The following is a 90694-nucleotide window of genomic DNA, read 5'->3' as shown; positions in this document are numbered from 1 at the left end:
TTATACAATGGAAATCTATCTTGAATTACGACTTATAAGATAGTTCTTCCTTATCAATTTTACTTTATCACAAAAAATTTGATAAGTCTAGGGTTTTTCCCAAAAAAGTCGCGATTTTTTTGTTGGAATCAGACTTTCTCAACTTGACAATTTTTGATATGATTATACAATGGAAATCTATCTTGAATTACGACTTATAAGATAGTTCTTCCTTATCAATTTTACTTTATCACAAAAAACTCGATAAGTCTAGGGGTTTCCCCAAAAAAGTCGGGGGTTACCCCAGTTCACCCATGCCCCGAAGTTTGCTCTTTCTACAAATGCGATCGCGTTTTTGGATTGCTGCCGAATCTAGTGTTATGGCAGGAGCAAAGTTTAGAATTTTCCTAGAGCCCGAGAAAGGTTACCGAACGGCTGGTAAATCTGGATCAGTGCGGCAAACGCTCAACTCTAGGGCTTCACCACCTTCAATCCGAACAATTCTTTGACGTTCGCTATCGGTGACTACTTCTAAACAGGCGCAACTGTACCCATAATAACCGTTAGTCCTAACAAATTGTTCGGCACTGAGGGCTGTTGGAATATTTTCCATACCTTGTGCTTGATATCCACCCTGCGCTCCAATAGTCCAGGTTGCATCTCTATCTGTTAACAACCAGTTTGCTGGCGTTGGATTTTTCAGCCAACCACATCGGAGTTCCGTTGCCGTGGCAGGAAGTGTGGCTGAAATTAACGCCAGGGTAAGCCATCCAATTTTTTGCATAGTTGTGAGATTTTGCACCTGATTTATAATAGTGCAAGATAGTCCTTCCTTATCAATTTTACTTTATCACAAAAAAATCGATAAGTCTAGGGGTTGGCGAAAAAAAAGTCGCGATTTTTAGGAATTTTAGTGAGATTAACGCCAGAGGAATAAGAGGGCAATTCCAACAAGAGAGACAATCGCACCGAGAATGGCGCGAATGCTAACGAATTCCCCGAGGGCGATCGCCAGGGGTAAAACAAAGATTGGACTGGTGGAACTGAGGGTTTGGGCGATGCCTGCGGGAGCGAACTTGAGGGAAATCTGCTGTAACCAAATCCCCAGATAGGTGCTAAAAAATGCGGTGACGAACACGATCGCCAATAGACGTTGTGACCCTAATCCCGAGAGGACTTGGCGACCTTGTTTCCATAACATCCACAGAAATAAGAGGGAAACTCCCGCTAACAAGCGAATCAAGGTACTCCATAAGGGGTCGATCGCTGTTTGTGCGAGAGCAGCGCGCGAGAGGACCGCTCCCACTGCCTGAGCGAGGGCCGCCAGTAATCCTAAACTGATTCCAGGCAGCAGGCGGGTGGTTGTGTTAGTTCCAGAAACCCGTTCAGCAATTGTCCAAGCAACGCCAATAATTGTAATGAGTATCCCACCCCAGGCGATGAGGGGGAGTTGTTCCCCTAAAAAGAGGATGGCGAGTAAGGCAGTGAAGGGGGGTGCCAAGGTGTGAATTAAGAGGGTGCGCCTTGCGCCGAGTTGATTGAGGGCGGCAAAAAATACGGTATCCCCAAAACTAATGCCGATTGCGCCACTGAGGAATAACAGGAACAGGGGGAAGGCGAACTCGTTGAGGGTATCGAAGGGAGAGGAAAACGGGGGGAGGAAGGCGGGGGAATCGAGCGCAGGCAATAGGAAATCGCGCAGGAAGAGGGTGAGCAGCAGCAGGGCGATCGCCACGACTCCTTTACTCAAATTCAGCAGCATCGGCGGAATTTTTTGGCCGAGGTAACCGTAAACTACGGAAACAACTGCCCATAATAATGCCGCACTCATGGCGGCGAGCTCACCTTTAAATTCGGCGATCGCATTCATTCGGAACAAAGGATTAAATTAGGGTTCTATTTATAATATCAGGTTTAGGCAGTAATCCGGCGATCGCTGGACTTATTATGGGTCCATTTATTAGCACTCTCAAGCCTAGAGTGCTAATAAATATTCCGGCGATCGCACCCTGAAGGAATAGATTTGTCAAATTCAATCTAAACTTCTAAAATAGAAGGAGATCTGGTAACAGAGGTAACGATTTTTTGCTAAAAACCCTGATATCAAAGACATATTAAAACAACACTAGAAAGCGGGAGGATGTGGCGATGGAATACACCTTCGACATTTTAGGGGTTTCCCCAATTTTATATTTTTTTAACCAACAACAGGATAAAGTCATCACCGATTCAGGAGTCGGAGTGGAATATCTGGGAACTCCCAAATGTACCCTAGATGCCTTTATTGATTCTGTCCAGACCGTTTCTCCCTCTAAGGAGTGGGATTTAGATGGAGTCGTGCAAACGGTGATCAACTTTTGGATGCATAACCCCGATAAAATTGGCTATTGGAAAGGACGGTTAGAAGATGCGGGAGATCATAATTTATTAGTAGCTCGGGTGGCAGACATAGGCTCATTGCGGGCTACGTTTGAATCGATTCTGAATCATTAACCCCGGATAAAAGCTGAAGTTCGACGTTAACGATTTCAGTCGTTGTTCCCCAGTAAATTAAGGAAACTCTCTCCCAACTCCCTAAATCGGAGGACTTTTCAGAAACTTGTCCATGAGAGTTCGTCCATGAGTAGATTCACTCATGGACGAACTTTCATGGGTCAGCCGGGGGATGACGGGTGATACCGATCGCCTTGAAGCAACGATCGCGATCGCATTGAGTGTTCGATAAGAATCACGGAAAAAGTATCCATAATGCCTGATAATAGATGGTATGAGGATAGGTGATGGGGAGTGTAAGAGCATGAAATCAGGTATATTTGCGATCGCTGCATGGACAATCACAATCACGATGAGCGCCACAATGACAGCACCAGCCGTGGCGGAAAACCCAGAACACCTGAAACAGTTGCTCGAAACTAACCAGTGTCAGGGATGTGACTTGAGCGGAGTTAATCTCGCGGGTCAAAATTTACGCGGGGCGAACTTAGAGGGCGCGAACCTTAAGGGGAGTAACTTAGAGGGCGCGAATCTGAATGAAGCCTATTTAGTGAATGCCCAGCTTATGGATGCTTCATTACAGGGGGCGAGTTTGATTGCCGCAAGACTGCATGGAGCGAATTTGGAGAATGTAGACTTATCCCGGGCTAACCTCACACTAGCGGGGATGGTGATTGCGAATTTAACGAATGCGAATTTGCAATCGGCGAACTTAGTCGGTGCCAACCTAGAGAGTGCCGAACTGGTGGGAGCCAATCTTCAGAACACGATACAGTCTGTGGGGAATGAGCTTCAGTTTAGCCTTGAAGATGGCGGCCCCTATCCCTTTGATATCGCGGGGATCAACCTGCGCGATGCCAATCTCACTGATGCGAACCTGATGGGTGCAAACCTGATGGCGTCGGATCTCACAGGAGTTCAGGTGAACTATGCCAATCTACAGCAGGCAAAACTAGACGGTGCAAATCTGCCACAAGGATTTACGATTTCTAAATTTTAAGGGGCGATCGTCGCAGAGGGTAGACTAAGTACCTGCGAAATTGTGAGATGACAGAGAATTGAGGAGCGATGAACTCTCAATTCTCTGTTTTTTTAGGGCTAAAACCGACACTGTTTAAGGTGCAGATTTTTGTTGTTCGCTCAGAGCGGTACTGCCATCCGGGGCGATCGCACCGCGCAAATCAGCCTCAGCAAACTCCGCATCCGTAATTTTCGCACCGAGTAAATTAGCCCCAAGGAGATTCGCTCCGGTTAAGTTAGCCCCACTAAGGTTGGTATTCTCCAGATTGGCGCGAGAAAGGTCCGCCCAAGTCAGGTCCGCGCCGCTCAAATCCGCGCCAGTGAGGTCCATTCCACTGAGTCTGGCCCCAGAGAGGGTGGCATCGACTAAGGAACACTGAGGGCGAATCCAATAAACTCCAGCGCAGTTCGGATCGAACTCCTCATCAAAGCAAGTATCTGGATCACAGAGAGCAGCACGCAGGTCCGCCTCACTTAAATCCGCTCCCCGGAGGTCAGCAGAACGGAGATCAGCGCGGTAGAGATACCCTTGGGCAAGGTTGGCATCGGTGAGTTTGGTCCAGCGCAGGTCCGCTTTATAAAGATAGGCGAGGGATAAATCTGCTTTCGGGGCGATCGCATAAGCATTTCTCCCGTTTGGATCAAACCCGAGGGGAAACTGAGTTTGGCTATTATAGAGCGCCTGAGAAATATCCGTCGCCCCCATATCGGCCCATCTCAAATCCGTCCCTCTGAGGTCAGATCCTTTTAAATAAGCCCCTCTGAGGTCGGCTCCCTTGAGGTCCGCCCCTCGAAAATCCGTCCGACGCAGATAGGCAGAACTGAGATTAATTTCCTGCAAGATGGCATCGCGAAAAACAGCTCGACTGAGATTCATGCCACTCAGGTGCGCCTCACAGAGATTGACCTTGGAAAACAGTCTCTCTCCTTGAGCATATTGGGTTAGGAGTTGATTAATGTCCATGAATAGGATGGAAAGGAGTAAATTGATGGGTGAGGGTGGTTCTAAGTCACGGGAAAGAGTCCGGTTTTAGAAGCGTTCCCCAATCTTAAAAATGGCGCTAAGATCTCGTTGATCGCTTACGGCAAATTCCAGACGCACAGGACCAAAATCTGTGAGTAATCGCACCCCCAGACCTAACCCGAAGCCATTCCCCGGTTTATTTCGCACTTCCCCGGGTTCGCCATAGACGGAATCTCCTGAACCAAGATCGCTGGCAAAATCACCAAATACGGTTCCGCTTAAGGCGGAGGAATAGGGAAGATCTAAGTCCTCAATCAGGGGAAAGCGATATTCTACAGTGCCTTGGATATAACTTTGTCCGGTGCCGATTTCGCCATCTTTATACCCCCGCACGGAGTCGCTACCGCCCAGATTAAAGGCTTGATAGGGTGGGACATCGCCGAAAATGGTCCCTCCTTGGAGGTTAAAGACAAAGGTTTGGTTTTGAAAGGGGACAAATTGGGTAAAACTGGCACTTAATCGGTTAAATAGGATATCAGCACTGCCAACGGGGATGGATTGTTCGGTGGCGAGTTGAAAGCGATAGCCTTGGGTAGGCCATTCGCTACTGTTTCGGCGATCCTGAAACAGTCCTAGGTTAAGGGTGACGATGGTATCGAGACCTTGCTCGCTGAAGGTTAGGGGATTGCCAAGACGATCGCTGGCGTAGAGGCGATCGGTAAAAGCGGAATTGCGAATAGCAACGCGCTGGTAGCTGGCTCCTGCGGAAACCACAACGCCGGATGGGGTGACAGGTTGGTAGAAGGTAAAGCTTCCTCCCAGGCGATCGACCCAAGCTTCGTGATCATGAATCAGATTGACTTCGCGATCGCCTTCAAGAAACTGGGATTCGGGCGATCGGGTGTTAAATAACCGAACTTGATACCCCGGATCGAAGGCTCCCGACTCTAGCCAGGGGTCGGTATAGCGCAAAGTGGCCCCAATAGTGCGCTCCCCCCCTTCCAGACGCAGATCTAGGGTGTGGTCATTTTCCCCCAGGTTGGTCAGAATCAAGTCAAGGGTCCCATGAATCCCTTTAATCGAGCTATAGCGAGGTAAGGGAACGATCGCAAAATCCGGTTCTTCATCCAGTTGTTCTTCAATGGTTTCCAGTTCCGGACGCTGAGGCTGAATCGGGGGATTTGGGCGCTGTTGGGAAATTCCCCGTTCTAAACCCTCGCCTTTTAAACCCTCTGCCGAATAGGAGGACTGGGGGCTGTCCAGGGAGGGGGTTGCAGGCAGCAACCAATCCCCTGCCGGGGGATAGAGAGATTGAAGATTCAAAGGGGTTGTTTCTGCTCCTTGTCCCCAAGCAGGGAGGCGAGGGATTAAAAGGGCAGAAGTTGCGCCTAGCACCAAGGCTAGGACTTCTAGGGATTTATACAAGATGATATTCGCGGTCATGCCGTTGACTCCCACAGACTCCAAGATTGTGTCGGTTGCTCGTTCTGGCGATCGAGTAACCGGACTGGATAAAGCATTGATTGGGGTCGGTGGAAGAAGTACCTGGCAGGTTTGCACCCCAACCGATCCCTAAATCTCCTCTATCTTAGGCATTTGTGGGACCGGCGATCGCATTGGGAAGATTGCCCGGGTTTTTTATTGATGGAGGAATCGTGACAGAAAGGCGATCGCCCCGGTGAACTCAGGGGGTTTACAAATAATGATGTCCATCGGGAAGAATGGTATTGTGGAGATTCGCACCATAAAGATTGCTGTTCCAGAGATTCGCCCCGAGTAAATTCGCATCGCTTAAATTAGCCCCCCCAAAATCAGCAGCAATCAGGTTCGCACTGCTCAGGTCCGCTTCTTGTAGATTTGCACCGATAAAGATCGTACTGACGAGATCCGCACCGGAACAATCAGTATTTGAGAGATTGGCATTCATTAAGTCGGCCTTATTGAGGCTCGCTTTCCACAAACTGGCTCCCTGCAAATCCACGCGGTTTAGATCCGCTTGCCCCAGTTGAGCCAGCATCAGATTAGCACGAAGGAGTAAGGCATCACTGAGATTGGCTTTTTTCAACAGGGTTGCCGTCAATTTAGCATCGGTTAAATTGGCTCCACTGAGGTTGGCTCCATTGAGATTCGCCCGACCTAAATTAGCATCGCTCAGGTTGGCCCCCGCGAGGTTGATTTCAGGCAACTGAGCGCGATAAAGGTAACAACGGCGCAAATCGACGCCCGGGAAATCTCGTTCTCCTTCTCTGTAGCGATTGAGAAGTTCATCAGTATCCATCAGATTTGTTGAAGAGTGATAGGACAGAAAAAAATGAGAAGATAACAGCCCTGATTTCCCGTTATTTTGCCCTAAGTTGTGACGGTTTAGATCCGACCCTTTTCCCCGGATGCAGTCATCAGATTCAACCTTAACTGTACCCGATCCCAGAATAAAGCCGCCCACAACCTATCTTGCGCTTTGGTGCTGAGGATCGATGCCTTGGCTCACAGCGTCCGGACATTTCCTTAAGGACCAGCAAGTGTGGACGGCCAACACCAAAAATAAATATACGGCGATCGCCGTTTTAATTAACGATAACGTCTCTTGCGTCGCGCAGCACTGGCCTTGCGTTTACGCTTTTCCTGCGGGGTTTCAAAATGGCGACGGCACTTAACATCTGCGAGGATCCCCGCCCGCGAGACTTGCCGTTTAAAGCGACGTAAGGCAGATTCAATGCCTTCGCTTTCTCCTACTAAAACTTGGGTCATTCTTACTCCTTTTACTAGAGGTCCATTGGCTGTGAGATAGCCTCAAGTCAGAACTTTACAGTTCTTATTTTACTTGAGGCCAGCAAAAATGGCGGCCTATCTGTATTATGCCCTAACAGGGTTGACGATAGCCCGCACGCCAGGGTGAGTATCTAATATCAAAGTGTGCAGATGAGGAGATATCCTAGCGAAATGATGCTAGATGGTTTTCACCACACCTCTATGCTGCTACTGATTAGGTTGGGGAGAATTATCTGTAACCGCCACCGCCTCCGCCGCCGTAACCACCACGTCCACCACCACGGTTACCACCGCCACCGCCGCCGCCGCCGCGTTTGTTATCGTCGCGGGGTTTTGCTTTATTTACCTTGAGATCACGCCCCATCCACTCAGCGCCATCCAGCGCTTCAATGGCAGCGGTTTCTTCTGCATCGGTGTCCATTTCAACAAAACCAAAGCCACGGGGACGCCCTGTTTCCCGGTCCGTGGGAAGGTTAACTCGTTTCACCGTACCATATTCAGCGAAAACGCTGTTTAGGTCTTGTTCGGTGACATCGTAGGATAGATTGCCTACATAAATCGACATGGAAAGCCTCCAAAAGTTTAAGGGGATTCAGTTTCATCAGAAGTACCTGCCGACGAAGCCGATTCGGATTGATCCGGAGGCAATTCTGGAGCAAATAGCAAAACTCATTACTGAATCAGATTTTTCTTCACTACTTTAACATACTGCCCCAAGGTCGGTAAGTGTTTTTGTTTGGGGAAATTATTCGGGATGGGGAGAGGGGGGATGGGGGGGATGGGGAGGATGGGGAGGATGGGGGAGATGGGGAGGATGGGGGAGATGGGGAGGATGGGGGAGATGGGGTTTTGGGCTAATTTTGGGCTAATTCGTCAAAATTTTGTCAAGAAGCCCGGGGATTTGGCTTTTACTCTACTTAGATTCTAAGCATTCCCGGAGGCGATCGGCCAGATGTTGCACTTGGGGCTTTCTAAGGATGGTGAGGTGGTTCCCGGGAATCCGAATCAGTTTTATGGGTTCGGGGGTCAGTTGGTCCCAGCCCAGGGTTGGATCCTGACCCGAGGCGATCGCCCGATCGCTGGAAGCCATCAAGGTGATGCGATGAGGATAAATCGAGGGGTGATAGTCTAAAACGGCTTGACTATTGGCTTGAAAAATAGGTAAAAGGGGGCGCAGGGCGACTTCCCGTAAGATGCGGCGATCAGAGGTGGAATGCAAGGATTGCGCCAGGGTCGTTTGGGCGAGATAACGGTGTAAAAATTTGAACAGGGGATGCACTCGTTTAGGGAGGCGATCGCCCCTGGGGGGAAATTCCGCTTTCTCCCGCTGTTTTCCTTGTGTCATCAAATAAACATAATCCCGCAAAAACGGCCAAATCGAACTCGCTGCCGTCGTCAACAAAAATTTACATCCCTGCCAGAGAGAGGGTTGATGGCTGGAAACTGGGGCGAGGGTATCCAACACCGCCAGTAACCCGACGGCATGACCCGCTTTTTGTAATTGTTGTGCCATTTCAAACGCCACTAACCCACCAAACGACCACCCCCCTAAGAAATAAGGACCTTCCGATTGTATAATCCGTATGGCTTTAATATAATAAGCGGCCATGTCTTCAATGCAAGTTAACGGAGGAGATTTACCGTCGATCCCTTGGGGTTGTAAGGCATAAAAGGGTTGATTTTTTCCTAACTGTAAGGCTAATTCATAATAAGGAAAAACCACGCCTAAAATGGGATGAATGCAGAAAAAGGGGGGATTGGTTCCTTGAGTTTGAATGGGAACTAAGGGAGAACAAGGGAGGGAATCAAGTTCACAGAAGAGACAATCTGCTAATCTTTGTAAAGTGGGATTGAGGAAAAGCGCAGAAACGGGTAATTGTTGTTGGAATTGCTGGTTAATTTCAGTTAAAAGTCGGACGGCGAGGAGGGAATCACCACCTAAGTCGAAAAAGTTATCATTCATCCCCACGTGATCGCGCTTAAGCAGGGTAGCCCAAATGTGAGCTAAGGCGGTTTCACTGGGATTACCCGGGGGGATAAATTGCCCGGGGTTGAGAGTTTCAGGGGAGGGGAGTTGGGTACAGTCAAGTTTGCCGCGATCGGTCAGGGGTAGGGAGTCTAGCACAATCCACTCCTGGGGAATCATGTATCCAGGTAATGTTTTTCTGAGAAAACTTTGCAGTTTATTGAGGTTAATAGCTTGATTGCTGTCCGGCACAAGATACGCAACCAGTTGACTCCGCTCTTTACTAACAATAACTCGGGCTTCTTTTATGTTAGTATATTGGGTGATAATTGTCTCAATTTCTCCTAATTCTATCCGATAACCGCGAATTTTAACTTGATGGTCCAGGCGGCCTAAAAACTCTAAGTTACCATCGATTCGATAGCGGGCTAAGTCCCCAGTTTTGTAAAGCCTGACTGTTTTTTGGGGAGTAAAAGAATGAGTAATAAACCGTTCGTTGTTTAATTGCTTGCGGTTGAGATACCCTCGGGCTACTCCCTCCCCTGCAATATAAATTTCCCCTGTTATACCAATAGGAACCGGCTGCAAATTGGCATCCAAGAGATAAACTTGAGTATTAGGAATTGGGCGACCAATGGGCAGGTTCTCAGTGGTGTCAGTAATTTCGGCAACCGTTGCCCAAACGGTGGACTCAGTTGGACCATAGGCATTGAAAAACTGGCAAGAATTAACCCAGGGTTTCGCTAATTCTGGGGAACAGGATTCTCCGGCAGAAATTAAGGTATGAAGGGCCGGTAATTCTCCGGGCGTTAAGGTGGCTAATACAGCGGGAGGCAGGCAGGCATGAGTAATAGAAGTTTCTGTTAAAAAGGCCATTAAAGCGCTTCCGCCATAGCGGGATTCTTCGTTGGCTAAATAGAGGGTTGCGCCGGTACTCAATGCCATGACAATTTCAAAGATTGAGGCATCAAAACCGAGGGATGCAAATTGTAAAATACGGCTATGTTTATCGAGTTTAAAGACTTGATGCTGGGCGATGATTAAGTTGTCCAATCCTCGGTGTTCGATTAAGACGCCTTTCGGTTTTCCAGTGGAACCGGATGTGTAAATCACATAAGCAAGATGATTGGGAGTGATAGGATAAGTGAGGTTTTCGGGACTTTGTTGAGCGATCGCCCCTTGGTGTTGGTTTAAATCCAGGATGGAGACTTGGGAGGAAGTCAGAGAGGGAACAAAGGGCGATCGGGTCAGTAAGAGAGAGACTTCGGCATCGGATAGGATAAAATTTAGTCGTTCTGGGGGATAGGTGGGGTTACAATAGAGATAGACGCCGCCTGCTTTGAGAATGCCTAGGATACAAGCGACGGCATCGATGGAAGGGGGTAAACACAAACCCACTAACTCCTCGGGTTTAATTCCCAATTGTTGTAGATACCGGGCAATTTGATTGGATTGGTGGTGTAAGTTTTGATAAGTGAGAGATTGTTTAGCAGACACGAGGGCGATATGATGGGGCGATCGCTGGACTATTTCCTCAAATAAGTGCAGAAAAGAGGGATGGTGGAGTTGGGGTTGAGGAAGGGATGGATAGGCAGGAGAATTAAATTCAAATAGCAAGCAGTCCCGTTCAGCGGGGGTTAAAATCTGCAAGTCTGAAATAGGTTGATTCGGGTCGGTAACAATTTCAGCTAAAAGGGTTTGAAAATGTCCTAACCAGCGGTTGATTGTGCTGGATTTGAACAAATCTGTACTATAAATGACTTGACCTTTAATTTGGTCATATTCTTCCCATAAATTAACCTCTAAATCCAGTTTAGCTGTGGCAAGGTCCCACTCTAACAGGCTCAAGGTCAGTCCAGGCAATTCTAGGGCATTTGTTGGCGTATTTTGCACGCTAAAACTGACTTGAAATAGGGGATTTTGGCTCAAGTCTCGCTGAGGATGCAGTTCCTCGACTAGCTTTTCAAAGGGTAAATCTTGGTGGGCGTAGGCGGCAAAGGCCAACGATTTGACTTGAGTTAATAACTCCAGAAAGGTCGGATTTTTGGATAAATCCGTTCGGAAGACTAAACTATTGACAAAAAATCCGATTAACCCTTCTATTTGCTGATGATTGCGGTTAGCAATGGGAGACCCGACGGCAATATCGGTTTGTCCGGTGTAACGATAAATTAACGTTTTAAAGGCCGCGAGTAAGGTCATAAACAGGGTGGTTTCTGTTTGCTGACTTAACGCTTTAATCGAGGCAGTTAATGTCGTAGAGAGAGCAAATAGTTGTTTTCCCCCTCGATAACTAGGAATCGGGGGCCGAGGGCGATCGCTAGGGAGATTGAGGGGGGATAAATGCTGTAATTGCTGTTGCCAATAGCTTAATTGGGTTTCCAAAAACTCTCCCTGCAACCGTTGCTGCTGCCATTCCGTAAAGTCAGCGTATTGCAGCGGCAGATCCGGCAAAGGGGAGGGTTGCTGATGGGCAAAGGCGGTATATAATATCCCCAGTTCCCCCAACAAGATGCCAATAGACCACCCATCGGCGACAATATGATGAAAATTCAGCAACAGAATTGAGTCCGTTTCACTCCGCTGTAATACCGCAATCCGCAGTAAAGGGCCGGTGGTTAAATCAAAGGGTTCTTCTGCCGCTAAAGTTGCCAACCGGTGCGCTTCTAAGTCCCGTTGCGATGGGGGAAGATGCTGCAAGGCGATCGCCTTCACGGTAACCGTCAATTTCGGGGAAATGACTTGCACAACTTGTCCCTCTAAAAGAGCAAAAGTCGTGCGTAAGGTTTCATGGCGGCGAACAATTTCATTAAAACTTTCTTCTAAAGCAGATAAGTTGAGGTTTCCCGTCAATTGAATTGCTGCGGAGACATTATAAAATGGATTATCTGGCGCTAATTGGTTGAGGAACCATAACCGTTGTTGGGCGAAGGATGCGGGAAAGACAAAAACTTCGGTTTCTTGACTCATGTTAGGTGAACTTTCCTCGAATTAAAAGGATATCATTACGATTTATTTTTAGGGTTTAACGAGGATAACTTCATCCGCCTCCTTTCCCGAGAAACGGGAACTAATGCTGGTGCATTCGGGGTGAGATTCTGCTGTTTTAACTCCTGAATAACCGGGGCTAATTGGGCGATCGTGGGCGCTTCAAAGACACAGCGTAAAGGCAACTCGAACCCAAATTTATCTCGAACGCGAGAAGCAAGTTGGGTTGCCAGTAATGAATGTCCTCCTAATTCAAAGAAATTATCATAAATTCCCACTCGTTTAATGCCTAGAACTTCCGCCCAAATTTCGGTGAGATGTTCTTCGATGACGGTACGCGGTGGGGTATAATTTCCCGCCAGTTCTGGCGTGATGGCGCTGGCAGTGGGTAAGGCATGGCGATCGACTTTGCCATTGGGAGTCAAGGGAAGAGACTCTAGGACAACAAAGGCCGAGGGTATCATATAATCCGGCAATTTCTCGGTGAGATATTCGCGCAATTCCGGCACCAATTGACGCGCTGCTTTTCCTTGTAAGGGATTGTTAGCATAAGCAGAGTTTGAAGCCGGTTCTGAACTCGCTTCTAGGATAAAATCTGGAATATCTTCACGCACAAACACTACATCATAATGTCCGTCTCCGCTTGAATCGGCCCAGCGAATATGAACCTGGTACGGGAGTTCTAATCCATACCAATCTTCTGGATTAATCCCTAAATGATGCAGACGTTCAACGGCTTTTTTCAATTGGCCCGCTGTTTTAAAGGCGCTGGAATTAAACAACCCTTCCGTTGCTTGAACAGCAGCCATGACTCGGTTATTAGAAACCCTGGAGAGTCCGCAGATATCCGGGTTATTTTCGATTAAATACTGGCGCAGTTTTTCCACGGTCCAATCGTCGCTAGTTCCCCCTTGGTTTAACCAGTTAATCCGCTGATTTTTCGGGGATGGTGACTGAACTTTGGGTCCAGCTAGATGGAGAATGGCATTATAGCGAAACTGGGTTAATTCATTCTTAGATTGACCCCGCATTAATTGAATTTCTACGGTTTCAATCTGAGGAAATTGTATTTTTAAGGAAGTAAAAAAGGCTGGATCTAAAGCTAATTCTACCTCTTGGAAGAGTTGCATTTCTACCCGTTGCTGTAACTGTTGGCGGGTCACACAAGGTTGGGCGCGAGTTAGTTCTACATCGGTATAAAAAGCTTTGAGGAGGGGTAAACTCCGCAAGTCACCGAGGAAGATCCGTCCCCCAGGTTCGGTGACGTTGACTGCCCCAGCAATGACCTGAATGAGATAGTCTAAACTGGGAAAATATTGGACAATTGAGTTGAGAATGACTGTATCAAAACTCTGCGGGGCAATTCCCTCAAAATCTGTTGCCAGTTTTTCTAGCAAGGTCACCTGTTTAAAGTTGTATTTGCCTAAATGTTTGCCAATAAAATTGAGGGAGGGTAAGGAAAAGTCAGTCCCGCAATACTCAGTACAGTGAGGGGCAATTCTAAATAAGAGTAAGCCCGTTCCACAACCCATTTCTAAGACCCGATTGGGTTTTAAGTTTAAAATTTGCGCCGCTTGATGGTCTACCCATTCCCGCATTTCTGCTGCGGGGATAGGTTCGTTGCTATAGCTGCTATTCCATCCCACAATATTAAAACTCGGTTCCATGCCAACGGCAGGGAGTTTATAAGTTTCATTGTAGAGAGTTTGCCATTGTTGGACTTGTTCTTCCTGCAACACAACGGGATTCAGTTCGGCCAGTTCTACCTGTTTCAAATTGAGGGCCAGATAAGCGGTTAATTGTGTCTCGCTTCGGTCATTCTCTGAGGCAGTGACAACGGTTTGATTTACAGCGGGATGTTGCGCTAAAATGACCTCGATTTCGCCTAATTCAATGCGGAACCCCCGAATCTTTACTTGTTGGTCCAGACGCCCCAAAAATTCCAGACTGCCATCGGTTTGATAGCGGACTAAATCGCCGGTTTTATAAAGTAAATTGCCTGCTTCCGAGTGAAAGGGGTTGGGGATAAATGCTTCGGCAGTGAGTTCGGGATGATGGCGATATCCTCTTGCCAATCCGTCGCCGCCAATATATAATTCTCCCGGAATGCCGATCGCAACGGGATGGAAGTGCTTGTCTAGTATATACAGTTGAGTATTAGCGACTGCTTTACCAATTCCCGGAACAATCTCCCTGCCATTTCCCAGGGGAACTCTGCCGGAAGTAGTAACAACGGTATTCTCCGTGGGCCCGTAATTATTCACCACCTGAAACGGATGGGAGGGTAACGGATGTTGATGCAAGGTTTCTCCCCCGGTGAGTAACAGGCGCAACTTGGTCTCTTGCGGCCAGGTTAATTGTAAGACTTTTTCTGCTAAAGGGGTGGGTAAAAAGCTGATGGTAATGGCATTTGCCACCAACCAATCCCGCAATTTTTCGGGCGATCGCCGGGTTTCGCTATCCACCATATAAATACAAGCACCTGCGGTTAAATAGGGCCAAATTTCCCACCCACAGGCATCAAAGGCAACCCCGGCAACCTGGGAACTGCGATCGCTGGCGGATACGGCAAACGCTTGTTGATGCCAATAGGTTAGATTTAACAAACTTTTTTGCTCAATTTCTACTCCCTTGGGTTCCCCACTAGAACCGGAGGTATAAATTACATAAGCGAGGGAATTGGGAGTCACTTGACTGCTGAAATTTTCATCCCGTTGTCGATTAATCAGTTCTTTGTCTGTATCCAAGCAAACAATCTTACAAATCACTCGATTAAATTGGGATAAACTCGATTGCTGGGTGAGTAAAACCGAAACTTTTGCCTCGGTTAACATCTGATTTAAACGACTGCTAGGAACCGAGGGGTCTAGGGGTAAATAAGCGCCGCCTGCTTTGAGAATTGCCAGCATTGCCACTGCCATCTCCAAGGTGCGATCGAGACACACTCCTACCACTACTTCCACCCCTACCCCTAATTTTTGCAAATAATGGGCCAGTTGGTTACTACGCCGATTTAACTCCCCATAAGTCAGGGTTTTATTCCCACAAACTAAAGCGGGTTTGTCTGGATTTTCTGCTGCCTGAATTTCTACTAACTGATGGATCGCTAACTCTTGGGAATACTCCACCTGAGTTTGATTCCACTGCACTAATAATTGATGTCGTTCTGCTTCACTTAACAGAGGTAAATCGGCAATCCGTTGATCCGGGTTTGTCCCAATTCCTTCTAGTAAAGTTTGAAAATGGGCAACTAACCGGACAATGGTGGTTTCCTCAAATAAATCCGTGCTATAAATCACAAATCCGCTAATTCCTTCCCGACTATCTACCCACATCGGATTGGTAGAAGACTGTTCCCATAAATGCAATTCTAAATCAAACCGGGCTGTTCCCGCTTCTAAGGGTTGGGGACTCAAGGTTAATCCGGGTAATTCTAACTCCTGCATCGGGGCATTTTGTAACGCAAAAGCTACCTGAAACAGGGGATTATGATTTAAAGACCGTTCGGGATGCAACTCTTCAACTAACTTTTCAAAGGGAACATCTTGATGAGCATAAGCCCCTAATGCTACCTGTTTTACTCGGGCCAATACCTCTCGAAAGGTTGGGTTGCCTGATAAATCAGTTCGGAGGACTAAACTATTGACAAAAAAGCCGATTAAAGGTTCTATTTCACTGCGATTGCGATTGGCGATGGGGGAACCGACTGCAATATATTCTTGTTGGGTGTAGCGATATAACAAGGTTTGGAATGCCGCCAGTAAGGTCATAAATAAGGTCACCCCTTCCTGCTGACTCAAAGCGGCTAATTCTGCACTCATGGCCTTGGAAATCTGCAACCCGTAGCGTTTGCCGCGATAACTGGGAACGGCAGGACGAGGGCGATCGCTGGGTAAATTCAGCATAGAAATCCCATCTAACTGTTGCCGCCAATAGGCCAATTGTTGCTCTAAAATATCCCCTTTTAACCATTTCCGCTGCCAATGGGCAAAATCTGCATATTGAATCTCTAATGTCGGCAGGGGAGATGATTTCCCTTGGACAAAAGCACTATAAAGGATTCCTAACTCCTGAATTAATACCCCAATTGACCAGCCATCGGAGATAATATGATGCATATTCAGCATCAGTAACTGGCCCGATGGCGATAATTGAATTAAAGAAATGCGCAGTAAAGGACCCGTGGTTAAATTAAACGGACGTGACGCCTCATGAGTAATAATCCGTTCAACCTGCTTTTCTTGTTCTACTGAGGACAAATTCTCTAAATTCAAGACATGAATAGGAACGGGAAGATGAGCTTGAATCTCCTGAACCCCTTGCCCTTGTACCTCTGGAAAAACTGTCCTCAATCCTTCATGACGGCGGATGATTTCATTAAATGCAGCTTCTAAAACCTCTAAATTCACCTCTCCAGTTAACCGGACTGCCGCAGGCATATTATAAAAGGGATTGTTCGGCACTAATCGGTCCAAGAACCAGAGGCGCTGTTGGGCAAAGGAGAGAGGTAAATTGCCCTGACGGGAAATCCGTTTAAGACTCACCGGAGTTTCGGTTACACTGCAATTTGCTCTCTGAAAAAACACCAAAATATCAGCTTTTCGCTGAGAAATTTGGTCCCGTAACTGGGGAGTTAATCGGCCTTCGGGCGCTTTGCAAATGAGGCGACTACCTTCGACAGTTAAATGAATCTCTAACCCGCGTAATTCCGATAAAAATTCTAGGGTGTTCAAAACTCTACCTCTTCTCTCTCTTCCTCATGAAAGTTGGGTATTTTTGGCGATTTTGCCGCCCAACATACGGTTTCAATATAATTGGCTAAACTCGCTACCGTTGGTGCTTCAAATAACTGACTCACAGGTAACTCGATTTTCAATCCGTCACGAATCCGCGAAATGAGTTGAGTTGCCAGGAGAGAATGTCCTCCCAACTCAAAGAAATTATCATAAACACTCACCTGCGGTTTCCCCAAAACTTGCCTCCAAATGTCCACCAGCACCTCTTCCACCGAAGTTCGAGGGGCTACATAATTCTCCAGTAACTCCTGGAATGCTGTATCTATCTCAGGTAAGACTTGGCGATTAATTTTTCCATTTGGTGTCAAAGGTAACAATTCCAGAACCGCATAAGCGGTGGGTATCATATAACTGGGTAATTTTTCTTGCAAAAACCGCCGCAATTCGCTAATTTTCAGGGGAGAAGATTTCCCCTCCGGGTCATGGGGAACAACGTAGGCAACCAATTCTTTCTCTCCGGGTATCTCCTCGCGGGCGATCGCCACTGCTGCTGCAACCCCGGAATATTGACACAGAACCGCCTCAATTTCTCCTAATTCAATCCGGAACCCGCGAATCTTCACTTGATGGTCAATTCGCCCTAAAAACTCCAGATTCCCATCCTGTTTATATCGCGCTAAATCCCCAGTTTTATAAAGTCGCGTTCCCGGTTTCCCAAACGGATTTGAAATAAACCGTTCCTCAGTTAAGTCCGGACGATTCAGGTAACCCCTTGCCAGTCCCTCCCCACCCAGGTATAATTCTCCGGGAATGCCAACGGCGACAGGTTGCAAGTGCGGGTCTAACAAATAAAGTTCTGTATTCGCCACTGCTTTACCAATGGGGACAGAACTCGCCTGTTCCGGCATTGCTTCTATCGGGTAATAAGTCGAAAATGTGGTATTTTCAGTGGGACCATAAACATGGATCAACTGTTGTGGTATTCCCTGGTTTAGCACTTTTTTTACCCACCGGGGATCAACAGTTTCTCCTCCAAATAGCAAGCAACGCAGCGACTGAAATGCATGAGGAACCGTTCGGACCACCTGCTGAAATAAGGCCGTAGTTAAGAATAAAATATCAATCTTTTGCTGTCGCAATTCCCGGGCAAAATCATGAGGAGAGAGGGTAATTTCTGTGCTAATTCCCTTTAAGTGAGCGCCATTGAGCAAAGCCCCCCAAATCTCAAACGTTGCGGCATCAAAGGAGAGATTTGAGACTTGAGCAAGGGTATCTTTCGGAGTTATATTGATATAATTAGTATTCAAAACCAGTCGATTCACCGCCTTGTGAGGAACCGCCACGCCTTTCGGTGTTCCTGTCGAACCAGAGGTATAAATCACATAAGCAAGGCGACTACCACCGGGGGAGTGAGGGAGATTCTCCACAGGTTCCCGGGTGACTGCCTGCCTGTCGCGATCGCCTCCCACTATCACCCCCCCAAACCCGTGAAATTGACCCCGTAAGTGGTCCGGAACCAGCAACAGACGAACTCCCGCATCTGCCATCATCCAATTCAGGCGATCGCTGGGATAGGTGGGGTCTAAGGGTAAATAAGCACCCCCCGCCTTCAAAATCCCTAACATTCCTACAATGGTATCTAGCGACTTCGCCGCACAAAGTCCTACCAACTCCTCGGAACTTACTCCTAATTGTTGTAAATAATGGGCCAATTGATTGCTACGCTGATTTAGTTCCTGGTAAGTCAAAGATTCCCCATCTATTGTCACTGCCACTGCCTGGGGATTTGCCCCTACCTGGGCCTCAAATAGCACATGAATTGCCGTTTCTACCGGATAATCTGCTTGAGTCTGATTCCATTCAATTACAATTCGGTCCCGTTCCGCATCACTGATTAATTCTAACTGTTCAATCCACTTATCGGGAGATTTGATGATATTTTTTAACAAATTTTTAAACTGTTCTAACATTTGGGCGATCGTCCCTGATTCAAATCTATTTGTATTGTAAATCACCAACCCTCGGAGACTATCCTGATGCTGCCAATCCTGACCATAAACACTTCTAAAACTGTCCGATGCTTCCCACAAATGCACCTCTAAATCAAACCGGGTTGTCTTCACCCCTAAATTCATAGAACTCACGATTAATCCCGGCAATTCCAACTCCTCCATCGGTGCATTTTGTAAATTAAATACCACCTGAAACAGGGGATGAACATTCAAAACCCGGTCCGGATGTAACGCCTCTACCACCTTTTCAAACGGTAAATCTTGATGAGCATAAGCGCCTAACGTCACCTCTCGCACCCGCGCCAACAACTCCCGAACCGTGGGATTTCCCGAGACATCGGTCCGCAACACCACACTATTCACAAAAAACCCAATTAACCCCTCAATTTCGCTGCGGTTGCGATTGGCAATGGGGGAACCCACGGTCACCTCATCCTGCTGACTGTAGCGTGATAACAGCAGTTGAAACCCCGCCAACAGGGTCATAAATAAAGTAACTCCCGCCTCCTGGGATAACCGTTTTAACCCCTGGGTCAGGGCGGGAGATAGCTCAATTTGTTGACTGCTTCCCTGATAGCTAGGCTGGGGTTCAGGGGGGAAATCTCCGGCTAAACTCAGGGGAATCAGGCCCCGTAATTGCTGCCTCCAATAGCTTAACTGCTGCTCTAAAATATCCCCTTGAAACCACTCCCGTTGCCATTCCGCAAAATCTGCATATTGTAACGGTAATTCCGGCAAATTAATCGGGCGATTTACCACCAATGCCCCATAAATTTCTCCCCATTCGCGAATTAACACCCCCATCGACCAATCATCAGAAATAATGTGGTGCAGATTCAGCAGTAAAATCCACTCCAATTCCCCTAATTGCAACAGGGTCACCCGCATTAAAGGGCCGGTAGATAAATTAAATCCCCGTTCCGATTCCACCCCCGCCAATCTTTGGACTTCGGCGAATTGTTCATCGGGGGGAAACGACCTTAAATCTACCCAATTCAGAGGAATTTCCGCCTCCGGTGCAATCACCTGGACAGGTTCCCCTTCCACTGATGCAAACCTCGTCCGTAAGGCTTCATGACGGTTACCAATGGCGGTAAACGTAGCGGTTAAAGCGGTTAAATTCACCTCTCCCGTTAACCGCAATGCTGTGGTGACATTATAGAAAGAATGACCGGGAGTAAACTGATCAATAAACCACAATCGCTGTTGAGCAAAAGAGGTAGGAAATACAAATACATCTGTCTCGGGAGAGAGATTTAATGCATCCGGTACGGGGGTTAAGGGAGAGTTGAAAAAGTTGGATTCCATGGGGGTCATCTGGAAAAACAGTAAATTTCAGCGCACCCCATCGGAGGCGATCGGTCAAATCAAAGGGTTAAAACCCGCGAATGGGTGATTTAATCCTAGATTCAACCCAAGTGACACCGCAGAGAGTCAGCAGTCAATCCTCAACATGAACCGCCGCTACAGCGCTGATATTTCCTAGAGGATAGACCCCTCCTCCCCGATTGTCCATACACCAGAGGAAGAGAAGCGCACAGGTGATATCCCGGTGGATAATGGAATCCTCTCAACTCTCTAAAACCTATCCTAAAACAACGGATTCAACAGCAGGATACATAACCGTCTGTAGGAGAATACCGGCAGGGTTTGATGAATAAAACCATTAACGCACTTTATATCAAAATATCGGTTAAACCCTGATCATTTCCGCCTAGGCAGGGCTATCCCTCTGTTATGAAATGATTTGAAAAAGTAACTGTTTTAGCAGCGATCGCACGGCAGCGTTGCAAGTTTTAGCAAACCGCAGTGAGACCGATGCCTATTATCGAGCCTGGATTCGCGAGGGGGATATTAATGTGCGAATGCGCTTAAGGTCTTGGCGACCGAATGGGGAAGTGATTTTACCTTTATCTCTGCGTCATCAGATGGCGGAAGAAGTAACCCGCGAACTCTCTCACTATCGTTCCCTAATTTAGGCAGGGTGGGTGGTGAGGTCCGGAAACTGTCCGCCGGAAATCATCACCATTCCTGTAGAGGAAGATAGGTCATGACTAAATTTCTACCCTTTTTTCTGAATATGCTTTACTCTTCATCGCCGATGATTTCATCATATTGATTATTATCATTTTCCTCGGACTGTTTCATCGCTAAAAAAATATCGTTTAATGACATCTTTTCTAGCCATTGATGCCGCTCTTGGGTATAGTCACCGTGTCCCGGGCTAAAGTATTGAATAAACCGAATAGTATCGACAATTCCTAATGAGTCGATTAAAGCTTGGTATCCTTTTTTAATAATTTCTTGTTGAGTGTGAGTCATTGTTCTGTTAAGGGTTGTTAAGTAACGTTTAGTAGCCATTGAACAGGATTATCAATGGGTACGTGAATTAGTTGAATATTTCTTTTGGCTTTCTTAATCAGCCGGTCATCGGTGGATAAAAATATATCGGCACGAGTTCGTTCGGCACTGGCAAGGTGGATGGCATCGTAGCTGGAGAAGCCTAATTTGACAAGTTCTATCGAACGGTTTTCTATGGATGGGCTGGCGATCGCCTTAATTTTAGCAAATCTCAGGATTGCCTTGACATTCTTGCGTTTTTCCAAATCGGGAGTTTGATCGAGTTCTGCATCTAAAGCGGCGCTAGTGATGAGTTGCCATTGTCCAGATTCGCATTGATTCAAGATAGCGAGGATAGCTTGGGTTTCTAAGGCAATGCGAGTCTGGGTTTGGTCGTCAAAGGGACGGTTCAGGCAACAAGCATCGAGATAAATTCTGTAGTTGTCACTCATATCCGGTGCATCCTCTAGCTTAATCGTTCTGGCATCATTTCCAGCGTGATGGCTTGAATTTTAGCGTGAGGTTATTCTCGGGTGGTGATTAGGGATCCTTCTGAAAAGGGTCTGCGGCATCTATTCGAGGGACGTTATGTAGGGTTCTTTCCCTGAATAGTAAAAAGCGCTGAACCCTTAATTTTTAAGGATTTCAGCGCTTTACGTTATGCCAGGAACGAGACTTGAACTCGTGACACGAGGATTTTCAGTCCTCTGCTCTACCAACTGAGCTATCCCGGCTTGTTTTTTCATGCTTAACTAACATAGCAAACATTTCTGGAATTGGCAAGGGTTTTTTGAAATATTTTTTGGGGCGCAATAAATGTTGCTACATTCGTGTTTACGCCCCAGGAAAAATTTAGATAGGGCGAAGACGAGTGACTTTGAGGTTAAACTCTCCTAAGCCCCCTTCGCCAAAGGCTCGGACCCGCACGATATAATTCCCGGCCTCAGTGATTCGGGAAAATAAGAGGGAGTTGGTGGTACCATCGGGGCCATCATCATTCTCGGCGATCGTCATCCCATTCGGTCCGATCATTGTAACAATGCTGTCAAAACTATCGGAGAGGAGGTCGATCACGACTTGATCCCCCGGTTGTAAGGTGACAATATAATCCCGGGCAAATCCACCTTGTCCGGTGGGAATATCTTTGTCAGATAAGGTATCTGTGATTTCATTACTGGATGGCAACCGGATGGGGTTGTACATATTTTGAGCACTCACGCTGGCTGCACTCATCGCGATCGCCAAGGCGGTGGCAGGAAGGATCGAGAGTAGACGGAAGTTGACCATAAAAGATTTAACCATGAAGAAACGATAACTCAAGAGACTCAATAAAATTTCTGGCAGACGGAACAGAAATCGGGGAAAGGAAAATTTGATTTATGGGGTCTGCCATCGGTGGTCACCATGATACAAGTGGCAATCTAGCATAGAATCCGGTGAGGATTACTGCTGAGTAGAAGGGAATTTGGAGTACCCTGATGTATCTACAGCGTTCCGGGTGGCGATTTCTAAACTATCCATAAAAATTAGGAGGATTTTGGCGGGTGAAGAACTATCAAAAACATCACGGTTGGTTGACGATCGCCGGGTTATGGTTCCTAGGGGCATTTTGCGATCGCCTCTGGTTTGCTCTTGATCGCTCCATTCCCTCTTGGGATCAGGCCGATTATCTAACCGGGGCCTTAAACTACTGGCAGGCATTACAAACCCCCCAATGGTTTTCGGGAGATTGGTGGCGTAGTTTATGGTTACTGTCCTCTAAAATGCCCCCGGGGACTTACATCATGACCGCATTTTTTCACAATTTATTTGGGATCGAGGCCGATCGCGCCACCCTAGTTTACCTCTTCTTTAGCGCCATTTTACTCCCTTCAGTCTATGGTTTAGGTCGATTGCTGTTTACCCCCAAAATAGGTGTTTGGGCGGCAGCTTTATGTTTGATGTTTCCCGGTTTATATCATGCCCGTCTGGATTTTCTCCTAGACTTTCCCATGACTGCTGTAGTTACTTTTTCTTTTTATTCTCTAACCCGATGGAAGGTCACGGAACTGTTAGAATTGGCTGGTTTTACCTCAGAAAAGCCGCCTCAACATGATATTTCTTTTTTTCTGAATTCTCCCGCTTATCAAGCTTGGTTTTGGGCTATTGTCTTGGGATTATCGGTCGGATTATCCCTACTGATTAAACAAAGCGCTTTATTCTTTCTCATCACGCCTCTGGTTTGGGTGATTGTGAGTACAATTAAAGACCGGCGCTGGGTCAGATTCCTTCAGTTAATGGTGGCGGCTTTCGTGACGGGGTTAGTAATGTATCCCTGGTATCGTACCAATTGGTTACTGGTGTTTACAGGTAGTCAACGGGCGGCAATTCAGGCGGCAGTGGTTGAAGGTGACCCGGCCATTTATACTCTTCCCGCTTGGACATTTTATGCAAAACAACTCCCGCATCATGTATCCTGGCCGTTTCTGGTGGTTCCCATTGCTGGATTTGTGTTCTATTGGTGGCGTTCACGAGGCGATCGCCACTTGACTCCGTTAAAGGCAGAGTTGCAAAATCCAGTTTGGAGAACCCATTTTAATTCTCCATTCAAATGGTTAGCCATTTTTTGGGTCGGGTCTTATGTCTTATTTTCTTTAATTCTGAATAAAGATTTTCGGTATGTTTTACCTTATCTGCCGGTTGTTTCTCTGGTGTTAGCTTATGGATTGATGCTGTTTCCCACCCATTGGGGAAAATGGGTGCGGTGGGGAACTTGTAGTGCGGCGCTGGTGTTGATTTTGGGCAATCTGTGGCCGGTTTATCAGTGGCATCCCGATATTGTGACCTCTCGTCATGCTTATCGGGGACCGGATTGGCCCCATCGAGAGGCGATCGCAGAAATTATGGAAACTACTCCCTATTTACGGTCAACGTTGGGGGTGTTACCTTCGACGCCAATGATTAATCAGCATAATTTGAATTATTATGGGAATTTGCAACAGTTTCAAGTGTATGGTAGGCAGGTGGGTACAAGGCGATCGCACGTTGCACAAGATGCGCGATCGCTGGATTGGTTTTTGACCAAGACGGGAAATCAGGGTTCGGTCCCGACGGAGGCACAAGCGGCGATCGCCGCACTTGTAGAAACTGGCGGGGAATTTAATATACAAGCAAGTTGGCCGTTACCGGATGACAGTACCCTCAATTTGTATCATCATCGTCTGCCGATGGTTACAGTTGAGGCAAGCGAGGCATCTGCAAATCCAGCGATTCTCACTCTTGAGCGTGTGACAGTTCCCGCAGAATCTCCTCCGGGTGTGCCGGTTCCAGTGAGTTATGAATGGACGGGAGATTGGGACTCGTTGCGGGATGGAGTGGTGATCTTAACTTGGCAGTTACAGAGTCCCGCAGCATCTCCCTCGTTGCGTGAGTCTTGGTTCCATGATCATGGGATTGGTAAAGGTGAGCTACAAGCGGTAACGCCACCGTTACAGGCGAAAGTGATAGAACGGATGGCAATGTTACCGCCAGCGGATATGACCCCGGGAACTTATACTTTGGCAGCGACTTATTTGAATCGAAAAACTGGGGAAACTCAGGAGATTGATGTGCCTCGGGTGGCGATCGCCATCAATCCCGCAGCAAAAGCGACTCCAGCACCGGAACTAGATTGGAGTACGCAATTGCGATCGCTTGCTGCCGCATTACCCCAAGGACCAAAGGCGTTAGAGTTTATTTTTGATGACATAGGACGGGTGAATCAATATGACCCCATTCAAGATTATCTAATTCAATCCGAGAAATCCCTAGAGTATCGCTTACAAAAAGATCCAGAAAATGTAGAATTGGCTTACAATTTAGCCTTTAGTCAAGTTTTGCAGCAGGATGTGAAGGGGGCCATCTCTGCTTTTGAACGGGTGGTTCAACTGGATTCAAAAAATCCTTATGCTTATGCTTATTTAGGGTTTGTGAATCTCTATGGTTGGCATCCGCGACAAGGGGAAACCGCTATTAGACGGGGGATTGAATTAGGACCAGAAGGAGTAGAAGTTCAATTATTGTATGGGATTTCCGCCTTGATGCAGGGAAATATTTTCGCCACTTGGTCCCGATTGCGTGAGTTTATTCCCCCTTCGGTACAGTTAGGGGTTTTAGTAATTACCTGGATGGCGATATTTTTCTTAGGGTTAATTTTGGTTGGAATTGGGATTAAGTATCAGAAAACTGGTCCCAAAAGTTTTAAATGATATAAAAAATGGACTTAAATTCTTCCAAAATGGAGGAGAGGCCCGACTTCTTTCCTTTTAAGGCCAATTAACGATTTTGCATCGTTTTAGGCAACAAGGGATTCAGACTTTCAACTCAGTTGGACAGAAGAGGGATATCCTGCTTTAAACAGTTTGTTTCTCGGGCTTCTACAGTTAGACATGAGTTTGGATAAAAGTCGCGATCGCCTCTGCTGGCGCATCCCGTTCCCTGCTGAACAATGTCCACCCTGGAAACAACTTTAGGGGTCAGGTTAAACTCCTCCAAACCCGTTTAGTCCTGACCTTTAAACTAGGATTGGAAACGGTGAATTCCTTGTTGAATCTGTTCTTTACAGGTTAAGGAAAAATAAGTACACCAACTCACAATCCCAAACAGCTTAAATCCATTTTCTAATAGCGCCCGATCGCGATCATAGATCAGTCCCATTTTTACTAAATCTATAATGGCCCGCATATCCAGCAACATTGACAAGGCAAAGCAGACAAACCCTAACCCCAAAAACACTAAATAGCGGGTATTTAAGATGATTTTATAAAATTTCATCAGGTACAGGGCCACCAGGCTCACATAAGTCAAATAAACTATTTTTTCTGAGATGCCGAAATAAGTGGGGAAGACTTCCTCATGAAACTGAAAAGAATCATCCAGCATTAAGACTGTGGTGATTATACCCGAATACAAGATAAATTGTTGATGTTTTAAAGAGGGATTCAAGGGTTTGAGATAAAGGGCAGTAAACAGACAAATAGCAGCAGTAGCACACCATAATAAAATGCCCAATCGGGTGATCATTCCCAAATAAAAAGGCCAATCGGCAATTTTAGCGGGGTCACCGATCAGATGATAAATGGGAACTCGATTTTGCTGTCGGACCAGCAACAGAATGATGAAGGTGGGGAGATAGATGGTCATCATCAGAGGGAATAATCCCGTAAGGCGATCGCGTAAGCTGTGCCTGTCTCTAGGTGGCCTAAAATTGTCAATCCCGGGTTCATTGATCTTGATATCTGATCTCAAATTTTCGGTTATATCTCCAACCTCAGCCCTCTTTTTATTCATAAATTACCTGCTTGATTTTATAAATTTTCAAGACCCTTTCCCACCCTAATGGAATGCTTTTAAACGCAGCTTATGACCCAGCATTTTATAAGTTAGGGATGAGTTTTACCGTAAATTAACTCTATCTTAACTCAATCGATAAAGCTTGCCTACCACGTTAGAGAGATAAGCCTCTGGTTACTACAATTGATACTTAGGCAGTTCCTAAAACCCCCTAGAGAGTCGGTTCACCAGGGATTAAGGCTAAAAAGCCAGCCGAGAATCTGCCCATTTAAATGACCGATCGCCCTTGGCAGTTGAGGAATATCTTCGGATTTTTCCGCCATTCAAAACAAGGCGATAGCCGACAATTTTTGAATTGTCAACCTACTCTAGTCTGACGATTTATAGACTAATTGAGAGAAAAGGGCAGATATTTTGAGGAAGGGTTTTAAAAACTTTAAAGGAGGGCTAAATATTATAAACTATTAAAAATTTTGCATCCTAACTTTCACCCCCTTGATGTCAGGAGTCTACCCGTCTTCTTTCCTATTGTTATGACTGCCCGTGAATTGTAAGTAAGGCTAAATAACATCTATCTAAAGACTGAAATTCAACTCAAATTAGTCAGAGTTGAATGATCCACGACTCTCCCTGCTAATCTGATGCAAGAATAGTGAACAAGCTTCATTTGAGAGTTTCAATCCTGTTCAATCTTCAGCATTAGCCCTTGGGCTGTAAGGGTCAAAAGCCGCCGCAAACCCCTGGGATTGGAACTGCCCTAAAAAAAATTATGGCCGGTTGCATTCTCAAAATGCTCACCAGCCAGTCAGGTTCTATTAGGCAGTGGAGAGGGGGTGTTCTAGCGATCGCTAGATGAACCCCTCTGGAAGGTAGCCCTTAATCTCCGGTGAGAGGGAACAGGACTCAGATCAATTGTCCCGAATTATTCCCCCTTTACGGACAACTACCCTCTACTGACGTTCCCCAATGGGCTCTCGCGACGAAGTGTTACGAGGTTTTGAGCGCTTGATCGGCTTTGACATGGACCGAGATGAGCGATCGCCGCGATCGCGGTCGTCGTAGCGCTTATCGGAATAGTTATCCATTTCCTCGGGCGCATCTTCCGAGATATTGTTCGCCCAATTGGGACGAGTGCGATCGTAAGCCATTTGCAGCGCTGCTGCGGCGATCGTGTGGGGGTCATATTCTTCGCTCAGTTGAGCGACGATCGGCAGGAACGAAGCCAAACGCTCGCCACTGAGGATTTCCCGGACTTGAGATTGCAGTTTTTCCAGATGCCGCGCCTCAATTTGAGAGCGAGTCGGAATCGAGCGAATCTTCAGAGTTTGACGCAGGTGCCGCTCAATTTGTTGAAGCTTACGCCGGTCAAACGGCTGAATCAGCGAGATAGCAGTCCCTTCACGACCGGCGCGGCCCGTGCGTCCGATCCGGTGAACGTAGCTTTCCACTTGATCCGGTAAATCGTAGTTAATAACGTGGGTCAGATGATCCACATCTAAACCGCGTGCCGCAATATCCGTGGCAACAATCCAGCGGACTTGTTGCTTGCGGAAGCGATCGATTAACCGTTCCCGTTGGGACTGGTTGAGGTCTCCGTGATATTCATCCACGCTGTGACCTGCCGCTTGCAGTTGGCTGGTGAGTTCAGCCGCCGCCCGACGGGTGCGGACGAAGACGATCGCTGTTTCCGGGTCTTCCAATTCTAAAATCGGCAATAAGGCCCGAGATTTGGACCAGCCGCGAGGGACCATGTAGATTACTTGGTCGATCTGCTTCGGCGTTGATTTGTTTTGTTCAATCTTCACCGTGACTGGATCGCGCATGAACTTATTCATCAGCTTGCGAATGGAGGGTTCCATCGTGGCTGAGAAGAAGGCGGTCTGGCGGTCTTTCGGGGCTTTATCCAGGATTTTTTCCACATCATCAATAAAGCCCATACTCAGCATTTCGTCCGCTTCATCGAGGACGAGATGGGTAAGGGTGTCGAGTTTGAGATGCCCACGGTTGAGCAAATCCAGAACCCGTCCGGGGGTACCCACAACAATCTGAACGCCCCGTTCCAGGCGCTGAATTTGGCGCTCAATGGAGGAGCCACCGTACACGGCAAAAATCCGCACCCGGCGATCGTCCGTTAATTCCCGAATCGCATTACTGACTTGAATCGCCAGTTCGCGGGTTGGGGCCAGAATCAGCGCTTGAACATTCTTGTCGTTAACATCCATCTGCTCCAAAATGGGCAGAGAAAATGCCGCCGTTTTGCCGGTTCCGGTTTGGGCTTGTCCCGCTACATCCTGTCCCGCCATCAGTTTAGGAATGGCTTGTTCTTGAATGGGGCTAGGTTCGGTAAACCCAAGTTTTTCTAGCTGTTGTACGCGCTCTTCTGAAAGACCTAAACTTTGAAATGAAACTGTCATTTATTCTCCTAAAACGTTTGAGTTTGGGGCTGCTCAAGGGCAGCTAATACCATTTCTCGTTTTTGATGCTACATGGGGTTGCTCTTAGATATTTGGAGCTAGGACAGATACGCTTTCGATGTAGAGCATAAAAATAGAATTGGTATTGATGCTAATTGAGATTAGCGGATGTTGAGGGGTACTTCTGATTTGCCTGTTAGTTACAAGGGTTGTAAAGAAAAGGCACGGTAGAATCGGGCTTTCTGTCTTAAGGCCCTGACCACCGATTCCGGGCAGGTATTGAACGAGCTTTTAAAGTGCAGAGGATCTCAACATAGCTGTTAAAGACCATACCAAAAACCGTCCTAAACTTTCCCAGAAAATCTGGATTCCTTAACCGAGGGCAATGGATTGCCGTTGCACTAGGTCAGCTACAGTGGCAACATGACCATAGAGGTCGTAAACGTCAGCACTGGCGATCGCCACCGGCACCCTGGAACCGAGACGGGCATTTCCTCGAACATAGACCAATCCATCCACTTCCGGCGCAAATCGCGCCGATCGGCCTATCAACTCCCCAGTTTCGGGGTGTTCTTGTTCGATTAATACGTCTACAACCTTACCGACTTCCCCTTGATTCTTCTTCAATGAAATCGGCTGTTGCAATTCCATCAAGGCATCCCGCCGTTCATCCATGACTTCTTGCGGGAGTTGATTGGGCAGCGTATAGGCGGGGGTTCCTTCTTCCGGGGAGAAGGTGAACACGCCTACATGATCGAACTCATGACGTTGAACAAACTGATACAAATGTTCAAAATGTTCGTCCGTTTCGCCAGGGAATCCTACGATAAAGGTCGTTCGCAATACCGCATCCGGTACCGCTGCTTTAATTCCCTCGATAATCCGATCATTGACCCCTGCTTGCCAGGGCCGATTCATTGCCCGCAGCACTTCTGGATGGGAGTGTTGCAAGGGTAAATCTAAGTACGGCAGCACGTTGGGGGTTTCCCGAATCGCCCGCAGCACTTTCGGGGTCAGTCCCGTAGGATAGGCGTAGTGCATCCGAATCCAGGGGACATCTACCTCGCCCAATGCACGCAGCAGTTCCGCCAGTTTGGGTTCACCGTATAGGTCTAACCCATAGTTGGTGGTAATTTGAGAAATTAAAATAATTTCTTGGACGCCCTCGGCTGCCAATTGCTTGGCTTCGGCTACGATGGACTCAATGGTGCGCGATCGCTGGTTTCCCCGAAGATGCGGAATGATGCAAAATGCACAGCGGTAATCACATCCCTCCGCGACCCGCAGGTACGCTACACCTTCGGTAGTCGTCCGGTAACGCGGTGTCGTCTCATCGGCGATATAAGTCGGTTCTGCGGAAATCTCTGTGACTCGCTCGCCGACTTCGACCCGTTCAATCACTTCTACGATTTTATTATAATCCCCAGTTCCCACAACTGCAACTGCTTCGGGCAGTTCATCAAACAGTTGTTCTTGGAAATGTTGCGCCATGCATCCGGTAATGACGATTTTTTTCTTCGCCTCCGCTAGTTCTACCAGCGTCCGGACTGACTCTTCACGAGCCGATTCAATAAAACTACAAGTGTTGACGATAACGTAATCTGCTACTTCTTCATCCGTATCGACCGAGTAGCCTGCTTGTACCAACAGGCCCAGAATATGTTCGGTGTCAATGCGATTTTTCTCGCACCCTAGATGAGAGATAGCAATGGTTGGCTTGTTGCCCATGCAGGTATTGCTTCGAGTTATTGTAATGGTGCTCCGTTGTAGAGCGAGTTTCGCTCCTGATCGTCAGTTTTACCAAAATACAGTATAGCCGCTTTTTCTACAAGTTTTCCCAATCGAACTCCTGGGGCTAGGGGTAAGGGTCCTGCGGGAGGGGTTCCTTATCCTTTCGGTTCTGGCTTGGGGCCTGTGGGATTTAAGGCTCCCGGTGTGGAGACGGTCGGTTGCACGGTCAGCAGCTTGTATCTCGTGTCAATGTACTATAGCACCTAACTGGATATTAATCGCGGGTGGGAGGATTTTTCCCCTCATTCCCCATCCAGACTCTATGGAAGGGCAACTCGAAGGCGCTAGGTAGGGGATGCAATTTTGAGGAAATCCTGCTCGTTATAGCCCGGGCTGTCCCTAAATTTTCCCTCGGATTAGAGCTAATGAGTTAAGTCCTACCCGAGTCACCCATTGTCAGCATTTCATCATCCAGTCGGGCCGTTATTTTTCTATCAAGCCAAGATTGATCCAGCCTCGGGAAATCTACCCGCGATCCGGTACGATCGCCCGTTCTATCCCGGTTGACCCGTTGAAAACCGCTGGTTTTATCCGGAGTCTACGCCTAAAACCTCAGCGATCGCCCTCCATTTCAACCCCCAATTCCCCCGATCCAGCCGATCCGGTTAAGCCCGATTGACTACCCCACCAATCCCGAGCGTCAAAGGATGAATCTTCACTCTCCATGTCCTTCAATATTCACCGTCTCTCAAGGCTTTTTTGCGGATAGTTTAGATTAAAATAAAACAGAGTCGGGAAATTTTTCCCCACCGGATATAAAGCCTGATTGGGCTAAAAAGATGACTGAAAGGCTGTCCGTAAAAATCGGCTCGAAAAACTTAGACTCGACGGGTCAACCGTTCCTAACCCTAACTAGGATTTTCAGACAGGGGAACGAATCGGGGAATCAGGTCATCGGTGCTGTTTCAACATCCGGAGCGATCGCACCCTTTGACCCTCTCCCTCCTGGGGAGAATCCCCAGTTACAATGATCGGGGAGAAAACCCGATCCCCGACTCCAGAACCGGGAGAAAAAGGGAGAAATGCCCAGTCTGTTCTCCCCGAAGTAAGCGAGCCTCTGTCCCGGATTTTGAACCCAGGCAGAGGGGAGGGATGGATCGAACGTTTAATCTTTGTTGTGCCTGAGCCAGGAGCGTAGCGCTATGTCAGACTTAAATCGTGGAATTATGAAATTTAAAGGGGCCGACAGCCCAGTGCTGGTCGGGGTTTCCTCTGTGCTGATTTTAGGCGGCATTGCCTTCTTAATTTGGTGGGGGTTGCAATCCGCTTACAGTTTCAACTAGACCGGGATATCGAGGCGATCGCCCTGCTAGGTCCGGTCTACCCGAAGCCTTCATCCTAAAATAGGAGGCTAAGGGTTAGCAATCAGGGTCTGATAGTCCTACCGGAATCGATAGGTAGGGGACCCCTCCCTAACCCTCCCCCAGACATAGGGGAGGGGACCGGACTTAATATCTCAGGGTTTTTTGCTGGAAAAAACCCTCAACTCATCCGATCAGCCTCAGACTGAAGAGACGCGATCGCGCCATCCAATCCAGTGAAACTCCCACCCGCCCACCGGGGGGACTTTTGTCACCCGGATCCACCAGCCTGCTTTGACAACGAGATCCGATGGGAACGTTATTATGGGCATCAAGAACGAACTTGACCGCCTAAGGATCACAACGTTCTCCCTGAATTTCATTTTATTTATTACTTCGGACCCATCGTGATTTCTTCACCCCTTCCCCATTCAGTTCTAGCTGTTTCTCAACTGCAACCCCTGTTAGGAAATATTTGGCTTGATGTCGGGGTCCTGATGTTCATGCTCGTCCTCTCGGCCATGTTTTCCGGGTCAGAAACGGCGATTACCGCCCTTGATAATCTCAAATTGCGATCGCTGATCAAAGAACAAGGGGACCCTCACCGCATCTTTACCCTAGTTCTGCACAAACGCACTCGTTTTATTACCACCCTCCTAGTCGGCAATAACCTCGTCAATAATTTTTCAGCCATTTTAACCAGCAATCTGTTTGCCTTATGGTTGGGAAACGCCGGATTAGGAGTAGCAACCGCCGTCGTCACCCTGTTAGTCCTAATTTTTGGGGAAATCACTCCTAAATCTTTAGCTATTAACAATGTCCTTCCCATTTTTAAGGTGGTGGTGCGACCGATCTATTGGTTGTCTCAGATACTCTCCTTGGTTGGAATCGTACCGTTGCTCGAAAAAATCACCCAAGTGATGATTCGTGTAGTGAAGGCGAATAACATTCAACAAGGGGAATCTTTAACCGATCTGCAGATGATGATTGAAATTCTCGGGGGTCGGGGTCAACTGGACTTGTACAAGCATCAGTTACTGAACAAAGCCCTGATGTTGGATAGTTTAAACGCCCGAGAAGTGGTCAAACCTCGGATTGAGATGCGAACCATTTCCCATGAAGCCACATTACAGGATTTAGTCGATCTGTGCTTGGAAACCGGATATTCGCGGATTCCCGTCCAGGAAGAATCCAAGGATCAAATTGTGGGGATCGTTCACCTGAAGCAGGCCATTCAGCAAATTAGGGCCTGTCAACAGGAGGGAATTGAGAATGGGGGCGTGACCCTGGCAATGGATCCTCCGGTTTATGTCCCAGAGACCAAACGAGTAGCAGACTTGCTTAAGGAAATGTTGCAACAGCGGCTGCATATTGCGATCGTTGTGGATGAGTACGGGGGAACCGTCGGTTTGTTGACCCTGGAAGATATTCTGGAAGAACTCGTTGGGGAAATTTACGATGAGAGTGATTTGGACAACCGGACCCACCGCAAAGGGGTCATCAATGCCGTTCCCCTGGGTATTCGCAGCAACCGGGGGAATGGTCGATAAGCTATTCGAGTCTAGGTCAAACCCGGGCTAAAAAAAAAGTTCGCTTAAAGCCTTGACTTCTGTGAGAGTTCTGCTAGTATTAGTAATTGTGGACAAAAAAGGGTCGATGCCCGAGCGGTTAATGGGGGCGGACTGTAAATCCGCTGGCTACGCCTACGCTGGTTCAAATCCAGCTCGGCCCACCACAATTCATTTAAAGTTCAACGTCAATGGTCAAGAAATCCTGACCGATTAACGGATTGAAACTTAAATGTTGTCTGCCCGTGTAGCTCAGTGGTAGAGCACACCCTTGGTAAGGGTGAGGTCACGAGTTCAATCCTCGTCACGGGCTTTTGAATCTAAGAATACCAAGAATGGGGTCTAAAACTTGAAAGAGTGTTAGACCCTGTTTTTTTTGATAACAATTAGGGCAAAAAGGGAAAAAACTTTCTGATCCAGGATTTGTCCAATGGGGGAAAACCCGGAACTGAGAAACGGGTGCGGCAGGACTCGAACCTGCGACCAACGAATTAGAAGTTCGCTACTCTATCCACCTGAGTTACGCACCCAAACAACGGTTACCGGAAAACCCCGCTTGAGTTTTATTTCTTGCAGACGGTCAAAACCCAAGTGGCTGCCCGGGTTGATTTCTGTATTTTATCAAACAAGAGGGCATTTGCATAGCGGTTTTCCCAGGAGATTGGGTTTTTTCCCTTGAAAAGCCTGCCTCTAGGGATAATCCTCTTGCCTAAACCTCAAGGGTCTGGGGCAGAAATCACCGGGGATTGGGAGTGGGTCCATGCTCAAAGTAGGAATAACAAGCTTGGGGTTTTTCCGGATAAGGCATAGAGTAAGATAAGGGTTAGTCAGGGCGTTGAATTACGTCGCCAGGGAAATGAGCAAGACTTGCCGAGTTGCGGTTAACTGCGTGAGTCAGACTAAACTAAAGCCAAAGTGTGGTTCAACTTAATCTTGAAACCAAGCAGGCCGACAAACGAAACTCTGGCTTGAAGCCATTTCCATTGAACCGACAGCACCCACAGGCCACGAGGACTCAATTGGCAGCGTCATGTTTATTCTGAAACGGCAGGATGTTGAAATAACGGGTATTCAGCACCCAAAAACGGGTCAGCAAATACCGATTTTGAACTATCAAGGTCAGACCTTTCGCTTAATTAACGTGTTTAGCGCGCAACAGGCGGATGAGGCCAGGGCCTTCTGGAGGGACCTAACGGATAACCGTGGGAAAGCTTGCGTACTGCTCGAAGAGACAGATCGATACAGTGTTTGGGGCAAAATTCGTCTCGACCAGTTGACAGATGATGCTCATGGAGGGGTAGCAGCAGCGCCCCTGTACACCCAAGCTTGTATTTTAATGTTGCAAGCGGTTTTCTTTGACATAGAAGACTTGTTGGGCAATCGGCAAGCCAGTTCATTTGAAAAGGACATTGCTGAGACTTTTAAAAAATGGCGCTTCCCTCAAGCGGAATCACCGGATGCGGTCAACCAGTTGCTCAATATGGACCCCTTGGGCGGCGCTCAAGTCCCGTCCTGGCAAGAGCACCATTTGAATACCTTGTTGCAAGAACTCTATCGCTTGGGTAAAGCCTACTTTGGGAATACCAGCTTTGTAGAACGAGCCTTAGATATCTTGGAAGATATGCCCGCGGCCGAACGCAAGCAGTTCAGAGATTGGCTTGGACAATCTCCCCTCGGTGAGATGTGGTCCCTATCTTGAAAGAGGGTTCTTTCAAGTGGGTTTTGTGTTCTTGTCGTTAATAAACGGCTCTCTAGGCAAGCCCTTGGCCGTTTCTACGTTTAAGAAAGTCCTAGACCCCAAGACCGATGCCCCGTTAGCAATTTGGGAATTTCTATGCGAACGACTTCAGAAAAGTTAACCAGTTCTCAACCCTTGTTTGCAGCTCAGACCCTGGTGGTTGCCGGAATTACCTGGGCTGTTTTAGCGTTGTTGTTTTTTTTGTTATTTAGCGTCCCGGAAGCTCCTGGAGAGGGGAGACCCCTGTGGTACTCAATCGGTACGTTAATATTTGAATTAGCCGCTTTCTTGGGCGCTGCAATTCTGTGTTTTAGAAATTGGCGCGCTCCCCAAATTGTCAGTGGACGGAATGTTTGGCTGGCGATCGGGATTGGAATGCTGTGCTATTTTCTAGGCGGCGTGTTGTTTGGCTTATGGGAGTTGTATTGGAATCTCGCCCCGGATGTGTCTTTGGGGGATTTCTTTTACGCGATTACCTATATTGCCCTCACGGTTGGGATGGTTCTGGCAGTCTCAGGCCGCAAGCTGAATTTAGAAGTTTGGCAGTGGGCCGTCCTCGGGGCGATCGCCTTGGCTGGGATTGCGTTAGCGTACTGGCTGGCGGTGGCGGAACCGATTGAGGTACCCGAGGCCGCTTCACCCCAGGCGATCGAGCAGGTGGCTTCACCAGCTACCGGAACCGGGACCTCAGCTCCTGCTCCTGCCGCCAGCACTGCGCAAACTGCTCCGGGCTTCATTCTCGCCATTGACGAAGCGCTGACTCCTGTGGCTTACTATGTGAATTTGTTCTATGTGATCATGGATGTTTTGCTCCTGATCCTAGCAACGGCACTGTTGTTAGCCTTCTGGGGAGGACGCTTCTCTCAGTCTTGGCGGATGATTGCGGCAGCTACTTTTTCCCTTTATATTGCCGATATGTGGTTTAAGTACGCTGATGTCCGCGTTGCCAACTACGAAAGTGGCAGTCTTTTGGAAGTCTTCTGGATTTTCAGTGCGGTTCTGTTCGGTATTGGTGCAGTGTTGGAATACGATATCTCTACTCGGTCTCGTTCTCGTGGCCGCAGAAGAGGCGGGTCTTCAGATTGATCCCATCCCTGTGATTCCCATTCGGACTCGGCTACAATCCCTGGTCGGGAACCGGGCTGCTCTTTAATTTACTCTTAATCCAACAATGGCATGATATTCTAGTCCTCCCCCATTCCGACACTGACCGCGCTAAGATGGCGCTCATCCCCCGATCGCGCGTTCAATGCCTCCGACTCTCGTCCAAATGTTTACCCCCGATGATGCGGCATGAGTTCTCGAAAACTATCTGAATCTGACAAAAGCGACATTATTGACCTGTATCGACAGCCTGGAGAAACGACTTTAACCCTGGCGAGTCGTTACGGTGTCAGTAGCTCGACCATTAGCCGCATCCTCAAAAGCACGTTATCTGAAGAGGAATATGAATCCCTCATCCAACAAAAGCGATCGGGTCGCTTCCTTCCCACGGATTCAGAGTCCCTGGATATTGAAGAAGAGCCTCCCTTAGCTACTCCAGCTAAACGACGCATTCGCCTCCGTTCTGCTGGGGACGCTTCTGAGGAAGAAGATAATAACGAGCTTGAACTCCCCGAGGAAGGCTTTAACGATCGCTATCCCAGCATCGAAACGAGCGCCCTCCAGGAAATGTTGGGAGAAGACATCCTGGATGAGGAGGATGAGGACGACGATGAGGAGGATGACGAAGAATTAGAGGATGAGGACAATGAGGACGATGAGGAGGAATGGGGGGATGATGAACCCCTGTTACCGCGACGTCAGCTTCGGACCTCTACTGTTGTGGAAGTCTTACCCCTAGCGGAAGCTGAACTTCCCAAAATCTGTTATGTGGTTGTAGACAAAGGGGGAGAGTTAATTACTCGCCCTCTCAAAGAGTTTGCCGAACTTGGACAAATTCCCGCTCAAGAGTCTTATGAACGAACTCTGCCGGTTTTTGACAATCACCGCGTGGCGCGGCGCTTTTCGGCGCGAAATCAACGGGTGATTAAGGTTCCCGATGGGCGGATGCTGCAAAAAACTAGCGTCTATTTGCAATCCAAGGGGATTACCCGTTTACTGATTGATGGTCAGGTTTATTCCCTATAGGGGTTAATGGCGACAGGGAATCAGGGACGGCCCTTTTGACCCCCCACTCGGTTCGGCTGGGCACTAGAGGGCAGTTTCCCGGTCCTTCTGTAACGTCCGGTTTCTGAGTCCCTCATTTCTGATGTAGTGAGGCTCTAGGCTTTACAGGTCCTGAGCATTTTGCTCATCGAGGGCGATCGCCAGTTGATAAATCTGGCGACGGGGAAGTTCCGTTTCCTCCGCCAACTGCCTGGTTGCCTCGGACCGGGTGAGCCCCTGGTCGATCGCCTTCTGTAATGCCGCCTTAAGGCTCTCTTCGGAAAAAACGGGGGTTGAGCGATCGCCCCCGTCAATGACTAAGGTAAATTCTCCTTTCGGTTGACAATTGTCGCCATAATGTGCTATGGCTTCGGCAATTGTTCCCCGCCAAAACTCTTCATGCAGCTTCGTTAACTCTCGCCCTAAAACCAAGGCGCGATCGCCCCCCAAGATTTTCTCTAAATCCCGTAATGTTTTCCGCAACCGATGCGGCGCTTCATAAAGCACCATCGCCCTCGTCTCTTCCTTTAACTGCTGCAACTGCTGGTGTCGTTCTTTTCCCTTCGCGGGTAAAAACCCCTCAAAGGTAAATCGAGAAGCGGGTAAACCCGCTGCACTAATCGCCGTAATGCAGGCACTGGGTCCAGGAATCGGCACGACTACAATTCCTTTTTCCACACAAGCTTTGACGAGTTCATATCCGGGATCCGAGATTCCAGGCATTCCAGCATCGGTGACGAGGGCGATCGCCGCGCCTTCTGCTAACCGATTCACTAATTCTGGAATTCGCTGTTGCCGGTTATGTTCGTGATAGCTAATTTGCGGGGTTTTAATTTGAAAATGATGCAACAATTTCCCGGTGTGCCGAGTATCCTCAGCGGCGATCGCCTCAACTTCCTGCAAAATTCGCACCGCCCGGAATGTCATATCTTCCAGGTTTCCGATGGGCGTTCCCACGATATAAAGTGTGCCTAGTTTTGAATCAATTTCCATGAACAGAGGGCTAAGTTTTACCCTATCTTAATATAAATGATGTATCCCCGGAATAAGTGGAGAGGCTTCTACGAATTCTGGCTCATTTCTATCCCAATTCATGATAAAATATGAACCCCAGGGAGCGTTTAAATGGAAGAATTGGCGGGCTTAAAACGAGAGGACAAAACCGGGCAAAAACAAGGATTGTTTGTGGGGTTAGTCACCCTGGACGTGATCTATTTAACCGCAGGAGTGCCTCAAAACAATCAGAAACTGGTGGCGACTGACTCGATGATCAATGCTGGGGGACCGGCAACGAATGCGGCGATCGCCTTTAGCTATTTGGGCAATCACTCGACCCTGGTAGGGTCAGTCGGACAACATCCCTTAACGGCCATAGTTTATGAGGAATTAGAACGGTATGGGGTGGCGATCGCCGATTTAGACCCCCACCGTACCGAACCCCCGCCCTTGTCTTCGATTCTCGTCACCCAAGCCACCGGCGATCGGGCGGTGATTTCCATCAATGCGACAAAATCTCAAATTTTGGGCGATCGTCTACCCCTTGATTCCTGGGAAAAGTTTAACATAGTCCTGATCGATGGACATCAAATGTCCGTCAGTCAACGGATTGCCCAAATCAGTCACGCCCAAACCCTCCCCGTCGTCCTCGATGGAGGAAGCTGGAAACCCGGATTTGAAACCCTTCTTCCCTTCGTAGATTATGCCATTTGTTCCAGTAATTTTTATCCCCCAAACTGCCACAATGCCTCCGAAGTTTTCACCTATTTGGCTCACCTAGGAATCCCCCATATTGCCATTACTAACGGGGAAAAACCCATTCAATACCTGAGCCAGGGTATTTCGGGTTTGGTAGAAGTTCCTCAAATCAAATCTGTTGATACATTAGGGGCAGGTGATATTTTTCATGGGGCATTTTGTCATTATATTTTACAAAAATCCTTTCCCCAGGCTTTAGCTGCTGCGGCAAAAATTGCATCCAGCGCTTGTGAAGTCTTTGGAACACGCCCTTGGATGCACCTCACCTAAAGCCCGTCTTAACCTATCTCTGTAGAAGGATTTGAAGACCATTTTAATGGATTAGAATTAACACAAAAACCCTGGAAAGGAAGCCAAGCCATGAATACCCGAGAACAATTCCTGCGGCTCTCTCCTCGTCATCCGTGGATTGGTTGGGGATTAGGAGTCTTTTACTTAATCTGTGCCTGTCTGTCACTGCTTTTGATTCCGATTGGAACTGCGCTAATTTGGATTGCTATGACCAGTCCATTACTGATTATTGCCGATGAATTATGTGCGGCGATAGAAATTAGTAATACCCGAATTGTGCGGCGCAGTCCTCTGAGTCCGAGGCTGATTATCCCTTGGGTTGATGTAAAACGAGCTATTTTAGTGTCTAATCGTAAAAATAATCGCTTAGTGTATATTCAAGCCCGTGAACCCTTACGATATTCTATTTCTTTTAATAGTAAACAGAAAAATTTTAGAAATGGATTGCGGCGAATTTTTGAAATTGCCGAAGCGAATCGAATGGATATTGAAATTAAAGGATTGTCCCGCCGTCGAGACTGGAAACAATGGGCTTATTTAGAACATTAAGGGGATTAACTTTAAGCTGTCCTAACTTTGTAGATAATCCGGCTGTTCAAGCCTGGGGTAAAACAATTAGACTCGCACAGGAGTTACCTATCACGTTGATCGAGAATCAGGGCAATTTATCTCGGTCTGGCTACCTCTGGGGAAGTGTGGTTTGAGTCGAATTGTTCGGGTTTTCCTTATAGCAGTGTTCAGGAAATTCTTCAAGTCACTTCCAGGAAAAAGGTTGTGCCGGGGGATAGGGAGTCCGGGAAATTACGGAAAAATTGTTAGAAATCCAAGTGAATGTTAGCAAGTCTTGAATCAAGAAAACATGGGTTAAGTTAGGATAGAGAGGTCAGCTTAAAATTAAAGACCAAAGATAAGCTGCGCTTTTCAAATGTATAAAAAAACCGGATAAATTATCGGGAGAGGGTTGTAAAATTAGGCCAATCACCCCAGAGGAAAATGAGGAAAAGCAAACAGTTAGGAACATCGATGACGGACAATCGCTTAGAGAAATTGGAGGAGATAGGAGCGATCGCCCGGATGATTGGGTGGGGAAGTGCGGATATTCTGACCTATTATCATACCGATGCCGCCGGAAAACTGAAGGTGAGGGAAAAAAAAGAAGGTCCTGTCACCAATGCGGATGTAGCGGCGAACGAGTATATATTGCAAAAATTACGGATTGCTTTTGGCAGTCTGGAGTTTGGCTATCTGAGTGAGGAAAGTTATCAATCCCATACTAACGGCGATCGCCGCGCACACCAGTGGGTTTGGATTATTGATCCCATCGATGGCACCCGCGCCTACATTGAGCAAAACCCTAACTATGCGGTCCATATTGCCTTAGTTTATGAGGGTCAACCCGTGGTAGCGGTGGTGGCAGTGCCTTCCGCCCAGAAATTATATTACGCCCAGCGTGGAGGGGGGGCCTTTGTGGAAACTCGTTCTGGCGATCGCACCCCAGTCAAAGTTTCCTCTCGCGATCGCCTCCAAGACTTATGCTTGCTGACGCGACGGACCCGCAAAGGAGAGAAATTAGACGAACTGTTGCAACGCTTACCCTGCCAAACCCAACAATATATGGGGAGTATCGGGTGCAAAATTGCCGCGATTGTGGAACAGCAGGTGGATGGGTTTATTTCCCTTTCCGGCAGAGGTGCACCCAAAGATTGGGACTTTGCGGCCCCAGAGTTAATTTTGACCGAAGCAGGGGGCCAATTAACCTTTGTCGATGGGACCCCGTTGCGCTACAACCAAAAAGATGTGAATCAGTGGGGTTGCGCGATCGCCAGTAATGCTCATTGCCACGAAGCATTATGTCAGGAAGTCGAGAAGATTTTGGCGACACTCTAAACCCGTCGGTGCCCAGGGTCATCTTTGCTGTCCCGATCGGGATGAGCATCCCCTGATGGGACCCCATTTGACCGAGGGACTTATTCCGGTAAACGATGGGCGATAATCGCATAAAAGGGGTCGCCACCGCCCATACCCATAAACTGCAAGATAGAAGGGAGATCGGACTTGCGGGCGATCGCTTCAGGGTTAGAAAACCCTTCCACGGCCTGAAAGTAACGTTTCACCAAGGCCACGCGAGACCCTTCGTTCCCCTCGCGCCATGCTTGAATCGCTTTTTGATAAAACATTCGATTGGAAAAACTAATAATTGCGATGCCACCGGGTTTCAGGATGCGGTGAATTTCGCTAAAGACGACTTCGGGATGTTGGATATATTGGACTGAAACCGCATTCAGGACCGCATCAAAACTTTCATCTTCTAGGGGGAGGTGGGGGTTGTCATTGAGATCTTGCACAAAATAATGGTCAAGACGACGATTTTTCGCGAGTTCATCTTCATTGAGACCATGACCTTCCACATGAGCAAAGGTCATGTCTGGGGGGAGATGGGAGACCCAGGAACTCATCATATCGAAGATGCGGCTGTTGGGTTTGAGGCGATCGCGATACAGATGGGTCAGTTGGTCGAGGAATCCATCATCGACATGGGTGACGAATCGGGGGTAGGAATAGAACAGGCGATCGTCGGATTCATCGAGTTTCGTGCGTTGGGTCGGTTGTAACAACATAAAAACAGGGGGCAGTTCGCTTCACTTTATTCTTATTTTAAAAAAAATTAAGAAATATGAAGCATCTGAGAGAATAAATTTTCCCGCCACCGGATCTGCCCTCTGGATGACCCTCCAGAAGGGACCTATTTGAGCCTCGGGGGAGGGACAAGAAACCGGGTTTCTGGACAAAATTTGGGTCCCTTAGCAATCAATCTGTACAAAACCCCGGTTTTTCAAAGGATGCAGAGATGGAAACCCTTACAGAGACCGGGCATCCTGGAGGGCGATCATCAGTTGGTCAGCGATCGCCTGGACATGGGGGGAAAAATTCATCGTAATGTGATTCCCCGGAACCTCGTGAATTTCTACCCCCTCTGCCGCTAACTCCAACCAAGCGCGTTCCGGATCTCGGGGGGAAATCTCATCGCGATCGCTGGCGCGGAAAAAGACAATTCGTCCGGGATAGGGTTGCAATTGATACCGTCGCATCGCCCGCACATTCCGCTTAAACAGGTCCACATAATGCCGGAGTTCCGGCAAACCAAAGTCCGAAGGCAACCGGATAGAGTCCCGTCCTTGAGCGAGGAAATAACGAAATTGGTCCTCGGGTTCAAGCTGACGCAGGCGATCGCTGGCGATCGGCAGATTGCCACCCACCCCCAGAAGATAACTCAGAATTTGTGCCTCATCTTCTTCAAATCCTGCCGGTAATTGTTCGGGACCCGCGCAATCAAAAATGGTCAGCAACTCCACCGTTTCCCCTGAACCCTGGAGTTGTTGAGCCATTTCAAACGCAACGATGCCACCAAAGGAAGCCCCCCCGATTCGGTAGGGACCCTCGGGCTGCACCTGATGCAAGGCATCAAGATAATATTCAGCCATTGCCGGAATTTCATCCAAAGGAGCCAATTTCCCATCAAGCCCCCGCGCTTGGAGTCCATAAACTGACAGATTTCCATCCAGTTGACGGACCAAATCCCGATAGATATAAACATGACCCCCTGCCGGATGAATTAAGAACAAGGGTGGTGTCCCTTCACCGGATTGAATATTCACCAGGCAAGAGGGAAGGGAGGATGGAGAGTGCAACGGAGTCTGGGAAAGTTTCGCCATAAAATCGGCTAACTCGGCGATAGTGGGAGCCTCTAGCAAGGTATGGTTTGGTAACTCAGTATCGAAACGTTCCCGGAGTTTGCTCAGGACCTGCACCGCAACGAGGGAATCGCCCCCTAACTCAAAGAAATCATCATGGATACTGATGGATGCAATCCCGAGGTACTGTTGCCAAACCGAGGCGATCGCCTCTTCTAAGGAATTGCGCGGCAGCAGAAGAGTCCTATCGGTCTCCCTTGAGGAATCTGGTAAAGTCGGAATGGACTGAGGATGGGGGGAGAGTGGCGGGGACTGAGGGACTCCCGCCGTTTGAGCAATCAGAATATGTTCAGAGACGGATAGGGTACCAGGTGCAGCGATCGCCTGGATAAATCCATGTTTGGCGAGGGCCTGTTGCCACTGATCCACCGATAAAAATGCATACAGCGATCGCAATTCCTCTTCCTCAATCCGTTGGAGTAAAGGGAAGGCGATATCAAAAGATAAGTCCCGAGGATTGGTTCCCTCCCACATCATCAAAAAGCCCCCAGGTGCTAACAAGGTTCGCACTCGTTCCAAGGTTTGGCTAAGGTGACGGGTAGCATGGATCACCTGAGAGGCAATGATCAGATCAAAACTCCCGGGAGTATAACCCTGGGTAGTCGGGTCCTGGTCGAGATCTAACAGTTGATACTCGACAAAGGGATAGTCCTTAAATTTCTGTTGGGCTTGTTTAACAAACGACAAACCGACATCAGTAAACTTGTAACTTGTGCGATCTACTGGGAGTTCTTTGAGCAAGTACATCGTAGCTGACCCTGTTCCCCCCCCGACTTCCAGGATTCGCAAGGTGCGATCGCTCGGCCAGGATTTCACCAAAGCTTGCAGCGTAGCAGCCATGATTCCTACATAGTAATAGCACTCCGGAGAGTTTTGGTAAACCCGCTGTAGTGTCTCAGCATTCGGTCCTGTAAACAGTAGGTTTAAAGGGTTTTCTGTTCCGGTGAGAATAGCCGCATAGCGATCGCCACAGCATTCCACCAATTGTAAGTAATCGGGTGTATCCGCCCATAAATCCCGCACTTGTGCGCGGAGTACCTGAAATAACTCAGGGGAATAGGTCACTAATTGGGTAAACTGGGTTCCTTGTTGTTGTAACTGACCCTGATCTACTAAAGCATTCAGACATCGCGCCACTAACTGTTCATACTGGGGGAGAATCTTAAATTGCTCTAGGAATTGGGACAGGGTATAACTCTCGGTTGGATTCTGAAATGCCCCAAGTTGGTGCAGTGTCCGGTGAATATAAGCCCGACATAACGCCTCCAACTGCTGTTGTTTGTGAACATAAGTGGGGTTCTCAAACTCAGCAAGGCCCTGTTGAGACTGACTCTCAGCCGCCTGAACCATCCCAGTCCAAATCGCTGGAATCAAGGCAGGGGAAGGTTTAGAACGGGGAGTGGATACCTTGTTGTCGGGTTCAATCCAATAGCGTTGGCGCTCAAAAGGATAGGTGGGTAAGGGGAGGCGATCGCGCGGTTGTGCCATATAAAATTGCTCCCAATCCACCGTAACTCCAGCCTTCCATAACTCACTTAATCCGGTGAATAATAGATTGAGGTCCGATTGTTCATCGTGGGGGTGACGCAGGGACGAGAGAATCACAGCATCCTTGCTTTTATCGGGATGCCGTTTCGCCAGGGTGGTTAAACTGCGTCCGGGTCCGACTTCTAACAGACCCCAATCGGATTGTTCAAACAGGGTTGCCAATCCTTCCGCAAAGCGCACCGTTTGGCGCAGATGTTGCGCCCAATAGTCGGGATTGGTCGCTTGTGAGGGGGTGATCCAAGTCCCGGTTACATTAGAAATATAGGGAAGTTGCGGGGGATTTAGGGTCACCTGTTCCACCGCAGCGGTGAAGGTGGGCAACATCGGATCCATCATCGGGGAATGGAATGCGTGAGAGGTATGCAGGGTGCGACATTCGATAGCGCGATCGCCGAGTTGCTGTTGCAAGCGTTGGATCGCCTCAACAGGACCGGAGACGACACAATTTCCCGGGCCATTGATCAGGGCCAGGGATAAGTCAGGATTGAGGAACGGTTGAAGTTCGGACTCAGTGAGAGGAACTGCCAGCATTGTCCCCGGAGGCATTTGCTGCATCAATTGTCCCCGTTTCGCCACGAGGGATAAGGCATCTTCTAGGGAAAAGACCCCCGCAATACAGGCGGCGACATATTCTCCGATACTATGCCCGATCGCCGCAATCGGTTGGATACCCCAGGACATCCATAATTGGGCTAAAGCATATTCGATGGTAAATAGGGCGGGTTGTGTGATTGCCGTTTGCTTTAATTGTGCCGTCGCCTCGGTAATTGCGGCATCCGAAGGGTAGAGAATTTCTCGTAAATCTAGGCCCATCAGGGGTTTTAGGAATTGGCAACAACGGTCTATTTCAGCTTGGAACCGAGGTTGAGTGGCGTACAGTTCCTGGGCCATCTGGATATACTGAGTACCTTGTCCGGAAAACATGAAGGCTACTGGGCGATCGCCCTTGTCCGGGACCGGAGTCCTGACGGGTTGGGAATCCACCGCTTCCAACCGGGCGATCGCCTTTTCCACGGTTTCTGCCACGACTATCCGTCGATAGGGAAACGCCTTCCGTCCCACCGCCAGGGTATAAGCTACATCGGCTAAATTCACCTCGGGATGGGCGCGTAAATGGTCAGCTAGATTAGCCGTTGCTCGATCCAACGCTGAGGGAGTTTTGGCGGATAACAGCAGGATGTGAGGGGTCGGCGCGACAGGTGCTAAACCCTCATCCTGCCTGGGTCTGACTGGGGCTTCTTCCAGAATCACATGAGCATTCGTCCCCCCAATCCCGAAGGAACTCACCCCAGCGCGACGGGGGATACCATTGGTTTTCCAGTCTGTGAGAGTGGCATTGACGTAAAAAGGACTGGTTTCCAAGTTGAGTTGAGGATTCGGTTGCTGGAAGTGCAGGGAGGGCGGAATCTGTTGATGTTTGAGGGCGAGAACGGTTTTAATTAAACCGGCAATCCCGGCAGCGGTATCTAAATGGCCGATATTGGTTTTCACCGACCCGATCGCACAAAACCCCGTTTTATCGGTGTACCGGGAGAAAACTTCCGTCAGGGCGGCGATTTCAATTGGATCACCCAGGGGAGTGCCGGTCCCATGTGCTTCGATATAGGTAATTGTTTCCGGGTCTACTTCTGCTAAGGCTTGAGCTTGGGCGATCGCCTCGGCTTGACCTGGGATACTCGGAGCAGTATAACCCACTTTTAACCCGCCATCATTATTAATGGCTGACCCGCGAATCACCGCATGAATAAAATCCCCATCGGCGATCGCCTCTTGGAGTCGCTTCAGGACCACAATCCCCAAGCCATTGCCACTCACCGTCCCTTTGGCATTGGCATCAAATGCGCGGCAATGTCCATCGGGAGAGAGAATCATCCCCGGTTGATACAAATACCCGGCTTTCTGGGGAAAGGTCATTGCCACGCCCCCGGCCAACGCCATATCACATTGATAAGTGAGTAAGCTTTGGCAAGCCATGTTTACCGCCACCAAAGAGGTAGAACAAGCGGTTTGAACCGCCATGCTTGGACCTGTTAGCTTCAGTTTGTAAGACAGTTTGGAGGGCAAAAAGTCTTTTTCATTGCCGATGGACAGTTGATATTCACTCGTGCAGGTTTGAATCTCAGAATTTAAGTATAAATTTTTGAATAAATAAGAATTCAAACCCCCACCGGACCCAGCATACACGCCGATCAGACCGGGATAAATTTCCGGATTATACCCGGAATGTTCTAAGGCTTCCCAAGCACATTCCAGGAAAAATCGGTGCTGAGGATCGGTGATTTCCGCGTCTTTGGGGGTAAAACCAAAGAAAGAGGCATCAAACCATTCCACATCGTCTAAAATTCCCTTAGCTTTGACATAGTTCGGATCCTGGACCTGTTCAGGAGCCAGGGAGGCGGCGAGTAATTCTTCCTCTGAAAAGACCGAAATCGATTCCACCCCATTTCGCAAGTTGTCCCAAAACTGGTCCAAGGTTTGAGCGCCAGGAAAGCGACCTGCCATCCCAATAATAGCAATGCTAGGTAGACTAGAGTCAAAACTCTGTGGGTTATCCATTGTGATATCTCCGGGGCTGTCTGGATTGTTTTTGGCGAGCGATCGCTTCTTTTTGCTGATGAGCGCGGGAAATTGAGCTATCCTGGCGACGATCGCCTTGATGCCCGAATCCCTCAGATTCGTGAGTCAGGGCTGACTGGGGAGGCACGGGGGAACTCAGATGAATCAACCGTTGTGCCAAGGTGGCGATCGTCGGATATTGAAACAGTTCTACCAGGGAGATCTCGGCGGCGAGCAATTCCAGCAATTGGCGATGTACCTGAGCCATACTCAAGGAATGTCCCCCAAGATCGAAAAAATTATCCTGTATTCCCACTTGTTCTAAGTGCAGCACCCCTTGCCAAATCGAGGCGATCGCTTTTTCCATCTCACTTTTGGGCGGCAGATACCGAGCTTCGGAATCCCGGCGATCGGCTTCCGGTTTAGGCAGTGCCTTCCGGTTGACTTTACCATTCAAGGTTAAGGGCAGCGCCTTCAGAAACAGGAAACTCGAAGGCACCATATAAGCAGGGAGATGGTCTAAGAGATAGCGTCGCAAAGTCCCTGCATGAGTCCGCTGTAGCACTTTAGAGAATCCCTGTTGGTCCAAAAGCGACTCGAATAGTTGCTGAAGTCGTTGCTGGTTATCGGGTGTGAGGTTGAAATCAATTCCGGCCTCCAAGCCATCCGACCAAGCTACCTGTCCCGTTACCCACTCACTCCCAAAGGGGTTCGCCGGACCGAAGCGCAGGCGAACCCAAGTACCGGGTTGACAAGGAGAGAGTCCGACTATCCCTATCCCACGGCGGGAGAGATTTTTACTCTGGACTTGAACCGGGCGATCGCCGGGTAACTCCACCCAACAGTTCCCTCGGTACGGCACGCGATCGGGCATGGAGCGTGAGACAATATAAGCAATCAACCGTTCATCCTGGGGGATATCCTCCCGAACAATTACTGTTGCCGCTTGCACATCCGGGTGTTGCGTCAGGACTGATTCAATTTCTCCCAGTTCAATCCGCAGTCCCCGGATTTTCACTTGATGGTCAATGCGTCCGAGGAATTCCAAATTTCCATCGGGCAAATACCGAGCCAAATCGCCGGTTTTATACAAACGCGCTCCCGGTTGCGGACTAAACGGGTTGGGTACAAAGCGATCGCGCGTCAAATCCGGTCGGTTCAGATACCCTCGGGCCAGTCCATCCCCGCCAATATACAGTTCTCCGGGAACACCGACGGGCAATAATTGCATCTGGGCATCCAGAACATATACTTGGGTATTGGCGATCGCCCGTCCAATCGGGGGAGATTGCTGATTCGCAACCGCTTCAGCTACTGTCGCACAGACTGTTGATTCCGTCGGTCCATAAGCATTAAAAAATCGTCGTCCTGTCCCCCATTGAGAGACTAAATCCCCAGAACAAGCTTCTCCCGCCACAATAATAGTTTGTAACGTTTTCACCTCCTCTTGGGGAAGCATTGCCAAAATGGAGGGCGGCAAAGTCACCGTAGTAATTTGGTGGCGGCGGATTTGTTCGACTAACGCCGAACCGGACAGCAGACAGGTTTTCTGGATTAAATATAGCGTTGCACCGGACATCCAAGCCATGAGCATTTCCCACACAGACGCATCAAAGCTGATGGAGGCAAATTGGAGAACATGACTATCCGGGGAGAGCTTAAAAAGCTGAATTTGGGCTTGAGCCAAGTTGCATAACCCTTGGTGGGCTAACATCACTCCCTTGGGTTGACCTGTGGAACCCGATGTATAGATGACATAAGCTAAATGATCCGACCTCATCGGCACCCCGGGATTCTCCCGACTCTGTTGGGCAATCTCTCCCCAATCCCGATCCAGGCAGATTAACTGCCCTGACTGTTCCCCTAGGCGCGGACAAAAGTCTTCCTGAGTTAACAACAGCCGCACCCGGGTATCTGCTAACATGAACGCCAACCGCTCCGAGGGATAGTCCGGATCTAAGGGCAAGTAAGCGCCCCCCGCCTTTAAAATGCCCAGAACTCCGATGACCAATTCTAAAGAGCGGTCCACACATAAACCCACGAGCACCTCCGGTCCTACTCCGAGGGTTTGCAAGTAGTGAGCGAGTTGATTCGCACGTTGATTCAGTTCGCGATAAGTGAGTTCTTGGTCCTCAAATACCACCGCCACCGCATCGGGAGTCTGGTCAACTTGCGCCTCAAACCACTGATGAATACAGTCTGTTCGTGGATAATCCACCTCGGTTTGATTCCAGGCCAAAATTTCCGCTCGTTCTTGGGGTGTAATCAGGGATAACTCGCTGATTCGATGTTCCGGATGTGCGACAATCTCTTCAAGTAAGGTCTGAAAATGACCGATCGCCCGAGCGATGGTGGTGGGGTCAAATAACTGGGTGTTATATTCCCAATACCCTACAATTCTCTCCCCCCGTTCTTCGAGTTGAACGGACAAATCCAGTTTAGCGGTTCCTGTATCTACATCAAGTTGCTCCAAAGTCCACCCCAGATCGTTGGTAGGGATTGGGGGTTCGAGTACAAACATGACTTGGACTAAGGGGTTCTGACTCCCCTGACGTTCTGGCTGTAAGGTTCTGACGATGTGAGAAAAGGGGAGGTCTTGGTGTGCCAGGGCCAGCAAACAGACCTCTTCGACTCGCGGCAGCAAGTCTCGAAATCGGGGATTACCCGAGAGGTCCGTTCGCAGAACCAGGGTATTGAGAAAATACCCGATCAGATTCTCAATTTCGGGGCGATCGCGACCCGCTGTCACCGTCCCCACGCAAAGATCCTCTTGTTGGGTATAACGGTAGAGCAATGTTTTGAATGCCGTCAGCAACAATGTAAATAAGGTCACCCCTTCTCTCATACTCAGGGCTTTAAGGGCCGCAGTGAGGGGGGGAGAGAGTGTCATATATTGTTTCGCCCCCTGGAATGTCCCTTGTCCAGAAGGAAGGTGGTCCGTTGGGAGTTGCAAGGGGGACAAATGGGCAAGCTGCTTTGTCCAGTAACCCATCTGGCGCTCTAACACTTCTTTGGGGAGGGATTGTCGTTGCCACACCGCAAAGTCCGCATATTGAAGGCTCACTTCAGGCAAGGGAGAAGGGGTCCCGGTCGTGAAGGCTTGGTAAAGTGCAGCCAGTTCCGGTAAAAACACCTGGTAGAGCGAGACGGCATCAATAATAATGTGATGCAGGGTCAGAAATAATCGGTAGTCTGTCTCACTCAGTGGGATTAAGGTAGCGCGCACTAAGGGACCTTTGCTCAGATCAAAGGGTTTACGGGCTTCTGTGCTGGCAATCTGTAGGGCTTGTGCCTCCCGTTGGGTCTCAGACTGCCCTTGCAGGTTGATCCGGTTCAGGGATAATTTTAAGACGGGATGAATCACTTGTACCGGCTGTCCTTCCACTGCTTGAAAGGTGGTTCTTAAGCTTTCGTGACGCCGGATGATTTCGTTAAGACTGCGATTGAGTGCGGTTAGGTCAATCGGTCCCCTGAGATACACCGTTACGGGTTCGTTGTACATGGGAATCAGCGGTTGCCATTGATGCAGAAACCACAGTTGCTCTTGAGCAAAGGAGGTGGGTAACCGCCGATCGCGTTCCACTGGGGCGATCGCCCCCCCTTGCCACTCCAACTCTTCTTGACGAAGGGTTTCCAACTGTTTCGCCAGTTGCGCCACCGTCGGTGCATTAAACAGGGCTCGGAGGGGTAAATTACATTGAAAGGCTTCCCGCACCCGCGAGACAATCTGGGTCGCTAGGAGAGAATGTCCCCCCAATTCTAAGAAATTATCATGCACTCCCACCCGTTCCACACTCAGCACTTCAGCCCAGATGTCCGCCACCACTTGCTCGATGGGAGTAGAGGGTGCACCGGCATCCTCCGGGACTATCCAAGCATTGCGTTTTGGTTCCGGTAGCGCTTGGCGATTCACTTTCCCATTCGGAGTTAAGGGGAAATGATCCAAGAATACGAAGCTGGACGGGACCATGTACTCAGGCAGCTTTTCCCCGAGGAACCGGCGCCAATTCCCCGATACGGTGCGTTGCCACACCGTATAAAATCCAGCGGTTTCTAACAGATGGTTAAAACTCGTGGCAACGATCGCCGCTTCCTCGGGGTTCAAGTTGAAGTGAACCCCCGCTTTGTTGCCTCGACACCAGGCAAGCTGTCCGGAAAACCAACAGGGTTCTGAACAACCCGGTAACCTCAACTCTAGGCGGATCCCTTGCTGGGGTCGCCAATTTTCAGGCACTCCCACCACGGCCACGCCACCTGTGGAGAAATCTTCCGTCTGAATCGAGACTTGCTGCTGATTTGCATCCTCTGCCAGGGCCTCACTCAGGTACGGTAGGCGATCGGGCATGATGGTAGTGAGGATATAAGCGACCAAGCGTTTACTACCCCGGACATCTTCGCGATCAATCACCACCGCTTGCCGGACATCGGGATGTTGATTCAGAACCGCTTCGACTTCCCCCAGTTCAATCCGGAACCCCCGAATTTTTACCTGATTATCGATGCGTCCAATAAACTCAATATTCCCATCGCTTCGGTAGCTTCCCAAATCTCCGGTACAGTAGAGACGCTCGGATGTCTGGGGATGGGTAATGAACCGGGACTGGGTTTTGGCTTCATCCCGCCAGTAGCACCGCGCTAATCCAACTCCACCGATATAAAGCTGTCCGGGTACTCCTTCCGGACAGGGTTGCAGTGTTTCATCCAAGACATAAAAACGCTGGTTTCTCATCGCCTGTCCGTAGGGGATGCTTTTCCAACTGGGGTCAATGGTTTTGATGGGATAAAGAATGGACCAAATAGAGGCTTCTGTTGCACCTCCGAGTCCAATCACCTGGACTCCAGAAACCAAGGCTTTGATTTGTTCGGGCAAGCTCAGGGGAATCCAATCGCCGCTTAGGAGGACGACTCGCAAGGAGGCAGGTAGCGGATCCGGTTGGCCGAGGGTGGCATCAATCAGCATTTGTATCAAGGCGGGTGCCGAGTTCCAAACGGTAATCTGCTGTTGCACCATTACTGCGGCCCAGTGGTGAGGGTCCGGCGTGGGTGAAGGGTTCGGCATCACGACGGTTCCACCGGCGATTAAAAGACCGAAAATATCGTAAACCGAAAGGTCAAAACAGAGGGAAGAGACGGCTAAGACGCGATCGCCCGGGCCTATTTTAAAGCGATCGTTGATATCCACCAGGGTATTGAGGACGGCCCCATGCTCGACTGCCACCCCTTTCGGTTGCCCCGTGGAACCGGAGGTGTAGATAATATAGGCCAGGTGATCCGGCTTCACGGCGCTGACGGGATTTTGGTCGCTAAAGGTGGTAATCTTGGCCCACTCTTGCTCTAAATCGATCACCTGAGCCTGATGGGGCGGTAGGGAGTCCCCCAGTGGGCGATCGGTGAGTAAAAACCTCGCTTGGCTATGCTCTACCATAAAAGCCAGGCGATCGCGGGGATAGTGGGGATCCAGCGGAACATAAGCCCCCCCAGCTTTGAGAATGGCTAACAGTGCGACTGCCATTTCTAGGGAGCGATCGAGACAGATGGCAACGAGCACCTCGGGCCCCACGCCCAAACTTTTCAAATAATGGGCGAGTTGGTTTGCCCGATGGTTCAGTGTTTCGTAAGTTAAGGAGGCCCCTGCACAGACGATCGCTGTTGCATCCGGAGTAGACTCGACTTGCACCTCAAATTGTTGATGAATACACCCTGTTGTCCGCTGTTTGCTCATGTTATGTTGCCTTGCCCTGGTTAAGAATTCCTAATTCATCAAACCTTCCCCTGGCGAGATCAAGGCATTGATTTCCCCACTCGATCCTGAGTATTTCTCCTGAATTTGGGCAGTTTTCAGCATAAAATTTTAGAGGGGACTCATCATTAATGCTCTCCATCCTACACAGAAATCAAGGCGAGAAATTGCTTCATCCCGGTTCCGGAAACTACAGGGATAAGGGCGGAGGATCAGTCTCTACCTCTCGGTAAAACTACCTAATTTGATTCCCTCTCTGGATTAAGATAGGATTCAAAAGGAAGAATCAACACCTCCCTGAACATCCTCCCGGGGCTGATTAATGGTCTGAATTATCTGGGAAGGTTATTAAAACTAATCGTTCCCCATTTCTCTTAAAAATTAACAGGTTACTCAAATTTAGTATTTTTTTCCCTTGACAAAGGGTAAAAATAATTTTAATATTAAAAACTTATTAAAATGACTAAATCTTGTGTCTACATCCAACATAACAAGGATTGGGATACAGACACAAGCTCTAAGCATACCCGATTCCAGGGTCTTTGACCCGTGGGATATTCCATCCGGGTTCAAAGACCTACTTTCCTGTTTAGCCTGCGCTTGAATGGCTAATGTCTCTACCCTGTAGGGTTTTGGGTTTTTACAGACCGATCACAACCGGATTTGGGTTCAGAAGGATCCGGATTAACTTACGAAAGGGATTGAGGGGAGAGTTTGAGGGGAATGGCGATCGCAAATTCTGACCCTTGTCCCAAAGTGGAACGACAGTCCAGATGACCCCCATGTTTTTCCACCACAATTTGATAACTGATGGACAACCCTAAACCTGTCCCCGACCCCACAGGTTTCGTGGTAAAGAACGGGTCAAATAATTTAGAGAGAACCTCCTCGGTCATCCCTGTAGCATTATCTGTAATCCGAATCACCAGATGATCCTTCTCCATACTCGTGCGAATCCCAATCACGGGCAGGGAGTCGGGATTGATGGGAACAGACAAATCCCCATAACTTTGTTTTCGCTCTTTTTCCTCTAACGCATCAATAGCATTACTGAGGATATTCATAAACACTTGGTTCAGTTGACCCGCATAACAGGTGACCAAGGGTAAGGTCCCATAATTTTTCTCTAAGGCAATCGCTCGGCAACCCGGTTTTTCTTTGAGGCGATGGCGCAAAATTTCGATGGTACTTTCAATCCCTTCATTAATATCCACCTCTTTGAGGTCCGCTTCATCTAAGCGAGAGAAGTTTCGCAGCGATCGGACAATCTGCCGAATTCGCTCTGCTCCCACCTGCATAGACATCAAAATTTTGGGGAAATCCTCCTTGAGAAAATCTAATTCAATTTCCTGAACCCGCTCCTCAATGTCCTCCGTCGGTTCCGGATAAGTTTCTTCGTAAAGTTCCAGGAGATTGAGTAAATCTTGGAGATACTCCCCTCCATGAATGAGATTCCCATAAATAAAGTTAACTGGGTTATTAATCTCATGGGCCACCCCCGCCACCAACTGTCCCAAACTCGACATTTTTTCCGTTTGAATTAATTGGGTCTGGGTTTCACGGAGCTTTTTCAACGTTTGTTGGAGGTCTGCATTTTTGGCCTGCAACTCCAAGGTTCTTTGGGCAACCTTTTCTTCTAAGGTATGATTAGACTCTTCTAACCGTTCTTTAGCGGAAATGAGTTCAGTCGTGGTTGCTTCTAACTTGCCATAAAGTCGCGCATTTTTAATCGAAATGGCAATCTGAGAACAGAGCATTTTCAAGACTTCAACGCGGTCCTCCGTAAACGCATTGGTCGTCTGGTTATTTTCCAAATAAAGCAGCCCAATCAGATTACCCTGATTGAGAATTGGAGTGCACAGAAGCGATTTAGGTTGAGTTTTCACGAGGTAAGGATCGGCAATAAATCGGCCTCGCTTGGCTGCCTGATTTAAAACAAGAGTCTCTCGGGTTCGGCTGACATAGGTCAACAGGGAGACGGGAACATCATTGCTGTTTTGGAAGGGGGTATCTAATCCAAGAATTACCTGCATGGGATCCACGCTTCCCCGGGCTTCTACATAGAGTTTTTGACCCTTTTCCAAAATGAAGCAGCCGGTTTGTGCCCCTGCACTTTCCATGACAATTTCCAGGAGTTTTTCCAGCAAATTATCGAAAATTATTTCATCGGCTAGGGTTTGAGAGGCTTTCATAACTGTTGCCAAATCAAGCGCCCCTGTGGTCAAATTGGTCGTTGAAGTGGTGGTATGAGTGCTTTCGGTGCTGTTGGGGTCTCGAACTCGTTTGGGGGATAAGAGATGGGGATAATGCAATTCTAATTGGTGAACTTTAGCCGTTGCACCCCATCGCAGATAAGCGGCATAAGCATCAATCAGATAAAGTTGGGCAATTTTGGAGCGCCCGAGGTTAAAATAAAACTCAGCCGCCCGTTCATTGGCGATCGCTTCTTCCTGGAGATATTCATGGTCTCTCGCCGAGGCGATCGCGCAGTCATACCATTCCATTGCTTCCGGCACAAGCCCCAAAACCCGCGCTTTTTCAGCTTCCACTAACTCATATTTATGCTGGAAGTTATCCGGGGCATACTTGGCCCATTGCTGCATTTGTTGCTGATTATTTTCAACTTGTTGCAACATTTCGGGGTGCTTTTCCGGGGCAGCCAAGGAATAGGCAGCCAGCAAGGATAGGGAATAGTAGAAGTTATGGACAGCCCCCACAAGCATACCCATGACACTTCCTTGATAGGCGAGCGCTAATTCGGCATAGACTACCCCTTGTTTTGGATTGTTAAATAGGTAAACCAGATGAGTATTCGCCAGATAGAGATTAAATAACAAAATCTTGGAATCAGAGTCACTTAAACTCTGGATCATCTCGATTTGATTAAATTCTTCTCCCGATAAGCAATTCGACTCCGTAGGCAGATAGTCGGTGGTAATTTTATGGGTAAATTGCTTCCAAATTTTCAGGTAATTAATTCCATAAATTTGCTTGACTTTCAAAGCAAATTTGAAATACTTTTCCTGCTCTTTTTTAACTAAATCCAACGGCTGACCACTCAAAAGCAGTTTTAAGCAATAAGCCACAATATGATAAACCGAATATTCCAAGTCGCCCACTTCCAAGCCTTGGTTTAACCCTTCGATAAAAAAGGTATTATTTTTCATTAAAGGGTCTTTCCAGGGCTTAATTCCTTCATCAAATAGATTATAAACCTTGCATTTGATAGGTTTGGCATTCAGGGCATCTACAAGCTGAATCGCCATTGTTCCCGCTGCATATCCCGCCTCAATGTTTGTCAGGGTGGCACAGAGTAGCCAGCCATATATGGCATAGACATAAGGCGATAACTCTGAATATCCATGTTGAACACAGAGATTAACTTGAGTGAATACAATCAAGGGACCGATCTCGGGTTTGCTAATCAAAGCAGCGGGAATAATTGCCACTAAAAGTCGTAAGGCAGCCTGTTTGTTAGGGTCGGTCATTTTGGGCAAATTTTCCAAACTCGTCCAAGTCGGCAATTCAATAGCCCACTGACCCGCATCAGGAACCTCTGATAGAGTAACTCCCAACTCGGCAATTCCAGTTAACCCGGTATCGATCGCCTTAACCATCTGGTTTTGGGCGATCAATAATTGGATTTGAAGTTCATAAACTTTGACGCGATCGCGTAACTCAATTCCCCGTTCTAATAAGCTATTTGTGAGTTCCGTCGCCCGAGGATAGTTGGTATTTAAATATTCGGCTTCCGCCGCTTCTAGCTGAAGATCTAAGCTCAAATGATACTCTGCTTCCCAGCTATTAGCGGCGAGAAGTTCCATACCAAAGGTTAAATACTGGGCGGCAGTTTCATAGGCAGTGGCTTCCTTGGCTTTATGCCCCGCCATTAGATTTAATCGGGCGAGTTCTACAGGGGCGATCGCCTCGGATTGGAGGAATTCATCTTCCCTCAAACACTCTTTTCCCAGTAATTCAACTCCCCGATTTAACTGATTGACGATATCAAAGATATTCGCCTCAATTTCATCCGGTCCAATTTTGTCTAATAACTGTTGTCCGAGTTTGAGGTGGGTGAGCTTTCTATCTTCTTCGGGAATCAGAGAATAAGCCGCTTGTTGAACGCGATCGTGCAAAAATTTATAAGTGCTAGATTGAGAATAAGAATGAGCCTCCGGGGGGTTAATCGCGTCCAAATCTTGATTCTCGCTATGGCGAGCGCCCATTGCCAGCGCCATTCGCGATCCGTCACTAATCGGCAAAATTAATCCCACTTGCAGGGCTTTCCATAACTGAGTTGCGGTGGTTGACTCCAATTGGTCCGTGGCGATCGCCAGCACATCTAAAGTAAACCGATTCCCAATACAAGCCGCTACTTTTAACACCTCTTGGGTGGATGGCGAGAGCTTTTGAATATTTCTCGTCATCAATTCCACCACATTCAAATCCGTAATACCCCGGCTTTGAATTTGCTCAAGATCCCACTCCCAAATCCCCTCGTTATAATCAAAAATTAATAACTGATCCTCATATAGAGATTGAAAAAGTTGAGTCAAGAAAAAGGGGTTTCCTTGAGTTTTATAGCAGAGTAAATCGGCCAAAGACTTGGCTTTTGCCTTGTCTTCCCGAAGGGTATCCGCAACTAACGCTTGAACGTGCATCTTATCCAAATTTTGTAGCGTCAACTCATGCACCACTGTTCCGGCTTTTTTCAGTTCCTCCACCGTGATCATCAAAGGATGAGTGGCATCTACTTCGTTATCCCGATAGGCAATTAAAGCCAGCAAATACTGACTATCCAGATCCGTAATCAGTAATTCCAGTAACTTCAGGGAGGCAGCATCCACCCACTGCAAATCATCCAGAAACAACACTAACGGATGTTCCGGTTGGGTAAAAACCTGCACGAACTGCTGAAATACCCGATTAAATCGATTTTGGGTTTCCATCGGGGGAAGTGCAGGCACTGGAGGCTGTTTACCCATAATTAATTCCACTTCAGGAATCAATTCAATAATGACTTGACTATTCGGACCTAATGCCTCTAATAGTTTCTCTTTCCATGCCTCAACTCGGGCTTGAGTTTCGGTCAAAAGCTGACGCACTAAATCAGAAAATGCTTTGACAATTGCCGTATAAGGAATATTGCGCTGTAAGGGGTCAAACTTGCCTTCAATAAAATATCCCCGACATTGCACAATAGGTTTATGAATTTCATTGATGACACTGGTTTTTCCAATACCAGAATAGCCAGAAACCATCACTAATTCTACAGTTCCCTTACAGGTTTTTTCAAAAATTGACAACAGTTGTTCAACTTCTTGTTCTCGACCATAAAGCTTTTGGGGAATAAAAAATCGTCCAGACTTGTCCTGGTTCCCTGCCTGGAAATTGGTAATTTCCCCAAAATAGATTAATTGATTTAAACAAACTTCTAAATCTACCTTCAACCCTTGAGCACTTTGATATCGCTCTTCAGCGGTTTTTGATAACAGTTTCATGACGATATTTGAAACCGCTTCGGGAATCTCTGGATTTACCCGATGGGGAGGAACCGGCTGTTTGGCAATATGCGCATGAATCAGTTCTAACGGATCGTTAGTCAAGAAAGGAAGTTGACCCGTTAGCATTTGATAAAACGTGACGCCTAAAGAATAGAAATCACTGCGATAGTCGATCGCCCGATTCATCCGTCCCGTTTGTTCCGGGGACATATAGGCGAGGGTCCCCTGGAGTGAATTCGGGTTGGCGATCGCCTGGTGCTCTCGATTGAGGCGCGAGGCAATACTAAAATCACTCAGTTTAACCTGTTTGGTAACTGGATGAATGATAATATTTTGAGGCTTGATATCCTTATGAATAATATGATTTCCATGCAACTGATTAAGGACATCGGCCAATTGAATTCCAATGTTTAAAACATCCTTAACATTTAGGGATTCATTCGCCAGAAATTCACTTAAATCTTTGCCTCCAAAATCTTCTAAAACTAAAAAAAGTTTATTTTCAAATTTTTCTAATTCATAGGCTTTAATTGCCCCAGTTAAATCCAAGAACTTGGAAATTTCATATTCTTGCTTTAAATTGATGACCTCCTTCAGGCTAGGATGCTCATTTTTTAAAATTTTTAAAATAACGGGGGTTTGATCTAAGGTACTCTGGCCTCGATAAACTACCGTATCCTGACCTTCATAAATCTTTTCTAGCCTCTTGTATTTAGAAATAGTATTCATAATCTTTGATCCAATCTGAGAGAAGGGTGGGTTATTTTGAACGTTTTTTCACCTGATTTGCTCGGCCCTGCCCTATTCTGCTACCCAATGGAGACATCTTTAGCTACAAATAATTAGCCGATCACAAGTCATAGAGGATGGTACAGTCAAGTTTGCCTTCTAGGGTGTAGGTACAAGGCAGGGAATACCAACGGGGTTTTTAACAAGATTTCTGCTAATTAGTCACAAGTCAGGGTCAAAAACCCGTTTTTTCTCCTTTGTATTTAAGAGTGTGTCAACGCCCTAGCGTAAATTGATTATTCCAAAAATCCGGTTTTTTGTCTATGATGAAAATACGGATTTTTACCCTTTCTTCTCCCGCAAACTATAAATTTGCCCCAGTGAAGAAAAAGAATAGGCCTATTGCAGAATTGTCTCCAGCCGATTAGCGTTTGATCCAGGGGTTCGAGGGATGGCTCATCGAATGAAAGCAACAAGTCTAATGAGGATATAGAGGGTCTCAATCTGGAATGAAAGTTGTCAGGGGCTACCTGGGTCTCTCCGGTGGTGTCATTGGAGAGAGAGACTGAATCAGACCGATTGCAGACTTTTCTCAAGTTCTTGGGGAATCAACCCTTTATTCCTGTGGGTTCCTTTTGATCTGGGGGAGGAGAAGGGGACTTGAGGGAGGGTTGGGGCGATCGCTCATAAGACTTCTTACAAAATTCTTTAAAGCCGATTGGCGTTTTTAAGGGGGGCTGGGGGGATCAATCCGGATTTTTGCAAGAGGTCTATAGAATACAAGCAAGCGGTCTAATATTTACCACAGAAACACCCCACTGATTTAGAAACCTAAAAACCTAGAACGGCTTGATTTTTTGGGGAAAACTAGCAAAAATCTGTGGAAAACTGATATCAATCTGTGGAAAACGACGGATTTTTTAACGGAGATTCTTAGCAGAGGTTGTCCTCGTGATGGCAAAGTCCGCCAATTATTCAAGGGGTTGAGGAGATTCCGGCTCATAGCTAATCTCTGAGGATTGATATCGAGGCGGTTCAATGTGAATCAAAATCCGGGCCGGGGAAAATCGCCCTTGTAAACGCGCTTCCACTTCTTCTGTAATGGCGTGGGCGGTTTCAACATCATTGGCATCAACAATCAGATGCATTTCAATAAACACCTGACGTCCGACCACTCCCCGAGAGGCAATATTATGACAGTTGAGAACCCCGGGAACTTGCATGGTAATAGCGTGAATCGCTTCTGGGGCGATCGCCATTTTATCCACCAACCAGGGCAAATTATCCGTCAACACTTCCCACCCACTTCTAAACACCAACAAGGCTACGGGAAAGGCTAACATCACATCCACCCATTGCAACCAAGGCCAGCGATCGGCAAAAGTAATCGCAATTAACCCCGCCATCACGATGATGGTTACCCAAACATCGCTCATGGTATGTTTGGCATCAGCAATCAGAATACTGCTCCCAATTCGCCGACCCACAGTTCGTTCATAGAAGGCGACAAAAATATTGATTCCCAAAACAATCAGCAAAATCCAGAGGTCTTGGGGGGAAACTTCCACCCGCGTTCCCTCCCCAAAGAAAATGCGGGCGATCGCACTGCTGAGAATTTCAAAACAGGCCACCCCTAAAAAGGCCGCAATCCCCAAAGCCCCCACTGCATCAAACTTCTGATGTCCATAAGGATGTTCGCGATCGGGATGGGGAGAGGCGAAATGATTCGTCACCAAACCCAAAATATTATTGGCACTATCGGTCACACTATGCAATGCATCCGCCAACAAACTCAGGGAACCCGTTAAGGTCCCCACCACCGCTTTAATTCCCAACACGACCAAATTTAAGCCCAGGGTAATCAGGAGTACCCGGCGAACTTCAACCCGATTATCTGTAGCCACGGATCTTTCCTTATGCAACCTACAAAAATTGTAGGGCATTCGGTTTCTTTGGCAGTTTACAGATCTCAATGTCCCCCTTCCCCCTTACCATAAAGAAACCGAATATTAAAAGTAGATCCCTCATGTCTGGTTCTCAACTCACCCTAAATTTAATCGAGGGTTCCGTCTCGTTTCGGTTCTCGCCCGAAGCAGCGCGGGACTTGCAGGCGGCCATCAACGACCTGATGCAGCAGCTTAAAGCCGTCGCATCAAAAGCAACCCCCGGCGTCGGTTCCGGCAAACCGACCCCCCAGAAACCGATGGAATATCGTTCTACTGGGGATGTGTTTTTAGAAATTTTCTGCAATCCCAATATTTACCCCACCCCCTTTGCCGCCAAGGTACTGATTACCCTACGCGACGATCGCATTCGCCTGAGTACCGAAGCGGAACTCACCCGTTTGGTGGAGGACCTCAATCTGTATTTAGAGCAGGCGGGTTAATCCGGTTGAGTCTAAACAGCCGGTTGGGAAAACAGTGGAAAACTCCCTAGGCGATCGCCTCCCAACCTTAAACAAACCCCCCCTGAACATTCGGTCTAAATTCATGGATTTTCAAACGTAGTAGATTCGATGCAAGTCGTTATTCTAGCGGGGGGTCTAGGCACTCGCCTCGCTGAACAAACCGAAGTCAAGCCTAAACCCTTGGTCGAAATTGGGGGCCGACCTATCCTTTGGCATATTATGAAACTCTATGCTCACTATGGGTTTAAAGAGTTTTTTATTGCCTTGGGGTATAAGGGAGAAGCCATCAAGCGTTATTTCCTAGATTACTATCCCCTGAATGGAAATATGACTGTGAATCTGACCCAAGGTCAAGTTCATGTTCATAATAGTGAATCGGAAGATTGGACCGTAAATTTAATTGAAACCGGCTTGGATACCCTGACCGGAGGACGAGTTAAACGCTTACAACCTTGGTTGAAAAATCAACCCTTTCTGGTCACCTATGGCGATGGAGTCAGTAATATTAATCTCCAAGACTTATGGGCTTTTCATCGGGTTCAAGGAAGACTCGCTACCTTAACTGCGGTTCGTCCTCCCGCCCGATTTGGGGGGATTATTTTTGACGGGAATTTGGTGGCAAAATTCACAGAAAAACCCCAAATTGGCGAGGGCTGGATTAATGGAGGGTTTCTGGTGTTAGAACCGGGAATTTTCGAGTATTTAGAAGGGGACCAAACCAGTTTGGAAGCGGAAGGATTGGAACGGTTAGCAGAAGCGGGTCAGTTAGCGGCTTATCGCCATGACGGCTTTTGGCAATGTATGGACACATTGCGGGATGTGCGGCTGTTAGAAAGTTTGTGGGAAGGGGGAAATCCACCTTGGAAGGTATGGGATTAAATGTAAAGGGCGATTCTCGTTCCGAGACGCTGCGCGAACGCCGGTTTTGGCAGGATCGTCCAACCTTGATTTCAGGGGCCACGGGCCTGGTTGGGGGTTGGGTGGTCAAGCAATTACTGGACTTAGGCGCGGATGTGGTTTGTCTGGTTCGGGATTGGGTTCCTCAAAGTGAACTGGTCCGCAGTCAGGGGATTGAACAGGTCAAAATTGTGCGGGGGGATATTCAGGACCAATCGCTGTTAGAACGGGCGATGGGAGAATATGAAATTGATACGGTGATTCATTTGGCTGCTCAAACGATTGTAGCGATCGCCAACCGTAATCCCATCTCTACTTTTGAGGCGAATATTGCCGGTACTTGGTCGATTTTAGAAGCTTGCCGTCATAGTCCAACGGTGAAGCAAATTGTCCTCGCTTCATCGGATAAAGCCTACGGCGAAGCCCAGCAACTCCCCTATAATGAAGAGACGCCTTTAATGGGTCGTCATCCCTATGATGTTAGTAAATCTTGTGCGGATTTAATCGCCCAAGCCTATGCTAAAACCTATGATTTACCCGTGGCAATTACCCGGTGTGGTAACTTTTATGGGGGCGGGGATTTGAATTGGAATCGGATCGTCCCGGGAACAATTCGGTCAGTATTACGAGGCGATCGGCCTATCATCCGTTCCGATGGTCAATATATTCGAGATTACTTTTATGTAGAAGATGGGGCCGCCGCTTATATTCTCTTGGCGGAAGAACTGGCGCAGAACCGGGATTTACGGGGTCAAGCCTTTAATTTTTCCACGGAAACTCAAGTCACCGTCTTAGAATTAGTCGAGCAGATTTTAACCTTAATGGGTTCGGATTTAGAACCTGAGATTCGAGGGGAAGCCTCTAATGAAATTCGGTATCAATATTTAAGTGCAGCTAAAGCTAAAAAAATGCTGAATTGGCATCCGTTATTCTCTCTAAAAGAAGGATTAGAACGCACGATTGATTGGTATAAAATATTTTTAGGAGGGGGCAGATGAGCGGTTTATGGAATCCCTGTCGTTCCTGTGGAAAAACCGGGTTAGAATTGATTTTGTCCTTGGGTGAAACTCCGTTAGCCAATCGGTTGCTCACCGCTGACCAACTTAAGGAACCGGAACCCAAATATCCCCTAGATTTGGCCTTCTGTCCTCATTGTACGTTAGTTCAAATTACCGAAACGGTGCCGCCTGAGCAACTGTTTCGGGAGTATGTTTATTTTTCTTCGTTTTCCGATACCGTGTTGGACAATGCCCAAACAATTGCGACTCAGTTAATAGGCGATCGCCACTTATCCCCCGAGAGCTTGGTCATAGAAATTGCCAGCAATGATGGCTATTTACTCCAATATTATCATCAACAAGGAATTCCCGTCCTGGGTATCGAACCAGCGGTCAATATTGCCACCGTTGCCCAAAATCAGCGAGGAATTCCTACCCTAAGTGAATTTTTTGGAGAAACCCTCGCCCAACAACTCAAACAACAGGGCAAACAAGCGGATATCATTCATGCCAATAACGTTCTCGCTCATGTGCCAGATTTGAACGGCTTTGTTGCTGGAATTAATATTCTTCTGAAAGAACAGGGAACAGCGGTAATTGAGGTGCCTTACCTCAAAGAATTAATTGATAATGTCGAATTTGATACCATCTATCATGAACATCTTTGTTACTTTTCTATAACCGCGCTGGACTACTTATTTCAGCGACATGGGTTAAAGATTGTAGCCGTTGAAGAACTACCGATTCATGGGGGGTCATTACGGATATTTGTACAGAAAGAATGCAGCGGGTTAAATCGGCGATCGGCTCAAGTTCTGGCCCTACTCGAAACCGAAAAAAATTGGGGCGTTAATCAGGTAGACTTCTACCAAAATTTCCGAAAAAATGTTGAAGAGTTGCGCCAAAATCTCCTCAACCTACTCGGGGAACTAAAAACCCAAAACAAAACAATTGCGGTCTATGGAGCCTCCGCTAAAGGTAGCACCTTACTCAACTATTTTGGAATCGATAAACATCTCCTTGATTTTGTTGTAGACCGCAGTCAAATTAAGCAAGGTCGATACACACCAGGAACTCATTTGCCAATTTATGCTCCCGAAAAATTACTAGAAGCCATGCCGGATTATGTCTTACTTTTAACCTGGAATTTTGCCGAGGAGATTCTTAAACAACAAACGGATTATAGGCAGAACGGGGGACACTTTATTTTACCTATTCCTGAAATTAAAATTTTATAATAAGCCAGTCATCAAGGACCAAACCTCCCATGATTTTTACCGAAACAAAATTAGAAAGCGTATGGATTATTGAACCGGAACAATTAACAGACAACCGGGGATTTTTTGCTCGAACTTGGTGTCAGCGAGAATTTGATGACCGAGGGTTAAATTCCGCCCTTGTCCAATGTAATATCTCCTTTAACTCCAAGTCGGGAACCCTACGTGGGATGCATTATCAACTCCCTCCTCATGGCGAAACTAAATTAGTCCGATGTACTCAGGGTGCAATTTATGATGTGATTATCGATATGCGTCCTACCTCTCCCACGTTTACCCAATGGGTTGGGGTAGAACTCACCGCAGAAAACCACCGGATGCTTTACATCCCCGAGGGATTTGCTCATGGATTTCAAACCTTAGTGGATCAGACTGAAGTCTTTTATCAAATGTCAGAATTTTATTATCCAGAAAGTGCAAGAGGGGTGCGATGGAATGATCCAGCATTTGGGATAAAATGGCCGACTACCAATCCTTTGATTATTTCTGACAAAGATAACAGTTATGCAGATTTCGTGAAATGAAAAAAGTTCTAGTAACCGGAGGCACAGGCTTTATCGGCCAGCATTCTTTACCCTTTTTATTAGACAAAGGGTATGAGGTTCATGCAGTTTCTTCTCAACCCATTAATTCATGTCATTCAGAAGTGCATTGGCATCAAGCTAATCTGCTAGAATCAGCAGAGGTATCCCGGTTAATGTCCGAAGTTAAACCGAGTCATTTATTACATTTTGCTTGGTTTGCGGTCCCCGGAAAATACTGGACTGCTTTAGACAATTTTCAGTGGGTACAGGGGAGTTTAAGTTTATTACAAGAATTTGCTCGATATGGAGGAGATCGAGTGGTTATGGCGGGGACCTGTGCCGAGTATAATTGGGACTATGGATATTGTTCTGAAAAGGTGACGCCTTTAGTCCCTAAAACCTTGTATGGAGTTTGTAAAAACTCCCTCCAGAATTTGTTGAATGCTTACGCGGCACAAACCGGAATCAGTAGTGCTTGGGGACGAATATTTTTTGCTTATGGACCTCATGAATATGGCGATCGCCTCGTTCCCTCCGTAATTCGTTCCCTGTTGCAAGGAAAAACGGCATCTTGTTCCCACGGTAAGCAAATGCGAGATTTTCTCTATGTTGAAGATGTAGCCGATGCCTTTGTTAGCTTGTTAGATAGTCCAGTTTCTGGTCCAATTAATATTGCATCGGGTCAACCCGTTCCCTTAAAGGATATAATCTACCAGATTGCAGAAATTCTAAATGGGGAAGAGTTGATTGAACTCGGCGTAATTCCCACTTTTGCAAACGATCCACCCTTACTCGTTGGAGATATAAGCCGGTTAAAGGATGAGCTGGGTTGGCAACCTAAATTCAGTCTAAATCACGGCTTAAATGAAGCAGTTAGCTGGTGGAAAAATCAGACCAAGGGATAGAGAAAGTTAGACCTATGAAATTGATAATTGACACAGACAAACAACAACTTATCCAAGAAATTGAGGGAACACAGGTCTGTATAGACTTGTATTCTAAAAAAGCCTTTGAACTAATTTCTCAGCAATGGGTAAAAGTGGGATGGAATCAGAAATATCCCTATACTTTTAGCTGGATGGGAAGACCGATCATCCAACTTCCGGAGGATATGATCCGGATTCAAGAAGCAATTTATCGAGTGAAACCGGATGTGATTATAGAAACTGGAGTTGCTCATGGGGGTTCTTTAATTTATTATGCGAGTTTGTGTAAAGCGATCGCCCAAGGGAGAGTGATAGGGATTGATATCGAGATTCGACCCCACAACCGCAAGGCGATCGAAGCCCATGAACTGTTCCCTTACATTACCTTAGTAGAAGGTAACTCCATAGAACCGGAACTCGTCCATCAGGTTAAATCGACGGTTAAACCGGGAGAAACGGTGATGGTTATTCTCGATTCTTGCCATACAAAAGCGCACGTTTTAGCCGAGTTAGAAGCCTACGGAGACTTCGTAACTCCGGGTTCTTATCTCGTGGCAACGGATGGAATTATGCAAGAATTGAGTGATGTGCCTAGGGGTCAATCCGAGTGGACTTTTGATAATCCAACAGCCGCCGCCACTGAATTTGTTCAACAGCATCCAGAGTTTTTCTTAGAACAACCAAAATGGCCGTTTAATGAAAGTGAATTAACAAAAAATGTTACTCATTGGCCTGGGGCTTGGTTGCAAAGAAAGGAATAAATTTAAACAACAGAAGGAAACCCGATGAAAGAGACTCATCCCTTAGTCAGTATTGGAATGCCGGTTTATAACGGCGATCGCTACCTCCGGTTAGCCCTAGATTCCCTATTAGCTCAAGATTATCAATATTTTGAATTAATTATTTCAGATAATGCCTCGACGGATTCTACCGCTGAAATTTGTCAAGAATATGCAGCTAAAGATAGTCGAATTAGATATTTAAGAAACCTACAAAATATTGGTTCTCCCCAAAACTTCAATAAAGTTTTTGAACTCTCTAAGGGTCAGTATTTTATGTGGGCGGCTCATGACGATTTATGGGAAAGGACATATATTAAAAAATGTGTAAGTAAATTAGAAAATAATCCTGAAGCGGTATTATGTTGTACTGATTTTGAATTTATTGATGAAAAGGGGCAATTAAAACAAGATTCTTGGATGAAAAAATGCAAGAACCGAGAAATTGTTGGTATGGATATTTTTCGGCGAGTAGACCAGCTTATTGCTTGGATAAATTGGTATGAAATTTATGGTCTTATTCGGAGCGCCTCTTTAAAGAACACTCGATTGTTTAGGGAAGAGTATGGGCCAGACGTTATTCTTTTATTAGAACTATTGCTGCTAGGTGATATTGCCAAAGTACATGAACCCTTATTTTTTTATAGAATCTTTGAAAATCAAGAATCTTCAAAAGAGAAAGCAAGATATCAATTCCCTTATTCAAGTTTAGCAAAAAACTTGTTAAAATTAATTTTAGAATCTCCAGAAATCGAATTGGCTTTAAAAGCCCAAATAAGGCGGCAGTTTATTCATACACTTAGCTTTAAAAATTTGGATTGGTTAGCAATAATTGCTGGAGAACAATCATTTTCACTGGCTCCCCCCCGAACTCCCGAAGAAATACAGCAATGGATAAAAAATCTTATTGCACCCACTTTAAAAGAAATAACTCCCTCAACCTTCCCTCAAAAATTGAAGATTTTATATGATATTTCAGTGTTGGGTTTGGGACACTACTACCCACTTGCTAAAACAGGTGTATTTAGAGTTGTTGAAAAAATAGCGACAGGTTTGTTAGCCTCCTCAGAAATTGATTTGAAATTTTGTGCTGTTGAATCTCCCCGGACCTTCCAGTGGTGTCAGAATTATCTGCTGGGGCATCCCTTACTCCAAAATGTTACCCTATCTCAATCGGTCTATTCTGAGGTAGACCTTTTCCATTCCCCTTATTATTTCCTTCCCGTAGAAAAAAATCAACGCCCCAAAATTATTACTATTTATGATTTAATTCCTATTTTATATCCTGAATTCTTTCAAAATTGCGAGAATCATTCTCTAAAGCAAATTTTATCTCAGTTGTCGCCCCAAGATTGGGCTATTTGTATATCAAATCATACTAAAAATGACTTGTGTAAATATGCGTTAATTCCTCCGGAAAGAGTATTTGTAACTCATTTGGCCGCTGATCAGGATATTTTCTACCCCTGTTTAGATGGCACAAAAGTTTCTGAGACTTTAAAAAAGTATAGTATTCCCCAGGAAAATTATATTCTCAGCTTAAGTACCTTAGAACCTCGAAAAAATATCGAAGGTGTTATTCAAGCATTTGCCAAACTTTTACGAGAACAAAATATCGAACAGTTAAATCTAGTTTTAGTTGGAAGTAAAGGATGGGATTTCAATACAATTTTTACAGAAATTGAAAATCATAAATGGATCCAAAAACGGATCTTTGTCACCGGGTATGTCGCCGATGAAGATCTGGCAGCCCTCTACAGTGGGGCGCTGGTGTTTGTCTATCCCTCCTTTTATGAAGGATTCGGCTTGCCACCCCTAGAAGCGATGCAATGTGGCGTTCCGGTGATTACCTCAAATACTTCTTCCTTGCCGGAAGTGGTTGGAGATGCTGGAATTATGATGGATCCAACAGATATCGAGGGTTTGTCGCAGGCTATCCTAACTCTCTACAATCAACCCGATTTGCGACAGGCTATGTCTTTTAAATCTTTAGAACAAGCTAAAAAATTTAGCTGGGACAAGTGCATTAACGAAACGATCGCTGCTTACAAAACTGCTTTATCTGCTATGTCTTTAACTGAAAACCAAACCCAACTTACTGTGAGTCCTAAAATTTTCAAACCCAAACCGCTCACTATCATCATAGACGGAATATTCTATCAAATCAATAATACCGGAATCGCTCGCGTTTGGATATCGCTCTTGCAAGAATGGGTTAAAACTGGGTTTGCTAAGCAAATCTTATTTTTAGATCGCGCTGGCACAGCCCCGAGAATTCCAGGCGTCAAATATCTTTGTATTCCCAGTTACGACTACAATAATACCGAAGCCGATCGCCGCTTGTTGCAGGATATTTGTGATGAAGAAAACGCGGATATCTTCATCTCTACCTATTACACTACACCCCTAACCACGCCCTCGGTGTTCATGGCTTATGACATGATTCCAGAACGGTATCCAACTAATCTAAATGCAGCTATGTGGAGGGAAAAACATCAAGGCATTCGTCATGGCTCCGCCTATATTACCATTTCTGAACAAACCGCCCGAGATTTGGTTGAGTTTTTCCCAGAAATTCCTCGCGATCGCGTGACGGTTGCCCCTTGCGGCATTAAGTCAGAATTTAGGCCGACAACTCCCGCAGAAATTACCACATTTAAATCAAAATACCGCCTCTCAAAACCCTATTTCCTCTGGGTCGGTAGCCGCACCAATATCAATTCTTACAAAAATGCAATTTTGTTCTTTCAGGCATTTGCTCAACTCCCAAACCGCCAAGAATTCGACATTCTTTGTGTGGGTGGAGAAGCGCAATTAGAAGTAGAATTTCAACCTTACATCAGCGATACACTGGTCCATCTATTTCAATTGAGTGATTCAGAATTGCGACTGGCTTATTCCGGTGCTATTGCCCTAATTTATACCTCTAAATATGAAGGCTTTGGCTTACCCGTCTTAGAAGCAATGGCTTGTGGATGCCCGGTGATTACTTGTCCCAATGGTGCGATTCCCGAAGTGGCCGGACAAGCGGTTATTTATGTCAAAGATAACGATATTTTCGGTCTAGTCAACGCAATGCAGGAAATTCAAAAACCTGAAGTTCGCAATTCCTGGATAGCGGCAGGATTGCAACGACAACAGAAATTTTCATGGGAAAAAATGGCAGAAATTGTCCGTTCAACCCTACTTGCTACAGCACAAAACCCACGGAAAGAGGCGATCGCCTCTCCCTCTTATCGTACTCCCTCGGAACCCAATACTTTAACTCATTTCCAGCAAAGCCGCCAACAACTTGCCCAGCAATGGTTACAGACTCCTGAAGAACAGTTACAATCCGCCTATTTAGGGGAACTGGGAACTGCCCATAAAGCCTTGCTAGAAAGTGGCATCAAATATCAAGCCATCACCCCTAGCGAACAAGCATTCATCCGCCAACTTTCCACCTCAATTGCCCAAGGATTTGATGCACCCAATGCCCTGCAATCCTTCATAGCGGCTACTCTCTATTGCTATCCCCATCAACTCCAGATTCCCTACAAAAATGCACCGATTCCAAAATGGTTCGCCCAGGATTATCTCAAATTTATGTTTGCTAGTCCTACTCTGTTCCACGAACTCGGAGAAGTTGAGCAATACTATTGCTATTTCCAAGGCTGGATAGAATATGTCCATCATAAAATACTCACCAATCCAGACTCACCTCTCTGGCAAAGCGTCGCGGAGTTTTTCACCCAGGGAAATGCTAATTTTGCACCCCTGTATTTCACCCGTGGCAACCCGAAATCTCTTTACCGTCAGCGGGCAGATATTATTGAATATGCTCTCAAAAATCGGGGATTCCACGTGGATTATATCTTCCCCCCCCGTTCTGCGAATCGCCCCAAAATTCGCCTAGGAATTTTGAAAAATCATTTCAATTCCGCTACTGAAACCTTAGTAATTCTGCCTGTTTTTGAACATTTTGATCGCAACCAGTTTGAAATTTTTCTTTATGCCGAACAGGTCAAGGGCAGCCAACTAGAAGGGTATTGTCAGAGTCGGGCCGATCGCCTCGTAAAACTGCCAGAAAGCCTCTCTGAACAAGTCCAAACCTTCCGCAACGATGACTTAGATATTCTCTTCATCGGCACCAATATTACCGAACTTAATAAGCCCTTAACAGCCCTAGCTCAACACCGACTGGCCCGAGTCCAAGTGACCTCCATTGCCTCTCCCGTCACCACCGGCATTCGCAATATCGACTACTATATTGCCGGAAATTTAACCGCACCTATGACGACTAGCAGCGAACAATACTGCGAAAAACTGATCAATATTGAAGGTTCTGGGTTGTGTTTCAGATTTCCCTTCCCGGAACCAGCCTCCACTGTCAATCCCACTCGTGCAAGCTGGGGTGCAACGGATCAAACTGTGGTATTTATGTCTGGGGCTAACTTCTACAAAATTATTCCTGAACTTAGCGAAACTTGGGCCAAAATTATGGCCGCCGTTCCCAATTCTATTTTGGTCTTATATCCCTTTGGACCCGCCTGGAATTCTACTTATCCGGCGAAACCATTTGTGGAACGAATCCATCGAATTTTTGCCCAACAGGGTATCGATAAACAGCGGTTAGTTCTGATTAATACGCTGCCGAGTCCAGCGGATATTAAAGAATGCGTTAAACTTGCCGATGTTTATCTGGACTCCTATCCTTATAGTGGAGCAACTTCTTTACTAGATCCGTTACAACTGGGAATTCCAGCGATCGCCTGGGAAGACAGTAGCTTAAGATCTCGCCAAGCTTCTGCACTTCTGCGGGAAATTCAACTTACTGATTTAATCGCCCAGGATGAACCGGGTTATATCCAATTAGCGATCAAGCTGGGCACGAATCCTCAACTCCGCCACCAGTATCGCCAGCAAATCCAGCAAAAAATGCAGCAAAATCCGCCCTTTTTAGATAGTGTGGCTTACGGCAAAAAAATGGGCAATTTGTTTCAGCAATTGTTTCAAGTGGCACAGAATTCTGCTGCTATGGCGAATGATAAATCCACCCAAATTCCATCTCAACCCGTCTCTGTTTCTCAGGAATTTCTCAATCGTCTGATTGGTTGTGCGAATCTGTATTATATTGATCCATCTGATGAATCTATTCAACGTGAATTAATTCAACTACGGCGAGAATTTGCTGAATTGTGGTTGCAAATTCCCAGCGATCGCCTGCGCGAATGCTACACCCAGAAACTCGGGAAAGCTCATCAAAGTGTCCTCAATAGTGGCATTCAAAATCAGCCATTACCAGAGATCGAACAAAGGTTTGTGCAGGAGTTAATAGGTAAACTGACCCCGGGACTAAATGCACCCTTGGGGATGAATGCACTCCTCGCCGTTCTGTTATATCAGCAGCGCGATCGCCTCCCACAATTCACCCAACTTTTACCCGATTGGGTGAATGCTTAATCAGAATTAATGGTCCCCGATTATAGAAACCCGGTTTTTACAACAATTCTTGCCTCATTGTCATGAATTGATGAAAGAAACTCGGTTTCTAAACTCCCGATTACATCCAATCTTCACTATCACTATCTTGCGCTCGATAAACTCGACCTTTTCGGTGAATCTCGCGGGTTTTTTCAAATAAATCTTCTTCCGTCATATTCCAGCGGGATAATACTTTTTCGATGTCACTCCAGACATCCCGCGATCCTGGAAATCCTCGATATCGAATTCGCAGTCGAGCTAATTCCGCCAGATTATATTCGGTTAACTCTCCCATTAAAATTTTGTCCAGGGTTTCTCGATCTTTACGAGCCTGCGGATGTTGTTGTTCTTGTTTAATTTCAGACATAACTCCGTAAATCCTCCTTGATTGATTTAATTGATATGGATTTGCTGTTGTCTTAGGTCCTCAAAAATTTCATACATATCCTGAGCAAATTTAGCCGGATTCCACAAAGGAGAGAGATGTTTAGGTTGCTTTGAACGGATTAATTGATGGCGAATTTCTTGTCTGATTTTCACGTTTTGACCCAACTGAATTCCCCAATCGATATACTCTTCCCAACTCCGGGCAATGCCACTTTCAATACCGAGGGTATTCAGAAAAGAATATCCCATCCGCGCGAGACATAGTTCTCCCACTCGGGTGACCAGGGGTAAGTTAAACCACAAGGCTTCTAAAGTATGAGTGCCGCCATTATAAGGATAGGAATCTAATAAAATATCTGCACATTCGTAAATAGCCCGGTGCTGTTCTTCCGTGGATGTTCTGGATATTAAGATAACTCGATTGGTGGGGACTCCTAACTCAGTACAGGCTTGTTGATAAAGTTGCAAAATAGCCGATCGCTCTCCTTCTCCTTTATGAAGTAAGACGCTGTTGGGAACCTCTTTCAGGATTTGAATTTGGGCTTTTACTAACTCGCGATTTAGTTTTTTCCCAGGGGCTACACAGAGGTAAGCAATATGTTTCCAACTGATTCCCAAGCTCAATCGGACGACTTCTCGCTCGACGGATTGACGCTTAAATCCAGAAACGGCGACAAAAGAATCGGGCATCCGGATTAACTGCTCAATGTAATCAGGTTCAATTCCTGGGGGATGGGTGTGGCGATCGCCTAAAAAGTAATGGGCTGAAGATAAAAAGGGTGCGTCAAATCCTAGCCAAGATAGGCAAATCGGCGCAGGTTGCCGGTACAAAATTTCTAACTGGTCCGAACAGGTAACTGAATCTAAATCAATTAAAATATCAATTTTGTCCGCCCTAATTTGCTCAATAAGTTCTAATCGAGCGGCTTCAAAATTACCACTTTGAGGTTGATAAAATTGGGTCGCAATATTTTGGAACTCTTGGGTTTTATCATCTCTTACTTGAGCTTGAGTGACGTAGAGATAGATTTCCGCAGAAAGCCCAGATAACTCGCGGATAATATCTGCACTACACCATCCAATGGAATGGCGGCGGAAATGAGGGGAGAGGAAGCCGATTTTGAGAGGGGGGAGAGTGGGGGGATGGGGGAGGTGGGGTAGAGAGATGGATTGTTGGTTGAGGCGGGCTTGATTTTTAGAGCCAAGCAGTTTGGCTAAGGTTAGATTGGCCCTAGCATCATCACGGAGATGGGGTTGGGAAAACATGAGCCGAGAATAGAGCAAGGCGATGGAGTCGAAGTCAAGAGAATCTAGGTCCGACTGAAGCTGTGTTTCTATGGTGAGAAAGGTTTCCCAGGCTAAATCGCTGTATCCCCCATGTAAACATAAGGAGAGATAGGGGAGGGCGGCTAACAGTCTAAGGGGGCCTTGGGCGAGGCTTAAATAGTCTTCGGCAGCGTGTCGAAGGGAGTCAAAGTCTCTGCCGAAGGGGTCTCGGGAGCGAATCAGATAGAACAAAGCATGATGTGCCGCGATTAAGTCTGGATCGAGGGCGATCGCCTGAAGAAAGCAGTCCACCACCCCCCGCCATTCTGACCCACTGAGATTTTGATGCTGATACCCTTGTTGTAAAAGGGCTGTCCCTAAATTGTAATGAATCCCTGGTAACTGGGGGCTGAGGGTTTGAGCGGTTTTGAGGGCCGCAATGCCTTCCTCCAAGGACCCTTGTTGAATGAGCGCGTTGCCCAGATTGGACTGAGCTTGGGAGAAGTTGGGTTGTAGGGCGATCGCCTGTTGGTAGTGGTGAATTGCTGCCTCAACTTGTGCCAGCGCTAAAAGGGTATTTCCTATTTTTAAATGCTGTTGTGCAGTTCCCATTTCGGGTTGGATCCGTAATGCTTGCTCCCAGGACTCCACCGCCTCCCCTAAGCGGCCTAGATCGTGATAGAGCATCCCGAGGTTCCAATGAATGCCAGCTTGGGAGGGTTCTAGGACCAGTGCGGTTTGGTAGGAGGCGATCGCGCGTTCAGGGTCCCCCCGCCGATAGTAGAGACTGCCCAAATTAGCATGAGCCGCCGCAAACTTCGGCAGAATCTGCACTGCCTGTTCGTAAGCGCGTTCCGCTGCCGTCCATTTTTCTTGGGATTGGAGAATATTGCCTAGGGTCTTGTAAGCCTCTGCTGACTGAGGGTCCAGTTTGAGCGCCCCTTGACAGTGGGCGATCGCCTCAATGAATTGGCCCTGCCGCCAATATAGGTCCCCCAGTTGGCAATAAGCCTCAACCTCATCGGGGTTAAAATTCAGGGCTTCTTGATAAAAGGCGATCGCTTCAGAATACTGCCCCTTTGCTCTCAACTGATAGCCGCGCTGGATCCAAACCCCAGCTTTTTCCCGATCAATCACAAATATCTCCCTGATCCCCACGGATTTTCGGTCTTGACTTCCATAGCAATCGTAAATCAAAACTGCTCGGTGTCTCTACTTTGCCTTATGCTCCGCAGTGGATTGGTTGCTTCTTGTGCGAACTATCCTGTAGAACTTCGTAATAATTAGCGGTAATTGCTCCGATTTATAGCAATTCCCTATAGAACCCCCTTGGGGATCGTATAGGAGACTACAGTAAAATCGGCTTCTGTAGTCTGTGGGTTCTTTCAAAATCTGAGTAGAGAGGAAAAATTGTAGGCCCGGTTAACTCATCCGTTTGAAGGAATAATGTAGAGACCCGAGATTTTGGGCCTATTTAATCAATAATGTAGAGACAAGAGATTTCGGGTCTCTAAATCAAGCGCAGGGAATGGCCCCTAGGAGCCGTGGTGATCTGTCCAGCTTGGATAGTGTAGGGACAAAAGAGGCGATCGCCTCTGGGACCCCAAGTTCCCGCCCTGAGCAGTCCCTGAATCCTCTCTACCTCGTTTAACCCGATGATTGCAGGTCACAAGGATGATTGTTACTGGGTTCCCCCGATTTAAAGAGGGCCCACTGGCCCCCTATTTAATAAACTTTCCCGCGATCTGCCGGGTCTGAAAAAGAAAACACAGAATAGAGGAATAAGAGCTGCCTGGGTAAGCATTTTGAGCCATTTCTGGAAAGGGAACTCTCGGATTGGTATCATAGTCGTGCACCCCAGCATTGTCAAGCTAAAATCAATGAGCCATGCTAATCAGTCACAGTTGGAACAGCTAAAATTTTGCCATCTTGCCAGACTAGACATTAGCACCCAATTGGGCTAGACTTGCTGCTGACAGAAAGTCCAGACGACTCAACCGAAGTCAAGGGTTTCCTAGGTTAGCTGCCTGAGCAGACTTGACAAGGACGACACGAAACAGATGAGGAGTGAGAAACTGAATGGTTAGAATACTCGATACAAACCCGGTAAATCCGAACGATACCCTAGATTTATTTTCGTTTGGCCTAGGCGCAGATACGGTTGTGGGCCTAACGGGAAGTGATTTTATTACCACCGATACCGTCGGTGGGAGTTTAATTTTTGGGAATACAGAAAATGATTCCCTGACCTCAAGCACATCAGGAGACACCCTTTATGGGGGTCAAGACGATGACTTTTTGGTGAGCAAAGGGGGCGGAAGCGTCTTCTTTGGTGACTTAGGGCAAGATCGCTATGAAGCCCGAGGCAGCTTAGGTCGCGACACGGTTTACGGTGGCACCAACAACCAATCCGAAAACCGGGTAGAAGACAGCGATGATATTTTCAACTTTGGTAACGGTCTTGGGGGCAACCTCGCCTTTGGAAACGGCGGAGATGACTTCATCAGTGGCTCCGGCTTAGGTGCGGATACCCTCTACGGTGGTATCGGTGACGATACCATCCAGGTTATTGAAATAGCCGGTAGTGGCTCAGGTTCCGGGGGTGGAGGTGCGGCCTTCGTTCCGGATACCATTGGTGGCATTGGCTTCGTTCCTCCGTTCTTATTTGGCGGTGGATCGGGCGCAGGTGCAACAGCAGGCTTAGGAGTGGGCGTCGTTGTAGAAGACGGCGTTGCCGTTCCCAGAAACCCTGGGCGCAACTATCTCAGCGGTGACAAAGGCAACGACGTCATCTTTGGGATCGGCGATCGCGACAGCCTATTCGGGGGCGAAGGAAACGACTCCCTGTTCATGCTTAGTAAAGATGCTCCCCTAGAGCTCGGGTTAGAGGAAGATGGAGTCAACACTGTAGAAGGGGCGCAACGCGCACTCGCAGGATACCCTCGTAACAACTGGTTAAACGGCGGAACCGGGAGCGATTACATCTACTCCTCCGGGGGCGATCGCGGACGTCAGACCATGATCGGGGCTGAGGGGGATGATTCCCTCTTCAACCGAGGTAGCCAAGTCCTAGTGTTCGGTAATACTGGCGTAGACTATTTAGAAACCTACGGGTTCACTCGCAGCACCTTATATGGTGGACAAGATAATGACACCGTGGTTTCCGGTATCTCCCTGGTCACGGGTGACACAACCCTGGGTGGCGGCACTAACCTCCTGTATGGAGATAAAGGCAACGATACTCTCCTGAGTACCGGCATTCGCGATACCTTGATTGGTGGCAACATCGAAGACAACGACACGATCGCCGGGAACAATCTGGACCTGTTATCCCTCGGTGGGGCCTCTAGCGTTGGCTTTGGTAACCAAGGAAACGACTCTCTGGTCGGTACAGCCGAAGCCGTAAGTCTGTACGGTGGTCAAGATAACGATTCCATCGCTTCATCGGGAATAGATTCTTATCTATCTGGCGACAAAGGTAGCGATACCCTGATCCTGGGAGAGGGTGGCGCAAACAATACCCTGATCGGTGGTGAAGGCAATGACTCCCTCTACGCCAAGGATGGTGGTGGTGGAAATCTGCTCATGGCAGTCTCCGGCGATAACGTGCTGGTTGCTGGTAGCGCTGATGATACCCTGATGGGCGGTACTGGTAATGACTTCCTCACGGGTAGTGACGAAGCAGATACCCTCCGGGCAGATACTCCCGGCTTGGATACTCTGGAAGGGTTCTGGGGTGCAGACAGCCTGATTGGAACCGGTGGTGCAGCCGATGCCTTCCTATTCGGCAGTATCGCAGATGCCCGTGATGGGGTCACCAGTGATGATAGCGGCAACGTTAGCGCCGGAACTCCAACACCGGGTGATACTATCACCAGCTTCGAGAGTGGTCGAGATAAAATCTACCTCAACCTCACAGGCTATGCTTTAGACTCTGAGGCGATCGCTGGACTCCGGACCAACATCGACTTCTTCTCTACCAATAAAACCACCACCTACACGGGTAGCTTCGAGAACTTGATCAGTGGCACTGGTACCACTTCGGCGATCATCTTCGACGCCCAAGATCAAGGCGGATTCTTGCTCTGGGATAAAAATGGTGCGGCCCCGAGTGATCGGAACAATCCCGATGAAATCGTAACTATTGCGGTCGTCAGCAGTGGTGCGATTACCCGGAATGACATATTCCTGTTCTAAGGCGCTTAATCTAAACGCCTCGTAACGATTGAGCCACAGATGAATAACATCTGTGGCTCTTTTGTTGGGGTTAGAGGAGGATGGGGGAGACCGCCATCGAGATGGGGACGATGGGGGAGATGGGGGAGATGGGGCTTTATATTATCCCGGGGAGATATTGATGCCTCGACCAATCAGGTTGAGAAATGCAGTCCCAAAGTGCTGAATTTCTAGGAATCCTGCATAAGTCGGATCGGGTTTATAGATTCTAAAGGTTCGCATAATGCCTAGAGTGGCAACGCTTTCCAAGGGGCCGATAAAACTGGTATCGCGGTCTAAGAAATAAGGTTGTGACGCCCAATGGGCCATCTGTTTAGCATTCAGAAAAAAGCAACCGGAATGGGGATTGAGCGATCGCCGGAACAGTACAGGTTGCTCCATGATATTTCCCTTCAATTCCGGTCGGTCCTCGACCTTCTGAAACTGGGCCGTTGCTCTAGGTAATAAATCTCCATCAATATAGACCTTACCCACTCGACCCGGAGGCGAAATTTCATAGCGATTGGGTTGCAACAGATTCAAATCTCCCGCTTGGGAGGAAAACCAGTTTAATTTAATAAAAAACCAAGGGTCATGGAGGATCAGGTCATCTTCCATATAGCAATAATAATCATAGCGACCCAAACTATCCCGCAACAGGGCGTGACATTCAAACCCCAGCATCAAGGGTTCCGCTTGGGTGGCGTGATGCTTGTAAATCTGATGAGGAACCGGCAAATCGTCTAAAACATGACGGTTTTGAGTGGTACAAATCACGATATCAATATCCAGCGACTGACCCTGATTTGCTGGGACTGCTAGAGATTTAGCGATATCTAGTACCCCTTGATATTTCCCTAAAATTGCGGCTAAGTGGGTTAAAGACTGACTCAATGCCACAATCCGCGATCGCGGGTCTTTGCTGAGAGAACCATGTTTCCCTCCGCCATCGGGATTGAAATAATGCGCGATCGTGACGAGTATTTTCATATAGATAAATTGAGATGGAGGGGATGGGGGAGACGGGGGAGATGGGGAGGATGGGGGAGAAGAGCTTTTTGGGTGATTGTTTGCCTATTAATCTTCAAACAACTCCGGTAGGCGATCGCGCAATTCGTGATTTAACTCAGGGAGGCGATCGCGCAGGGACAAATACCACTGGTGACGTTCCCGGTAATGTTGAGATAGCAGGCGATTTTTAGCCACCCACTGATAAGCATTCTGCCCTAAACCCCTGCGCAAATCCAGATCCTGGATTAAAGACTCCAACTTTTGACCAAATTCCTTTTTTGAGCGATAAATTAACCCAGTTTCTCCCTCAATAATCGTATTTTCATAGACTGTTGGACTCGCGATCACGGCCACCCCATGACCGGCACATTCGAGAAACTTTAAATCCGACTTCATACTATTAATCCGAGTTGGGGTCAGGGGTAGCAGAGCGACATCACAACTATGCAATACCTCCTGATAAGTTTCATAAGGAGAAAAGGGTAAAAACTCTTTATTCTTGACCTGTAACTGCTCAAAAAACTGGCGATCGTGCAGCACTTTCACTTGCACCTGTTTCTTGTATTTTTGCAGAACCCGATTTAACTCTGTCATAATCGGTTGCCAATCTGCCTCGCGATTGAGCGCCCCGAAAAAGATAGTACAAGTCGGGTCATCAGGGTAGGTTCGTTTCGGTGGTAAATAGCCCAATTGATTTTTAAAGACCGCTACATTGGGATTATATTGGCGTAAAAAATCCGCCAAGGGTTCCGTAGAAGTTTGCACGCCGTGACAACCGCGATAACTCAGAAACAGATTTTTTTCATATTCCGGACGGCGCAGGGGGTCATCATCAATTTCGGCAATAATTAAATAGCCTAATTGCAACAGTTGTTTGAGTTTGACCACATCTTCGGGATAGTCCATAATGGTCCGTTGCCAGATAAAAACCTTTTCTTCTTGAGGGAGTGCAGCATTCAAGTTGGCCGATCGCACCTCCGAAATGGTTCGCACCCCTGGAATTGTCGCACTGAGGCGATCGGGTTCTAATACCCGAGGGCGATCGCACCCTGTTGGGGCCATAATAATCGTTTGAATTAACAGCCGTCTGGGCGGTATTTCCGACTTAATTCCTCTTACCACATATTGAATCGCCCCCGTTTGAGTTTCAAACGTTTTCGGGTCAATTCCTAACCCTTGAACTACTGGAGCCATTAACTGCTGGAACTGTTGAAAAGCCGGGGGTTTCCGTCCGCGAGTTTGAATTTCATAACTTTGTAACCCTGCCTGAAGGAATAACTTTTTCACCTCATCTAACGTAAAAAATCGTAAATGAGTGCGATCGAGCAACCCTTGGTTCTGATACTCCCAACTCCCTCGCAACAAATTAACAATCGCCGTCCAATGTTGAATATTAGGAATACAAGCCAACACTTGACCCTCATCCTTCAACCACTTCACCTGATGCTGGAGAACCCGCCACGGATCAACTAAATGTTCCAACACATCCCCATACACCAAACAATCAACAGACCCAGGCTCAAACTGTAGCTGCTTATCCTCCAAATCTTCAACATTCGCAACAATTACTTCATCCAACCGTTGCGCCGCCACTGCGGCTGCTTCTTGATTAATTTCTACTCCAATATAACGCCCATGAGGATTAATCCGCTTATATTGCATCCCCATCGCCCCGGCACCACAGCCCACCTCAATAATCATTGCCGCATCTGCCGGTAAAACCTTCAATAAATCCGGATTCACCCGGTCATAATAATCAAAATCAGTCATAAATTATCCCTCCCTTTTTTTATAAATCTCTTCCGTTAAAATCCGTGTAATCCGGGGTTCAAATCTCCCCCTCCCACCTCACTAACTTCCCAATTTTTTCACTCCAAACCCTCCCAAAATGCTGCACCTCCAAAAAATTAGCCATCGGCGGTGCAGGTTTATAAACTTTAAACGTCCGCATAATCCCCAGGGTCGCTGCACTTTCCAACGGACCTACAAACCGAGTATCACGGTCTAAAAAATAGGGTTGCTGCACCCAGTATTCCATCTGGCGGGCATTTAAGAAATAACAGCCAGAATGGGGATTGCAAGTGCGCTGAAAGGTGACAGATTTCCCCATAATCATGCCAGTGAGTTGCGGGGATTCTCTAACATTTTGATAGGGTGCAGTAATTTGGGGGTGTAGTTCTCCATCAATGTAAGTTTTGCCGATGCCTCGGTGGGTGGATTGTTCATAGCGGTTGGGTTGGAGGAGATGGCGATCGCCTGCTTGTTGGGTAAACCAATTCAACTTGATAAAAAACCAGGGGTCCTGCAAAATTAGGTCATCTTCCAGAAAACAGTAATAATCATACCCGCCTAAGCGTTCTTTCAAGAGTGCCTGACATTCAAATCCCAGCAGCAGCGGTTCGGCATCCGTGGGGTGATGGGCCCATAAATGAGAGGGCATAGAAAGGCGATCGAGAATATGGTAGCCTTGGGTAGTGCAAATCACAATCTCAATTTCGGTCTGTAGAGATTGATTGGCGCTTATCGCAACCCGCTTGGCATAATCCGTGGCGTACTGAAAGTTACCAAATAACTGGTGCAATGCGGTTAGGTTTTGGGTCAATGCTTGGATGCGCGGGTTGGGATCGTTGCGTTGCGCACCATACTTGCCAATCCCATCCGGGTTGAAAAAGTGAGCCAAAGTAAATAGGATCCGCATAGAAATTTTAGGCTTTAATCCGATGAAGTTTGAGGCTTGTTCACGACAGTTAATGACGACCTTTGCCACAATTTTAGATCCAGAACGTCAGGGGACGGCGATCGAAATTGGGGTGGGAACCCAGGATTATTATTTTGTAGATTTTGTCAAAGCGGGTTTTCCCACTTTGGCAGTGGAACCCGCCCCCGTAGAGGAGTTGCGGGTCACTTGTCAGCGTTTGAATGTGCCTCTGGAACAAGCGGCGATCGCTGAAAAAAATGGGGAAGTCACCCTGTATTTGGGGGAATACCAAGGTCAGCTTAATGTCAATTTGAACTCCTTAAATCCGGATTGGTGGGGAGTAGTCAAACCGCAAGAATCTGATTCTTTCCGGCAAAGAAGAACCCCCACCAGCCTGAATGTGCCTGCGTTTACTTTAAAAACTTTACTACAAAATCGGGCAATTGAACGGCTTTCTATCTTAAAAGTTGATACAGAAGGCAGCGAATTTGGCATTATTAATGGATTGCGGGAGATTCCCCCCCAAACATTACCGAGTTTGGTGCAATTTGAATATGGGGGAGGAGGCGATCGCCAGAGTCAGGAAGGGGGATGGAACCCCAAATATTTTCAAAGTACCCTGGATTGTTTAGAGGTACTAAAAGATCTAGGATATGAATGGTTAGTCCTGATTGACCGGGAGTTGCCTCGTCCTTGCTCTTTTTCACTGCAAGAAATTACTAATTTTGCAGATATTTTTCATCCCCTGTCCCATGTCGGTAATGCGATCGCCTGCAAAACTCGCCACATTACCTCCCAAATTAACTTAGACACCCTTTGTCAGCCTTATCTCAATTATTCCAAAAAATTAGCTGAAAGTTTAGTCACTCTAGGTTCCTCCAAAATTGTCCATTCCTTTAAATATATTCTGCCCTATGTCATTGCTCATCAGTATAAAATAAAAGGCCGTCCCTTGAGGGTTTTAGAGTATGGACCCGGATGTAACACTGAGCAGTTTATCAAATCATTAGTCTGTCAGCAGGTCGTGTCCGTTGAGGACAATGCGGGGTGGTATGAAAAATTTGCACCTATCGTCAAATCCGCTCAAGGGATTGACATTGACTATCGATTAATTGAGGTCAAAAGTGAAGAAGGAAAAGCCTATTTAGGGGGACATTGCTGGACTGAATCCGAGATTTTAGAGTATTGTGAATATCCCATGAAATATGGCCCAGGCTATTTTGATATTATTTTTGTCGATGCAGGCGATCGCCAGGACGAAGTAACCATCAAAGGCCACACTTATCCGGGTTGTCCCGTTCGCAATATCTGTTTAGAACTAGCCCATACCCTATTAGCAGATCAAGGGGTAGTCGTTCTCCATGATGTCCCTGGACCTTTTCCGACCATCAATCGTTCTTTAGTCGCACCAATCCAAACGTTTTCCGTCGTTAAAAGTTTCCCTCAAGTTTGTACAACGCTGCTCTCTAATGCTTTAAATTTAGATGATTTAGAAGGGTTTATTTCTAGTCTTTATCCCCAAAAAATTTCCAAAAATTCTCTCAAACCTGAGATTTTCTCTACTCCAAAGCGTTCTAATTCTGACCCGAAAATGTTGGATTTATCCCAACTCTTAGAGGAGCATTCTATCACCCCTCGGGGAGTCATTCATGTAGGGGCAAATGAAGGTGAAGAACTTAAAATTTATCAGGAAATTGGCATTAATAAGGTTTTATTTATTGAAGCCAATCCAGCCGTTTTTCAAGTCTTAAAAACCAATTTAATAGGCGTCCCTAACCTGATTGGCGTAAATTGTGCCATCTCCAATATTAATGGAACTGCAACTTTGCACGTCACATCAATGGATGCAGCCAGCTCTATTTTACCCTTGAAACGGGTTAAAGACTATTATCCTGAGATTCGAGAAACCCATCAAATTCAGGTCCAATCTAAAACCTTGGATACCCTCGTGGAAGAATTAGGTTTAAATCCGGCAGATTTTAATCTATTGAACTTAGATATCCAGGGGGCAGAATTTTTGGCCCTCCAAGGGGCCAAAAATCTGCTGCAAAATATTGAAGCCATTAATACCGAAGTCAATTACGAAGAACTGTATGAAGGGACGCAGTTAATTGACAAAATTGATGAATTATTAGCCGAATCTGACTTTGAGCGCGTTGCTACCGTCACCCCCTATCATCCTTCTTGGGGAGATGCGTTTTATGTTAAAAAGCCCTTAATTACCCTATCTACCCTGGGTACTAATGGACGCTTTGCCAATCAACTTTTTCAGTATGGGTTTTTGAAACTTTACGCTGAAACCCATCATCTGCGGATAGAAACTCCCGAATGGATTGGACAGTATTTATTTGGACATCAAGACCCCCCCTTGTCTAAAAATTTACCTGAAGTCAAAGATGTCAGTACCCGCGCCGATGACTCGCCAATTTTGCAACGGAAAAACCCCTTGAAAAATGTTGACATTTGGGGATATTTTCAGTTTCATACTCAATATTATGCCGCCTATAAAGACAAGTTTTATGGCTGGTTTGAACCTGTCATTGAGGTCAAACAACAACTGGACCCGGTGCGCGATCGCCTGCTTTCCCAAGGCAAAACCATTGTCGGATTACATATCCGACTCAAAGATTATGGCTTTTCCTACTTTTTCATCGCCCCTCTTATCTGGTATAAAACCTGGTTAACCCAAATCTGGGATACCCTAGAGCAACCTGTTTTATTCATTGCCAGTGACGAACCGGAAAAAGTCCTGCCTCATTTTGCCGAATATCAACCCGTTACCGCTAAATCCCTGGGGGCCGCATTACCAAAAGCTGACTTTTATCCAGATTTTTACTTATTAAGTCACTGCGATATTCTAGCGATTTCTAACAGCACCTTTTCCTTTGTCGCCTCCATGCTTAACCGGCGGGGAAATTGCTTCATGCGTCCCCAATTGTCCGCTCAATCCCTGATTCCTTATGACCCTTGGAATAGTGAACCGATCTTACATGATGCCAAAGTGCCGAGGAAGTATGAACCCGCCTGTCTGCGACCCCTGCGAGAGCAAATTGCCGATCGCTGGTTAAGTTTAACCGGCGATCAACTGAAACTCAGCTATTTGAGTGGCGTGGGTATCGATGCAAAAATACTCCTGGATAAAGGGATAAAAAATGAACCCTTGACGGACCGTGAAAGAGAGTTAGTCCAACAGTTAAAGTCAGAGATTAGCCCGCGATTGGATCAGCCCAAAGCGATGCAATCCTTTCTCGTGGCGATGTTATATCAGGATGCTTATCAACTTTCCTTCTCTTATAATGGCGCGGCAATTCCCAAATGGTTTGTCGCGGATTTTTGGCAATTTTTATTTGCAGCACCCAGTGCATTTTCGGAACTAGGAGAACCAGAACAATACTTTCACTCCCTTAAGGGATTGGTCAATTATCTCCATTCCCATTTGTTCCAAAATCCCAATTCAGACCTCTGGCGGTATATTGCCTTATGTTTTATCCAATCCCATAATTTTAAAGCCCTATCCGCCTGGGAAGAGAATCGATTGGAAATTGCCCAAAAACGAGGAGAAATTCTGGAATTGACCCTAAAAAATTTAGGGCTGAACCTGGATTATGACTGTCCCCCTCGTCCCCCGTCTCGGGAGAAAATTCGCCTGGGAATTTTGCAACATAACTTTTTTGCCGCTAAAGAAACAGTGGTCACTTTGGCTGCTTTTGAGCATTTAGACCGACAGAAATTTGAAGTGCGGTTGTATGCGATCGCCGTTCAAGAGACCCCCTTGCAACAAACCTGCCAAAATTGTGCCGATCGCTTAGTGCAGCTACCCCAGAAATTGGGGGAACAAGTGGAGAAAATTCGCGGGGATCAGTTGGATATTCTGCTCATTGGCAGCGACATTAGCAGTCATACCACGGCGATCGCCTTATTAGCTTGCCACCGCTTGGCGAGGGTCCAATGTACTGGGGCTTGGGTAACCAGTACCACGGGACTGCGCCAGATGGATTACTACATTACCGGGGATTTAATGGCAGGACCCAGCTTCCAAAACTACTATCAGGAACAAGTCGTGACAGTCGAAGGGTCTGGACTCTGTTTTAAGCGACCCCAACCCGGGGAACAACAGCGAATTCAACCCACGCGCCATCGGTGGGGGACTTCCGAGGAAACTGTGATCTTCATTTCCGGGGCGAGTACCAACAAAATCGGTCCTCAGATTCGAGAAACCTGGGCCAAAATTTTGGCAGCCGTGCCTAATTCGATCTTAGTGTTATATCCCTTTGGAGGAATGGGGGCCAAATTTTATCGCACCAGTCCCTACGATAATCACACCCAAATGGTATTGCAGCGATATGGAATTGACCCTAAGCGGTTCGTAGTCATTGAGCAGTTAAATTCTTTAGAAGAGCTCAAAGATAGTTTGCAGCAAGCAGATCTGTATTTAGACGCTTACCCGGATACCGGGGATTTATCCCTAATCGATCCGTTAGAAGTGGGACTGCCGGTAGTGGTTCGCGAGGGGGAAGCCCCACAAACTCGGCGATCGTCTGCCCTATTGCGAGAGTTGCAGCTTGAACAATGGATTGCCCTGAGTGAATCGGCTTACATTGAGTTAGCGGTTTCCCTAGGGACGAACCCGCAACAACGGCAACAGTATCGGGAGCAACTACAGCAGAGTTTTCACCCTACAACAGGTCCCTGTATGGATACCCGTGCTTATTCCGCTAAAATCGGCACACTCTTGGAAAAACTGGTTCAAAACTCCAATTGAATCCAGGTCAAGGAAAAATAGCCTAGGGAGGCAGAAAGTAGTATGACAGGGGTAAGTTGGGCAACCTGTTTAAAGAAACCAATCCCGGTTGACTAGCGTCCCCGGTCGTAGAGAGAACTCAACAGCCTATCTACTAAGATAGTAAAGAGCAGTCAAATTTTTTTTCAGGGCAGCAACGGCAATCGGGAAGGGTCAGACAACAACAGGATCAACGCTTAACGAGGGGATAAACGATGAACGGAATGTTCCGGATGAGGTTCATCCTGCATCTTAGGTATTTTCCTTCATCTTGCCCGAACGGGTAAGGTTATATCAACCCGTTCCAAGACTGCCATCCCAGTGAGTTTGACCGGCTGTTTATGAGGGGAGAGCATCACCCAATTGCCCAAAACCTAAACCAAAATTCAATTCAGGAAACAAAAAGTGCTGGCAATGCCAACTAGGATTGGTTATATTTGTGGTCTTGTAGAGGTTGAACATGAGTGACCTTTTCCAAGTTGGCGACATAACGATTAAAGCCCAAGACATACCCGCCTTATTAAAGCGGTATCAGTTAGATGTGCAATTTTGTCGGGGTGTTGTCCTAGATCAAGGAATAGCCGAGGCGAAGATCACGGCAAGCGATGAAGAACGCTTAAGAGCGCTTGAAGACTTTGCTGTGCAGCAAAAGCTCACCTCCCCCGAAATCCGGGAGGCGTGGCTGAAAAGCCAAGGCATGACGGAAGAACAGATGCAGGAGTCTGTAGTGCGACAGATATTGATAGAAAAATTCAAGACAACAACCTGGGGGCCAAAAGTTCAAAGTTATTTTATGACCCGCAAAAGCGACCTGGATAAAGTTGTTTACTCCTTAATTCGCACTCAGGATGCGGGGTTAGCCCAAGAAATCTATTTTCGGATTTCGGAAGGGGAACAAAGCTTTGCAGATGCGGCTGCCGAATACTCAAAAGGCCCAGAAAGCCGAACTGGGGGATTGCTGGGACCCGTTGCGGTTTCTCAACCCCATCCCTTGATTGGTAAACTGTTATCGATTAGTCAACCGGGGCAACTCTGGCCGCCTCGACAATTGGATATATGGTTCGTGATTATTCGATTAGAAAAATTTATTCCAGCCCAACTGGATGACAATATGCGTCGGCAATTAATCGACGAGATGTTTGAAAATTGGTGGCGAGAACAGGTGCAAAAAGTCGGGTCATTGCAGTCTATCGCGGGTTAGGCGCAGGTTTGTTTCATCATGACATCAACGATCGATCTCTCTCAAATTTCAGAATTTTTAAAGAAAACGGCCCCGTTTGATCGCCTCGGCGATCGGGCCTTGGAGAATCTGGCTACCCATTGCGAATTGTTGCGCTATCGGACGGGTCAACCAATTTTTGAGTTGGGTAAAATGCCGACTCAAGTGGCGGTGATTTATGAGGGCCAGGTGCGGGAATTGGCATACGACCAACGCAGCCAAAGTATGGTTAGTTTGCGGTTAGCCGGTCCGGGAGAAATTCTCGGGTGGGGGAGCTTGGTGCGAGGGGTGGCGGTAGACAGTGCGATCTCCTCCCGGGAAGTGATCTGTGTCTGCATCCGCGCCAGTACCTTCTTAGAGCAGGTGAAATCGGAAAAGGTATTTCGAGAAGCCTTTGAGCAACAAGCTGCCCTGAATGAGATATTTGAGATGCTCTCCGGGGAACTTCAGCGCCGAGCCGATGCGACTACAAATGCCAAAGATTTAACCCTACAATTTCAACCCCAGACCGTTGTCCTTAACCTCCCCAAAGGGAAAGCTAATCTCACGGAACTCGATCGCCATCACCTCTGGTTTCTCAGTAGCGGAACCCTGGGTGAATTGGAGCGAGGCAGCCGCTTGATAGTGGATGCCAACACCATTGGCAAGCTCCCTTGTCCGGACGGGGCTAGAGTCGTAGGCTTACCCTTGTTTGATTTGGCCGGAACCCCGGTAAATCCCCAGGACAATCGGGGGGCGATCGCCGACTCCCATAGCGCGATCGCCCCGATGGCCCCTGTCACCCCGACGGTGGTGGACCCCATTCCCTACGCTCCCGATCGCCCCCCGGTGATGGAAGCCGAAGAGAACACCCCACGGGGCAAAGTTAAATATCCCTTCATCCGGGGAAGAGGCCCGATTCAAGGGTCTTTGGCCTGTTTCCAAATGTTGGGGAAACAATACCAAATTCGGGTGCGCCGTGACGTCGTTCAGCGCGTCTTGGAAAATCAGTATAACTCCCACGGCAAACTGACCTTGCAATCCTGTGGGTCCGTCGCCGCCATGATGGGATTTAACGGGCAGTTGGTCACCGTCCCGGTAGAAGTCCTCTCCCGCCTCAAAGCACCGGCGATGATTCGCTGGGAAAATAGCTTTGCCCTCTTATTCAGCGTCAGCGATCGCGAAGTCGTTGCCGCCATCCCCTCCAAAGGCATCATTCGCCGCAAACCCCAAAAATTTATCCAGGAGTGGCAACTCGTCACCCCCACAGAAGACGGCAAAGAAGGCACGGAACAGGTCCTCCTCCTCGTCCCTCCCGCAGAAGACAAACAAGATACCTTTAACTTTTGGTGGTTCCTCCCCGAACTCGGCAAATATAAAAGTGTCCTAGTCCAAGTCTTTCTCGCCTCCTTCTTCGTTCAACTATTTGGGTTAGCCAACCCCCTAATCACCCAGGTGATTATCGATAAAGTCATCGGTCAAAGAAGCCTAGAAACCCTGGATATCCTGGGCTTACTAATGGTTTTAGTTGCCCTATTTGAAGGGGCCCTCACCTGGCTACGGACCTATTTATTCGTAGACACCACCAACCGAATCGACTTGAGTCTCGGGTCCCAGGTCATTGATCACCTGCTGCGACTCCCCCTCGGCTACTTCGATCAACGGCGTGTCGGTGAACTCGCCGGACGGGTGAGTGAACTAGAAAAAATTCGCCAATTCCTCACCGGGACCGCCCTCACCGTTGTTCTCGATGCCTTATTTTCGGTGATTTATATCGCCGTCATGCTCTCCTATAGCCTGTTAATGACCGCCGTTGCTCTGGCAGTGGTCCCCCTGATGGCCCTGTTAATCGCCGGGGTGTCGCCCATTGTCCAACGGCTGTTACGCAAACGGGCGGAGCGTTACGCGGATACCCAGTCCTATCTCGTCGAGGTCCTCTCCGGGATTCAAACCGTGAAGGCCCAAAATATCGAGCTTACCTCCCGGTGGAGTTGGTACGATCGCTATGCTCGCTATATCAGCGCGGGGTTTAAAACCGTCGTCACCTCCACCACCGCCAGTTCCATCAGTACCTTACTCAATAAAGCCTCCGGTCTGGCCCTGCTCTGGGTCGGTGCTCATTTAGTGCTCAGTGACCCTCCCCAAATGTCCTTGGGTCAGTTGATCGCCTTCCGCATTATCGCCTCCAATGTCACCGGGTCCCTGCTGCGCTTCGTGCAAGTCTGGCAAACCTTCCAAGAAACTGCCATGTCTGTGGAACGTCTGCGGGATATCTTAGAAGCCCATCCCGAGGCGGATGACAAGGACCGCAGCAATATCCCCATGCCTGCGGTACAGGGGGCCGTCCGATTTGAAAATGTTTCCTTCCACTTTCCCCAGAGTAAATCGCTCCAATTGGCGAACATCAATCTGGAGTTTCAACCGGGGCAATTTGTCGGCATTGTCGGTCAAAGTGG

Annotated in this window: 50 protein-coding genes, 4 tRNA genes and 1 pseudogene (1 of these 55 only partly in view); 26 read left to right on the top strand and 29 right to left on the bottom strand. The window is 47.4% G+C overall.

What is annotated here, in order from left to right; genetic code table 11:
- Positions 1-403: 403 nt before the first annotated feature.
- The gene (locus NG796_RS03645) at positions 404-763 is read right to left on the bottom strand and encodes a DUF4087 domain-containing protein (RefSeq protein WP_261204552.1); all 360 of its coding nucleotides are present in this window, start codon (positions 761-763) and stop codon (positions 404-406) included.
- 135 nt (positions 764-898) lie between these two features.
- Positions 899-1849, bottom strand: coding sequence for a DMT family transporter (locus NG796_RS03640; protein ID WP_261204579.1), 951 nt, complete (start codon positions 1847-1849; stop codon positions 899-901).
- 278 nt (positions 1850-2127) lie between these two features.
- On the opposite strand from NG796_RS03640, the gene NG796_RS03635 reads away from it, so the two are divergent.
- A complete protein-coding gene (locus NG796_RS03635) occupies positions 2128-2472 on the top strand; it encodes a hypothetical protein (RefSeq protein WP_261204551.1) in 345 nt (114 codons plus the stop codon).
- 304 nt (positions 2473-2776) lie between these two features.
- Positions 2777-3472, top strand: coding sequence for a pentapeptide repeat-containing protein (locus NG796_RS03630; RefSeq protein WP_261204550.1), 696 nt, complete (start codon positions 2777-2779; stop codon positions 3470-3472).
- A 114-nt stretch (positions 3473-3586) separates the two neighbouring features.
- On the opposite strand, the gene NG796_RS03625 is transcribed toward NG796_RS03630, so the two are convergent.
- The 8 genes from NG796_RS03625 to NG796_RS03590 form a co-directional block, all read right to left on the bottom strand.
- Positions 3587-4456: a pentapeptide repeat-containing protein gene (locus NG796_RS03625; protein ID WP_261204549.1), complete on the bottom strand. Its 870-nt coding sequence runs from the start codon at positions 4454-4456 to the stop codon at positions 3587-3589.
- A 66-nt stretch (positions 4457-4522) separates the two neighbouring features.
- Positions 4523-6016, bottom strand: coding sequence for a BamA/TamA family outer membrane protein (locus NG796_RS03620; RefSeq protein WP_261204548.1), 1494 nt, complete (start codon positions 6014-6016; stop codon positions 4523-4525).
- A 133-nt stretch (positions 6017-6149) separates the two neighbouring features.
- A complete protein-coding gene (locus tag NG796_RS03615) occupies positions 6150-6734 on the bottom strand; it encodes a pentapeptide repeat-containing protein (protein ID WP_261204547.1) in 585 nt (194 codons plus the stop codon).
- A gap of 290 nt (positions 6735-7024) precedes the next feature.
- Entirely contained in the window at positions 7025-7204 is a 180-nt protein-coding gene (gene rpsU / locus NG796_RS03610) for a 30S ribosomal protein S21 (protein ID WP_015146781.1), read from the bottom strand.
- 250 nt (positions 7205-7454) lie between these two features.
- The gene (locus tag NG796_RS03605) at positions 7455-7790 is read right to left on the bottom strand and encodes an RNA recognition motif domain-containing protein (RefSeq protein WP_261201333.1); all 336 of its coding nucleotides are present in this window, start codon (positions 7788-7790) and stop codon (positions 7455-7457) included.
- A gap of 348 nt (positions 7791-8138) precedes the next feature.
- Positions 8139-12161 (bottom strand): non-ribosomal peptide synthetase, encoded by a 4023-nt coding sequence (locus NG796_RS03600; RefSeq protein WP_261204546.1) that lies wholly within the window; start codon positions 12159-12161, stop codon positions 8139-8141.
- 35 nt (positions 12162-12196) lie between these two features.
- Positions 12197-16912: a non-ribosomal peptide synthetase gene (locus NG796_RS03595; RefSeq protein ID WP_261204545.1), complete on the bottom strand. Its 4716-nt coding sequence runs from the start codon at positions 16910-16912 to the stop codon at positions 12197-12199.
- The gene (locus NG796_RS03590) at positions 16909-20235 is read right to left on the bottom strand and encodes a non-ribosomal peptide synthetase (protein ID WP_261204544.1); all 3327 of its coding nucleotides are present in this window, start codon (positions 20233-20235) and stop codon (positions 16909-16911) included. Before NG796_RS03590 ends, NG796_RS03595 begins: the two co-directional genes overlap by 4 nt.
- 476 nt (positions 20236-20711) lie before the next feature.
- On the opposite strand from NG796_RS03590, the pseudogene NG796_RS03585 reads away from it, so the two are divergent.
- Positions 20712-20906 (top strand): annotated as a pseudogene (locus NG796_RS03585) (TIGR03985 family CRISPR-associated protein); the annotation flags it as partial.
- A 106-nt stretch (positions 20907-21012) separates the two neighbouring features.
- Here the strand turns inward: NG796_RS03585 and NG796_RS03580 are convergent.
- The 4 genes from NG796_RS03580 to NG796_RS03565 form a co-directional block, all read right to left on the bottom strand.
- Positions 21013-21249: a hypothetical protein gene (locus NG796_RS03580; RefSeq protein WP_261204543.1), complete on the bottom strand. Its 237-nt coding sequence runs from the start codon at positions 21247-21249 to the stop codon at positions 21013-21015.
- A gap of 17 nt (positions 21250-21266) precedes the next feature.
- Positions 21267-21719: a PIN domain-containing protein gene (locus NG796_RS03575; protein WP_261204542.1), complete on the bottom strand. Its 453-nt coding sequence runs from the start codon at positions 21717-21719 to the stop codon at positions 21267-21269.
- Between the two features lie 209 nt (positions 21720-21928).
- Positions 21929-22001 (bottom strand) — tRNA-Phe (locus tag NG796_RS03570).
- A 118-nt stretch (positions 22002-22119) separates the two neighbouring features.
- A complete protein-coding gene (locus NG796_RS03565; RefSeq protein ID WP_261204541.1) occupies positions 22120-22569 on the bottom strand; it encodes a PPC domain-containing protein in 450 nt (149 codons plus the stop codon).
- A gap of 242 nt (positions 22570-22811) precedes the next feature.
- Here NG796_RS03565 and NG796_RS03560 point away from each other — a divergent pair, with 242 nt between their 5' ends.
- Complete coding sequence (locus NG796_RS03560; RefSeq protein ID WP_261204540.1) at positions 22812-25493, top strand: glycosyltransferase family 39 protein; 2682 nt, start codon at positions 22812-22814, stop codon at positions 25491-25493.
- Between the two features lie 310 nt (positions 25494-25803).
- On the opposite strand, the gene NG796_RS03555 is transcribed toward NG796_RS03560, so the two are convergent.
- The 3 genes from NG796_RS03555 to rimO all read right to left on the bottom strand — a co-directional run bounded on the left by NG796_RS03555 (position 25804) and on the right by rimO (position 30719).
- A complete protein-coding gene (locus NG796_RS03555) occupies positions 25804-26430 on the bottom strand; it encodes a hypothetical protein (RefSeq protein ID WP_261204539.1) in 627 nt (208 codons plus the stop codon).
- A gap of 1097 nt (positions 26431-27527) precedes the next feature.
- Positions 27528-28991, bottom strand: coding sequence for a DEAD/DEAH box helicase (locus NG796_RS03550; protein ID WP_261204538.1), 1464 nt, complete (start codon positions 28989-28991; stop codon positions 27528-27530).
- A gap of 372 nt (positions 28992-29363) precedes the next feature.
- A complete protein-coding gene (gene rimO, locus NG796_RS03545; protein WP_261204537.1) occupies positions 29364-30719 on the bottom strand; it encodes a 30S ribosomal protein S12 methylthiotransferase RimO in 1356 nt (451 codons plus the stop codon).
- Between the two features lie 1205 nt (positions 30720-31924).
- Here rimO and NG796_RS03540 point away from each other — a divergent pair.
- The 4 genes from NG796_RS03540 to NG796_RS03525 all read left to right on the top strand — a co-directional run bounded on the left by NG796_RS03540 (position 31925) and on the right by NG796_RS03525 (position 33964).
- Positions 31925-32065 carry a hypothetical protein gene (locus NG796_RS03540; RefSeq protein WP_261204536.1) on the top strand — a complete coding sequence of 47 codons (141 nt, stop codon included), beginning with the start codon at positions 31925-31927 and terminating at the stop codon, positions 32063-32065.
- 425 nt (positions 32066-32490) lie between these two features.
- Positions 32491-33633 (top strand): hemolysin family protein, encoded by a 1143-nt coding sequence (locus NG796_RS03535; RefSeq protein WP_317619267.1) that lies wholly within the window; start codon positions 32491-32493, stop codon positions 33631-33633.
- Between the two features lie 100 nt (positions 33634-33733).
- Positions 33734-33818 (top strand) — tRNA-Tyr (locus NG796_RS03530).
- Between the two features lie 74 nt (positions 33819-33892).
- Positions 33893-33964, top strand: a tRNA-Thr gene (locus tag NG796_RS03525).
- A 143-nt stretch (positions 33965-34107) separates the two neighbouring features.
- Here NG796_RS03525 and NG796_RS03520 read toward each other — a convergent pair.
- Positions 34108-34181 (bottom strand) — tRNA-Arg (locus tag NG796_RS03520).
- Positions 34182-34681: 500 nt separating this feature from the next.
- On the opposite strand from NG796_RS03520, the gene NG796_RS03515 reads away from it, so the two are divergent.
- From NG796_RS03515 to NG796_RS03505, 3 genes are all read left to right on the top strand, one after another.
- Positions 34682-35350 (top strand): Npun_F0813 family protein, encoded by a 669-nt coding sequence (locus NG796_RS03515; protein WP_261204535.1) that lies wholly within the window; start codon positions 34682-34684, stop codon positions 35348-35350.
- Positions 35351-35485: 135 nt separating this feature from the next.
- Positions 35486-36475, top strand: a complete 990-nt coding sequence (locus NG796_RS03510; protein WP_261204534.1) for a hypothetical protein — start codon at positions 35486-35488, stop codon at positions 36473-36475.
- A 207-nt stretch (positions 36476-36682) separates the two neighbouring features.
- A complete protein-coding gene (locus NG796_RS03505) occupies positions 36683-37519 on the top strand; it encodes a hypothetical protein (protein ID WP_261204533.1) in 837 nt (278 codons plus the stop codon).
- A 141-nt stretch (positions 37520-37660) separates the two neighbouring features.
- Here the strand turns inward: NG796_RS03505 and rsmI are convergent, their stop codons facing one another.
- Positions 37661-38530, bottom strand: coding sequence for a 16S rRNA (cytidine(1402)-2'-O)-methyltransferase (rsmI, locus tag NG796_RS03500; protein WP_261204532.1), 870 nt, complete (start codon positions 38528-38530; stop codon positions 37661-37663).
- 132 nt (positions 38531-38662) lie between these two features.
- Here rsmI and NG796_RS03495 point away from each other — a divergent pair, with 132 nt between their 5' ends.
- The 3 genes from NG796_RS03495 to NG796_RS03485 all read left to right on the top strand — a co-directional run bounded on the left by NG796_RS03495 (position 38663) and on the right by NG796_RS03485 (position 41470).
- A complete protein-coding gene (locus NG796_RS03495; RefSeq protein ID WP_261204531.1) occupies positions 38663-39562 on the top strand; it encodes a sugar kinase in 900 nt (299 codons plus the stop codon).
- Between the two features lie 90 nt (positions 39563-39652).
- Positions 39653-40132 carry a hypothetical protein gene (locus tag NG796_RS03490; protein WP_261204530.1) on the top strand — a complete coding sequence of 160 codons (480 nt, stop codon included), beginning with the start codon at positions 39653-39655 and terminating at the stop codon, positions 40130-40132.
- Positions 40133-40576: 444 nt separating this feature from the next.
- Complete coding sequence (locus NG796_RS03485; protein ID WP_261204529.1) at positions 40577-41470, top strand: 3'(2'),5'-bisphosphate nucleotidase CysQ; 894 nt, start codon at positions 40577-40579, stop codon at positions 41468-41470.
- An 80-nt stretch (positions 41471-41550) separates the two neighbouring features.
- Here NG796_RS03485 and NG796_RS03480 read toward each other — a convergent pair whose 3' ends face one another.
- The 5 genes from NG796_RS03480 to NG796_RS03460 form a co-directional block, all read right to left on the bottom strand.
- Positions 41551-42201 (bottom strand): class I SAM-dependent methyltransferase, encoded by a 651-nt coding sequence (locus NG796_RS03480; RefSeq protein ID WP_261204528.1) that lies wholly within the window; start codon positions 42199-42201, stop codon positions 41551-41553.
- Between the two features lie 240 nt (positions 42202-42441).
- Positions 42442-47439, bottom strand: a complete 4998-nt coding sequence (locus NG796_RS03475) for a type I polyketide synthase (protein ID WP_261204527.1) — start codon at positions 47437-47439, stop codon at positions 42442-42444.
- Positions 47432-53161 (bottom strand): non-ribosomal peptide synthetase, encoded by a 5730-nt coding sequence (locus NG796_RS03470; RefSeq protein WP_261204526.1) that lies wholly within the window; start codon positions 53159-53161, stop codon positions 47432-47434. Before NG796_RS03470 ends, NG796_RS03475 begins: the two co-directional genes overlap by 8 nt.
- A 707-nt stretch (positions 53162-53868) precedes the next feature.
- A complete protein-coding gene (locus tag NG796_RS03465; RefSeq protein WP_261204525.1) occupies positions 53869-59412 on the bottom strand; it encodes an ATP-binding sensor histidine kinase in 5544 nt (1847 codons plus the stop codon).
- Positions 59413-60383: 971 nt separating this feature from the next.
- Positions 60384-61316 carry a cation diffusion facilitator family transporter gene (locus NG796_RS03460; protein WP_261204524.1) on the bottom strand — a complete coding sequence of 311 codons (933 nt, stop codon included), beginning with the start codon at positions 61314-61316 and terminating at the stop codon, positions 60384-60386.
- Positions 61317-61438: 122 nt separating this feature from the next.
- Here NG796_RS03460 and NG796_RS03455 point away from each other — a divergent pair, with 122 nt between their 5' ends.
- The 8 genes from NG796_RS03455 to NG796_RS03420 all read left to right on the top strand — a co-directional run bounded on the left by NG796_RS03455 (position 61439) and on the right by NG796_RS03420 (position 72662).
- A complete protein-coding gene (locus NG796_RS03455; RefSeq protein ID WP_261204523.1) occupies positions 61439-61798 on the top strand; it encodes a hypothetical protein in 360 nt (119 codons plus the stop codon).
- A 129-nt stretch (positions 61799-61927) separates the two neighbouring features.
- The gene (gene rfbF / locus NG796_RS03450) at positions 61928-62698 is read left to right on the top strand and encodes a glucose-1-phosphate cytidylyltransferase (protein ID WP_261204522.1); all 771 of its coding nucleotides are present in this window, start codon (positions 61928-61930) and stop codon (positions 62696-62698) included.
- On the top strand, positions 62689-63714 hold the full coding sequence (locus NG796_RS03445; protein WP_261204521.1) for a GDP-mannose 4,6-dehydratase: 1026 nt from the start codon (positions 62689-62691) through the stop codon (positions 63712-63714). The genes rfbF and NG796_RS03445 overlap by 10 nt, the downstream gene beginning before the upstream one ends.
- Complete coding sequence (locus NG796_RS03440) at positions 63711-64952, top strand: class I SAM-dependent methyltransferase (protein ID WP_261204520.1); 1242 nt, start codon at positions 63711-63713, stop codon at positions 64950-64952. Before NG796_RS03445 ends, NG796_RS03440 begins: the two co-directional genes overlap by 4 nt.
- A 29-nt stretch (positions 64953-64981) precedes the next feature.
- Positions 64982-65515, top strand: a complete 534-nt coding sequence (gene rfbC / locus NG796_RS03435; protein ID WP_261204519.1) for a dTDP-4-dehydrorhamnose 3,5-epimerase — start codon at positions 64982-64984, stop codon at positions 65513-65515.
- A complete protein-coding gene (locus tag NG796_RS03430; protein WP_261204518.1) occupies positions 65512-66420 on the top strand; it encodes an NAD-dependent epimerase/dehydratase family protein in 909 nt (302 codons plus the stop codon). Before rfbC ends, NG796_RS03430 begins: the two co-directional genes overlap by 4 nt.
- A gap of 14 nt (positions 66421-66434) precedes the next feature.
- A complete protein-coding gene (locus NG796_RS03425; RefSeq protein WP_261204517.1) occupies positions 66435-67202 on the top strand; it encodes a cephalosporin hydroxylase family protein in 768 nt (255 codons plus the stop codon).
- Positions 67203-67226: 24 nt separating this feature from the next.
- A complete protein-coding gene (locus tag NG796_RS03420; protein WP_261204516.1) occupies positions 67227-72662 on the top strand; it encodes a glycosyltransferase in 5436 nt (1811 codons plus the stop codon).
- Between the two features lie 100 nt (positions 72663-72762).
- Here the strand turns inward: NG796_RS03420 and NG796_RS03415 are convergent, their stop codons facing one another.
- On the bottom strand, positions 72763-73050 hold the full coding sequence (locus NG796_RS03415) for a DUF3288 family protein (protein WP_261204515.1): 288 nt from the start codon (positions 73048-73050) through the stop codon (positions 72763-72765).
- A gap of 26 nt (positions 73051-73076) precedes the next feature.
- The gene (locus NG796_RS03410; protein ID WP_261204514.1) at positions 73077-75473 is read right to left on the bottom strand and encodes a tetratricopeptide repeat protein; all 2397 of its coding nucleotides are present in this window, start codon (positions 75471-75473) and stop codon (positions 73077-73079) included.
- Positions 75474-76415: 942 nt separating this feature from the next.
- Here NG796_RS03410 and NG796_RS03405 point away from each other — a divergent pair.
- On the top strand, positions 76416-78533 hold the full coding sequence (locus NG796_RS03405; RefSeq protein WP_261204513.1) for a calcium-binding protein: 2118 nt from the start codon (positions 76416-76418) through the stop codon (positions 78531-78533).
- A 141-nt stretch (positions 78534-78674) separates the two neighbouring features.
- Here NG796_RS03405 and NG796_RS03400 read toward each other — a convergent pair whose 3' ends face one another.
- From NG796_RS03400 to NG796_RS03390, 3 genes are all read right to left on the bottom strand, one after another.
- Positions 78675-79541 carry a calcium-binding protein gene (locus NG796_RS03400; RefSeq protein WP_261204512.1) on the bottom strand — a complete coding sequence of 289 codons (867 nt, stop codon included), beginning with the start codon at positions 79539-79541 and terminating at the stop codon, positions 78675-78677.
- A gap of 87 nt (positions 79542-79628) precedes the next feature.
- Complete coding sequence (locus tag NG796_RS03395) at positions 79629-81332, bottom strand: methyltransferase (protein WP_261204511.1); 1704 nt, start codon at positions 81330-81332, stop codon at positions 79629-79631.
- A 58-nt stretch (positions 81333-81390) separates the two neighbouring features.
- On the bottom strand, positions 81391-82260 hold the full coding sequence (locus tag NG796_RS03390) for a calcium-binding protein (RefSeq protein ID WP_261204577.1): 870 nt from the start codon (positions 82258-82260) through the stop codon (positions 81391-81393).
- 52 nt (positions 82261-82312) lie between these two features.
- Between NG796_RS03390 and NG796_RS03385 the strand changes: the two genes are divergently transcribed.
- The 3 genes from NG796_RS03385 to NG796_RS03375 form a co-directional block, all read left to right on the top strand.
- On the top strand, positions 82313-87022 hold the full coding sequence (locus tag NG796_RS03385; RefSeq protein WP_261204510.1) for an FkbM family methyltransferase: 4710 nt from the start codon (positions 82313-82315) through the stop codon (positions 87020-87022).
- A gap of 478 nt (positions 87023-87500) precedes the next feature.
- Positions 87501-88241: a peptidylprolyl isomerase gene (locus NG796_RS03380; RefSeq protein WP_261204509.1), complete on the top strand. Its 741-nt coding sequence runs from the start codon at positions 87501-87503 to the stop codon at positions 88239-88241.
- 18 nt (positions 88242-88259) lie between these two features.
- Positions 88260-90694 carry the 5' portion of a peptidase domain-containing ABC transporter gene (locus tag NG796_RS03375; protein WP_261204508.1) on the top strand. Its footprint extends 613 nt past the window's final position, so only the first 2435 of its 3048 coding nucleotides appear in the window; it begins with the start codon at positions 88260-88262; its stop codon lies beyond the right edge, outside the window.

It is taken from the genome of Laspinema sp. D2d, from assembly GCF_025370755.1.
Lineage (GTDB): Bacteria > Cyanobacteriota > Cyanobacteriia > Cyanobacteriales > Laspinemataceae > Laspinema.
Note: the sequence above shows the minus strand (reverse complement) of the source record. Positions and strands in the feature narration are given on the sequence as shown.

Bases quoted from the DNA above. Each gene is read 5' to 3' on its own strand.
- NG796_RS03455 (WP_261204523.1), top strand. From the start codon at position 61,439: ATGTCTGGTTCTCAACTCACCCTAAATTTAATCGAGGGTTCCGTCTCG.
- NG796_RS03635 (WP_261204551.1), top strand. From the start codon at position 2,128: ATGGAATACACCTTCGACATTTTAGGGGTTTCCCCAATTTTATATTTT.
- NG796_RS03465 (WP_261204525.1), bottom strand. From the start codon at position 59,412: ATGAATACTATTTCTAAATACAAGAGGCTAGAAAAGATTTATGAAGGT.
- NG796_RS03630 (WP_261204550.1), top strand. From the start codon at position 2,777: ATGAAATCAGGTATATTTGCGATCGCTGCATGGACAATCACAATCACG.
- NG796_RS03540 (WP_261204536.1), top strand. From the start codon at position 31,925: ATGTCAGACTTAAATCGTGGAATTATGAAATTTAAAGGGGCCGACAGC.
- NG796_RS03445 (WP_261204521.1), top strand. From the start codon at position 62,689: ATGGGATTAAATGTAAAGGGCGATTCTCGTTCCGAGACGCTGCGCGAA.
- NG796_RS03575 (WP_261204542.1), bottom strand. From the start codon at position 21,719: ATGAGTGACAACTACAGAATTTATCTCGATGCTTGTTGCCTGAACCGT.
- NG796_RS03430 (WP_261204518.1), top strand. From the start codon at position 65,512: ATGAAAAAAGTTCTAGTAACCGGAGGCACAGGCTTTATCGGCCAGCAT.
- NG796_RS03475 (WP_261204527.1), bottom strand. From the start codon at position 47,439: ATGGATAACCCACAGAGTTTTGACTCTAGTCTACCTAGCATTGCTATT.
- NG796_RS03440 (WP_261204520.1), top strand. From the start codon at position 63,711: ATGAGCGGTTTATGGAATCCCTGTCGTTCCTGTGGAAAAACCGGGTTA.
- NG796_RS03515 (WP_261204535.1), top strand. From the start codon at position 34,682: ATGTTTATTCTGAAACGGCAGGATGTTGAAATAACGGGTATTCAGCAC.
- rimO (WP_261204537.1), bottom strand. From the start codon at position 30,719: ATGGGCAACAAGCCAACCATTGCTATCTCTCATCTAGGGTGCGAGAAA.
- NG796_RS03420 (WP_261204516.1), top strand. From the start codon at position 67,227: ATGAAAGAGACTCATCCCTTAGTCAGTATTGGAATGCCGGTTTATAAC.
- NG796_RS03415 (WP_261204515.1), bottom strand. From the start codon at position 73,050: ATGTCTGAAATTAAACAAGAACAACAACATCCGCAGGCTCGTAAAGAT.
- NG796_RS03550 (WP_261204538.1), bottom strand. From the start codon at position 28,991: ATGACAGTTTCATTTCAAAGTTTAGGTCTTTCAGAAGAGCGCGTACAA.
- NG796_RS03565 (WP_261204541.1), bottom strand. From the start codon at position 22,569: ATGGTTAAATCTTTTATGGTCAACTTCCGTCTACTCTCGATCCTTCCT.
- NG796_RS03425 (WP_261204517.1), top strand. From the start codon at position 66,435: ATGAAATTGATAATTGACACAGACAAACAACAACTTATCCAAGAAATT.
- rpsU (WP_015146781.1), bottom strand. From the start codon at position 7,204: ATGACCCAAGTTTTAGTAGGAGAAAGCGAAGGCATTGAATCTGCCTTA.
- NG796_RS03405 (WP_261204513.1), top strand. From the start codon at position 76,416: ATGGTTAGAATACTCGATACAAACCCGGTAAATCCGAACGATACCCTA.
- NG796_RS03480 (WP_261204528.1), bottom strand. From the start codon at position 42,201: ATGTTGTTACAACCGACCCAACGCACGAAACTCGATGAATCCGACGAT.
- NG796_RS03390 (WP_261204577.1), bottom strand. From the start codon at position 82,260: ATGCGGATCCTATTTACTTTGGCTCACTTTTTCAACCCGGATGGGATT.
- NG796_RS03590 (WP_261204544.1), bottom strand. From the start codon at position 20,235: ATGGAATCCAACTTTTTCAACTCTCCCTTAACCCCCGTACCGGATGCA.
- NG796_RS03600 (WP_261204546.1), bottom strand. From the start codon at position 12,161: ATGAGTCAAGAAACCGAAGTTTTTGTCTTTCCCGCATCCTTCGCCCAA.
- NG796_RS03470 (WP_261204526.1), bottom strand. From the start codon at position 53,161: ATGAGCAAACAGCGGACAACAGGGTGTATTCATCAACAATTTGAGGTG.
- rfbC (WP_261204519.1), top strand. From the start codon at position 64,982: ATGATTTTTACCGAAACAAAATTAGAAAGCGTATGGATTATTGAACCG.
- NG796_RS03490 (WP_261204530.1), top strand. From the start codon at position 39,653: ATGAATACCCGAGAACAATTCCTGCGGCTCTCTCCTCGTCATCCGTGG.
- NG796_RS03555 (WP_261204539.1), bottom strand. From the start codon at position 26,430: ATGATGACCATCTATCTCCCCACCTTCATCATTCTGTTGCTGGTCCGA.
- NG796_RS03645 (WP_261204552.1), bottom strand. From the start codon at position 763: ATGCAAAAAATTGGATGGCTTACCCTGGCGTTAATTTCAGCCACACTT.
- NG796_RS03615 (WP_261204547.1), bottom strand. From the start codon at position 6,734: ATGGATACTGATGAACTTCTCAATCGCTACAGAGAAGGAGAACGAGAT.
- NG796_RS03510 (WP_261204534.1), top strand. From the start codon at position 35,486: ATGCGAACGACTTCAGAAAAGTTAACCAGTTCTCAACCCTTGTTTGCA.
- rsmI (WP_261204532.1), bottom strand. From the start codon at position 38,530: ATGGAAATTGATTCAAAACTAGGCACACTTTATATCGTGGGAACGCCC.
- NG796_RS03395 (WP_261204511.1), bottom strand. From the start codon at position 81,332: ATGACTGATTTTGATTATTATGACCGGGTGAATCCGGATTTATTGAAG.
- NG796_RS03580 (WP_261204543.1), bottom strand. From the start codon at position 21,249: ATGACTCACACTCAACAAGAAATTATTAAAAAAGGATACCAAGCTTTA.
- NG796_RS03625 (WP_261204549.1), bottom strand. From the start codon at position 4,456: ATGGACATTAATCAACTCCTAACCCAATATGCTCAAGGAGAGAGACTG.
- rfbF (WP_261204522.1), top strand. From the start codon at position 61,928: ATGCAAGTCGTTATTCTAGCGGGGGGTCTAGGCACTCGCCTCGCTGAA.
- NG796_RS03605 (WP_261201333.1), bottom strand. From the start codon at position 7,790: ATGTCGATTTATGTAGGCAATCTATCCTACGATGTCACCGAACAAGAC.
- NG796_RS03640 (WP_261204579.1), bottom strand. From the start codon at position 1,849: ATGAATGCGATCGCCGAATTTAAAGGTGAGCTCGCCGCCATGAGTGCG.
- NG796_RS03485 (WP_261204529.1), top strand. From the start codon at position 40,577: ATGAGGAAAAGCAAACAGTTAGGAACATCGATGACGGACAATCGCTTA.
- NG796_RS03380 (WP_261204509.1), top strand. From the start codon at position 87,501: ATGAGTGACCTTTTCCAAGTTGGCGACATAACGATTAAAGCCCAAGAC.
- NG796_RS03495 (WP_261204531.1), top strand. From the start codon at position 38,663: ATGGAAGAATTGGCGGGCTTAAAACGAGAGGACAAAACCGGGCAAAAA.
- NG796_RS03385 (WP_261204510.1), top strand. From the start codon at position 82,313: ATGACGACCTTTGCCACAATTTTAGATCCAGAACGTCAGGGGACGGCG.
- NG796_RS03400 (WP_261204512.1), bottom strand. From the start codon at position 79,541: ATGAAAATACTCGTCACGATCGCGCATTATTTCAATCCCGATGGCGGA.
- NG796_RS03505 (WP_261204533.1), top strand. From the start codon at position 36,683: ATGAGTTCTCGAAAACTATCTGAATCTGACAAAAGCGACATTATTGAC.